Source organism: Pseudomonas sp. FSL R10-0399, from assembly GCF_009600165.1.
Classification (GTDB): domain Bacteria; phylum Pseudomonadota; class Gammaproteobacteria; order Pseudomonadales; family Pseudomonadaceae; genus Aquipseudomonas; species Aquipseudomonas helleri.
Genome location: NZ_WIWK01000005.1, coordinates 1 through 114653, shown reverse-complemented (window position 1 = coordinate 114653; position 114653 = coordinate 1). Strand labels below are relative to the sequence as shown.

Below are 114653 nucleotides of genomic sequence, written 5' to 3'. Positions count from 1 at the left end.
ACCCCAAACAGCCCGCCCGTGGTGCCTGCCAGCGCGCCGAGCACCCCGTACCAGGGCCAGCCATAGCGCGAACCGGCCACCGGTTGCGCGGGCGAGCTATAGAGCTTGATCAGGTTGTACAGGGTGATGCACAGCAAAAAGACGATAAAGCCCCAGCGAATCAGCCGCGCATCGACCCCAACCGCGAGCATTGCGCCCAGCCAGGCAAAACAAAAACTCATCAACACCAGCGGCAATGCCTGGCGCAGGTCAATTTTGTTGCGTTGGTTGTAGCGGTACAGCGCCAGAAATACGTTAGGAACCGACATCACCAGCGCGGTGCCCTGGGCAATTTGCTGGTCCAGACCAAACCACAAACCCAACACCGGGATCGCGATCAAGCCGCCACCGATCCCGAACAACCCGCCCAGCGCCCCCAGGGCAAGGCCCAAGGCCGTGTACATTGCAAAATCTATAAACATCACCGCCCCTCAATCAGAGCGGCCATGCTAACCAGTCGCTGGCAGGGGGCAAAGCTTAAAACCGCACCTTAAGCGTAATTTCATGAATAAAAAAACCCGACGTTAAAGTCGGGTTTTTTATCGTGCGGTTTACGCCAGAATTACTTGGCGCGGCCCTTGTAGGAACCACCTTCACGGGTATCGATCTCGATCATGTCGCCGATTTCGATAAAGTCAGCAACGCTCAGCTCGGTGCCGTTTTTCAGTTTGGCAGGCTTCATCACCTTGCCCGAAGTGTCACCGCGAGCGGAACCTTCGGTGTAGTCAACCTGACGCACGATAGTGGTCGGCAGCTCTACGGAAACCAGACGCTCTTCGAAGAATACGGCTTCGCAAACGTCGGTCATGCCTTCTTCAACGAATGGCAGAACGGCTTCGATGTCTTCAGCGTTCAGCTCGTACATGGTGTAGTCAGTGGTGTCCATGAACGTGTAGGTGTCGCCGCTGATGAAGGACAGGGTCGCTTCTTTGCGATCCAGGATCACGTCATCCAGCTTGTCGTCAGCGCTGTATACGGTTTCAGTCTTGTAACCAGTCAGCAGGTTCTTCAGCTTGGTCTTCATGATTGCGCTGTTACGACCAGACTTGGTGAACTCAGCTTTCTGAACCAGCCAAGGGTCGTTGTCGATACGAATCACTGTACCGGGTTTAAGCTCTTTACCAGTTTTCATTACGAGTATCCGAATTTGGATTGAGATTTACAAAAATCTAGGCCGCGTATCATATCCAATTTCTATAAAACAGTACTAGCGCTTGCGCAAGATCAGCCTGCAATGACTGCTCCAGGCACCATTTCTCGGCGTGTTCGGTGATTTCTGACCAGTGTTCCTGCACGCCATTCCAGCTCGGCGCCATGTCTGAGCCGGCATTCCAGGCATGCCACAGGCCGGTAAAGGCTTGTGCGGCAGCGGGCGACAGGCCTTTGATGTACAGCGCCAGAAACGCATTGAGTTTGACCCAGTGCGCGTCTTCTTCCTGCTCGTAGATGTGCCACAGCAGCGGGCGCCCTGCCCATTGCGCGCGGACAAACGAGTCTTCGCCGCGCACCGCGTTGAAATCACAGCTCCATAACAGGCGGTCGTAATCTTGCTGTCGGACGAACGGCAACGCCTGCACGGTCAATGACCCGCGCTGCTCAACACGCCCCAGCGCCAGCGCGTCGATTTCAAGCCAACGCAACAGGTCGCCCATGATTCGCCCTTGCGGCACGAGCAGGTGAATGGCCGTAGTCCCCGACGCCATGGCGTCCAGCCAACTGGCCAGCCCGGTGTTTTCGTAGGCAAACAGGGAGATCAGGCGGGCGTTGTCCGCCGCCACAACGCCCAGGCTTTGCAAAAAGCCCTGCTTGGCGTGCGGGTCTTGCTCAAAAGCACGGCGTCGGGTCAGCAAGTCAGCTTCGCGCAGCAAACCGCCCGTCCCGGCTTCAAAGCCCGGAAAGAAGAACGTGCGCTTCAAGCCATCCGGCCGCAGGGACGCCAGACCGTGGCAACCGCTGACCCAGTCTTCAGCACTTAAATATTCGAGGTTGAGCCATAGCACCGGGGTTTGCCGGGCTTTTATGGCCTGTAGATAGTCGTCGGGCAAGGTGCAGGCGAAGGCCTCGATCACCACGTCAGCGGCTTCGACCGGCTGCCAGTCCTTGGGCCACAGGCGCACGTCAACGCCCTGCTGCCACTGCTGGGCAGCGCTGGCATCGGCCTCAGGGCACAGCGGCACAAAGGCCTGCAAATCATCGACCCACAGCCGCACCGGCACCTGATGCTCAGCCACCAGTTGTCGGGCCAAACGCCAGGTCACACCAATGTCGCCGTAGTTATCGACCACACTGCAAAAAATATCCCAGGAGGCTTTCATTCCGGGCTCCACCAGTTAAAGGGCTGATTGTCTGCGCAAATCAGCGTGTACAGAAGGCTTGGGCCAAGGCGACAATCGCCGCTCGTTTCCCTTCAAGCCGCCTTTATGAACAAGACCGCCGTGTACCAGCAGATGCTGGAAAAACTCGCCATCGACCTCGACGTGCTCCAGCGGGCGGCGCAAACCGCTTATGAAGCCGCGACCCACGAAGAGAACATCGCCGAAAACAAATACGACACCCTCGGCCTTGAGGCCTCGTATCTGGCCACCGGCCAGGCGCGCCGGGTCGAGGAAATCCGTCAGGCACTGAAACACTGCCAGGCCATGACCCTGGCGCCGTTTGATCCCGCTCACGGGGTTCAGTTGGGCGCGCTGGTCAAGCTGGAAGCTGACAACGGCAGTGAACAGTGGCTGTTCCTGGCCCCGGACGCGGCCGGGCTCAAGCTTGCCCTTGAAGGCCAGAGCGTGACCGTGATCACCCCGCGTGCACCGCTGGGCGCGGCCTTGATCGGCAAGCAGGTGGACGATGAGGTGCAGATCAAGGTCGGCGGTGCAGCACAGGGGTTTATTGTCTGCGAGGTTGATTAGCGCATGCGTATTACTTGGCGGCCATCAGCCGGTTGACTTCACTGCGCACCATGTTGGCGTATTCGGGCGGCGACATGGCGTCCAGCTCCGAACGCACCCATTCTGCCCATTTGCCCTTGCGTTTGGCGCGCTCGCCAAACAGGCGGGCCGCATCGCCTTTGGCTTTGCCCAGGTTGCTTTGCCACAGTTCGTACAGACGGGACTTTTCATCCTCAAGCGCAGCACGCTCGGCGAGTGACTTATTGGCGAGGTTGAAGCTCATGAGATTTTCCTGCTGCGTAAATTAGGCGACATCTTACACCCTCAAAAGAAGTGTCTCAGCCTGGATTTTTACTACGCTCACACCTCGGTTTCACAATGCGTTGAAAAATCGATGCAACTTTTTAGCATTGGGTTGACTCCATTAGTCATCACCCCATTCACCTGCAAGGAGTACCGCAATGGCTCGAAAAAATGCCGTACAAGCCGCTGAAGATCAGATCAAGGATCAGGCATTCAGCGAGCTTCAAGAATTGATCGCCGAATCTGACAAGCTGCTCAAGGACAGCGCGTCGCTGGTAGGCGAAGAAGGCGAAACCCTGCGTGCACAGGTTGGCCTCAAGCTCAAGCAAGCCCTGGACTCGGTCAGCAACGTGCGTGAGCGCAGCAAGCCGGTGGTCGATGCCACCGAAAACTATATCGGTGGCCACCCATGGCAAACCGTAGCGATCTCGGCCGGTGTCGGCCTGGTGGTCGGCCTGCTGCTGGGCCGTCGCAACTGATCCAGCGCTAGCACGGTTACCAAAGCCCCGCGTTGTCATGACGCGGGGCTTTGTCGTTTAAAAATCAAAATTCTCGACATATTCAGTGACATCTCGCGCAGGCATTCCGGATACTTCACGCCATTCCACTCTTGCCAAAGAGACAGTCAATGTCCGAATCACCTGCTGCCACTAAACCTTTAAGCACTGCCCTTATCCTCCTGATGGCGGTTGCCACCGGCCTTGCGGTCGCCAGCAACTACTACGCCCAACCGCTGCTGCACACCATCGCCCAAGAGCTCGGCCTGAGCATGGAAAGCGCCGGCACCGTGGTGATCACGGCGCAATTGAGTTACGGCGCGGGCCTGTTTTTGCTGGTGCCGCTGGGCGACCTGTTTGAACAGCGCCGCCTGATCGTCACCATGACCGTGCTCAGTGCGGCCGGCCTGTTGCTCAGCGCTTTTGCGCCGTCATTGACCTGGCTGCTGATTGGCACGGCGGTCACCGGGATGTTTTCGGTGTCGGCGCAAGTGCTGGTACCGATGGCCGCCAGCCTCACCGACCCGCAAAGCCGTGGCCGTGTAGTCGGCACGCTGATGAGCGGCTTGCTGCTGGGCATTCTGTTGGCCCGCACCGTGGCCGGGGCGCTGTCTTCGGCCGGTGACTGGCGCAGTATTTACCTGCTGGCCGCAGGCTTGATGTTTATCAGCGCCATTTCGCTGTTTTTCGCCTTGCCCAACCACCACCACAGCGCAGGCCTGAGCTACCCGAAACTGCTGGGGTCGGTGTTCAAGCTGTTTGTCGAAGAACCCGTGCTGCGCCTGCGTTCAGTGCTCGGCCTGCTGACCTTCTCGCTGTTCGCCTTGTTCTGGACTCCGCTGGCGTTTCTGCTGGCCGTACCGCCTTACAACTACTCTGATGGCGTGATTGGTCTGTTTGGCCTGGCAGGCGCAGTGGGTGCCGTGGCGGCCAACTGGGCCGGGCGCATGGCCGACCGTGGCCGCGGGCAAATGGCGACCACCGTGGGCCTGCTGGTACTGCTGGCCTGCTGGCTGCCGATGGCGTTTGCCGGTCACTCGCTGATCGCCCTGCTGATTGGCGTGCTGGCGCTGGATTTTGCCGTGCAACTGGTGCACGTGAGCAATCAGAACGCGGTGTTCCAGGTGCGCCCTGCGGCCCGGAATCGACTGAACGCCGGTTACATCACCTGCTACTTCATTGGCGGTGCATTGGGCTCGTTGATCGGCGCACAAACCTATCCGGTGTATGGCTGGGACGGCATTGTGGTGGTCGGCGCCGTGATCTCGACCCTGGCGTTGGCCATCTGGGGCTTTATGTTGCAGCGCGAAAGCAAGCTGCAACCTGTGGGCTAATGGCACTTTTCATCAGGGGGTGAAGTCGCTAGCATGCGAAAAACGCCCTGACGACGGTCTGCCCCGCAGACCGTCCTAACGATCCGAGACGCCATATGATCCCAAAAGAATCCCGTAACGAACTGGCCCTGGATACCTTCATCAAGGCGCACCCGCATCTGCTGGAAGAAATGAAAGAGCTGAGCGCCGAGGACCGCCAGCAGCAAATTTTATGGGCCTTTGAAGACGAAGCCGAAAGCCGTGGCCTTGAGGCCTGGGAACTGGCGCTGCAACTGATCGCCCGCAGCCCTGAAGAACTCAAAGCCATGCGCCTTGAAGTGCATCAGGAAGTGGCCGAAGCCCTTGAGATGAGCTGGGAAGAGTACTGCGGTTTCAACGACATCGCTGTCTGACCTGAGCTGACGTAGCGGTGCCAAACCCACCGCTACGCCATTAACGCTGTCACTCCGGCAATACCGCGCCATCACCTTTGTGATGTGCCGAGACCAGCCTTTTGGCCATGTCCAGGTGCATTTGCAGCTTGGGCAGGTACTTTTCGGCAAAGGCCTGAAGCTCGGGTGAGGCCGGGTCATCAATCTGCTGTTTATACAGCTCGATCGCATCCTCGCTGGCCTTGACCTGGTTAGCCGCATACGCGGCATCAAAGGAATCGCCTTCCTGTACCTGCAACATCAGTTTTTTGGCTTTGCTGAGAATTTCTTCTTGATCAGCGACCTTCAAGCCCTGCTTTTGCGCGATGTCTTTTAAATCGCGATTGGCATCGGTGTAGTCCTTGATCACCTCAACCGCGTAACTGCCGACGTCGGTTGAAGACGACTTACTGATCGCCATGCGGCTGGTTTCAATCGCCGCAATGCCTGCCGCAGACGATTCGTCGACAAAATCTGCCGGGCTTGCAGCGACCGCGCTGCCGATCACAAACAGGGCGTAGGCCAAGGCACATCCAGCCATAAAGCGTTTAGGGGCCATCAGGGGTTTCATTGCGTCCTCCAGTAAAAGGCAGGTTTATGTCCTGCACAGAATCTGAAGGCCCATGGCGGCAAAGGTTTAGATGAGATGTGATTTTCTGACGAGTGGGGCTGCTTATCGCCGCCCGTGACAACGGCTACAATCCGCCACAGAAGTAAGAAACCTCCTACATAACAATAAACCCGCCCTACCCTTCTGGCGTAGAAGGCCGGTGCGGAGCAAAGCGTCATGCGCCAATTGCCGTCGCTCAACACGCTGCGCGTCTTTGAAGAAGTCGCGCGGCATCGCAGTTTCAGCCAGGCGGCGTTAAGCCTTAACGTCACCCAAGGGGCTGTCAGCCGACAAATCAAACAGCTTGAAGACTACTTGGGTGTGGCGCTTTTCGTGCGCACGCCACAAGGGTTGTCGCTGACCGAAACCGGCGTGAGGTTGTCGCCGCAGTTGGCCGAGGCGTTCGATCACATGGAGCGCGCCTTGCAGGCCGTGCGCGTGCCGAACCTGCGCCAGCGTCTGCGTATTGTCGTGCCGCCTACCTGGGGCACGCGCTGGTTGTCGGCGCACTTGCGCGCGTTTTGCGAACGTTACCCGGACATCAGCCTGAGCGTGACCAACACCAGCGCTCACGACAGCCTGGCTGAAGTGGACTGCATCATCCATTGGGGCCTGGAAGCGGACAGCCATTGCAGCAGCCAGTTGCTGGTGATGGAGCGCCACATTGCCGTCGCCAGCCCGGAACTGTTCGTCAACGGCCAGCCGCCGGATGTGCGCACCCTGCCCTTGCTGCACATCCTGCACGACGGCAAACGCTTGAAGGTCTGGGAGAACTGGCTGGCCGCCATGGGCCGTGACGACGTCGATGCAGCCCGCGGGCTGGAGTTCAGCACGCTGGACCAAGTGATCCACACCGCAGTAGCCGGGGGCGGACTGGCTGTGATCGACCGCCAGATGATCGAAAAAGAACTGGCCAACGCCAGCCTGCTGCCGATTACCCCCGTAGAAGTCATCGGCCCTTATGGCTATTGGCTGAACGTGGCGCATGACAAACAAGGCTTGTCGAAAGTGCGGCTGTTTACTGAATGGCTGGGGTTGGTGAGTAACCCTTAAAACAGGGATGCCTGACACGTGTAGGAGCGAGCTCGCCTCGCGATCTTTTGATTCTTAAAAGATCGCGAGGCAAGCTCGCTCCTACGGCTTGTACTAGACCGTCGCCACCACTTTAACTGCCACTGGCGCGCTTTCTTGCACAGGGCTGTGGGCCTTGCACGCTTGGCTCAGGGTCAGGGATTTGGTCTCGGGGGCCCATGCCCATGAGATCAGCGCACCAAACGCCAGAATCGCCGCCAGGATGCCAATGGTCGGGCTCATGCCAATCCCCACCACGCTCACCGGCAACAGGAAGGTACTCACCGCCGAGCCCAAGCGACTGACCGCAGTCGCCAGGCCAATACCGCTGGCGCGCACTTCGGTCGGGAAGCTTTCGGCCGGGAACACGCCCACCAGGTTACTCACCGCAGACAGCACCAGGGTGAAGATGCCAAACGCCAACACCATCAAGAACGCGGCGCTGCTGGGCAGGATCGCGAGAATCAACAACGCCACCGCCAAAATGATGAACGAGTTGATCAAGAAGCCCCGGCGCGAGAATTTCACCGTGCACCAGATGCCGATCAATGCGCCGACGATCAGCAGCAGGTTGAGCATCAGTTCAGTTCCAAAGCCTTCAGCCAGGCCCATGGTTTTGAGGATGGACGGCAGGAAGGTGTAGATCGCAAAGTACGGCATCACGATGCACACGAAGAACAGGCAGTTAAACGCGGTGCGCTTGCGGTATTCGCGGCTGAACAGCACGGCATAGCCCGAGCGGGTTTCGCCGGACGGGACTTCATCCAGTTCGACGTTGTCGCCCAGATGCTTTTTAACGATGGCCCGCGCCTCGGCAATGCGCCCCTGATTGACCAGCCAGCGCGGCGACTCCGGGGTGCCGATGCGGGCAATCAGAATCAAACCCGCCGGGATCGCAGAGGAAGCCAGCATCCAGCGCCAGGCGTCATCACCCAAACCGAGCATGGCGGTGCCCACAAAGGTGGCGGCCACGTAGCCAAAGGTCCAGATCACGCTGAACGAACCGAGCATCACGCCACGATGTTTTTTGGGGGCAAACTCGGCCAGCATGGCGTGGCCCACACTGAAGTCACCGCCCAGGCCGATGCCGATCAAGACCCGGCACAAAAACAGCCCCATCGCCGTTTCGGCGTAGAACTGCATGACCGACGCCACGGTGATCAGCACAAAGCTGACCAGGAAAATCTTTTGCCGACCGACCTTGTCGGAAATCCAGCCAAAGAACAGGCTGCCGAGAAACAGCCCGATCAGCGCTGAAGCACCGATCAACCCCTGCCAGAACGCATCCAGATGCATTTGCGGGCTGATCAGGGTAAAGGCGATGCCGATCAAACCCAGGATGTAGCCGTCTGTGAAGTGGGCGCCAAAGGTCAGCCCGGCGATTTTAAGGTGAAAGCGCCCGATGGGCAGGTCGTCGATTTTTACAGGTTGAGCGGACATGTTCGTCTCCAATTTTTTTTTATTGACGGAGAAACCGATTGCTCTAGCTTTTCTTTGAACGGCTTGTGTGGGAGCCGGCTTACTCGTGAAAACGACAGATCGCCTTCGCGAGCAAGCTCATTCCTACAGAGGTAGTGCCGGGCTCAAAGACCGCCCATCAACAGGTACTTCAGTTCCAGGTAATCATCCAGGCCGTATTTGGACCCTTCACGGCCCAGGCCCGACTCCTTGATGCCGCCAAACGGTGCGACTTCGGTAGAGATAATCCCTTCATTGATCCCGACCATACCGGCTTCCAGCCCTTCGGCCATGCGCCACACCCGGCCAATGTCACGGCTGTAGAAGTAAGCCGAGAGCCCGAACGGTGTGTCGTTGGCCAGCGCCAGCACTTGGGCTTCATCCTTGAAGCGAAAGCACGCCGCCACGGGGCCGAAGGTTTCTTCCTGGGCGATCAGCATGTCGTTGCTGGCCTCCGTCAGAATGGTCGGTTCAAAAAAGGTCCCGCCGAGGGCGTGGCGACGGCCGCCGCACAACACCTTGGCGCCCTTCTCGACCGCATCACCGACATGGGCCTCGACTTTGGCCAACGCCGCCGCATTGATCAGCGGGCCTTGCTCAGTGTCACCTTGCAGGGCATCACCGACGCGCATGGCCGCAACGGCTTCGGCCAACTTGGCGGTGAAGGCGTCGTACACGCCGTCTTGAATAAAGAAGCGGTTAACACAGACGCACGTTTGCCCGGTGTTACGGAACTTGGAGGCCATGGCGCCTTTGACGGCTGCGTCCAGATCGGCATCGTCAAACACGATAAACGGCGCGTTGCCGCCCAGTTCCAGCGAGACTTTTTTCAGTGTGTCTGCCGCTTGGCGCATCAGCAGTTTGCCGGTGCGGGTGGAGCCGGTGAACGACAATTTGCGCACAATGCTGGACGCTTGCAGCGCCCCGCCGATGGCCACGGCGTCCCCTGAAACGATGTTGAACACACCGGCCGGAATCCCGGCCTGTTCAGCCAGTACGGCCAGGGCAAAGGCAGACAGCGGGGTTTCTTCCGACGGCTTGAGGATCATGGTGCAACCGGCTGCCAGCGCCGGGCCGACCTTGCGGGTGACCATCGCCAGCGGGAAGTTCCACGGCGTGATGGCCGCCACCACACCAATGGCTTCCTTGACCACTATGATCCGCGCATCAGCCTTGTGGCTCGGGATCACATCGCCATACGCGCGCTTGGCTTCTTCGGCAAACCACTCCAGAAAGCTTGCGGCATACACCACTTCGCCCATGGCCTCGGCCAGCGGCTTGCCTTGTTCGCGGCTGAGCAGAGTGGCCAGGTCCTTCTGGTTGCTCAACATCAGTTCGCCCCAGCGCTTGAGGCGCTGGCTGCGCTCTTTGGCGGTCAGCTTGCGCCAGGCCGGCAAGGCACGATTGGCCGCATCAATGGCCAGTTCGGTTTCTTCAGCGCCCGCCTTTTGCACGTTGGCGACCAATTCGCCCGTGGCCGGGTTGAGCACCGGGTAAGTCGGGCCACCGCTGGACCATTGGCCATCGATGAAATTGCCGTGACGGATCAGCGCGCTCATGCCACCGCCTCCGTCAGGGTGAAACGTTCGTGGGCCGGGCGAGCCGAGCGCAGGATGCGCTTACCGGCGGTGTAATCATTGATCACGTCGCACGGGGTGTAATTGCGCTCCAGTTCGTACAGTTCATCGGCATCGAGCTGGGTTTCGAGTGCAGCCAGGGCGCTGTCGAACTGCGCCGTGGTGTCGGCCCCCACTAGCATGCAATCGACACCCGGATGGTTGGCGACCCACGCCTGGGCGATTTGGGCATTGGACACACCCCGGGCACGCGCTACACGCTGCACCGAATGGGCGATTTGCCAAGACGCCTCGTCGCTGTACATCTGCTGGGTAAAGAAGTCGGTCTGGTTGCGCGTCGATTGCGCATCGCCGGTCAACAGGCCGCGGGCCAACGGACTGAACACCGAGACGCCAAGGCCCTGATCGCGGCAAAACGGGATCATCTCGCGCTCTTCTTCGCGATAGGCGCAGTTCAATTGCAGCTGCATATTGATCGGTTTGACCCAACCATTGCGCTCGCAGGCCATGAGGATCTTCGCCAACTGCCCGGTGAGCATGGTCGAGACGCCGATGTAGCGGGCTTTGCCGGAGCGCACGATGTCGTTCATGGCGCTCATGGTTTCTTCAACCGGGGTGTTCACATCGAAGTAATGCAGCATGAACACGTCGACGTAATCCATGTTCAGACGCTTAAGGGAGGCGTCGATGCTGTCCATGATGTGCTTGCGCGAATGGCCGCTGGCATTGATCCCGGTGCGGGTGCCGTAACCCACCTTGGTGGTGATGACCAGGTCTTCGCGGCGAGCCAGGCGCTTGACGATACGGCCGACCACTTCTTCACCCACGCCAGCCGAGTAGAAGTCCGCCAGATCGATGAAGTTGACCCCGTTATCCAGCGCGTGCGCGACAATCGGCTCGCTTTGCTTTTCATCGAAAATCCACGGTTTCCAGTCCGGGGTGCCCATGTTCATGGTGCCCAGGCACAGGCGGGAGACTTCAAGGCCGGAGTTGCCCAAACGAATGTATTGCATGGCGCAGACCTCAGGCTTTTGGCGTGTAGAAAGGGTTGGAAATGTGCTCGACCACGTCCGCCAGTTGCGAGGTGTACGGCAGGCCGGTCAGCGCTGCACGAATCGCCGTGCGGCAAGCGTTGTAGTTGTTCAGGTACACCGCATCCAGGTCATCACATGCCGGGTTGACCCAGTTGGCGGTGACGATGGCCCACTCGTCTTCGGCTTCCGGCGGCAAGGTGCCGTCCAGCAGCGCTTCGAGTACCGCCTTGGCGATCCCGGCCTGGGACGCGCCCCACGTCGCGTTGCCATGCAGGTCGCTGCTGATCTCGGCTTTGTTGACGTACAGGGTCATCGGCTTGACCGGGATGTTGGGTTGCGCAATCACCATGAACGGGCAATGCCCTTGGCTCGGCGACGCCAGGCTGTTGGCGAAGGCCTGACCCGCCGGGCCGTTGCGCGGCCCGATCAAAATGTTGATGTGCGCGGCGTTCACGCCAGGGCCTTCGAAACCTTCACCGATGTACAGGTCGAGTGCTTTCATGGGTCATTACTCTTTGGACGATGCGTTATTGTTGGGATCAGTCGTGCAGGCCGGTCGGACGACAGGCAAGGCGAACAGGGACAGTCAAAGAGCGCAGCGCAGGGCTGGCGAGAAGGGAATCCGTCATGGTTGCAGCGCTCTTTTTTGTTGTGGTTGAGCTGTTGCTGCAATTTTTAGCACTGGCGCAGGCGCAGGCTGTAACCATTAAAAGTCATGGGGGTATGCGTTTAGGTCATAGCCTGCTGGCTATGGAGTACAGGAAGGAAGGCGGGGGATGAAAGAGGGTAAGAATGTGTAGGAGCGAGCGATCTTTTAAAGATCAAAAGATCGCGAGGCAAGCTCGCTCCTACAGTCGGGGTTACAGCGAAATGCCGGCTGCCTTGGCCCGGGCGGCGTGCAGTTTTTTGTAGCTGTCGATCAGGCGTAAGTGCCGGTCCAGACCTTCCAGCTTCATGCTGGTCGGGGTCAGACCATAGAAGCGCACGCTGCCGTCAGCCGAGCCGATGGCGGCGTCCATGCGCTCGTTGCCGAACATGCGCCGGAAGTTGACTTCGTAGTCTTCCAGCTCCAAGTCTTCGTCCAGGTACATCTCCAGCACCGCATTCACGGCTTGGTAGAACAAGCCGCGCTCAACGGTGTTGTCGTTGTACTGCAAGAACATTTCGACCGCCTCTTTCGCCTCTTCATGTTGCTGCAAGGCGAGGTAGATCAGCAGTTTCAACTCCAGAATGGTCAGTTGGCCCCACGCGGTGTTGTCGTCGAACTCTATGCCGATCAAGGTAGTGATATCGGTGTAATCGTCCAGCTCACTTTCCACCAGACGCTCAACCAGATCTTTGAGCGCCGCCTCATCCAGACTGTGCAGGTTGAGGATGTCTTCGCGGAAGAACAGCGCCTTGTTGGTGTTGTCCCAGATCAGGTCATCCACCGGGTAAATCTCGGAGTAATCCGGCACCAGAATGCGGCACGCCTTGGCGCCGAGGTGCTCGTAGACCGCCATGTACACTTCTTTGCCCATGCCTTCGAGAATCCCGAACAAGGTCGCGGCCTCGTCAGCATTGGCGTTTTCGCCCTGGCTGGTGAAGTCCCACTCGACAAATTCGTACTCCGCCTTGGCACTGAAGAAACGCCACGACACCACACCGCTGGAGTCAATAAAGTGCTCGACGAAGTTGTTCGGCTCGGTCACCGCGTGGCCCGCAAAGGTAGGCTGCGGCAAATCGTTGAGGCCTTCAAAACTGCGGCCTTGCAGCAGCTCGGTGAGGCTGCGTTCCAGTGCCACTTCAAGGCTTGGGTGAGCGCCAAACGAGGCGAACACACCACCGGTGCGCGGGTTCATCAGGGTTACGCACATTACCGGGAACTCACCGCCCAACGACGCATCCTTCACCAATACCGGAAAGCCCTGCTCTTCCAGCGCCTGAATGCCCGCCAGAATGCCCGGATATTGCGCCAGCACCTCGGCCGGTACATCCGGGAGCGCGAACTCGCCTTCAATGATTTCGCGTTTGACGGCCCGCTCGAAAATCTCCGACAAGCACTGCACTTGCGCTTCAGCCAGGGTGTTACCGGCACTCATGCCGTTGCTGAGGTAGAGGTTTTCGATCAGGTTGGAGGGGAAATACACCACCTCGCCGTCCGACTGACGTACAAACGGCAGTGAGCAAATGCCGCGCTCTTCATTGCCGGAGTTGGTGTCGATCAGGTGTGAACCGCGTAACTCGCCATCGCGGTTGTAGATTTTGCGGCAGTAGCCGTCGAGGATTTCAGCGGGCAGCTCATCTTTGCGCCCCGGCTTGAACCAGCGCTCTTCCGGGTAATGCACAAACGGCGCATTGGCGATCTCTTCGCCCCAGAACTGATCGTTGTAGAAGAAGTTGCAGTTAAGACGCTCGATAAACTCGCCCAGCGCCGAGGCCAACGCGCCCTCTTTGGTCGCGCCCTTGCCGTTGGTGAAACACATCGGCGATTGCGCATCGCGGATATGCAGCGACCAGACATTCGGCACGATATTGCGCCACGACGCGATTTCGATCTTCATGCCCAAGTCGGCCAAAATGCCCGACATATTGGCGATGGTCTGCTCCAGCGGCAGGTCCTTGCCCGCGATAAACGTGCCACCGCAAGCTGCGGAGCTGGACGCTGGCATCAACAACGCCTGAGCATCGGCGTCGAGGTTTTCGACCTCTTCAATCACAAACTCAGGCCCGGCCTGCACCACCTTCTTCACCGTGCAGCGGTCGATGGAGCGCAAAATGCCTTGGCGATCCTTCTCGGAAATATCGGCGGGCAACTCGACCTGAATCTTGAAAATCTGGTTGTAGCGGTTTTCCGGGTCAACAATATTGTTCTGCGACAGACGAATATTCTCGGTAGGAATATTGCGCGTCTGGCAGTACAGCTTCACAAAATAAGCCGCGCACAGCGCCGACGACGCCAGAAAATAATCGAATGGACCCGGCGCCGAACCATCGCCCTTATAGCGGATAGGTTGATCGGCCACCACCGTGAAATCATCGAACTTGGCTTCAAGTCGAAGGTTGTCGAGAAAGTTGACCTTAATTTCCATGAGGGAATTACCAGAATAACGGGCTAAAAAATATGGGCGCCATTATCCGATTTTTCAGCCGGAAGTCCCGCCCTTTTCCCAAATGCCTGCCAAGCCGCCATTCTGTAGCGCGAGCTGGCGTCGTGATGTTTTGAGCTTAAAGGTCAGGGGAAGTGACGCGACGGGAGGTGTTTTCAGCTCCCTCAAAGGTTCAAACAATGATGGTGTGCGGGTAAGCATGCATAGCGCTGTCATGTGTTACCAGGCTAATACCTTCAGCCAGTGCTTGAGCTACCAAGATGCGGTCAAACGGATCTCGATGAACATTCGGCAGAGCGCCTACGGTCAACCCATGCTCGGACGTGATAGCCAACTCAAGGTAACCCGCATCCAGGAGCACCTTGCGTAGTACCGCTGGGATAACACCGGTACGCTCGGCACCTTTAATGGTCAGTTCCCAAATACTGGCGGCGCTGAAATACAAGGTATTGGCCTCATCGTCTATAAGTTGAGCCGCCGCTTTGGATAATTTGACGTCATCGGTGGCGGCCCATACCAGAATGTGAGTATCGAGCAATAACCTCATGCCTTACCCTCAAACATATCTGCAATTTCAGCATCCATGGCGTCTGACGCTGCGGTATTGAATGTCACCCCCGCCAGCATGCCGCGACGCTTAGGGGCGGTAATAGGAACCAGCTTGGCCACGGGCTTACCTGCCTTGGCGATAATGATTGTTTCCCCCCCCGCCGCTGCTTCGACAAGCTGCGAGAAATGCGTTTTCGCTGCATGGATGTTATGGGTCTGCATACTGCTCCCTCCCAGTTGATTGGCTAATGCAGTTAGTCTAGTCCACTAACCGGACTAAACCTAACTCACAACCTGCCTTTCATCGGCACACACCAACAAAACCAAGGTGCAGTACATTCGGAGCCAATTCCTGGAGATAACAGAGCCGGATTTAAAAGTGATCTGCCAAGGGCATACAAAAGACCGCAACAACAGAAGTGACGCGCCTGCTGCACTCAGGCGCGTGCTGCTTAGTGCGTCGTTAAACCGTCCAGCGATTTGTCGACATACGCTTTGGCCAGCTCCACCAAATGCATGACCGACAACACCAGATGGCGCGGGTGCCCGCTCAAGCCATTCCCCGCCTCACTCGCCGAAGCACCCGCGCAGCGCAACAAGTCTGACGCTTGGGCCAAAGCCGCTTCTAAATTGACGCTGTCCGGGATGGCATACGTGGCCTGATCCACGTGCCGTAGAGGCTTATGGTTGAGCAGGTAGTAATCGAGGGCGCGATCCGTGGCGGCACGGTCTAACGACAATTCATCGCACTGAGCAGCATCTTGCAGGGTGGGTATGGGTGGATCAGGGACTAGCTTTTTCATAGATACAACTCCCAGGGTCTCTTAAGGAGCTGTCACTTATCGCTACTAAACGAATGGGTGGCAGCCGTACGCAGGTTAGTAGACCGGTGCCCCAGGAACCCGGCGCGCCACAAGGGCGCCCTGCGCACGGCCACCATAAAACGCTGGCCGAAAAAAGGCGCCTCGCGGAGGTGGCGCCTTGCGCCTGGGGGAACACGGGCTACTAAACCCGACCGCTGATTTTCAGCGATGGGCCGAGACTATTCCCCGAACTGCACAGGCACAAGCGAATGGAAGTTTCTAGGATGTTTCACCGGATTGAAAGGGAAGCGTCGTACGAAACGGCTGATTTTGAGGCTGTACGCTACCGTGAAATAGCGCTGCGTTCGTCTGAAGTTACCAGAAGCTGCTGTTCTAACGATTGCCCAGGGTTTACAGTTTTTGAATTCGTATACGGTGTATACATTTGAACTTAGGAGCCAATCATGGCATCGCCTGTGTTGTCATTCCGTGTTGAAGAAGGATTGGTCGAACAACTTGACCAGCTGTCTCAAGCCACTGATCGCGACCGCCAGTACCACCTCAAACGTGCGTTGGCCCGCTACATTGAGGCCGAGTCCTGGCACATCAAAGCCATTGCCGAAGGCATAGCCGACGCCGACGCAGGCAAATTGACCGATCTCAGCACCATCAAAGCTAAGTGGGTAGACCGTGCCAAACATCGCACTGACAGACAAAGCGAGCAGTGATCTTGACTCGATTCACGAGTATTACGAGTCACGCTTAGGCGCTGCTGCAGCGGATGCCGTGCTTGGCCAGATCATCGAAACACTGGAGCAACTGCAAACGTTTACCGGCCTCGGACGCCCTTCACAGACGCCCGATGTTCGGGAGCTGATTCTGGGCAAATTCCCGTTTATTGCGCCGTACCGGCTGATGAATAGCGAGGTGCAGGTATTGCGTATTCTTCATCAGAGGACTGAGCGGCCAGATGATTGGTGAGGCTGCTACGGCCTTGGAAAGATTAAATATCAAAAAAGCCAGGTTGACTGGAACAAGTGAACGGATATTCCCAAGATATTTCGCCAGATTGAAAGAGAAGCGTCTTACGAAACGGCTGATTGTGTGCAGCTAAGCTCACCTGACGGATCAACCTCTATTTGATCTAGTCACGGGAGGCAAATTGAATAATGTGAAAAGCTCTACTGCCGAATGGCACTTGCAAAATAAGCTCGCTAGCACCACCGTAATGACAAACGTCATTACAGGAATCAAATCCATGGCATCTATCAACATACGCGTGGACGATGATCTCAAAGCTCGCGCCTATCAAGAGCTTGAACGCCTGGGTGTCACCCCCTCAGAGCTGATGCGCCAGGCCTTGCAGTACGTAGCAGAACGCGGCCAATTGCCCTTTCGCCCGATGCTCATGACCGAGGAAGACGAAGCGCTCCTGAACACCGTTCGTGAACGCTTGGCTGACCCTAAACGGGTCAAAGTGACACTGGATGACCTTTAGCCTTGAGTTTGACCAGCGCGCACTCAAAGAGTGGCAAAAACTCGGAGATACGGTCAGGCAGCAATTTAAAAAAAAGCTGGCTGAAATATTGATTAACCCACGCGTAGAGGCCAACCGCCTGCGCGATTTACCCGACTGCTACAAAATCAAGCTGCGCAGTGCGGGCTACCGCCTGATCTATCAGGTCATTGATCAAGAAATTGTCGTGTTCGTCGTTGCCGTGGACAAACGCGAAAACGATGCTGCTTATGACAAGGCACAAGAACGTCTTAAATAGAATCAACCAGCTTAGGATTCTTAACTAACAATCCCAGTGCGTAGAGTCTTGAAAAACACTAAAACCCTCCCCGCCCACTCCCCAGACTTGCCCCAGAAAAAACAGCGGTTCGTGTTTACCTAACGCTGCGGGAAAAGCGGATGAGCACCACGGACTAACCCGCAAGCGGCTTTTCCATAATGATGGTGCGCTCAGCCCCATAAAATTCGTCCCGGATCGTTTGATAGCCCAACGCCGCGTAGAAGCTCTGCGCTGTAATCGACGATGGCACTCGTAAAGCGCCAACACCAGCGCTGACAGCAGTCGCGTGAATGACATCCATCAACGATCGGCCGATACCTTTACCTTGGTGGGCAGGATCAACGAAAACACTTCTAACTACATTACCGTCGAGGCTTGCAGTGCCAGCAATAGTCTCGCCCAGCAAGGCCACGAAAACCTTGCGTTTGTCGAGTAATGCGCTGATAGCTTCAGGTGCAAAGCTGCGCTCAACCTGGGCAATGATCTCAGGCGAATAATCCTGTGAATTTGTGCCACGCAGAGCGGCGATCACGACACGGCTTATCGCAACTGAATCGTCCAGGGTTGCGGAGCGAATCTGACAGTCCATTTGGAAACCTCGATCATTAACGATCCAGCTTAGCTCAAGGCAATGCGCCTTCACCCACGGCTAATCCTTTAACCTTTTTCCAGACGCCAAAAACCACAAACCCCCGACTTTCTCTTGGAAAATCAGGGGTTTGTGTTTACTTAATGTGGCGGTGAAGGAGTCCGCCAAATTAAAGTCCACCAGAAACTCAATAAGCCTTACAACCCTTTATATTTAGGCACTTTTAAGCCTATCATCGTCTCAAGACATCCACCAAAATTCGCCACCTTCCTAGCCTTTGTGGGGGAACAAATGGGGGAACAATATAGTTAAAGGATATTCCCATGGGAAAGCTGACCGCTAAGCAAATTGAAAATCTGACGACCCCGGGTACCTACGAGGACGGAGATGGCCTACGTCTCCTGATCAAGCCCAATGGGAAAAAATACTGGGTACTGCGCTTCCAGCTCTCCGGAAAGCGCAGGGAGATGGGGTTAGGCACCTATCCTGCAATCGGCCTAAAGGAGGCTCGACAAAACAGCAGCGACAAGCGCCGTTTACTGCGCGATGGTATTGACCCCTTACAGGCCCGTGACGATGAACGAGCGGCACAGGTGGCCGCTGAGCAGCAACGTAAAAGCAGGTCCATCACGTTCCAGGACGTGTCAGTTGATTACATAGAGGCTCATCGTGCTGGCTGGAAAAACGTCAAACACGCCCAGCAGTGGACTAACACACTAGCTACTTACGCCGCTCCCGTCATCGGTGACCTCGCCACCAACCAGATCACCACCGAGAACATCCTTGAAATTCTAAAACCCATCTGGGGCAGCAAAGCCGAAACAGCTAGCAGGGTTCGCAACAGAATCGAACTAGTGCTCGATGCCGCCAAAGCGCGTGGACTACGAGACGGTGAAAACCCAGCACGTTGGCGTGGACACCTCGACAAGTTGTTGCCGCCGAGTTCCAAGGCCAAACGTACCCAAAACCACCCGGCATTACCCTACTCGGAATTGGCTCGCTTCATACAGGCACTTGATAGTGTCGAAGGACAATCCGCCTGCGCACTCAAAATGACTATCCTCACTGCCTGCCGAACCAGTGAGGTTCTTGAGGCTGACTGGAGTGAGGTTGATTTGAAAACCAAGCTATGGACGATTCCGGCGATACGAATGAAGGCGGGGAAAACTCATACCGTGCCGCTATCTGATGCGCTAATCGCACTGCTCGAAACTCTCCCACGAATCAAAGGTAGCTCATTGCTGTTTCCAGGGGCTCGTAAAGGTCGACCCATTAGCAATATGGCTATGTTAATGACCTTGCGTCGCATGGACCAAAAAGACCTGGATGATGGTGGCATGGGCTGGCGAGATAGCAATGACAGGGTTATTACTGCTCACGGGTTTCGCAGCACATTTAGGGACTGGGCTGCTGAATGTACGCCCCATGCACGCGAAGTCTGCGAGATGGCTTTGGCTCACGTTGTCGCTAACGGTGCCGAGGCCGCTTACTGGCGCAGCGACTTGCTGGAAAAGCGCCGTGTACTGATGGCTGATTGGGCCGACTATGTAACCCTCAAGGTGCATGGATCAACCACTGCTGAGTAATTTCTGGACCCTCGTAGGATGAAATGAATGGCGCAATGCCGCTCGATTCAATTGAAAAATAATTCAGTCACACATCACCGTAATGACATCCCCACCATGGAGTTTCAAACCATGTCATTGCAGTGCCCTCGCTGTAACTCACCTAAAATCGCCTCACTCCATCAGGCTATGAAAATTAGCGCGGCCATTGGCACCCTAGGCGGCGCTGCTCGTGGCGCCAGCGCCGCACTTGCAGGCAGTCAGGCAGGTGCACTTATCGGCGCTATGGCCGGTCCTGTCGGCATAACCCTCGGCTCGGTATCAGGCGCAATCCTCGGTGGCTTGGCCGGCGCTGTCGGCGGCTGTGCGCTCGGCGCCCAATTTGGTGAGTCGCTAGATCGCCATGTACTCGCCCACAACCTCTGCCTGATCTGTGGGCATCGCTTCAATATACCGGTTTAACCCCCTTACTCCTCCCCCTCTTTTTATCTCCGCCCGGACGGTACTACGCGATGCGTGGAGCTTATGCCGGCTAGCCCCCCAAGGAAAAGTAATCATGGCTCACCTTATCGAAACAATGGCCTACGTCGGACAAGCACCATGGCACGGTCTCGGCTCTGCCCTTTCACCAAAACAACCTTTGGAAATCTGGCAGCGTGAAGCCGGCATGGATTGGCAGATTCAGGAAAGCCCGGTTCACTTCAAAGCTGACGCCATCGGACACCTGGGCACCATTCATTCGTTTGCAGAACAGAAGGTGCTCTTTCGTTCTGACTCCAAAGCCCCACTATCAGTAGTATCTCAACGCTACCAAGTGGTCCAGCCCCGCGAAGTCTTGGAATTTTACCGAGACCTGACTGAAGTGTCCGGCTATGAGCTGGAAACCGCTGGAGTGCTCAAAGGCGGTCGTAAGTTCTGGGCGCTAGCGCGAACGGGACAAAACACCGCATTGAAGGGCAATGATCAAGTCAATGGCTATTTGTTGCTCGCGACCTCCTGTGACGGCACGCTCGCCACCACGGCCACGCCGACCAGCGTTCGCGTGGTCTGCAACAACACTTTGACCATCGCACTGGATGGCACCACTCGCGCAATCAAGGTGCCGCATAGCACCCGCTTCGATGCTCGGGTCGTCAAAAAGCAGTTGGGTGTAGCAGTCTCGCAATGGGACGAGTTCATGTATCGCATGCGCGTGCTGGCCGAGCGTAAAGTCCAGTGGCATGAGGCAATGGGGTTCTTCATGAACGTACTGTGTGACGTAACGCCCAATAGCAAATTACCTGAAGTCCTGCCCAACGAACGCGCCCTGCGCAAGGTACAAAGCCTGTACGAGGGACTCGGTCGTGGCGCAACGCTTGAGTCGGCGCAAGGCACTGCCTGGGGTCTGCTGAACGCCGTGACCGAGTATGTCGACCACGAGCGCAGAGCACGTAGCACCGAGTACCGCATGGACTCCGCTTGGTTCGGCCAGGGGGCGCAAATCAAGCAAAGGGCATTGGAGGCAGCCCTGCAACTCGCGACCTGAAATGCCTTCTCCCCTCCAACCATAACGCCCGTTCAGCACCGAGCTCAACGGGAGTTTTTATGTCCGCAACCATATGACGAAATCACAAACCTGCTTCGAAAAGCAAATCTGACGGCTTACATTGCAACGCCGTTGCAATTCGGAGAATGTTCAAAAAAGTAACATTTCTCTCTCCCCGCTCAATTTTCCCCATGTGGGAACGATCAATCCCAGCAGCATCTGCCAAGGCTTCTTGCGACAGCATATGTCCTAGTCGTCGCGCACGTACTACCGCACCAAGCGCTACCAGGTCACCGTCTTTATCGTGGTTTGCAGAGATTCTTGCCATGTCGAAAATCGTCGCGCTATGATGCTTTCACGACCACGGCATTTACGACCCTTTTTTAATATTTCTGTGACTCTGAGTAGAGCTAGCAGAAGGCCTTCCTACCCACCAATACGGAGAATTTGAAATATGTCTCTACCAACAGTAAATGGATTGAATGAATTTCAAATAGAAACCCTTCTAAAAGCCAAAAAATCTTTTGAGATTGTAGGCTTGCGAAGCCAATTTACTAAAAGCGTGATAATTGTCGAAAAAAAGATAGAAAGCTTAGATTTAAAGTGTCGGGTAAAAATCGATATTAAAGGTGCTATAGCTCAAGGCGGCATTCTGGGCACTATAATTGGAATATCTTCTCTACCTGTCGGCGCCGTCTTAGCCGCCACGGCTACTGTGGCCAGCGCTGGCCACACTCTAGCAACTTACAATCCCGACTACGAAATCATAAAAGACTACGCCAATAAAAAACTAAAAGTCATCTACAAGAAATAGCAGCCGACGAAATCAAACTCCACTCCTGCGCACACTTCAGAGCTTAATAAATTGAATACAAAATCTGTCATACTAAAAACAGCCAGCCTTATTTCGTTCGCACTCTCTGTAAACGCCCAAGCAGAAGTTGACTACGGGTACATGTATCCGCCCATACTACCAAATGAACAAAGCATGAACGATTTACCTTATGCTATTCCGTGTGCAGAGGCTAAAAATCAGTTTGGAGCAAAATTTTACCGTTGCACTTGGTATGCCCTTCCAAGGAATATTACACAGTGGAATGCACAGCAACAGCGTAACGTTACTTTCAGCAACCATATCAGCGGCAAATGTGTACGAGGCACTTGCCGTGCATCCAATGGCTCAGGTATCTATGGAATGTACGGCCAAGATCTCCGCTTTAGTCTCTCCATTTACTATTACATCTATGAAAGTGAGGATGGTTATCCGATTGCCTATCGTATGGATGGCGGGCCAAATAAAAAGGGGAAAGAGGTTACCTACGCTCAAGCCCGTACAACACTTCAGGACTTCTTTCTTGATCACGGCATCAACAAAACGAGCGCAAAAGACGCTATTGCTGCCTACTCGTTGGATGCGACGAGTGATTCGTCAGTCGATGAGGTGCCACAGGTCGAAAAGACACCAATGACAAAACCCACAAAAATCATCGAAGTAAAAGAAGCTTGGTGCAACCCGCGTGCAGACGATGAGTGCACCATAAATGGGAAGAAAGTAGCAAAGTCTGAGCTAAAGCAATACCTGCCAGCGGTTTATGAACTAGAAGTACTCAATGCGGGTGGGTATTGTGAGCACCCGATTTGCTATGACAAAAATGACAAACCGATTGGCATCAACTAACGTAAAGGCACGGAGTTTTTCGTGCCTTTATTTTTTCTTAAAATGCAAAGATAGCAGATTTAATTTAAAGCAACTAAGCAATAGCAGCCGACTCATTTACCTTCATCTGATACCGCTAATGCACAGCAACATGCCCGCAGCAAATTTCAACCGACATATATACCGCGCAAGAGTGACCGCCTCCAACAGCATGGCATCACCTTATTTTACACCCAAAAGCCTGCGGCTAAAAAGTTTAAAACTAATTAAAAGCGATCAAAACAATCACAAACTCGCATATTTACCAAAAGTTTATTAAGAAGCTCTTCCCTCAAACACTCAGCCCCCTGCTGGTGCGTGAACCAACTGATTACGAATGCTCCGCAACTCCTTGATCCAGTTTCGCGCCTCTCTCGTGAAACGCTCGACACTGGCGCTCCACCTCTAATCAGGCACGCGAAGGACGGCAGCTAGGTCAAGCCTCTTCATAGATCGGATTCGCTTCTCTTCGACGCGTCGTTGCTGTTGAAGGGGTAAACGATTGACAATATTATCGACCCACCCTGCCCCCTGCGCGGTAAGCTTTGTTTCCAACCTCCACGCTATTATTCCTCCAGACGCTATAGCAGCTCGTTCATCCCGGAGCTCCAAAAAAACTTTTTCATTGGTATCCACATGCTTCGTTTGAGTTTCAGTCACGAGTTTGAGCGCCTCGAGTCAAAAACCCAACTTCGCCCAGTATTTTTTTCGAGCCATGATTACTCTTGGACTTACTCATGACGGCATCACTTGAATCTAATGTTCCTTATCATGCTCGAACTAGTTAATAATTTAAGCCCTCTTCTTTCCAAAGCCAGGATAGTTCTATAGAAGAGGGACCTAAACTGACGCGCATTCGAGCGAGGAACTCGATCAACACATCGCCGCGGCGACAATCTCCGTTTTACCTGCGTTTATCGCCGCGAAGGCGAAAAGCTAGGCGCACTTGCCTGCAGTTTCTCTAACACCTTCTGGTACGCCAAATCCCCCTCAGCCTCTCGAGCAGGGATCACTTCTCCATGTAACTGAGCACGCAGGTCATCCCAACGCTCCAACAGAACCTTCCAGTTATGCTCGTCGTAAGTCCCTCGAAAGATCACCGGATGCACATCAATACGCGGCAGCTCTGAAGCTGGACTCCCCCGTTCCAGCGCCTCACCCAACCGGCGGCTCCAATGACTGCCCACACGATCGACTCGGCCTATCTGTTGTTCGACCACCCCGGGGTTCCACTCCGGGTGCATGAGGATGACGGTCTTGCATGCCAGATGCAGGTTGAGGCCTTCGCGGCCGACGGTAGATTGGGCTACGAGAACACGGGGAAAGCTATTCGGGCGGTTGAAGGCCAGTTGCAACAAGCGGCGGGTAGATTGTTCAGTGCCGCCGTACATCAGGCGAGCGAAACCTCCCTCCTGGTGGGCAAACTCAGGCTGTAGACGGGCGAGTAGCAGTTCCCATTGCAACGCAATTTCGCCGGTATCCGGTGTGTGGGGATTGTCGTCCGTGTGCTGGTCGCCGGCAGCGCTCAGCAGTTGGCAAAAGGCGGTGCACGCTTGCTCAGGCGTCAGATGTTCGACGTCCCCGCCAGTGAAGTCGAGGATCGCCCGGGTAAACAGCGCTACGGGATGTTTCTCGGCGGTGCCCACCAGATCCTTGTTGAGCTCAGCCTCCTGAAGGCGTTTGAACATTGCGCGGGATACCTGCTCATGTTCGGGGAGGCCCGCATCCAACCAGCCGAGCAGACGCCGGCGTAGCTGCTCACGACGTGTGCTGTGGGTGCTGTATTGATTGGCCAGCAACTCAGGGATGGAGCTGAGTTTCAGCCGGCAATTCAGCTGACGGTGCGCAATCTCCACTGCTACCCATTCCGAATGGTCATCGGACTCGTCGGCACGAGCATGGATTACGCTCTGCGGCCAGTAACGGCCGGCCTCAAGGCTACGTAGCATTTCACGCGCGTTCAGCAGCCGGACCAAGGCCCTCATGGGTGCGGTGAAACGGCCGAACACCAGCACCTTTTCCTCTTGTTCGTGTGCGGCTTCGATGGCCGTGATGGTGGCCAGGATTGCCGGGTGCTCGAACAAGTGGTGGGGATTCTGAAACGCCTGAGCAGCCGTCTTCAACCACCACTGCACGCGTTGCTGGCGCTTGTCATCGACCGCGCTGGACTGTCCGTCATTCGGCAGGGCAGAAGGCCCCGCTGGTTCATTAATTTGCGCCAGAAGGTCAGCGATGCCATGCCCATTGGCTAGGGTCAATCGCAAGCGTTTGGCCGTTGAGTTTTCGTCCAGTCGCGAGGCCACGGACAGCGCCTCGGTTGCGCACACAGCCTGTCGCCAAGGTAACTTCAGCGTGCGTACATCCACAATGACGGGCTTTTGGGTGTTGCGATAGCTTTCCCCTTGAGTTTCTTGGGCGAAGCGTGAAACGTCGGCGTCTTCACGTTTATCCCGGCGCAGCAGATAGGGGCTCAACGTCGATTGAAAGGCACTCGCTGCAGCCTGATATTGTTGACGGGCCGTGTCGCTGGAACGCCAATGAGCTCGTAGATGACGGATGGCCTGCGCAAAGTCGTTGATCACAGGCTGAAGTTGATCGCGCACTTTTTCGTCGAGACCAAGCCGTTCGAAGGTTTGCCGCCATTGCTCGGCATCCAGCTCCACAGGAGTCGCTGTCATGCACAAGCGACGGCTGTGCTGAGTTCCCTGCACCAGGTTACCGAGCAACCGGCTCAGGCCGCTGTCGGTGCCGCGACTTTTGTGGGCCTCGTCGATCACCAGCAGGTCGAAGGAGCCCAGACCAAACCCGACCACCTGCTCAAGCCAACTCCGATGAGGAGTACCGCGGCGGTAATTGGTGTGAGTATCGGGGTTTGGCCAGAAATGCCCGGTCGTGACGTCAGTCAACCAGGTGTAAGCGGGGTGCGCGGCGTCTTCGCTGATACGCGCAACAATGCTGGCAGCGGCTCGCTTGACCCTTTCATCATAAGAGCCTGACAGGTGGTAGCCATTTGGATACTTGAAACCTGCCTCCTTGCGCCAGCGTGCGAAGACTTCCGGCACCAACTCTCTGCGCCAGCGCGTTGCATTCTCGCCCATACGCCAGTTGGCAAAGGTATGGGACAGCACCAGGATTGGCTCCTGAAACCATGGCTTTTTATCAAGAACCTCTTCGGCACTTCTGGCTTCAAAGTAGCCGTGCAGACCACGCAACATAGCGGGAGTTGTAACGCCTCCCAGTTTCAACTCGGCCTGCCACTGATAGCCCAGCCCTGGCGGGGCGATGACGGCGACTCGACCGCCAGCGTCCTTGACTGCGCGAATCAGCTCGACAGCGATACGGGTCTTGCCCATACCCACTTCATCGGCCAGCACTACCCCGTGTTCGCCAATACGATCGGCCAACGCATGCAGGCTGGCTCGCTGGCCTGGATTCAGGTGCGCAGCCGCCTCACCCGCGTCATCTGCGACTTGTTGCTGTTGCATCGCCCGTTCGCGCAGTGAGGCCGCAACGGCTGCCCAACTGAAGGCTATCCGCTTCATGGCAGGACCCCAAGGGGATGTGAGGTGTCGAGTTTCCAGTGGGCCTCGATATTGCTCAGTGCGGTTTCGTAGCGCTTCCCTTCCGGATGGTCCGCTGTCTCGGCAAAACAAGGCCTGAACGCAGGTTGGCGCAAGGCATGAATGGGGTTGATTTCGAGTGCCAGAAACTGCTGCAACAACCCGCAACCGGCGGCCTGAATAAGTGATTGCTCCAGTCGGGCGCACCACACCGGCCAATCCCGAGGCTCCAGAGCAGTTTGTTTCGCTGCGATGCCTTCGATCAGTTCCATAATTTGCCGGATCGGGTAACGCGCCGCTTCTTTTCCTGGCGCAATGGCTCCCTGTTTGTCGGCAGAGCGCTTGCTATCGTCGAACGCGTCGGGCAGTTCTTCTTCACTGGGCGACTGTGGAAAACTATCGAGTTGCATCCACGCATCCTCCAGGCTGATTTCTGGCAGCTCGGTGGCAGCCAACCGGCCAAACCCATCCAGCACTGGCACCGTCATAACATGCGTTGTACCCGCATCTTGCCAGCTGACAACCACCTGCCGCGGTCGTGGTCCGCACCAGGCGAAGCCTTGACCCTCAACATATGCACAAGGCTGTCGCGACGTATCCAGCACTGAGTAATCGCCCCGCGAGCGATCATCGGCGCTCAACCAGCCTTGCTCTGGTGTATCCGTGTCCCGCCACATCAAGTAAGCCACGGGCGCTGCGCTGAACACCTCGCTCCCCACCTCAAGATCCTTGCCTTGCTGCAGCGTCTCAGGGACGCATTCCTGCTCCCACTGAATCGGCAGGTAATAGCCAATCGATTCGGGATCAGTTCCCCCCGATTTTGCCGGGTACCAGTTCAAAGGCGTCGGAGCGAATACCACCCCGGCCTCAAGGTTGCCCGTCGATCGCCCCATCTTCAGGGTGAAGCCTTGCCGGGTAAGATTGCCCGAGCCAAGGTACAGCCATGGGCCGGCTGTTTTTTCCGAATGCCCGGTCTCGCTGGCGCTGAAAATGAATTTGGCATGCAAGGTGCGTTTTTGCACGTCAGGAAAGTAGGCCGGCTGAGCCGCAGGTCGTACGCTGACGCTGGCAGCCGTCAAGTTCGCGGCTGCCGCTGCAATGCCCTGGCAGCTCGCCTCGTTGACAAACAGATCTACGGTGCTGGTCGCCGTCAGCAGACGCGGTTCTCCTTCTTCACCGCGCAAGCGCCTGATGATGCTCAACGGGACCGATGCATGCTCACCGAGCATTGAAGACTCATAAAAACCCGAGCCCATGGCCAAGTAGTTACGCGCCGTTTCTCGACCCGAGGCATAAACGACTCTGGCTGGCAGTTGGGCGAGCAGCGACGCTTTTCGGTTATCGAAGAAACGCGCGTTCAATCCGGAAGCTTTCGGCTTGACCTGTTTGAGCAGGATCGCATCCATATCCGCCACGGCCTTGGCTGTCAGCGGATTGGCAAGCAGCGCACGGTCGTCGTAATGCTCACGTAGCCACAGCAGTAAACTCCAGGCACTGCTGATATCTGTCCGGACCTGCTGCGTTGCCTCGGTGGGTACTACTAGTTCGTCGCTGCACACGTCCAGGCGCCAGATCAGGTCAAGGCTCTGCTCTAATGTCTGCCGGGTCCAGTTGCCGGTGGACACAAGCAAACGCAAACACCAGGCGTCGCTCTTGTTAGTGCTGCGGTAACCCAGCACCGCGACCTTGGCGTGCATCAGGTTGAATGGCAAATCGGCTTTCGCCCAAGGTAAATGCAACAGGCCCGGCACTTCGACCGGGGTAATCTGGATCGCGCGCGGGTCCAGCATCAGTGCCAATAGCGTTTCCCCGGCATAGGCACGCTGATTGGCTTGCTGATGGCTGAAACGCTCAAGCGCATCGTTGAGAAACCTGTCGTCAGCCGAAAAGCCGCACAGCCAACCGAAGTGGCCAGTAAAACCGTCCGGCGTTTCGAAGTGTTGGGCCAGAGAGGCAGGAGCATTACTCATAGACTTACCTCTTCAATGGCTACTGCTGGAGCCGGGGTGAGCCAGGCGCTCAATTGACCCTGGAGATCCAGGTCAAGTCGATGCAAGCGACCTACGCGATGGGAAATCCAGGCTGGCAGAGCGGCTTGGGCCTCGATAACAGCCTGGCCAATATCGACCTCCAAAACCTGATGTTGGAACGCACCGCCAGGCAGAATGTCCTTGCCTTGCAGACGCAGAACCCGACCGTCTCGGCTCACCAGACTGGCCAACAGGTTCGAACTATCAGGATCCGTACACTCATGGCAGAAGGTCGAGGCGACAGGATCGATTCGCTGCCGCTGAGGGTTATCCAAAAACAATCGGGCCATTTCGCGCAAATGGGTGATGTGCGTCGAGATGCGTTCGGGCAGGACACGCCCTAACTCGAACCGCTGCGTGCTCAACACCGCCATGTGCTGCTCCACCGCGTTCAGCACGTCGTAGGCGGCATCCTGCACTTGAAAAAACAGAGCACCATAATGCAAGTCGTTCCAGTGTTCGGGATCGATTTCATCGGGTCGCTCGGCCCAATCGAACACGGCTTCCGGTTTGGCGTGACGAGCCCGTACCCAGCCACGTATGGCTGCACGTCGCAAGCCACCGCTAGCTGGCGAGAGCTCCGCATCGATGCGGCGAGACAACAGCGCACGGGCCTGTGCGGGTAATACTTGCAGAGGCGAGAGCAGCCCGGAAACGGGGGCTTTCAACCTATCTACAGAATCGCCTCGTTGTGCCCACTGCGCCAACTCCTCTAACAGCGCTCCGTCATCCCCACAGCAAGCGTTAACGAATTCATGACCAAAGGCCGTGCAGGCAAAGGCATTAAATCGCTTACCCTGCGCGCGCACCAGCCCCAGGGCCAACAATGCCTGGCCGGTCCCCATTCGCATCGGTTGGCTGACATAGAACCCTGGCTTGCACAGTGTCTTGAAGTTGAAATTCGCCTTGCCGCGCAGTTTTTCCGAACCCCGCACCCGGGCATCACCCTGGCCATTGTTCTGTTTGAGCGCGTAGTAGCAGCCCAACGCTTCAATGGCGTTGGCCGCGTCAATATTCGAGACATTCGATTTGCGCTCGCGCAACTTCTGCGCGAGTGCGATACCCAGCATCGCCAAGAACAGCTGTTTGGCGTACCACACGCCGCCCATGCCAGGGACAGCGCGCTCGTTGTACTCACGCACTGCGGCGCCAATATCAAGCGTGCGGGTGCGTCTCTCGCCATCCAATTGCTCAGGACCAGAGAGTCCCCAGGTCATGCTCATAAAAGGCTTCCTTTGCGTTTGCAGCGAGTCAGCATGTGGGCTAGCGCATGGCCATTAAAGGTAGCAAAATGCCATAATCTCGTCCACGTCGGCTTCGCAGGGAACTTCATGATCGACCTTGCAAGTCCCAACTAAAGCTTGTCTGCCCCATGCCGATATCGTGCAGTAGATCTCTCGCAGGCACTCACGCCTACACGCACAAGGAAGTTGCGAATGTCTGTGGCCATTCTGATTTATCCACGCCTCATCTCTCTTCTCGTACCCCGCTGCCCTGTCGCTGAACGACTGGCCACAACCCGGCTGACTTCGCGGTGAGTACTACACACCGCGGCTCATACGATCCAGAGGTCGCGCGCGACACAATATGTCGTGGGCATGTTCGACATTTACTCGTCTTGTTTTACCTCTGAACCAGCGAGAGATATTCCCATGCATGAGTCCTTCTATCCGTCGCAGAAACGCTCGAAGCAGCCCACCTTGTTCCTGGCCATCGACATGTGGGGGATTGAAGGTGAGTACGCCGACGGAAACTGGCATGTCCTGCTACACAGATTCGCTCTGGACTGGAGCAAGAAACATCCAGACCAGGCAACGGCGACGCTATGGTCAAGCGTTCAACCCTGCAGCCTTTTTGCCAATGGATCGTCTTGCTACGTCTCCAGCAGCTCCAGGTTGCCCGATGCGTTTTATCAGCAACTGGAGAGCTTTCTATGCTCAGAGTTCGGTAACTGCGCCCGTATTGGTGGAGAAATCCAGGTCAATCCGGATGAGTGGCGGGTGTACCTGCACTTTGAGAACGGCGCAGTCTGGGAGAAATACAACGGCTATGAATGGAGGGAGCTTAAGTTGTGAAACGACTGGAGCCCCTCACCCACAACGATGTCCATAAACTTTTTTGATATACGCAAGGATTCGTACCGATCATGTTGAAAACTCAAAGCACTTACCTCAACTATCTGAAATCCATTTTGCCGCTCATTGTAGAAACCTCGATCCAGCCCGATGAGGTGACGCGGCTGCAGAACGATATCGAACATACCGAACTGCTAGTCCCCGTCATTGGTGCGTTCAGCGCGGGCAAGAGCAGCTTGCTGAATGCTTTTCTTGGGGAAAACGTCCTGGGTATTGGCCTGACTCCCGAAACCGAGTTGGCCACTGAGTTGCGCTACAGCAATGACCCGCATCTCCTGGCCATTCGCCTGGATGGCAGCAGTGAACGCCTGGACGTCAGCGCTCTTGCCGGTATCAAGACACGCGCCAACGAATTCACTCACCTTCAGTTGTACCTGGATAACCCGCGACTCAAAGCTTCGCCCTCGCTGGTGCTGGTTGATATGCCGGGCTTCGGCTCCTCATTAGCCAACCATAACAAAGCGATCGCGTATTACCTGCCCCGTGGCGTGCACTTCATCGTGGTGACCAGCGTGGAAGACGGCAACATCACTCAGTCGATGCTGCGTCAACTGGATGACCTGCTGACTTACGAGCGGGATTTCACCTTTCTGCTGAACAAGACCAACCTGCGTTCAGACGAACAAGTACAGGACGTGGCGGATCTGATGGATGAACAGATCAGGATCAACTTCGTCGATAGCCGCCCCCTGATACGCGTGGGGCTCAACGCGGATGTCCGCTTCGAGGAAGTCCTGACCCACCTTAATCCGGAACAGATCATCCGACAGTTGTTCGAGGATCGCCTGAAGGACGTGACCCACTCGCTGCTCAACCAGATCAACCTGTCAATTGCATCGCTGAAGAAAAGCAAAGCCGAAAACGAACACACCCTGAGCGAGTTAGCCAACGGCATACGGCAGATAGCACGCAAGCGAGATAACCTTCTCGAAGACTTGCGCGACCAACAGTTGGACCGGACCGTGGAGCATTGCCTGAGCGCCGTCGGTCATGAGTTGGACAATGTGCAATCGGAGCTGGTCAGTGCAGGCCTGGCGAGAAACCAGGAAGGTTTTTCGCGCATAGTTTCCGAAGTCGTCCGCGGCACCATGACGCGCACGATCAAGGATCAGATGGACAATCTCAGCCGCACGGTGGTCGCCGACTTTGCCCAGGCAATCGGTGAGCTGGGCCAGGAGATGGGGCAGTTTGACAATGAACAAAACTGGCTCGGCCAGATCACGGACAAAATCAGCCGCACACTGGAAAAAACCGAGCAAGCCTTGGGGCACTGGAATGGCTCCCTGGCAGAGCGTAACGCCCGCGAGCTCGAACAACTGAAAAAAGAGACCGGCTGGGAGGATGGCAAGCCACTTCCCCGTGTGACGTACCAGAGATTAGCCACAGTGCTAGCTGTCACCACCTCGATAGTCAACCCGGTGATTGAGCTGGCAATCATTTTCCTGCCGAACATCCTCGAGTTTTTCAACGAGGGTCGACAACGCGAGCAACTGCGCCAAAAGGTGATCAACGAGGTAATTCCGTCGGTCAAGCGTGAAATGCGCGAGCGCCTACGCACGCTGCTCAATGAGCAGATGGACGCCATGGTCAGCCAGATCAGCAGTGAATTCGAGCGCGAGATCGCGCAAAAGCAAACATTGATCGACCAAATGACCGCCACGCGTCACGACGATACCGCCGCCGCAGAACAGCAGATCGAGCTGTTGACGCGCGCCCGCGAACAGCTACAGGTGCTGGCAAAAAAAGCCCTCTACGAGGTGCAATCATGAACCCGCAACATGTTCTTGAACTGAATCAACGCCTCCATCTCTGGATGCAGAACTATAACTCGGAGCTGGCAAAAGACCTGGCGCCGCTGTTGCGTAAGCATGCCATTGACAGGCCTGAAGAACTGAGCAAAGCCTTCGACGAACTGGTCGAGGAGAACCGCCTGCTGCAGATCGGCGTCGTGGGACGCGTCAAGGCTGGGAAATCGTCGCTGCTCAATGCCCTGGTCTTCGACGGCCACGCAATTCTCCCCAAGGCCGCGACACCCATGACCGCCGCGCTGACCACCTTGACCTACGGCGACACGTTCAGTGCCAACGTGGAGTTCTACACGGCGGCGGATCGAGACAACATCCAGCAGGACGCCCAACGCTATGAACAGCGATACCAGGAACAAAAATCCAAGGCCCTGGAAGCCTTGCGCCAGCGGCGCCAGCGCAGCGGCCACCTGATCGAAGACGAGGGGTTTTACAGCGACGTCGAGAAGAGCGCGCGGCGTGCGCTGATGGGCGAACATACGCTGGTGGCGGCTCACGAGCAGTGGCAACACATCCGCCAATCCAACGTCGATCTTGGCGCACTCGAAAGCATACGCAGCTTACATGCGCCGGACGCCGCCGCCCTGGCGGTGCTACTGAGCGATTATGTCGCAGTGGGCGGCAATTACATGCCGCTGACCAAAAGCGTCGATATCTCCCTACCCCTGAACTCACTCCGTAACGTGCGCATCATCGACACACCGGGCCTCAACGACCCGGTGCAATCACGTGAAGAGCGCACCTCGGCTCTGCTGAAAAGCTGCGACGTGGTGTTTATCGTCAGCCCGTCCGGGCAGTTTCTCAGTGAGCAGGATATTGAGGTGATGAGCCGCATCACCAAGAAAGAAGGCGTCCAGGAGCTGATACTGATTGCTAGCCAGGTCGACAGCCAACTGTATGGCAGCGACATCCGTCAGCCAACACTTCAGGGAGCGCTCGACAAGATCACCCAAACCCTCAGCGTGCACATGGTGGACACCTTGCAACGCTTGAAGGCCCAGCATCCGGAGATCGGCTCGACCTTCGACAACCTGATTCAAGGAGGCAACGGTAAGGTGCTGTACACCTCTGGCATGTGCCACAGCCTATCGGTGCGATTCGACCAGCAGCAAGGCTGGGACAGTGCAGAGCAAAAAGCTTGGGATAACCTGCGTAGCAACTACGCTGACTTTTTTACCCCGGACCATGCCGAACGCTGCCGTGGCAACCTCGACTTGCTGGCGAACACCGCCAGACTGCGAGCGGCGTTGGACACGGTGCGTACAGAGAAAGACCGGATCATCGCCACACGCCGTGACGAACTGGTGCGTGCCAAGTCGGCAGCCCTCGAAGCTTTCCGCGCCGACCTGATGGCCTTCACCCACGCCAAGGGCCAGGAAGTCCGCAACGCCGATATCGAAGACCTCAAGTCTCAGCGTCGCAAACTCGGCAGTCTGATGAAGGTCGCGAAGTTTGAACTGGACAGCATGCTGAGCAAATGCTTGACCGAGTTTCGCGAGCAACTCAAGCGCGACCTTACCCGGGATCTTGAGTCGGCCTATACCGCCTCGCGCCAGGGCGTCGCTGGTGCCACCGAAGAAACCTCCAAGACCAGGGAAGTAGTGCGCGACAGCATGACCGCCAGGTTCGCCAACTGGGCCTGGGGGGGCGGCACCGAAACCGAGCACTACAAGATCTTCAAATTGCACTGCTGCCAAGTGCGCAATGAGCTGGAAGAGTTCGCTGAAGGGTTGAGCAGTACCCTGAAGCAATCAAGTGCAATCCTGACTAAGGCATTCCGCGAAAACCTGGTACGGGAGTCGACCAGAGTCGCCCGACAGCATTTGGGGGACGAGCTCGACGCTGGGTTCGTGATCAGCACCAACGAAGCGCTGGTTGCGGGTTTCACACTGCCGGTGTTCGAACTCAAAAGCCAGGAACTGCGCAAACTCAAGACGACCAAGAGCATTCTGCTGAACGACGAGGCGCGCCAGTTCCTCGATGACGCCAGGCATCTGCTCGATGAGCTCAAGGGCCAAGCCAAGCGTCAGATTCGGAATTTGACGGATGATGTCACCGACAAGCTGCCACCTTCCTACGGCGATCAGTTTTTCAGCGACATGCACGAGCGTATCGCCCAGCTGGAAGCGCAGGTCGAGAACGCGCTGCTGACCCTGGACCGACTGAATCGTATGGCCCAGGAACTGGAGGCTGCATGAACACCGAACTATTCGCACCGGCGTTGCTGGCGCAACTGGACAAGATCGGCCAGCTATTCGTCTGGCGGCGAAAGGCGCTGCGCGACAGTGTGCTCGAAACACTGCAGGCGGCGGATCGTAGCCATCAGGTACTGATGCTCGACTATCAGTCGACCCTGGCACGCCTGGAAGCCCTGACGGTCAAGCACGACCAACTGACCGAGCACCAGGCCAGCACCGCCGCCGAACTGAGCGACACCCACCAGACATTGCAACGCGTACATCAGTCCCTGACCGAGGCGCTGGACCAGCAGCAACAGGACCGGGAGCAAGCGCGAGTGCGTTTTGATAACCTGTCGACACGCCATGCACAACTGGTCCAAGAGCGCAACAGCATCGAGACTGCACGCGAAGCGCTCGAACAGGACCTACATCAGACCTGCCTGGCGCTACAAACTGAAAAAAACCGCGCAGATGAACTGACCGAGGATTGCCTAGACTTCAAGACCCGTCTCGCCACCCTGAACCTGCAACATGAACTACTGAGCGCCCGCCACGAGTCCACTGTCGCCGAGTTGAGCAAGGTGCAGCAGACGCTGGAACAATCGCGCGTCGAACTGCACGCCAGCGGCGAAGCACTGGATCTGTTGCAACAGGCGCATACCCAGGAGCTGCAGCAACACGCGCAACTGGCAAACGAGTTCCAAGTCTTGAACCAACGTCACGGCGACACTTGGACCCGCTTCCAACTGATCTCGCGCCTGCTCGCCGCACGCCCCCGCGACAGCGCAGGGCTCGCTCGTTTCAGAGATTTGCTGACGAACGACTACATGACATTTGCCGACAGTGAGTCCTCCTTGGGCGCGGAGGCCAAGGCGGTCAAGATGCTCCAGTCTATCGAGCAGGAACTGGCGTTGCTGGTAGGTTTCCCAGACGTTCACGAGCGGACGATTGTCGGGATTGTCGGGGGTTTCAGCAGCGGTAAATCAGAGTTCATCAACAGCTTTATCCGCGATCCCGAGGTGCGCCTGCCCGTCGGTTTGCAACCTGTCACTGCGATCCCTAGCTATGTGTTGGCGACTGACCAGCGAATGATTCGCGGGTACTCGGCAAACGGCGGCCATATAGAGCTGGATGTCGCGTTCTACAAAAATATCTCCCATGCCTTTATCAACTCGTTCAGCTTCGACTTGAAGAGCTTGATGCCCTTCATGTGCGTAGGCGTGCAGATGGCCCCGGAGTACTTCAGCAACATTTGCTTCATCGACACACCGGGCTACAACCCACCCGCCACTGCCGCGGAACATAGCCAGGGAGACCGGGGGACCGCTATCCAGTTCGCCCAGCAGTCCGAGGCGATCATCTGGTTGATCGGCCTTGACGCCAACGGCACCGTACCGGTGTCCGACCTGAGCTTTATCCAGGACATCGGCGTGGACCAACGCTCGGTGTATGTCGTGCTGACCAAAGCCGACTTGCGTCCCGACGACGACATCGAGGACATCATGGATGAAGTGCAGGAAGTGTTGTTCAGCGAAGGTATCAGCGTCGTAGGGATTAGCGCTTACAGCTCCACTCTGCGTAATGAAGTTGCCTATCGGGACGTCCCGTTGTTGGAGTATTTCTCCCGTATCAACCAGCCCGGCGACGCGCGACAACACCTTGAAGGTCGACTTCTGGAGGTGTTCACCATGTATGACGATGCTATCCAAGCGGACATCGATGGGATTCGCGCACAAAAAACTGCCGTCAACGGACTGCGGCTCGACTGTCTGGAGATCGGCGGCACGGATGTCTACGGACGGATGCTAGAGCCTATTGCCAAACTCGACCGCAAGCTGGACACAGCGCCCCAGGAAAGCTGGCTCAAGGAGTCCAGGCGGTTGCTAGAAGACTTCAGCACCGCGGTGCGCATGACCGCAGAACTACAAGAAACACAGACCTAGAGGACGGTCACGAGCGCTGGGAAAAAACCGGTCGCCTCGCAACCTCTGCCACAGACCCAACACAAACTTCGACAACGCAAGCGAGCGCAACATGTCAGACAAGGCCTTTGAAAAAGAATACTCGGACGACTCATTCTGGGAAAAAGTGAAAACCTATGCAAAATCTGCAGGCGAGTCCGCGCTGGAACCAGCACTGAAAATGTACTACGCGGCAACCGACGTTGACACCCCGACCTGGGCGAAGACCACTATCTATGGCGCCCTTGGCTACTTCATTTCGCCGATTGACGTCATCCCAGATATCACACCTATTCTAGGCTACACCGACGACATCGGCGTGTTATGTGCAGCGTTGGCCGCGACCGCGACCCATATCAAGGCAGAGCATGTGACCAAGGCGAAGGAAACTTTGAAGCAGTGGTTTTCCTGATCTGACCGTGAAGTCCTACCCCAGATATCCCTTGGGGTAAGGCTTCGGCATGAACAGATACAACCCATCAGCTTCCTGGCGTAGCCCCGATCCATAGCTCCCTCTCCATCTTTCCTGAAGAGTCAATCTCATGGATTACCAAACCCTCAAGGCGCGTCACCGACTTGAACGCGACAACCATCACGTTAACCTGACATTGCGTGTGCACCGATCCTTGAGCTGGTTGCAACGCGCCGAACAAGCTGACGATCCGGACGGTCGCTTCGTGTTCCTATGGATTGCCTTCAACGCCGCTTACGCAACAGACATCGACGAGAACTACCGGCTATCCGAACAGGAAACCTTCCGAGCCTTTCTGCGCAAGCTTTGCGATCTGGATCGCGAACGGCAGATAGAGAAACTGGTCTGGTCCGAGTTTTCGGGAAGCATCCGCGTGTTGCTGGATAACCCATACGTTTTCCAGAGTTTCTGGGATCACCAAAACGGTAAGATTACCGAACAACAATGGAGCGAGCGTTTCGCCGACGGCCGACGCAGAGCGCAGTCTGCCCTGGCACAACGAGATACAGCCGATGTACTCGCGGTACTTTTCAATCGCATCTACACCTTGCGCAATCAAATCATGCATGGCGGTGCGACCTGGGATAGCAGTATCAACCGACCACAATTGCGCGATTGCGGCAAACTACTCAGCAAGCTCGTGCCTTTGATCATCCATCTGAAGCTGGAAAATCCTGACACGCTCTGGGGTGATGCCTGCTATCCGGTCGTGCAGTCCTGAGTGTCAGGGTTATTCAATCCCTGCCACTGGCGGCCTTGCGCCAGACATCGCTCTCTCGCTCCATCTGCTTGTACTTCTGGTAAGATCAAAGCTCTTTTTGAGTACCACGACCAAACCCACAGATGCTAGTACGTTCTTTAGCATCGCCACTCTCTCTGGTTCATTTTGTGGATTTCAGATTAAGACTCAGGAACGACAGATTGTGTCGGGCCGGAATCTTCACTGCCCTCAACTACCACGACACATTCTGACCACCCCTCAGCCCATCCTGTCATCTCCACAGCATCAGGACATTCAGCATGGGAACCCGCCTCACCCCCTTCGCCCACGACAGCTGCCGGGCTGCCGACACTTGTGGACTCTCGCTGAAGTGGAGTTACCAACTGCTGCTGGACCTGGGGGGGCATCGGAATTTAATCAGTCGACACGGCTTCAACGATGATGATCTGGCCCGTGAGGTTGGTCTGGCCAAATGGGTAGACCGAGAGGAGTACAGCCCACCGCAGGCCTTGTCGGCCCTCCGTCGAGCCGCTCGCGCTTTCGAGGCAAGCAATCCGGATACACCTTACCCGGATCGCCTGGGGCGCAATCTGGAGGCATTGGGGACATTGTTGGGGCTGGAAGAGGCAGAGTTGCGGGTACTGGGTTTCTGCGTACTGATGCATATCGACCCGGTGCTCTGTGATGCTACCGATCAGTTGGGCATGGTGGGATTCAACCGTGCCATGAAAGTCCTCGCGGTATTGTTAGGTCTGCAACTCCCCAAGGTCGAGGCCTGCCTGGCGAGTAATAGCCCCCTGATCCGGGCGGGCTTGCTGGAGGTGGGGAGCAATTCCCGCGCCTCAACAGCACTGAGTTCGATGTTATCGGTGAGTAATCAGGAGCTTCCCGGCCTGCTGCGATTCAGCAAAGGCACATCACTGAATTTGTTTGCTTATGCCTTTCGCCTGAGTCCGCCAGGCAGCCTGAGCCTGGAGCACTACCGACACATCAAACAGCCACTGAACATCGCCGAACGCTACTTGGCCAAAGCCTTGGCACAGGGCCGTCAAGGAGTGAACATTCTGCTTTATGGTCCGCCAGGCACCGGCAAGACTCAGCTCAGTCGACTGCTCGCAAAGAGCCTGAGCAGCGCGCTTTATGAAGTGGCCTGCACGGACAGCGATGGCGATCCCGTGCATGCAAAACAGCGTCTGTGCTCCCTGCGCGCGGCCAATAGCGTGCTGCGCTCGCAACGGGCCCTGCTCGTACTGGATGAGATCGAAGACATCTTTCAAACCGCCAGCACCGACGCTCATAGTCGCTCACAGAAGGGTTGGATCAATCGCATGCTGGAGGAGAATGCGCTGCCGTGTTTCTGGTTGAGCAATAGCATTAAGGCTATCGACACTGCACATCTACGTCGCTTCGATCTGGTGATCGAGATCCCCAACCCGTCCTTGGCGCAGCGCAAGCAGATGCTCCATGAGTGTGGCGGGGGCAAGTTGAGTGATCAGTTGATAGAGCATCTCAGTGCCCATGAACAGGTGACACCGGCGGTGCTGGAGCGAGCCGTACGAGTAGGCCGCAGCGTAGGAAACCGCGCGAGCAAGACGCTGGACACGACGATCCGTTGCATCGTCGACGGAACCTTGAAAGCACAGGGTCTCGACAAGCTGCAACATGACGGCGGTAGCAGCTTGCCCACCTTCTACTCTCCGCAATGGATCAACGCAGATCATGCTCTTGACGGCCTAGTAGACGGACTACGTGTCCATCCACAGGCACGCCTGTGCTTCTACGGTCCGCCAGGCACCGGTAAAACTGCCTTTGGCCAATGGCTGGCGCAAGAACTGGGCAAGCCGTTGATGGTCAAGCGCGTCTCCGACCTGGTTTCACCCTATGTCGGTATGACGGAGCAGAATCTGGCGGGCGCCTTCGAGCGCGCACAACAGGAAGACGCAGTGCTACTACTCGATGAGGTTGACAGTTTTTTGCAGGACCGGCGCAAGGCGCGGCAGAGCTGGGAGGTGACCGCGGTCAATGAAATGCTCACGCAAATGGAGAGCTATCAAGGGCTGTTCATTGCCTCGACCAACCTGATCCGAGACCTGGACGAGGCTTCCTTGCGGCGCTTCGATCTGAAGGTACATTTCGGCTACCTTGTCACCGCCCAGGCCCAGGCGTTGTTTGCCGCACACTTGAAAGCGCTGGCCTTGAAAGACCCGCAGCACAGCGCAGCCAATCGCTTGCGAGGTGAGGCGCATCTGACCCCGGGTGACTTTGCGGCAGTGGCGCGCCGAGGTCGTTTCAAGCCATTTGCCAGTGCCGACGAGCTTGCGGAGGCGTTGCTGGCCGAGTGCCGACTCAAATCCGCGGGGCAGCAGCGCCCAATCGGTTTCATACATTAACCAGCCTAAAGGTTGCCGGGTTGTCGCCGATAGGCAGACAAATTGGCAAATTCGCTAGCCACAGGCCAGCTTCAACACTACAAGGATGATTTCTCTTGCCATCAGCCAAGACCCATACCGCGTTGAGTCGACAATGGGAGCTGCTGCAACATCTGCCAAAACGCGCCCCCGGAATCACAGTGAGTGAGTTGCTGACCCGCCTGACGGCCGCAGGCTACTCCATCAGCCGCCGCAGCATCGAGCGCGACCTGCGTGACCTGTCCCTGGTGTTTCCGTTGCAATGCAACGATGGGGGAACGCCCTTCGGTTGGTATTGGAAGCCGGGCGTGAGCGTCGAGCTGCAGGGCATTACCCTGACTGAAGCCGTCAGCCTTGCGCTGGTCGAAGATGCCGTGCGCCCGCTACTCCCGGGCAGCATGTTGAGCGTGCTGGAACCGCGCTTCGAGCATGCACGACAAAAACTCAAAGGCCTCGAAGACGGCAACCCCGCCGCCCGCTGGCCCGACAAAGTTGCGAGCGTTCGGCCGGACTTCAATCTTCGAGCGCCGGAAATCCAGGCAGAAACGCTGGAGGCACTGCAACAGGCCCTGATCAGCGAGCAACAGGTTCATTGTCAGTATTACTCGGCGCACACCGACAAACTTAGTGAAATGACGCTCAACTCCCTGGCGATTGTCCAGCGTGGGCTGATCACCTATCTCATCGCCACTGCCGCGCCGTATACCGATGTCCGTCAGTTCGCGGTGCATCGCTTTCGTGCGGTGACGGTGCTCGACACGCCATGCCAGGGGCTGGAGACGTTTGACCTGCAAACCTACCTTGCCACCGACGCTTTGCAGTTTGGCAAACCGGAGAAGATTCAACTCAAGGCCTGGGTGAGCGAACATCAGGCAAGGTTGATTCGTGAAACGCCCTTGAGCACGGACATGGTGCTGGAGGCGCTGTCGGATGGTTATCAGGTGCAGGCGACCGTCAACAATACCTGGCAGCTGCACTGGTGGATTTTGTCTTTGGGAGATTCGGTGGTCGTGCGGGAACCGCCGGAGTTGCGCCAGCAGATGGGAGACACATTGCGGCGGGCAGCTGCAGCATATGAACATGAGGAAGGCAAGGCGGGCCTGGCGTGACTCGCCAGGAGGGCTCCAGCCTGGCGGGATCAATGCACTTTGCGGGTTCTAGCGAAACGGTCGCGCCAGCCTGGCCTTGAAAGTTTCCAGCCGAGAAGCCGGCCGTACATCCAATGAAGTGTGTCGGCATGAGGGGCAAATGGAAAACCAATCGATCTCCTCACGCAACGCATCGCTGGGCGGCACCGTTGTTTTTTTCCAGTGGCATTGGGGACAGCTGAATGTGAAGGGATGGGGCGGCCAAGGCATGGAGATAATCCGTCAGTCGTAGAAAAATGAAATCGTCGACGCTGCACGGCGTCAGGCCGAATCACCGGCGCGTTTGTCCAGTTCCTGTTTCATTTCGTTGTATTCACGGAAGAACTCGTAGCCTTTTTTTATAACAACGATGACGCCAATAATTGCGAACAGATTTTTCATGCTGCGGTCCCTTATGGTTGCCTGACTCAAGCGGTTCGGTTTGGTGTAAACCATTCGTCCTGCTGATGAGGCGAGCATGAGGGCGATGCGCGACAAGACGTGTCGTAATCGGATGACTCAACGACGCCAAAGTACGCAATTTCGGATAGTGCGCAAGCGTGGTCAGTTCAGTTGGGCACAGCGCGGCGAACAGACGATACTTTTTAAGCCGAGGGTTGCGCCGTCCAAATGGTGGTGCCACCAGTTGATTCAACTCGCGCCAGCCTTCCTTGAGCACTTGATCATGAAGGTGAGCATCACCCGTTTTAAGCGATGCCCGAATACTCCAAAGGCATTTGGCGACGTGAGGGTCGGCGATTACCTCGGACACCTTGACCGTTACCATGCCCGTTTTTAGTGATGACCTCACTTCTCCATAGCTGCTCCTTAAACGCGGGGCTGCAAAACTCGTCTTGATCGGCGTCCTGAACCTTGCGCAGGAACTCCGACAGCTTTTTCAACCAGTTTTGATACCACGACAACTCACGATGCTGAGCCAACACTGCTTCACAGGCTGCCTTGAGATTTGCGTCATCCTTCAGATTACCGCCACAAGCCATGCCCCTTATTATCCTGTTGGGCGAGCGCGCCTAATACAGTCTTTGCTATATATTTGCATGCGAAGTTACACCCTCCCCAGGAGAATCCAGCCTGTGACACGGGCTCCTGACCCATCATCTTTCGGGCAAACGATTAACATGAGCGGCTAGCCACTGAATACGTGCTCACGGTGCCAAGTCAAGTATTTCAAATGACGGTCATGAAGGCTACGCAATCGGCATTGCGGGTTAATCCCAAGTGCCAGTTGCAGTTCAGTCGTCAAGGTTTGCGCAATAACAATATCGCCCTCGTCGGTGAAGCTGATCAGCCCCTGGTCAAAGGCTTGATCCAGGTTGGGCGTTAGAAGCAGTCCGTTAAAGGGATCGAGTCGCTCCGGATGCGTCGCGTCACGCCAAGGCTTGATGTGAGAAGCGCGCAGCATGGAAGCGAGCGCTATACCGCTGACAGCACAACCTTGCCAATGCTTGAGCAGAGCGTGGCGATAAACGCCTTGTCCCACTCGCGCTCGAATAATGGCTTCGCGCTCGGTACTCTCAATTTGCTGCCCAAATGATGATTGCTCGAATAACTCAATCAGGCTGAATTCATCTTCCAATCGCTGCTCGCTGGCCGTCGATTCGCCGGTAAGCACTGCGAACAGGCTGCGAAAGTCTTCATCATCCTCCAAATTGACCGCAATACCGGTATTGCTGGTTGAGCCCAGCGCGAGCGGAAATACTTCCAGGCTGGTGCTTTTATAGGTCTCATTGGGAGCGCTCTGCGTAAATGCCTTGATTTGCTCCCAATGCACTGACTTGCGGAATGCCGGGTGCAAAACCAATGGTTGGAGTCCTACGGCGCCGGTAGCTTTATGCTTGACGAATAGCGGGTACTCAAGCGCCGGGTGCACATAGCCTCTAGCGTAGGCCTTCCCTTTATACTTCAAGCTGCAACCATGGCCTTCCAGAAGCCTGCAAATTTCCAGCGAATCGAGCATGTACTCCTCCTAATGTCTACACAGTATCGGAGCCAAATCACGGGGCCTTGCACCAAGGCCCTCGTGCCTCACACCTAGGGCAGTAAAGCCTGCAGAATCTCCACCTTGCGCTGCAACTGCTCCACATGAGCCTTCTCCGCCCGAAGCGCCGATTTCAACTCGCGATTCTCTTCGGCGTGCCAGCTCAGCCGCTGCTGGCGCTCCTTCGTGGTCGCATGCCAATGCTCGAGCAACCTCCAGGCTTTGTTAGTCTGCAGATACTGCACCAAAAGCATCAGCAGGATCATCAACAGCATCAGCATCGCTACCGACGCCGTCCAATCCCAACCATCCATAAACATGTCCCTCATGTCGTCAACTCCAAATTTGCCAGAGTCACGATATGTAGTGTTAAGCGACACGTCTAGAATGTAGACTTATACAGGTAAGGTATTCACTCACATGGAGGCGACATGAAACGCAAGCAAACTATCGCGCAGGTCCGTTGGGATCTCGCCCTTCGCTATCGTCTGATTGAAACCGTCGCATGGTGGGAAGGCCGGCTGACCACGGTGCACTTGACGCAGAGCTTCGGCATCAGCCGTCAGCAGGCATCCAAGGACATCAACACCTACATCACCGAGCATGCGCCTAAAAACCTTACATATGATCGACAGATCAAGGGGTACGTGCCGAGTAAACAGTTCAAGCCACTGTTCATCGACGACAGCGCCAGCGCATACCTGCACCTGCTTTACCAGAACAATGCTCGAGCGCCACATGTCGAGGGGCTGGCGTTGGCCTACGCCCATACCAAAGTACTGGAGGTGCCTGATCGCTCGATCAAGGCCGAGATACTGCGCCCACTGCTCAAGGCTTGCCGGGAGCATCTACGCCTGGACATCGACTACGTTTCGCTCAACAGTCCCGAACCTGAAGGGCGAACCATTGCACCGCATACGCTGGTTTACACAGGCATGCGCTGGCATGTGCGCGCCTACTGCGAAAAAAACCGCGAGTACCGGGACTTTGTACTGAGCCGACTGCGTGGGGTTCCTGAACTGATGGACGGCGAGACCGAGAATGGCCTCTCGTGCGACGCCCAGTGGAATAGCGAAGTCAACGTCATCATCAAACCCGATGAGCGTCTGACAGTGATGCAAAAAGCGATAATCCAGGAGGATTTCGGGATGGTCGATGGGCGACTGCAGATTCCCTGTCGCCAGGCGTTGGTCAAGTATGTGTTGCAGCGCTATCAGATTGATCCAAAGAACATGGACCCGAAACCAGAGGCGCAACAGATCGTGGTGGAGAACCTGAAGGAGTTGAAACCTTGGCTGTATGACTGATACCGGTCCCTTTCGACAGCCCTGTTCGCGACAACCTTGCCGCTGGCACTCGACTCCAAAAAATACCGAGCCCTGACGCAGTGCGACATGATCTGTCGCACGAGTGAATCAAGCTCTGTATCAGACCCAACGAGAGAACACGATATTGAATAATCTGGAAGCCCTGAAGCTGGTGGAAACCAAGTTCACCGAGATACTGAACGCCGACAAAGTGTCCGACCTGCAAAAGATGCTGACGTCCGATTCCCTGCTGGAAAAATGGCAGATGGACCGCAACAAGTACCCAGAATTGCAGTTAAAGCTGACGGACCAAGACATCAGTTCCCTCATGACTAAGGTTGGCAACGATCTTCGCTTGCATTCGGACCTCAGCGCCAAACTGGAAACTCCTCTGGAAAAGCTGCTCTACGCCCTGGTCTGGAAAAATGGCGACCTGCAAAAGGTGGCGCACATCATCAAAGGTGCAGCCGATGTCAGACCAACATCGCTGACTAACGGCCCAGGCCAGGTATTCAGACAGTTCGGACGGCACCTGGCCGATCGCTCGGAATCCATTGTCGATCAGCACGTGCTTCGGGCCTTCGAACTCTATGAGCAGATCAACGACCCAGACTTTTCCAAGATCAAGACCATTCGCAAGAAGATCAACTGGGACAAGGATGTCGCCTGCATCGAACGCTACAAACGCTGGCTCTGCGAGCACTTCAAAGAGCGTCAGGATGCCGAACCTGGATTCGTGGTGAACATCGACATGGCGCTCTTCGCGCTCGGTCGAGCGGTAAAGATCACCAGCAAGCGCGGCAACGGTGAAGCAGCGTAATCCCATCGCCATCGAGTACAGCGCCATGAAAACCTACAAAGCCTTTATGCAACGTGTGGTTGCCACCGCCGGCCCCCAAGCCAACTTCACCATCACGGTTCAAGCGGTGACCTCTGCCATGGCAAAGGTCACCGCTGAAGCCCAGTACCCAGGCTACAAATGCCTGAACGCACCCACTCAGGTGCGTTGAAGTCTTGCCAGTTCATCCTGCAGTTGCAGCGCCAGCCCACTGGTTCGCTGCACATTGCGACTAACCGCTCCTTCAAACACCCCTGGACTGGCTTCAACCAGGCTGAACCATTGTTTGGCACGGGTGATGGCGGTGTACAACAGTTCCTTGGTCAACACAGGGTTCAGCGCATCGGGCAACACCAAAGCCGTATGGTTGAACTCTGATCCCTGGGACTTGTGCACCGTCATGGCGAAGACAGTCTCAACTTCCACCAACCGACTCGGCATCACGAAACGTACGCCGCCGCTGCCATCGTTTCGCGGGAAGGCCACACGTAGCACACGCTCTGCAGAGGAGCCTGGTACCCAGAGTGCAATGCCAATGTCACCATTCATCAAGCTCAGACTGTAATCATTGCGGGTGGCCAGTACCGGTCGCCCTTCGTACCAACCCTGATCCCCCGACAACAACTCACAGCGGCGCAGTTCGGCGGCCACTCGCTGGTTCAGCCCTTCAACCCCCCAAGGCCCGCGACGCAGCGCACAGAGCAGGCGGAACTCATCGAACGCGCCCAATACTTTGCCAGCCCAACCGGCCCAGAGGGCACTGTCCCAGGGAGTGTCTTTCGCAGGACGCTGGTCTCGTAGCTGCTCAAGGTAATGACGGTAACCCGGGGCATCGCCTTTGCCGTTGATAATCAACTCTGTGAGTGCGGTATCATGCTCGCCTCGCAACTTGAGGTTGAACAGCTGAGGCAATTGCTGATCAAGCAGGCTTCGTGCTTCGGCGGCGTTTTTCTCATTGACCAGCTTGGCCAGACGCCCAATGCCCTGCTGGGCGTCGAAGCGTCGGGAGTAGCGCAGCATGACGGTTTGCTGGGCCAGCGGATCGCCAGCACCGACTGCCGTTTGCAACCCCGGAGCGCTGACCAACTCGCCACTGTGGGCTTCCAGCCAGGCCACTGTTTGCTCGCTATAGCCGCCGGCTTCAGCGTTGCGACAAAGGTCGCCCAACACGGAGCCTGCATCCACCGATGCCAGCTGATCCTTGTCACCCAACAGAATCAAGCGCGCCTGCCGAGGCAAGGCATCGAGCAAGCAAGCCATCATTTCCAAGTCAATCATCGACGCTTCGTCGACCACCAATACATCCAGCTCCAGTGGCTTATCCCGGTGGTGAATGAAGTTGCGCGAATCCGGTCGACTGCCCAACAGACGGTGCAATGTGGAAACATCCGTCGGGATCGCCTCCTGCACCGGGGCGCTGACCGGCAGCTCACGGACGGCCTTGCCAATGGACTCGGACAAGCGTGCTGCTGCCTTGCCGGTGGGGGCGGCGAGGCGAATGCGTAGCGGTTTTCCTTCCTCCACGGCCGGTGTTTGCAGCAGCCCCAGCAAGCGCACGACCGAAGTGGTCTTGCCGGTGCCGGGGCCGCCGGTGATGACACTGAAATTGCCTCGTGCCGCCAGCGCACAAGCAATTTTTTGCCAGTCGCTGCGGCGTTCACCGTTAACTTCGAAGGTGTCAGGGAACAAGGCATCGAGCCGACTGGAAAGTTTTTCCGGTGTTACCGCGTCCACGCTCAAGCGGGCACTCAACGCCTGGGCAATGTTGCGCTCGTAGTTCCAGTAACGACGCAGGTACAGGCGCTGTCCGGTCAACACCAACGGCCGTTGCGGAAAACGCTGTGCCCCGTCCCGATCCTCCACCAGCGGGCTCAAGGCCAACGCCCGGCGCCATTGCGCGACATCCAGGCCCAGCAACCATTGCGACGGTAATTGGCCGCCCTCCTCCCCTTCAGGAGGTAACGACAACACAAAGTCAGGCGCTTGCAGGGTAGCGACCAGATCTAGGCAGGAATGCCCGCGACCCAGTTGATGACTGGTCATCGCGGCGGCCAACAACACACTGGCCTGGGCCTGAGGATCCTGTTCAAAGATGAAGGTGGCGAATGAGCGATCCAGTGCGCGCAACCAGCCTCGGCTCACCCAATTGTCGAGTTGATGCAGCAGCTCGCTGCTGTCGGCATCGCCAACGAACAACGGCGGGTGATCAACGTTGCGCTGGCTGTTGCTCAGTTGCTTAAGGGTCTGGCTCATGCGCTGAACTCCGCGTGTTGGCCCATGAAGAGTTGGTCCAGTTGTTCAATCAACTGCCGTGGCGGTCGTTCGAAATGCACACCATGGGTGGGCGCCTGGTGCCCACGGACGAACAGGTATACCGCCCCGCCCATGTGCTGTTCGTAGTCATACCCCGCAAGGCGCAGCTTGAGCTGACGATGCAACGCCAGCAGGTAGAGGCACAACTGCAGGTCGTAACGTTTGTTCAGCATGGTCTCGGCCATCGCCTCGGCGTCGTAGGCCTGATCGTTACCGCCCAGCCAGTTGGACTTGTAGTCCGCCACGTAGTAGCGACCTTGATGCTCAAAGGTCAGGTCGATGAAGCCTTTGAACATGCCGTTCAACTCGTTGGCGGCCAGTACTGGACGCGGTGCACCACCCAACGTGTATTGGCGCACCAGTGCATCAAGGCGCTGAACGTTCACTGACCGACTGGAAAACCAGAACTCCATCTCCACCTGATAGGTGCTCAGGTTCGAGAGTTTGCATTGGGTACCGTTGAACCGCAGCGGTGCATTCAGATAGCTGCCCAGCCAGGCGGACAGTGGCTCGATCCAGGTTTCCCAGTCGCGCAGGTTGCAGCGTCGGGCGACGGTGTTATGGAGGGTTATTGGATCTCCAGCGGTCTTGGCAAAACCTTCGCGACCGGCCCATTCGAACAGTCCATGGAGAAAGGTGCCAGGTCCTGCGCCCCGAGGGAAACCGTGAATCCCGGCCCCTGCCGGCAAGGCTTCAGCTTCGTCCTCTTCCTGCAAGTTGGCTTCCAGCGCGGTCGCCGGCTCCAGGCTGATACCCGGCTCCGCCCCCATCAGGACATATCCGTCGGCAATGGCCAAGGCCGAGTAACTGGCAATCCACCAATTTGCCGCGAGCTTGTGCAAGGGCCGCAAGGCTGGCCCCACCGGTGGTGTAGTGGGTGCCGTGTGGACATTTTCCGATGGTGCTGGCGCTGCGCACACCTCAATGTCCGGGCAGCCACTGGCCAGTGCCTCGACCACGCCGGGCAGACTCTCTGGGGCTATCGGCTTCTCCCCCGCCAGCATGTAACCCAGGCCTGCCTTATGCAGATCTGTCGATTTTCCTCCGGTCTTAAATCCCTTGGGCGCTACGCAGATCCAGGTGGCGTAACGGGCTCGGGTCAGGGCAACGTAAAGCAGGCGCATTTCTTCACCCATGCGCTCATCGTTGGCACACCCTTGTGCCGTCTCGGCCTGTTTACCTTTGGCCAGCTCGATGACCAGATCCATGTTGTCGTGAAACATCGGCGGTGTTGTGCTTTTGCCATCGATCTCCCTTGCGCTACAGGCGAACGGCAGCAGCACCAAGGGGTATTCCAGGCCTTTGGATTTGTGCACGGTGATGACCTTGATCAGGTCCGAATCGCTTTCCAAGCGCAGAATTTCTTCTTCGCTCTGGCCATCCACCTGCTCGGCCAGATGACGGATCAGCGCATGCTCGCCATCGAGTTCGGCGGCGCTGCGCTGCAACCACTCGGCCAGGTGCAACAGGTTGGTCAGGCGACGCTCCCCCTGGTCTTCCAGAAGCAAACGGGCCGGGACCTTGAACGTGGCAAGCAGTTTTCGCAGCATCGGCAGCACGCCCTGTTGCTGCCACAACACGCGAAAATCCCTGAACAGCAGAACCTGTTGTTCCCAGAACAGCTCATCCTGATTCAATTGCTCCAGGGTCTGCCATGTCAGCCCGACGCTGCGGGTCGCCATTGCCGCTCGCAGCAGCCGATCGCTGGTGGGTTGAGCGCAGGCACGCAAGATATACAAAAGGTCCTTGGCCTCTTCGCTTTCAAAGATCGAGTCTCTGTCGGAGAGATAGACGCTGGCCAGTTGCCGATGGGCCAGGGCTTTACGGATGGCTTCGGCCTCCTTGCGATTGCGCACCAGAATGGCGATATCGGCGGGCCGCAGAGCAACAAATTCACCGTTGCCCTTCAGTAAACCGGAACGCTGGGTTGCAGCGGGATCAAGCCAGGCCTGAATCGCCGACGCCGAAGCTTCAGCGGCTTTACGCAAGTAGGTGGCGTTATTGATCACACCCTCGGTTTTCAGCTGCCAGAACGTGAGGGCCTGTTGTTTCGTACCGATGACCTGCAGCACATCCTCGCGCCCATTGGCATGGACGCTGATGAACGGTACCGGGTTGTCCTGATCTTGCGTGGCAAACCGAAACGCGCCCCGAGGCTGGACTTCGGCGTAGCGGAAGCAATGGTTGGCCGCCTCGACCATCGCCTTGGTGGAACGATAGTTGGTCCCCAGTGTGTAGTGACGGCCAGCCGTGGCTTTTCGCGCCTGGAGGTAGGTGTAAATATCCGCACCACGAAAGGAATAGATCGCCTGTTTCGGGTCGCCAATCATGAACACGCCGCAGTCATCCAGGTTGTCGGGAATGCGGTAAATGGTTTCGAAGATCCTGTACTGAACCGGGTCGGTGTCCTGGAATTCATCGATCAGGGCGACCGGATACTGCTTGCGAATGGTCTCGGCCAGACGCGGGCCCGACGGGCCTTGCAAGGCCTGGTCAAGGCGATTGAGCAGGTCGTCGAAACCGATTTGCGCCCTGCGCACTTTCTCGGCATTGAACGAACATTGCACCTCACGCAGTGCATGCAGCAGCAGTTGCGCGCGCACCTCGGTTTTTGACTCCAGATGATCGACCCATGTATCGATGGCCTGAAAAGCGGGGTGCACGCTGACAACGCCGCCTTTGTTAACACTGAACCGGGTTTGCCCACACTTGTGAACATGAGCACAGGCTTCGTCTCCCAGGCTCCATTTCGCGATTTCACCAAGCATCTGCTCGAAGGTTTCGGGAGTCTTGGTTGGATAGGATTTTCCGCTCAACTTCGTTCGTACATCACGCAGCAGCGTATTTATCCCGGCGACATCTCGCGACCACTCAGCTCTGGCACGGTCCTCAAGCGCAACACATCGCTGCTCCCAATCGATAGGGGACTGCAGAAGCGCATCCAATCGTGCCGGAGCGCTGATCGATGCCCCTGCCTGCCGGAACTCCGAGTCTGCCCGCGATAGCAGAGGACTGAGCGCCTTCTGTAGATCAGTCGGGGTTTTGAAGCAATCGGCCACCACCTTGGAGAGCGCCGGTGACAAGGCATAGAAATGCCGACGCCAATAATCCCTGACCACCTCCGCCAGCAGCTCGCTCTGGTCGGCTTCCAGTGTTTGAGTAAACAGGCTGCCACTGTCGAAGGCGTGCTCACGCAACATCCGATAACACCAGCCATGAATGGTCGAGACCGCCGCCTCGTCCATCCACTCACCTGCCAGTTGCAACCGGCGCGCGCAATTGGGCCATTCCTGCGGCGGGTAATCGGCGCGCAGTTGCTCCAGTAAATTGTCGTGTTCGTGATCAGGCTCCAGGAAGCACAGCGCCGCTTCGGTCAAGCGCGCACGAATACGGTCGCGCAGTTCCTGGGTCGCGGCATCAGTAAAGGTTACGACCAGAATCTGCGGAGGTGTCAGCTGATCCTTGAAGGCGGCCTCGCCTCCATGACCCAGCACAAGGCGCACGTACAACAAGGCGATGGTGAAGGTTTTGCCGGTACCGGCACTCGCTTCGATCAGTCGGCTGCCATGCAAAGGAAAGTCGAGGGGGTTCAGATTCAGCGGATTCATTGGTCGCTCCCTGCGCGGCTCGAAGAAAGATGATTGAACAGGCCGCCATACAGGCGCTTGGCCCATGAGGTGAAATGACCGGAGGCGCACAGTTGGTCGAAATCCGCGTACGCACGGCGCAAGGCGAAGGAGCTGTCTGCCTCGCCAGAGCGCATGTACCCGCCCTCGAACGTCTCGCGGGCCTTTTCGGATGCCGAGTCGTTGTCTTCCCCACCCTCCTTCGCTTCTTCGAGCCAGGCGAATGCGCTTTTACAGGCGATTGGCAGCGGTTCACGCATGCCCGCCACCCAGGCCTCGAGCAGCGATTTCAACTGCGTCTGCGCCTCTTGCGGGGCCATTGGCCGGAACACCACGTCCCCATTCAAACTGACCAGAATCGAGGTGCAGCCCGGCTCACTCAGCTGCAACGCCAGATGGCGCACCCAGGGACGAACCAGGTTGTGCCAGCGCCAACTGTCGTCGTTGCACAGCTTCTTGCTGTCCAGCTGCAAGTAGGCACGCTCACCTTGGGCATTGCGGCGAATACCGCCCAGCCAGTCACTCAATCCCGGGGCCGATTCATGAGCGGCGATCGTTGCGGCGGTTTGGCCCTCCTCGACCTCCGGCCACGCCTTCAACTGCACGTGGTAACGCTCGAGCATATCCGGCAGCGGCTCGGCCAGGGCCGATGCGCTCAACGTGCCGAAGCCACCCAACGGCAACTTGCCTTCGCGCTGCAAACGCTGAAGCTGCAGATCAAGCTCAGCCCCGGCGCCTTCAGGCTGATAATCCTCTTCAACCCAACGCTTGAGCGCCTGGCTGAGCCGGTCCTGGTGCTGCCAGTTCTCAAGCCCGTCGAGCTGAAAGGTTTCGTCGTCGCGGCTGGTCAATTCGTCATTGTCGAAGTTGACCTTGAGCCGTTGCTGGAAGAACGCCCCGACGGGGTCGCGCACAAACCCGGCCAGTTGGCGCAGGGTTAAAGGCGTGTCTTGGGCGAGTGCTGGCAACAGGTTTTCCGATGGCTGCTGATCTGGCGAATCATGCACCTCACGCCATTCGTGAGAGTAAGTGAACAGCCCGTCCGGCCCCGGCTTGTCGGCAAAGTAGGCGGCGCTGAAAGGCTGTAGCGGGTGTTCCCGGGTCAAGGCATGCAGCAATTTGCCAGGCTGCGCCAAGCGCCAGCCGCTGGACAAGTGATCACGCAGTTGCCCGATCAGTACCGAAGGTACGCGCTCACTGTTGTCGCGGATGTTGCGGCCAACCCAACTGATATACAGCTGTTCCCGGGCCGACAACAAGGCCTCCAGTAACAGGTAGCGGTCATCCTCGCGGCGCGAGCGATCGCCGGGACGGTAATCGTTGCGCATCAGGTCGAAATCGACTGGCGACCGTTGGCGCGGATAATCGCCATCGTTCATGCCTAGCAGGCACACCACTTTGAAAGGGATCGCACGCATAGGCATCAACGTGCAGAAGTTCACCGCACCGGCGAGGAAACGTTGCGACAAGCCGCCATCCTCGATGCCGGATAGCCAGGTTTCATGCATCACGCTCAGCGGCAATGGCTCGTTGAATTGCGCGGACTCACAGGTGCGCAGCCAGTCATCGAGCAGTTTGAGCAACTGGTTGAGCAGTAATTCTTCGCCATCCCCCACCGGACGGAAGAACACCTTCAACAGCGATTGCAGGCGCTCGACCCAGAGCACCGGTGTCGCTGGCTGCTGCAGGTCTTCGCGGGCGACTTCCAGGTGATCGAGCAGGGTCAACAAAGGCCCTGCCAATGGCGCCTCCAGCCCGGACACTTCATCGTAAGGCTCGATGCCATTCAGCTCGGGCCCTTGACCGGCTGCGTAGCCCAACAGCATGCGGCGCATCCCGAAACGCCAGGTGTTTTGCTCAAGACCTGCGGGCATGTCCAGGCTCTCGCGCTGTTGCGCATTGAGTCCCCAGCGCACCCCGGCACCATCGATCCAGCGCTGCAGGATCGGCACATCCGCTTCCTTGATGCCGAAGCGCGCCCGCAGCGCCGGCACATCCAGCAGGTCGAGAATATCGCTGACGGCGAAGCGGCTATGGGGCAGTTTGAGCAAGTGTTCGAGGGCGATCAGCAATGGCTGGCGGCCACGCTGCCCCTGATCGGCCAGGGTAAAGGGCAGATAACGAGGGTCATGACGCGGCACCTGACCGAACACGGCCTCGATATGCGGTGCATACGTATTGATGTCCGGCACCATCACAATCACATCACGCGGGCTTAGCTCAGGATTGGCACTGAAGCGAGCAAGCAACTGATCGTGCAGCACTTCCACTTCACGTTGCGCACTGTGGACCACGTGAAAGCGTACCGAACGATCCTGTGCAACATCGACAGGGTCCCATACTTCGCGGGTTTCAGCCAAAGGACGCAATTCAAGAATGTCGCTTTGCAATTGACCTAGGAGGCTTGAAGGTGGCTCGTCATTGAACAGGTCGATACGTCCGCCGTTCAGGCCCTCGAACAGGTGTCGATAACTAGTCGGCTCGTCATAGTAGTCGAGCAAATTGATGTAGTCGCGACCTTGCTTACCCCAAGCGGCGAGCAATGGCTGGCCATGTTGGCTCGCCGCTATAGATGTGCTTCTGTTTGGCTGGCGGCGATAGGCATGGCCCAGCAAGTCTTTGTCAGCGACGATATCGCCCCAATGGTGGCGACAAGGGTTGTGCACACACAGCAATACCTGGCTGTAGCGCGAGAGTATGGCCAGAGCTTCGAGAACCTGTGCCGGCATAGACGAAATACCGAACACTACCACACGCCGAGGCAACCTAGCCGGGGCCTGCCCTGCTTCACGCAGGTGTGTGACAAAACGCTTGTGAACACCGGCGCGGCTCTGCTCAAGAGCGCCCTCACCAACATCCGCCAATACTTCCCGCCACAGCTCCGCTTGCCACAGGTTATCGGGATCCAGCGGTTTCACACCGCCTTTGATGTGCTTTAGCTGATCACGCCCGGCCGCCCAATCCTCCAGCCAATCGGCACGATAGACCTGATACTGATCAAACAGGTCCGCCAGCCGCTCGGAGAGTTGGTAGAGTTTGCGCTGATCGTCATCCTCCTGAAGGAATCGCCGCAAATTGCTGAAATTGGCTTTACTTAGTAATTGAGGCAGCAAGCGCATGAGTCGCCAACTCAGTGCCGCCTTGTCCAGCGGGGAGGACTCTGGAGTCGTCTCAGCCCCCAATACAGACCTGTAGGCTTGCCAAAGGAAACGCGCAGGAAGTTGCACATCCAACGCTGCGGCGATACCGCAGCCACCATTATTAGGATCATCAGCCAACGCCAGCTTCAACCATTGAGCAATACCGTTGCTGTGCACCAGCACGACTTCATTTTCCAACGGGGCCAACGGGTAGCGCTGCATCCAGCTTACCGCTAGCTCACGCAAATCGTCCAAGCGATTGCCGTGAATAATCATGAAGCCGGGCTTCAACGAGTCCGCATCCTGCATAAACGATTCCCTCAGGTCTGAACGCTCAGCTCTGCGATATAGAGCAGCAAAAGGCCATCACTTTAATCCGATATGGCTATGCGTCACCACCTCTACGAAGGTCTGCACCACCACCATCCATGGGAGCGGAAGATAGGCTGCTCAATGTTGCTAGAAAAAGCGTAACCGCTCCATGAACCCCACATTCAAAGCACCCGCGTGATCCCGGATGTTGTGCTCCCGATTTCTTTCTGGAGCCCGTTCGTCAAGATGCGCCCCGACGCAAAAGTCGAAAAAATCTATCTCTACACCAAGCCCGTCGACTTCCGAAAATCCATCGATGGCCTGGCTGCGCTCGTCGAGCGGGATATCAAAGTCGCCGTGTTCGACCCCGTGCTCTTCGTTTTCTCAACAAGCCGCGCAACCAAGTGAAGATCTTGTACTGGAAGCGCAATGGCTTCTGTCTTTTGCTCAAGCGTCTAGAGTCCGAGCGCTTCAAAACATCGCCCGATGTCACCGACGAGACGATTGTCCTCACTGTCCAGGAACCCAACTGGATACTCGACGGCTTTGATCGTAAGCGTCCGGCTAACACACCTTCCTGATCCCAGCGTTTAAGACTACGGGGTCTGTCTTTGCCGATGGCTACGCTGATTGAGCATCGGCTTTAGGTAGATCTACGGAAGCTCTGATTGCATCAATTACGTCTTGAGTGAGCGCCATAACTGTCGTTGTACTGACTTCAATCCGACTGATAATGTCTGCTCGCGGGCCCAGTTTCCAGGCAGCGCTTGCGTAAAAAATATCTTGAGATGCTAGGCGATGGCTCTCGCTTTCATAAGAGCGAATCAGGTGATAGCTGTCACAATCATGTAATGAGCCGCCATAAGAAACGACATCTATGCCAGCTTCTATGTGAAGCGGAACACTTACATTCTGCATTATTCGATGAAAATCCAATCCCGATCCTGGCTTTAAGGTGTACATCAGGATTTCAATAATTCGAGTCATTCCAAGTCTTCCATGTGGAGTTTCAACGTGAGCATCCATATATCCCAGCTTACGTTATTCGGCGGGAGTCCAGTTATGCGGCAGCAGCTCGGTAATCTCGCTCGCCCGCTGCGTCGGCAGGCGCGCTATAACATCCTTCAAGTAAGCATACGGATTATGCCCGTTGAGCCGTGCCGACTGGATCAAACTCATGATCGCAGCTGCGCGTTTACCGCTGCGTAACGAACCTGCAAACAGCCAGTTTGAGCGCCCAAGTGCCCACGGTCGGATTTGGTTCTCGCACCAATTATTGTCAATGGGCACAGCGCTGTCATCGAGATAGCGCGTCAGCGCTATCCAGCGTTTGAGGCTGTAATCCAGGGCCTTGGCGATGGCCGAGCCCTCGGGAACGAGCTGCCTTTGGGCCGTCATCCAGGTATGAAGTGCGTTGATGATTGGCGCTGCTTTTTCTCGTCGAATTCGCTGCCGGTCACCTGGCTCCAGTTCCCTAACTTCGCGTTCGACTTCGTACAACGCCGCGATGTAGTGCAGCGCTTTTTCGGCGATCAGGCTCTTGTTGGTCGCGTGCAAATCGAAGAACTTGCGGCGCGCATGAGCCATGCAGCCGATCTCCGTAACGCCCAGTTCGAAGCCTGCCTTGTAGCCAGCGAAGTCATCGCAGACCAGCTTGCCGTTCCAGTGGCCGAGGAAGTTTCGAGCATGTTCGCCAGCACGGCTCGGGCTGAAGTCGTAAACGACCGCAGCCAGATCCGAGAACTGGCTGGAGGCATAGGCCCAGACGTAAGCGCGATGAGTTTTCTTCGCGCCCGGCGTCAGCATTTGTACCGGAGTTTCGTCAGCGTGGACGACGCCGTGCGTCAGCACGGCTTCGCGCAGCGCATCAACCAGCGGCTGTAATTGCACGCCGCAGTTGCCCACCCACTGCGCCAAGGTCGAACGGGCGATGGGCAGCCCGGCGCGGCCGAAGATTTTCTCTTGGCGATAAAGCGGCAGATGGTCGGCGAACTTGGCCACCATGATGTGGGCCAGCAGGCCCGCTGTCGGGATGCCTTTGTCGATGACGTGCGCCGGTACCGACGCCTGTATCAGCGTTTCGCACTGTTCGCAGATCCACTTTCCACGGATGTGGCGCTCGACGGTGAACACGCCGGGCGTGTAGTCGAGCTTTTCGCTGGCATCTTCGCCGATGCGCTTGAGGGCGCAGCCGCACTGGCAGTGGCTGTTGTCCGGTTCGTGATGGATCAGTGTGCGAGGAAACTGCGGTGGCAGCGGTGCGCGCTTGGGTTGCTGGCGCACTTTGGCTTCGACAGGTACCGGTTGCAGCGCCTCAAGTTCGGCTTCGATAGCGGCGATATCCGTATCGATCAAGTCGTCGAGCAGGCTGGCTTGATCCGGGCTCAACTGCTCGCTGCGCTTGGCAAACTTGAAGCGTTTGAGCAGCGCGATCTCGTGGGCCAGTTTCTCGTTGACCGATTTGTGATGAGTGATTTGCTTGTCCATCGTCTCGACGCGCTGGATCAACTGCGCCGCCAAGGCACGCAGTTGTTCAGGGTTTAATTGATCGAGATTGGGATGCGAAGTCATGCCGCCGATTCTGCCAGAGAGGGCTGGTGGCGACGATAGACTGATGGGACAATTGCACTGGCAAGCGCGCCATGGCAGGCGAGTTAGAGCACCGTGATGGCTCCTCCGGAACCGACACGTTGCCAAGGCAAACCGAGAACCAAAACCTGAAGTTGCTCGGCATCCAACTCGACTTCAGAGCCGTGCCGCACGCCTGGCCAAAAGAAGCGTCCTTGATTCAAGCGCCGGGCGGCAAGCCAAATCCCCACACCGTCATGCACCAACACTTTCATACGATTGGCGCGGCGGTTGGCGAACAGATAAGCACAGTGCGGCTTCGCTGCACCGAACACCGCGACAACTCGCGCGAGCGCGGTTTCAGTACCGGCACGCATGTCCATGGGCTCGGTGGCGAGCCAGATGGTGTCGATGCGAATCATCGCAGCAGGTCTCGCAGGAAAGCGGAGCATGCCGCTGCATTTTCTGCCGGCCAACTCACCACGACTACGCCTTTTGAATGAGGCACTTCGATTCGAATCGTTGCCGGAAGAACTTGAGGTGCCGCTGTCGAAGGCAATGGCTTGACCGGAATAAAGGCAGTTTGCAGTGCCAGGTTTTTCTGCGCATGCACCCGAATCCATTTATGGACAAGGTTTGCATTGAGGTTGTGGGTCAAGGCGACATTGGCAATCGAGGTGTCAACCTGCGCACACTCGGCGATGACCTGGGCTTTAAAGGACTTGGAATATGAACGGCGTTCTTGTGGCATGGGCGTCCGCTTAAAAAGGCTAAAAATGGTGTGCACTTAAATTTAGGTGGACACCATCGCCTCAAGCGACGGTGTCAGGAAGGTGTGTTGCCCGGACGGTTACCTTTGATCTCTGGCGCAATCGACCTCATAAGGTTTTGACGCCGCGATTCGTGGCCTGATTCGGTGTGATCCGGGGCATGAATTCCGTGCCCGAAACCTCCCTGACGAGCTTCAATTGCTCAAGAAAATGCTTGGGAAGATGCAGTCGCGAGTCGGTTTTCTCGAGGCGCAGTCCGTCGGCTCCGAGATCCGTGGGGTTTATGGAGCGCTTACGAAAAAGCTGGCTGTTTGCACAGGACAACTTCTCAGGCACATACCTAGCCATTTGTGCTGATAAAGCAGCTAAAAAGTAGCAAAACACGTAAAAACCTGAGCTGTTTATAGACAGGTCACGGCCTGATGCTCAATGCGACCATTAACAGCGACATTCGCCCTATGAAATAGCTAAGTAAGCAGTTCCTCGATCGTTTTTTATATAGGAAACACCCACTAAATCCGCTCTGAACCTCATTCAAAAAAAATCAAACCTATATCACGTAAATGAACGCTCAACGAGAGCGCTCCCTTAACCCCTAACACGTGTGATAGTGAGGATTTTTGAATGTATACCCAATGTCCAAATTGTAAACCCAATCGCGTAACGACAATAAACGCTGGAAGAAAAACTGGTGGTGTTATTGGCTCTGTAGGCGGTGCAGCCAGTGGTGCTGCTGGCGCCTTATCTGGAGCAGAAGTAGGTGCTGCAATCGGGGTCCTCGGAGGACCTGTAGGGATTGCTGTCGGCAGCATCGCTGGAGCAATTCTCGGCGGATTATTTGGAGGCGCGGCAGGAGGTATTGCTGGAGCAGCGATCGGAGAACAAATTGATGAGAAGTTTTTAGATAACCACCAGCGCTTGCATTGCGGATACACATTCAGTGTTCGCAACTAGAAATAGACCAACTTCCGGATGAACCCGCACCTTCATTACTACAAATTTTTTATGCGTGCTGACTCACACCATGCACCTGCTATCAGGAGCTTATTAATGAAATACCATAAACTCAGAGCCGGAGAAAAAATCCGGCACTTACGTCATTGCAATACCATGACTACGAAGTCTTTGCTTTGCTACTGCTCGATACCCAGCACCGAGTAATTGCCTTTAGGGAGCTTTTTCGAGGCACGCTGGACAGCGCCAGCGTGTACCCAAGGGAGGTAGTCAAGACGGCCTTAGAGCGCAACGCAGCAGCCGTGCTATTGATCCACAACCATCCATCAAGAAATCCAGAACCAAGCCGGGCAGACCGCGAGCTGACCATCAAGTTAAAAGATGCCCTCAATATGGTGGGCACACGGACGCTTGATCATATCGTCGTGGCCTGTGAGGGCTGTGTATCACTGGCAGAGTTGGGTTACCTATAGCCTGCTTCTTCCGCCTGAAATGGTTACCCTCGGGTGAATCAGGGATAAACCACCAATGGGGACATCTCGCAAGTAGATCACTCAACCGTAAGTGGTTCACAAAAACACCTCAATCGAAATGCTTCGATTGAGGTGTTTGCATGAGTGTTTTCAGCAGATTTTTCTGAATGTTAGTCCTGATCAACGTGCGACATCATGCCATTGACATCAACCGCACGTATGTACTGTGCAGGGTTGTCGTCATTGGCGACTTCCTCAAAATGCCTTTCACCGCATTTTATTTTAGCACCCTCAACATGGCGCAGATCGCCCCACCATGTGCTGCCTTTGGTTTCTACCACGAAGTACAGTTTTTCCTGGCCTTCATCTTCGACGACCACCGCCCAGTCCGGGTTATAGGTGCCAAGTGGTGTTGGAATTTTGAACCAGGACGGCAGCTTCGCGTACACCTTTACGGCTTCATTTTTTTCCAAATCTTCGGCGAAGGTCTTCTCTACGCCTGCCGAGTCATAGACGACGTGTGTGTAGACTGACTTCTGCGCTTCCAAGGTATTCTTCAAATACCCTTTCAGCTCTTCCTGCTGGAAAAGCTCCTGCGCATAGAAGTGTTCATCGCCGATTTTGCTGTATTTGATACCATCGACCAGGGCCAATCGCTTGGTGCGGTTAATAGCCTCTGACGCGTAGTCGATGAACTGTTGCGGATTGCGGGCAAAATCTTGCAGACGATGGCTCTCTTTAAGGATTTTGACAATGCTGCCGCGGGTGAGCTGAGTCTTGTCCTGGAGGTCGGTGATAATGTCCGGAAGTTCGATGTCATTTTCATGAATAGTGGTGAAGCCGGATTTGAATGTCTCTTCTGATGTCACACCGCCCTTGCCAATCGCGATGTCAGCTTTCCGGAATTGCGCCCTAGTTTTGGTGATGGGCGGGCAGTCCAGAATAGCCCTTGCGCAATCGGTAATGAGCTTATCGTTGTTGAAGTCAACCCGGTATGTGGTCTTGTACTTGATGCGCTCCCAGAGCGCCTTGAATGCTTCGCTTTGAAGAACGGCCTCGCGGGTGCAAATAATTCTGCGGTCATCCGCATTTTTGATATCGAGCTTGCCTGCCAGTTTCTTAAGAATGCCCTGGATATCTTCTTCGGCTATCTCCGCCTTGCTGCCAAGATCAGCTTTGATATCGTCTGGTAGCTTAAAGCTGCCATCTTTCAGGGCCGTGCGAAGCGAGTCCTGAACCTTGCCTTTGGCATCAACAAAGCCCTCAGCTTTCAGGAATTTCCAAATCTTTTCAGATTGGCCCACGCCGAGTGGTGCCGCCTCGCCGTTATCGTCGATTATTAGCACCGTCGCAAACTGGTGAGACTCAACGATGCCGAAGCGGATGCCGGTATCTTCTTCAATTTCCTTCTGAAGATTTTCGGCAAACTCTTCATAGCTCTCAGTCGCAATGACTGTCAGCGTATTGATGTCAGACCCGCGCAAGCGCTGCCCGTCCTGGTTGACGCAAAGGCGCAAGCCTCGCCCGATTGTCTGACGGCGCTCTCGCTCCGAACCCATATCGCGCAATGCGCAAATCTGGAAGACGTTCGGGTTGTCCCAGCCTTCTTTCAGAGCAGAGTGAGAGAAGATGAATTTGAGCTTGGTATCGAAGCTCAACAGTTTCTCTTTCTCTTGCATAATCAGATTATAGGCACGCTCAGAGTTATCACGACCGGCCTGGTTATTTTCCGCAGTATTTACGAGCCTTTCCTTCTTATCGATGGAAAAATAACCGTTATGGACTTCGGAAGCATTTGTCTCTAGGTCAATTTCCTTGAAGAGGCTTTGGTAGTCGCTGGAGTTTGCGAGTTTGGTATATTCTTCTTCAAACATCGTGGCATATTTGCCTTTGACTGCTTGGCCATCTTCGTCGTACTGACGATAATGCTCAACGCTATCGATGAAGAACAGGCTTAAGACCTTGATAGGCTGCTTGTTGCCAGCAAAGGTCAGCTCCTTATCGAGATGCTCTTTGATTGTCCGGCGGATCATCAGACGCTTAATCTCATCAGGGCTAACGCCGCCTACGGCGTCACCAGGGCGCAGAGTCTCGTCGATTCCCGGTGCCTTGATCTGAATAGACTCGTTGTTCTTGCCGCAAGTGATCGTGCCAATCTGCATGTTTTCATAAATGGCACGATTAGCAATCTGCTCCAGATCGTCACCATCTTCAACTGTCAGTGTCTCGCGGCTGATTTTTTGCCCACGCTGCACATCGATTTCGATTTTTGCAGTGATCGAACCTTTACGGTTATGAGTGGATTCGAGCTTTATATAAGGCTTGTTGTTACCGCCCTCGATCTGGAGGGAGGCAACCTCAATCTGTTTGACCAGGCCCTGGTCATAAGCGTCAACCGCATCTAGACGATAAACCATGTGATGCTTATCGACATGCGTTGCCGAATAACGCAGTGTGCAAAGTGGGTTCATGGCGTCCAAAGCCTTTTTACCCTGCCCTTGCAGACCACCATCCACGCTTTGCGGTTCATCCACGATAATGATCGGGCTGGTGGCCTTTATCAGGTCTATGGGCTTTTCGCCGCCCGTATTTTCATGTTCTTTATAGAGATTATTGACTTCCTTTTTGTTGATAGCGCCAACAGTCGTCACCATGATCTGGATATTGGAACTGGTGGCGAAACTACGCACTTGCCCGGGCTTAGATGAGTCGTAGAGAAAATACTCGTAGCCTTTCGCTTTGGGATATAAATTCTCGAAATGGTCGCGCGTGATTTTAAGCGTTTTATTCGTGCCTTCTTTAATGGCAACAGAAGGCACGACAATTACAAACTTTGTAAAGCCGTAATTTTTATTCAGCTCAAATATCGTGCGCAGATAAACATAGGTTTTACCTGTGCCCGTTTCCATTTCTACCGTGAAGTCGCCACTGGCGAGGTTACCAGCAGGGCGTAAACCGTTAGCGAGCTGGATAGCATGTAAATTATCGAGAAGCTCTTCATCAACCAATTGCAGGCGATTACCAACACCAAGCTCATTTTCCGCCAGACCAAGTGAGGACTGTGGCCCAGATTCTGTACGATAGGTAACCGTGAATTCCGAGCGCGAGATTTCCTGCCCTTTAAAAAGGCTGACGACGGATTCTATTGCCGCCATCTGATAGTCAAGATTGTCTTCAAAATGCAGCTTCATCAGTGACACTCCTTACAAGCTGCGAACATGGGTAATGCCATTCTGTTCCAGAATGGCTGCCATGTTGGTCTTCGCTATGTCATCACTGAATGCACTGTCGCGGAAAAAGACATGCGTATCTGAGGACGGACTCAGCTCTCCGTACCATTTGAGAATTCCCTGGGCAATATTTTCAACATCGGCCTGGGTGATAGACTCATCAAGGCACGCGAACAATACACCGTAACCAATGCTGTAGACTTCTTTGCCGGATACATTCCTGCTTTCGATTGGCACAGCCAGATCGATGCCGCGCTTGATTAGAAGCTCATAAAGAACATCTTGCTCGGTACGCCCTTCAATCAAGTGCTCCTGATGAGAAAGTAGCGTCTGTTCGAGATCGGTACGATCCGGGTTCCATGCACGGATGTTGGAGCTTGAAAGTTTGAAAACTTTAAATCCTGCATTAGAGGGAGACTTATTAACCGAACAGCGCTTTAGCCTCTCTTTTGTGACATCCGAAATTTTTGACAGACCAAGCTTTCTGGCAGTAATACCATGAGGTTTGCTATCATCGATTTCTTCTGGTAACTGCACCAATATGAACCTAGACTGTTCGGTATCAAAAACAGCTGCGCCGGTAGTTCCAGAGCCCGCGAAAAAATCGAGAACAATATCTCCTGCGTTAACGCCAGATACTTTCATCATTCGCTTTATTAGCTCTGTAGGCTTTACCGTATCAAAAGGAACCTCACCTTCAAAGGTGGCTTTTAGCTCTTTTACGCCTGACCTGGTGGTTCCAGAGTCTTTTGCAAACCAAATTGTTTCTGGCGTACGCCCATCAAGGTCAGCGAGGTAGATTTTTCTGATAATTCTTGTTTCGTCTTCACTGAAGAATATCTCTCCCGTAGCAATTTTGCTACTAAGAGTCTCCTTACTCCATCGCCATCCGTTATCAGGAGGATTAATTATCTTTCCGGACGGAGTTGTAATTGGATACTTAAGATTTTTCCTATACAGAGCGTTTCTAACATCGCCCGTTCGCCAATCCCCCTTTGGATCATTATCTTGGTTTGAGTAAGCTTTATTGTCCTCGTCCGTTCTTTCAAGGGACATCAGCTCAAAGTCCTCCGACTTTCTATACATCAATATATGATTATGATGCACGGAAAATATTCCGGAGTAGCCTTTTGGCTGAACACTATGCTGCCAAATGATGTTGGTAATGAAATTCTCTTCGCCGAACACTTCATCGCAAAGCATTCTCAATCTCGGCGCTTCACTATCGTCAATGGATATAAATATTGCGCCATCGTTTTGCAGCAACGACTTTGATAGCTTTAATCTTGGATACATCATGTTGAGCCAATTGGTGTGAAATCGACCAGAGCCCTCAGTATTGCTGGACACTTTCAAGCCATCTCTGTCTTTCTGCCCAGTATACTGCAAATATGTATCTAGATTATCCTGAAAATTATCGGGATATATGAATTCATTTCCAGTGTTATATGGCGGATCAATAAATATCATTTTGACCTTGCCAGCATAGCTCTTTTGCAGGAGCTTCAACACCTCAAGATTATCGCCTTCAATAATTAGGTTTTTAGTCGTATCCCAATCGACACTTTCCTCCGGGCAAGGCAATAACGTGCCCGTCGATGGCGTTAGTGCAATCTGACGAGCCTTTTTCTTTCCGTGCCAACTAAGACCATACCTTTCTTCGCCTTCGTCAACAGCCCCGGCATCACCCAGAAGTTGTCGTAGCGTATCGAAATTCACCCCACCCTCTCCGAAGGCCTCAGGGAATATGCTTTTAAGCTGTTCAATATTTTCGTTGACGATGTTCGCGCTTTCACCGTCCTGTAGAGTAACCAAATCAATAGCGGGCTTGCTCATTAAATGCTCTCTCTAATTTTTTCAATTACGTCATTAATCTGTTTGATCTTGGTATTCAGCTCAACCTGTCGCCCCATCTGCCGTTCTTTCTTCAGCTTATTGGCGATCTCTGTCTTTTGCAGGGTGAGCCTTTCAAATTCGCGGAGCCGATCTAATCGGCCCTCGCGTGGTCTCGTACCTTCGCCTTCTGCTGCCCCACGCTCATAATGTCCGCTATGAGCAGCACAACTAATAGCTATGACACGCTCAGTAAGACTTTTATAGAAACTAAGGAAATTGGTGAAGGAAAAGCTGTTGATATTACAGTCTTCCAGAAAGGTTGCCTGCGTCGCTGTTGGCATGGCAAGGTCTATCCAATCCGTATAAAGGGGGTCTTCGACGACCCATTTTTCCTTGTCCGCCTGGTTGATGCGCTTGTCGGACAGGCTGAGGCAGATCTGGTTTTCATGGGTGAACAGCAGGATGAGCGGGTATGGGATCGACCGCTGCATGAAGGTCGCAATTCGCTTCAACCGTTTAGTCGATGTCAGATCCACCTGGAGAACTGCGATTTCAGAGAAGTCGCGCTCGCTATCAACATACGCAGCGACGTTGATCGTCGCGGCTTTTAGGGTGTAGAGCCAGCGGATCTTATCAACGTCGTCCTTCAGGGCCGTTTTATCGGCGATGTCCAGCACCCCGTTTTCAAGAAAGAGTTTCTTAAAAACGGGTTTGTTCAATTCACAGGATCTGGGAATTGAAAGATGGTCAATGAAGGCTTCCAGTGTACCTGGCGACATAGCGTTTCCTTTGCCTTACGGAGCGTCCGTGATGATGAGGTAGGTTACAACTGCAAAATCCTCAATGCCCTGGCTGCTGGTAGCGGTCAGTACCGTACCGCCTCTAGTAAAGAGGCTTTGTACGCCCTTCTCCTCGCTCTTGCCTGCAATGCTATCTACCGCGACTGCCAGCAGCTGCTGGTACTGTTCCATGTCGGAACCATTCCTTGTACGGTCGTTTACCTGCCCAGCAGCCTCCCCATCAATGGATGTTGCTGAGAGCCCCTGTTTCTTCAGAAGGTCGAGAACCTTCTTGTTTTGCGTGAAGTTGAGCTCGACAACGGCTTCATCCGAGACATAAACCAGGAAATATGGTGCCAAGGGGTAGTTTTCATCCACCTGGACGGCCCGATGACCATCCCTGATGCTCTTCAAGCAGAATATTACGCCGGGCTTGAGGCCATCCGCTTTGAGATTGGCATCTATGGTAACGGCGGCATAAAGGCCGTGAGGAGCCTGTGCCACCTTGTGCAAGCCCTTCTTCATGTAGCCTGAAAGATCCATGCGGAAGTCGTTCAGGGTTAAGTCCGTAATGGAGACGCCGCCCGCCATGTCTTCCAGATCGACCACGGCATCTTTGAGCTGCTGAAGCTGCGTGCGGCGATACTCCAGGTCGTTCATTTCCTGGGCGTTGGCGTCAATGACGTTTTCCTCTCCCGTAGCCGAGACGTCCAGAAGCATCATGCGGCCTGCCACCCTGGCTTCAAGATTGATGTACTCGTCTAGCTCCATATTTGGCCAGAAGTTTATGAGCTGAATTTTGGTGTTTTTCGAGCCCAGGCGGTCAACGCGGCCAAAACGCTGGATGATCCGTACAGGGTTCCAGTGAATATCGTAGTTGATGAGCGTGTCGCAGTCCTGAAGGTTTTGCCCCTCGCTGATGCAATCGGTGGCAATCAGTAGGTCAATCTCAGCCTTGGCATCGGGATCGATCTTTCCGCGCTCTTTCGATACAGGAGAGAAAGCCGTCAGGAGATTGTTCAGATCCGAGCCCGCTCCGGCCAGGGTCGTCTTGTTGGTGCCACCACCCGTGATGAGAGCGCTGTGGATTCCGAGCTCGTCCTGCGCCCAGCCGACAAGTTTGGCATAGAGATATTTCGCGGTATCGGCAAAGGCCGTGAAGACGATGACCTTCTTGTTTCCGGGGTTGAGAGGCTCCCGGACTTTTTTGGCAATGACCTCTTTAAGCTTTTCCAGCTTGGCATCGCGATGTTCGTCCACGGCTTGCGCGGATTCGACGATAGTGGTCAAGAAAATCCTGTCCGCCTCAAGCTCCTGCCTGAACCGGATGAGATCCATATCCTGGAGGAGGACGCGTGTTTTGTTGCCGATCATGAAGGGCTCAAGCTCAGGCGAATCCATTTCAAAATCGTGAATATCCTCGATATTCAAGGCTTCAATATCGCCGCTTTCATGGGCGTCAATCTTCCGTAACAACACTTCCACTTGTGCCAGAAGCTTTTGCGAGGTCAGCGTGAAAGAGTTGATTGAGCTTTCCATGCGCTTGAGCAGGTTTACCCGCATCAGGTGGATCAGGCTCTCCTCCCGGTCAACCTGTTTGAACATGCCCTTGCCGTCGCCAACAGCGTTGTCATAGCGACGGGCGTACTCATCCTTCTTATCGTTCCGGACGAATTTCATAGGCGAGTAGCCCGCCAGTGAAAGCCTGCGGATCGTCTTGTTTACTTCCTTCAGCGGCGGAAATTCGTGCGTTGAATCGAGATCGGCATAGATGTTCTGTGGTGGCAGTCGCACAGGGAACTCGCCGATATCTGCCGTGCCGTAGTATTTCTGAATATGCTTGCGGGAACGCGCAATGGTGACGATATCGAGCAGTTTGAAATAGTCGAAGCTCATCGTATCCAGCAAGGATGCCACACTGCGGTTTTCAGGCGGCTGCTTGACCCACTGGTTGAACTGCTTCTGCGCCAGGCGCAACGTGCTTTCCACATTCTTGATGCCGACATCGATAAAGGCATCGTCGCGCCCCTCGGTGATGAAGGCGACCTGATTTTTCAGGTCGTTCATGCGGTTGTTCACTGGCGTGGCGGAGAGCATCAGCACTCTGGTTTTCACGCCTGATTGGATGATGTCCTCCATCAGGCGGCTATAGCGGTTTTTGGTGCCTTTGGTGGGATTGTTGTTGCGGAAGTTATGCGACTCATCGATGACGATGAGGTCGTAATTTCCCCAGTTCAGGGTTTCGAGATTGATCTCGCCGGAACTGCCTTTCGTACGAGACAGGTCGGTATGGTTCAGGACGTCATAATTGAAGCGATCCTGCGCAAGAAGGTTGCGCTTGTCGTTGACGGTATAGATCGTCCAGTTATCCCGAAGCTTCTTCGGACACAGCACTAGCACACGGTCATTGCGCAGCTCGTAGTACTTGATAACGGCCAACGCTTCAAAGGTCTTACCCAGACCGACGCTGTCGGCGATGATGCAGCCGTTGTGCTTCTCCAGCTTGTCGATAGCACCCAGCACGCCGTCCTTTTGGAACTTGTAAAGCTTGTTCCAGACAAGGGTGTCCTTGAACCCAGTCTTTGTCTTAATAATGCTGTCTTCGTCGATATCATCGAGGAAGTCTTTAAAAATGTTGTAGAGCGTCAGGAAATAAATGAAGTCGCCCGGCTGGTCGGCGGCAATGAACTCCAGTTTCTCAAGGAGCTCGTCCTTGATGTCTCGGGCTTTAGGGGCATCTGCCCAGACAGAGTTAAACCAGGACAGTAGCTGCTTGGTCGTTTCTGGCTCGTTGATGCCGGTATTCATCAGCGGGGTATCGGACTGCACCTCTCCCAGCCCGGTGGGGGTGAAGGCAGAGCTGCCGTGAACGGCAAAACTGCCCTGGCTGCCGTCTTCAACAAGGAACATATTCTGGGCCGCGTTGGCTGACCGGACCTCGGCCTTGCTGGCGAGCCATTTGGCGCATTCCCTGGCGATGCGCTTCTGGTCGAGCTGGTTCACGAGACGCAGGTCGGCATCCAACCCGATGAGCGCCTGAAGAGATATGCTGTCCCAGCCAGACAGCAGCAATCTTGCGCCATCGATGCGGGAGAGCTCTTTCCTTAGGGCAGAAAAGCCGTAGATGGTGAACAGGCCTGAAAGCACGGATAGCTTCGACCCTGCGGCGAGGTTTTCACGCAGCGAGTTTCCTACATGGCCGTTATTTCTGTTGTCCAGTAACAAAGCTTGTCCACTCCAATTCAAATGCGACTTTTGGTCGTTTGCAGATCAATCCAGTCTTCGATGGAAACCTTTCGGAACCGCCAACTGCCCCCTACCTTGAAGCCCGGAATTTTTCCTTCAGCAGCAAGGCGGTAGGCCGTCTTTTCCGCCAGTTTGAGGTACTCGGCCACTTCCTTAAGAGTCATTATCTCTTCAGGCATATCATGCACCCCTGTCTTGATATTTGAGAGAATAGAGGAAAATCGGGGAATGACCAATGATGAATGTAAGCATTTTCGCCTCTTGGTTGGGCTCTCTGACGTGATGGCCATGGGAGGCATTTGAACTAACAGTCGAGTTTTCCAGCCTCCGCAAGTGCAACGACTGGCGCGAAAAGAACCTAGAGACACCATTCCTTTATGTGATCAAAACACCTAACTGCGTTTGTGAGAGCTGAATCGAGCTATCCAAACGCTACTTCACAATAAAATACCGCGTGTATCCGAATCTATTTGAGCGCCCTGAGTGGGATGTCATTACTGACGCAGAAACCCAGATGCGCGTCGAACAACGCACTGTCCATGAGGCTCATGAAGGCACAGGAGTGAATTTCTCTGTACAAGTCGGCGGCGGTAAATTCGCACCCAACATCCAGCTTACCTTCTAGCCCTTAACCTGCTGCCCGAGTACCACTTCGCGCAACGCATCGACCATCGGCTGCAACTGAACCCCAGCCGCCTACATATCAACGCCCCTTAGCACCGACTCCCTCCACATCCATGCTGACCATCACCAAAGACCTTCGTAGCGGACTTACACAGATAGCTAGAGCGGCGAAAGAACTCATCATGACCGAGATAGTCATGCCGAGCTAAGTGATGAGTAGCGTCCTTAGTAACATGTACGGCACCCAGCACATCATCCACCGGTAGACGAAGCGCGCTAGCCCAAGCCAATGTGAGACGGTTGTACATGTTCTTGCTCGTAGACTTGATATAGCCAAGCGAGCAGTAGGCGTCACGATTGAGAAACCCGATACAGTGGTAATGAGGCCGGCCGCCCTTCCCTACCTCTCTCACCCAAAATAGCCTCGCGCACGTGTCATGGGATGATCTACTGCGCATCCGTGCCCGCTCACGATCATGACTGATCTGCGCGTCCAGTGACGCCTTGAAGCGCTGTATCACCTGGTTAGTCATCGCATCATCAGGCAGCGGCTTCCCACAGGGCAGCCTCAAGTCAAATCTGAAGGCAAATACACGGGCGTAGTCAGACAGAGCGTATTGCAGAGTCTGGTACAGCTTTTCCAAGTACTGCTCAATGAAGGGGCCCTTGTCCAACATGAGCGGGTAACCATCGTAGGTACTTTCATGCCAGTAGCGCAGATTCGTATTACCAGGGATGCGTTTGGGTTTGAATGAAGGGGTCATGACGGTATGTCCTGTTTGTTAGGTCATACCTCAAGCCGATTGTGTTGTTTTTAACTGGAGGGATTCAGATTCCAGGGTCCCCTCTCAGCCGGCTGGTATCTCTAGATGCTGATTACCCTGTTGGGTATATAGGTTCCGAGTCACTGGATTAAAAAGGTTATAAGCGCTGTAGGAGTAGAGTTGTAGGAGCTATAAACATAATGGTTATAGGAGCTATAGCGTAGTACTGTTTTCCGAGGACTAGCCACCGGGCACGCACAGGTCTGACGGAATGAATTCGTCCACAAACACAGCATTCGCAGGCGTCTTCAAGGGGCGGTTTACTCTGGGGAAATATCAACTAGGCACCAACCAGACCAGCGCTGGACCTCAATTCAATTCAATTCAATGCAATGCAATGCAGGGCACGCAAGCATCGTTGACAGTCCCTTGGGGGGAGCTCCCAACTGCTAATCGGCATAAGTGCCATGACTGGCAGCTAGCCAGTCATGGCACTTATGCCCGGTAGTCAGCTCTCGCCAGACTGCAACTCATTCGGCCAGGTCGCGCTCCTCGATCCGAGCCAGAATCCAATCGTGTACCTCCTTCTCCACCCAACCAACGCTGCGCTCTCCCAGTGGTACCGGTTTCGGGAAGGTACATTCCGCGATGTATTTGTAGATGGTCGACCGTGCCAGGCCGGTGGAGTCGGTGACTTGCTTCAGTCGGATGATTCGCATGAGCGGGCTCCTCTGTATGGCTCAGAGGAATGGCTGGGTTAGTAAAAAATGACTCACACCGGGCTCCTGCACCTACTTCGCTGAGGCAGCTTCCCGCACCTAAAACGCATAACCTGCGTGACTCAAAGACAACGCGAGCTCAGGGTCGCGTCGTCGTTTATTCAATAATAGAGAGTGGAATTATTAATTTCGTCTGCTATTGTCGCTATAAATAGCGGATATAGCAGATAAAAGTGAATTCGATTGATGTTGAAATTCCCACCATGATTGAAACCTATTCAGATGCCTCGCAGGACATTTGGCCGAGTTTCCGTGAAAACAGCTTGTTGGACGGGGCGGTGAGAGAGGCTGCCCGAGAACTGCAGGTTCACCGAGAGATGGCGATAATGTGCGCCTTCGGCGCTATGGCAACAGCCTGTCAGGGGCACGTGGATGTCGAAATGCCCACCGGGCATAAAGTGCCGACCTCACTCATGCTGTTGACCATTGCTGATTCCGGTGAGCGGAAGACCACGACGCAGAATTACTTCTTCAAGGCCATCAACGCGCGAAATGATTCGGCGTATAAGGCCAACAATGAAGCCCTGGCGGAGCACAAGGTCAAACACCATCTCTGGGGCACGCATAAACGCCATTTAGAGCGCACCTACAGCAAGTGCGCCTCTCAACAAGACGAACCCGCAACGCTCGCCGCTCGGGATGCTGTCGCCGAACACGTCAGGACTGAACCGCAACCTGAGCGCTCGGGCAAATTTCTCTACGAAGACACGACCCCACAAGCGCTAGTGCAAATGCTCTATGAAAACTCGCCGAACGGTTGCCTGCTGACCAGCGAAGCCAGCAGTATTTTTAGTGGCAAAGCCCTGGGCGAACTAGACAAACTCAACACCCTCTGGGATGGCAACAGCGTGATCGTTGATCGCGTCTCAAGAGCAGGATTTATTCTCCAAAATGCCCGACTCACACTGGCGCTCATGGCGCAGCCGAGCGTGATAGCACGTTTCATGGGCAAACGCGGTGAGGAAGCCCGTGGCACGGGATTCCTCGCTCGCTTCTTGGTCGTCAAACCGCGTCAAATGGCGGGTCAACGCAGTCCGGTCAAACTATCTGCACTGCCGCGCCAACAGGCATTCAATACCCGCATCCACGAACGACTGACCACCCCCGTTAAGACTGACCGCCAGGTATTGCGCTTTTCGGAGTCAGCAGCAGAATTCTGGCTTCAGTGCAGTCGAGGCCTCGAACAGCAGATGCAAGAGAACGGCCTCTACTATTACCTCAAGGATCACGCCTCCAAGTTGCTCGAAAACACCAGCCGCCTGGCGGCCATCCTACATACGTTCGAGCGCGAGCTGGACAACGACATCGAGATTGAAGAATCCACCCTGCAGTTTTGTTGGAAGTTCGCACAGATTTGCTCAAAACACTTCATCGACCATCTGGCTAATGAGCCGCAACTTGTTACAGATGCCAATAATTTAGTGCACTACTTGTTGCAAACGGCTTACAAAGAGTCCCGTACAGAAAAAGAGCCGAGAACTGCACGCAAACATGAAATCAACCCAATCAGCGGTTCCGCTAATATGCCTCGACCTAACGATTTGAAGCCGGGGGCAAAAACTCAATTCACATTGACACAGGTAAAACAGTACGGCCCCAGCACTCTGAGAGGCCGCGCCAGTGCCGAGCGACTCGAGGCGACGATTAAGTTGTTAATCCAGCTCGGGCATGTCGACAAGGTAGGAAGCTACTATCGTTTTCAGGAAACCATTTTGCTCAAACGAAAACCTGAAGTTAAGAACGGCGAAATTATCACCATCAAAGAGTTACCGCTGTTCAGTGAGCAAGAGTATTGGGAACCTGAGCGGCGCCGCGGGTTGGTAAATACATCAGGCTACTTCATAAAAATCCGAATGTAGCTGCCAAGCGGGAAAAGCGCAAAGGCAATTAACATCAACCACTCACAGCATCGATGAAATTTTTACACATATACGATACGTTATAACATATTGTATCGGAATTATCACGATAGCGTGATTGATTTAGTCCGCTTATAACCAGACAGATCTAACCAAACTAGGCCGAGGCAAATTAAGTAACTGAGGAAAATCACAAAATCGACGGCACGCCCAAGATAGGACTCTCGAATATTATTGGACTGGTGAGCCATATGAGTGACGCATGGAGAGGCCTGGTGAGGGCTCATCGACGATGCGCGCCAGCCACCCTTGAATCGCGACGAGATAGACGCACGTCGAAAGGCCGAAGACGGATGAAGACGCTAAGGATGCAACTCAACCTCATTGCGTTTAAATATGACTGCTAGAGAAAGGTGAATCTGGCTTGAAGCTACAACACGTGCGGAAAGGACTCCCTGCAACTTGAATCGATGCAAATGCCGCACGTCGCATGATGCGATAGACTCGCAGCGGAACTATCGACAGGCTTCCGAGGAAAGAAATGCCTCGAAATCCAGATGGGGGAACAGATGGGGGAACAAAATAACCAGATACAAAAAAGCCCCGTAAAAACGGGGCTTTTCAGTAAAATATGGCGGTGAAGGAGAGATTCGAACTCTCGATACAATTTCTTGTATACACACTTTCCAGGCGTGCTCCTTAAGCCACTCGGACACTTCACCGTATCTCTTCAAACATGTTCTGTCTGTCGAGGCGCGCTAATGTAGTCGAAAGCTTTCGATATGACAAATGTTTTTTTCAGAATTTTCATGCGCTTACGGGTTTTGCTGGTTTTTTGGCATGAGCGGACCCGGCGATTCTGCCATTTTCAAGCCTTGGCACCGCAGCGCCAGCACGCTGAAGCTCAGGCACGCTGGCGTCTATATAGAAGGTGCCGGGCTTTTGGCTGACTGGTCAGTCAGTCACGGCGCTTTACCTGTGCCGTGGGGCTGGGTAACGTCTGACTCACTTAAATACAAGGAATTGCGCCATGAGTGACTTGATTGCTTATCACCTGGAAGACGGTATCGCGACGCTGACGCTGAGCAATGGCAAGGTGAATGCTATTTCCCCGCAGGTGATCACTGCCTTTAACGCGGCGCTGGACCAGGCTGAGCTGGATCGTGCAGTGGTGATTATCACTGGCCAGCCGGGGATTCTGTCGGGCGGTTATGACTTGAAGGTGATGACGTCCGGTCCTGAGCAGGCGATTGAGTTGGTCAGGCAGGGCTCGACGTTGGCGCGTCGCTTGTTGGCGCACCCGTTCCCGGTGGTGGTTGCGTGCCCGGGGCATGCGGTGGCTAAAGGCGCATTCTTGCTGCTGTCGGTGGATTACCGGGTTGGCGTAGAAGGCCCGTTCAGTATTGGCCTGAACGAGGTGCAAATCGGCATGACCATGCACCACGCCGGTATCGAGCTGGCCCGCGACCGCTTGCGCAAGTCGGCTTTCCATCGCTCGGTGATCAACGGAGAGATGTTTAACCCGATTTCCGCAGTCGATGCAGGCTTCCTGGACCAGGTGGTCAAGCCTGAAGAGCTGCACGCCACGGCGCTCGAAGTGGCTCGCCAGTTGAAGAAGATCAATATGAAGGCGCACAAGAACACCAAACTTAAAGTGCGCAAAGAACTCCTGGAAACCCTCGACAAGGCAATCGAGCTGGATCAACACCACGCGCTCTGACCTTATCGCTTGATCGGCATCCCGATTGCACTGAGCAGTCGGGATGCCTCCCTCCCCCGCGTCTCATCTTTGTATCGTCAGCACCTCTGGCTGGCACTTATCAGCCTTTGTTGAAACATATGCTTAAACATCAGCAATCTCCTGCGTGTATCGGGGTAATTGCCGTTTACAGTGCACGTCCGTACACTGCGCCACCTTTTGTTTTGATGAGCCTGTAAATGCTACTTTCGTTTCGCATGGTGTTGATGAGTGTGCATTTTGTGGTTGCGGGTGTTCTCGGCGTGCTGCTGGGCATGTGCCGCCCTTTCAATCCTGATAACAGTCGGCTGTGCGCGCGGCTGTATGCGTGGCCTTCAAAATGGATTTTGGGCTACAAGCTCAAGACTGAAGTCGGCCCGTTGATGGACAAGCCACAAAGCTGCGTGGTCATCGCCAATCATCAATCCAACTACGATCTGTTTGTGTTCGGCAACGTCGTGCCGCGCCGTACGGTGTGTATTGGTAAAAAGAGCCTGAAATGGGTTCCGCTATTCGGCCAGTTGTTCTGGTTGGCGGGTAATGTGCTGATCGACCGGGGCAACGCGCAAAAAGCACGCAAATCAATGCTGACCACGACACGCACCTTGCAGGAAAAAGACACGTCGATCTGGGTCTTCCCGGAAGGCACGCGCAACCTGGGCAAGTCGTTGCTGCCGTTCAAAAAGGGCGCGTTCCTGATGGCGATTACTGCCGGAGTACCGATTGTGCCGGTGTGCGTCAGTACGTACAGCCAGCACCTCAAGCTCAACCGCTGGCACAGTGCCGATATTCTGATCCGTTCTTTGCCTGCCATTCCTACGGCGGGCTTGACCCAAGATGACCTGCCACGGCTGATGGAGCAGTGCCGCGAGCAGATGCTCGCCTGCATCGAGGCCATGGACCGCGAGCTGCTGGCCCAGCATAAGCTGCCTCAGCCTGCACTCCCCGCCCGCAAAACAACGGCGTCTAACCCGAACGTCTGAACGTTTGTCACGTCAAAGTGGTTGATTGCACGCTAAGCTGCACCTTCGTGCCATAACCCTTTGATGAAGAAGCGATTAGAACTATGGGGAGAGTTGTTGCTGCTGCGGTGTACAGCGAAGGCAAAAAGGTCACCGATATTACGCTGGATGAAGGTAGCGACTGGGCTGCAAAGCCCGGCCACTTCGTCTGGATCGGCCTGGAGCAGCCCAACGCACAAGAGCTGAGCAATTTGCAGCGTCAGTTCAATCTGCATGAACTGGCCATCGAAGACGCCTTGGAGCAACACAGCCGGCCAAAGCTCGAAACCTTTGGCGACGCACTGTTTATCGTCACGTACTCGCCGATTCGCCATGAAGGCAAATTAGAGTTCGTTGAAACGCATATCTTTGCCGGCAATGGCTACATCATTACCAGCCGCAATGGCCATTCCGCCTCATACCGCTCTGTGCGCCAACGCTGCGAGGCCCGCCCGCTGCTGCTGGAGCACGGCGAAGATTTTGTGCTGTATGCCTTGCTGGACTTTGTGACCGAGAGCTATCAGCCCGTCAGTGAAGCCATTCACGCCGAGATCGAGCAGCTCGAACGCACGATCATGGGCAATACACTAAATGAAGCCGATATCGTCAAACTTCATGATTTGCGCCGTGATGTGCTGCGATTGCGGCGCTATGTGGCGCCCATGGTTGAAGTCAGCGAAGAGCTTCAGCGCCTCGACTTCCCGTTTATCGACAAGAACATGCGCCCGTATTTTCGCGATGTGCAAATTCACGTCACCCGGCAAATGGAAGACCTCACCACCCTGCGCGACATCGCCAGCCAAACCATTGAAATTGTGGTGCTGCTGGAATCGTCACGGCAAAGCATCGTGCAGCGCAAATTCGCCGCCTGGGCAGCCATCTTGGCGTTCCCTACGGCGGTGGCGGGCATTTACGGGATGAACTTTCAGAACATGCCGGAGCTGACCTGGCATTACGGCTATTTCGGCGTGCTGGGGTTTATTGCGGTGGGCGTGACGGGTCTGTGGACGAGCTTCAAGCGTTCGGGTTGGTTGTAGAGATCGAACTGTAGGAGCGAGCTTGCCTCGCGAGCTTTTAGAAGATCAAAAGATCGCGAGGCGAGCTCGCTCCTACAGTGCGGTGTTAGAGCGCTTTAGCTTCAGGTTTGTTCGCCACAAAACGCATCATCCACTCGGCAACGGTCTTGCCATGGTGATCGTGTTCGAGGCTGGCGATGCCTTTGTTGTAAACCTGTTCGCCCAAATGCTCCTGGCGCAGGTCGAGCAAGGCCCGGGAATAGTCGTGAATGAACTCAGGGTGGCCCTGGAAGCACAGCACTTGGTCATTGATGTGGTAAGCCGCAAACGGGCAGAACTCGCTGGAGGCCACCACTGTGGCGTTTTCCGGCAAGGCGGTGACTTGATCCTGATGGCTGATCAACAGTGTCAGGTCTTCAACCACAGGGCTCATCCACGGTGCCTTGGCTGCCAATGTGTATTGATGGGTGCCCACGCCCCAGCCTTTGGTCGCCCGCTCACTCTTGCCACCCAGCAGTAGAGCCAGCAATTGGTGGCCAAAGCAGACACCCAACAGCTTGTCACCCCGCTCATAGCGCGTCAGCAGGTACTCTTTAAGGGTTTGAATCCAGGGATCAGTGCCAAAGGAATCGGCCTTGCTGCCGGTCACCAGGTAGGCGTCGAACACTTCATCATCCGACGGGTATTCGCCATTCACCACGTTGTAGATGGTGAACTCTGCAGGAATGGGCTGCTGGGAGAACAGGCGCTTGAACATCTGCCCGTAGCCTTGATAGTGATCAATAAATTCAGGACGCAGGATGTCCGTTTCCAAAATGCAGATGCGTAGCGACATAAAAATACCTGGCACGATAAAGGCGAAAATAATGACGACAACTCGCTAGAGCCTGCCCTGAAACAGCAATTGATGGCAAGTACTGCGCGTACTGAAACCTTGGACAATCACCCACCGCTCGTAATGAGCAGGCAAAATAAGCTCCCGGACGAACGGTAGGTGACTAATGATTTTAAACATCAGGGGGTCGATTGCGTCTAGCAACGGCCTCGCAGGGCATACACAAATTGTCTAATAGCGTTTTAAAAACTTATTGCGCTTGAATGATTTGAAAAGGTTCTAAGCCGCGTGTTATGCGGCCTCTAAGGTTAAGCCTGTCAACGGGCAAGACGCTTTCCAAGGATATGAGCCCTTACCGTGGAGCAATGCAATTCAGGAATAACAAAAAAAAGGCAGGTCGCCATGTTCAAACACACGAAAATACGTCAAGCCGGGCTTATCCTCTTCGCTACAACTTTGCTGTTGATTTTGCCGAACCTGACCAAGGTCATCGGCTAAGGTGTCGCTTTTGTGTGCGAGTCCTCGGCACTTAAACGATCTCAATCCACAGAAACCAAAACGGCTAGCCCCAAGGCTAGCCGTTTTTACATCCGCAACTGACGTCAGTTCAGCAGGCCACGCACCTCCTGCTTGACGCCCCAGCCTTCAACAATGCCACCCAGCGGTGCTACAACCGCTTCGAAGTTCTGCTCAAAATCTCCGATACCGCCATAAGTCGCGTGCATAACCTTGCTTAACTCAAGGTGCCAGGCGCCATCCTCACCCACATTGATCTGGGCATTAAAGGACTCACCACAAAATTTGCCTGCTGCTCTGCGCGCCCGCTCCTCATCCGGGAAGATTGCGTAAAACTCAATGGGATGGATACGTGCAAAATCAAAACCGCCTTCTTTCATGCGGCGCAGCACAAAGCTGCTGAGGTCTTCTTGATGGGCTGTGCTCATGAAACGTCCTCCTCGCAATGGATAGACATTCAGCGCTCTCGTCACACCAGCAGATGTGCCGGAGCAGAGAGAATAAGCATGTAGCGAACAAGATCAGAGCCAGTCGAATACTTCGCTGGTCTGGGTGCAGAGTAGACCTGACGGATAATCTCTGCCAAGGGGGAAATTTAAATTTTGTGCATTTAAATGAATGAGCTTCGCACTCAAAAACACAGGGCCCGGCACCTGGACAGATGCGCTGTCCAGGACCAGCCCTATGGCCGCAAGGGCCGGGTGTTACTTCTCAGCGCGCTCTTTGAGCCCCTGAAGGGTTTTGAACGGTGCATCCACCACGAACTTGTTGGCAATGAGGGCCGGGACGCTGCCGCCAGGCTCAGTGTGCACCTGGTAGGTGACTTCAGTCAGGTTGTCGCCTTTAGGGACCAGCTTCCAGAAACCGTCCACCTGAGCCACCCGCACGAAGCCTTTTTCTTCAGGCTGATAGGTCGGTACGCCTTTGAGGGTACGGGTCAGCGTGCCATCCGGGGCAACCGATGAGGTGACCTCCAGAATCGAGTCACGCGGGGTTACCGGCCACGGCGTATTGAATTGGGTGTAAGTCCAGCTCTTGTCACCTTCGTGCTTGAGCAGCTTCTGGGTTTTGCATTCGTGAATCCAGGCACACGCCCCCGCCACGTCTTCTTGCAGGCCCTGGATTTTGGCCAGCGGCGCTTTGATCAGGGCTACACCCTGGTAGGCCTTGTAAGCGGAGCCCGGCACTTCACTCAATGAGACTTTGATGCCGTCTTCGTTTTTCGCCACTTTCCAGTCTTCTGCCTGGGCCGCGCCCACCAGCAGAACACTCAAACCACACGCCATTGCCACTCGATGTAACGAACCCATTGTCTTATTCCTTATTGTTAAAGGTCTGTTCACTGAACACGAATGCACTAAGCCGCCGTCACCTGTTCCCACCAACCGATCAGGTTAATGGCCTCTTGCTGACTGCTGCCGCATACCTCGATGTCAGCCTTGAACGCGCCGCACACGGCGGGACGCTCTGGTTGGCCGAACAAACCACACAAGTAATCGACAGACAGATGCAGGCAGCGTTCCCCCGCGGGTTTGCCATCAGGCATGCCAGGGATCGGTGTACTGATGGAGGGTGCTATACAACAAGCGCCACAGCCTTCACGGCAATTCATGACGTTAGCTCCTCGTTAGGGGCAAAGTGCATTGATGACAAGGGATAGTACTCGCTGGAACGGGCGTTTGAAATTGACCGTTCAGCAGAATATCAGTGACTGATTAGTCAGTTTAGAAGTCCGTTTTCGACGATGGGGCACTTATTGTTTGAATTCAAAATCGAGCGCGGCACCATCGATTTCATTCTGTCGCGCCTCGTTACGTAACTGCAGGCCCATTTCATTGCTGAGCAGGCGCCCGTTCAATTGGAAAGGGCTCTCCTCGGCCTGCTTTTCAACAAACATATTGGGCAGCAACGGTTTGTGCGCAGGCATGGGGACGGCGCCTAAAGGGCGCAATTGCCGAACCATCTCGGGCGGCAAGCTCAAATCAACTTTGCTGGTCGGCACGCGCTTTTTGGTGGCCTTCGCAGGGGATTTGGATTTCGCGGGCGGGGTTTTCTTGGCCGGTGCCTTTTGCGCTTTGGCCGCAGGCTTGGCCGGGGTATGAGCAGCTTTAGGCTGGGCAGTGACTGTTTCGGGTGCCGACGGGTTCGCTGGCGCAGCCATCGCGCCAAACGCAGTCAACACACCTGCCAACACGAGTCCTACACAATATGTCGCTCTCATAACTCCCACGGTTTTCTTCGTTCAGGCACGCATGCTCGCGCTTTAAGCTGGCCGAGACAAGCCGAATGTAACCAAATGGCCATACCGCGCAGCGTTTACCCTCTTAATAGAGGCCTGCGGTCTCCTGGCACAATTGGTTAGCAAGCATGCCCAACGTCATCAGTGCCCGCTCGGCTTCTTTGTTCCAAGGTGTGCCACAGTTGAGTCGAATGCAGTGATTAAACTGCTCGGTGTTACTGAAAATCAGCCCCGGCGCGATACTGATACCCTGCTGCAAGGCACGCACGTGCAGCTCTTGGGTGTTCACCCGGCCCGGCAAACTGACCCACAAAATAAACCCGCCACTGGGGCGCGACATCTGCGTGCCTTCCGGAAAGTACTGCTGAACGGCCAGCTGGAATGCGCTGAGGTTTTTCCGGTATTCCTGCCGGATGTAGCGTAAATGGCGGTCGTAACCGCCGTTTTCAAGGTAAGCCGCCACTCCCATTTGCGTCACGCTGCACGCCGAATGGGTGGTGAAGGTTTGCAGACGCTGGATTTCCTGCTGATATTTCCCCGCAATCATCCAGCCGATTCGTACGCCCGGTGACAAGGTTTTAGAGAAACTCGAGCAATAGATCACGCGATCGAGGCGATCGTAGGCTTTCAAGGCTTTGGTACGTCCCACCTCAAACATCAGCTCGCCATAGATGTCGTCTTCAACGATTTGGATATCGAAATCTGACGCCAGGCGCAGCAGGTGCTTTTGCCGCTCTTCAGGCATGGTGCCACCCAGCGGGTTGCTCAAGCGCGTGGTGAGTACCAGCGCTTTGATCGACCACTGATTAGCCGCCAATTGCAGGGCTTCAAGGCTCATGCCGGTGGCAGGGTCGCTGGGGATCTCGATGACTTTCAAGCCCAGCAAATCGGCCAGTTGCAACAAGCCGTAATAGGTTGGCGATTCGGCCGCGATCAGGTCACCCGGACGGGTCAGCGCCCGCAATGACATTTGTAGGGCATCCACGCAACCGTGGGTGATGATCACCTCAGAAGGGTCGACCACCACGCCAGCATCCCGCATGCGGATCGCCACTTGACGGCGCAACGGCTCAAAGCCGGGGCTGAACATGTAGCTGAAAGCACGCGGGCTATGAAATCGGGTGACCTTGGCCAACTGCTGGTGCAGCGCGCGCACGGGCAAGTAATCGACGCTCGGCACCGCAGCACCCAACGGAAACACGCCCTCACGCCGCGACTCGACCAACACCTGCTGGATGATGCTGCTGCGTGTCACCAGACCTGGGCGCTCAACACGCGCGATGTCCGGCGTGGGCGCCGTCAGGGCCGGGGTTTGGTGCACGTAATAACCCGATTGCGGGCGCGCCCGGATCAAGCCTTGATCTTCAAGATTGGCGTAGGCCTGCAACACCGTCGCATGGCTCACATTCAGCTGTGAACTCATCTTGCGCACCGAGGGCACACGCTCCCCCGGCTGGTAGACGCCACGCCGGATATCCTCAGCCAACTGCTGAGCAATACGTTGATAAAGCAAAAGGTTGGTCATGGCGCGGTACTCGATGTTCAGGCATTTTTTTTATAGGAAGCATTTTTGTGATGAACAATACCGGAACAGTTTAGAAGTGTACGGGCACAGTTGCCACTATTCTGAGCCGTACAGTGCAGACCGCGGGTTAACTGTATGGGTGAGCGGCAAAGAACCTGTAGGAGCGAGCTTGCCTCGCGATCTTTTGATCGTTAAAAGATCGCGAGGCAAGCTCGCTCCTACCAGACGGTGTTGCGCTTAGCGAGCGGCGCCCAGTTGGCCTTTTTCGTCAGAGAAGACGATTTCAACCCGACGGTTCTGCGCCCGGCCGCGCTCGGTGGCGTTGACGTCCACCGGGTACTGGTCGCCATAACCGGCCACTTGAACGCGCTTTTCGTCGATCCCCAGGTCGACCAGCGTATCGGCTACGGTCTGGGCCCGCGCCAGCGACAGGGTGAGGTTGTCTTCTGTACCACCGGTGTTGTCGGTGTAACCCTCAATGCGCACGATGCGCTTGGGGTTCAGTTGCAGAAACTGCACCAGCTTGAGGACTGTGCGGTTAGCCGAGTTTTTCAAATCCGCTTCGCCGGTATCAAACAACACGTCGCCCAAGGTCATGACCAAACCACGGTCAGTCTGCGTGGTCGCCAGGCTGATGATTTGCTCTTCCAGCCATTTGCCCTGCTGCTGAACACTCAACAACTTGGCTTCGCGCAAGGCCAGTTGCAGGCGCTGACGCTCTAGCTCGAGCTTGGCCGCACGCTCCTCATTGAGCACTTTTTGCGTGTGCTCACGGGCAATCTCGCTATAACGCTGGCTGAGGTAGGCGTAGTGCACCACATCATCGCCACTGCCCCAGTAGCTGGACAATCGGTCGGCGCGAGCCAGCGATTCACCGGCGCGAATCACGTCTTTAGGCGCGATGCGCAAGACGTTGCTGTCTTCTTTAACCGCCTGGAAATCGCTGTTGGCCTGCTGCAAGGCCTGCTCGCCACTGTGATGCCCGGCGCAACCGGCCAGGCTTATGCTGCCTAACAACACGGCACTGCTGAAAACACTGGACTTGAGGGTCATTGGGCCTCCGCCAGTTGTTTGCGCAAGCGGGTAATGCGGGTGTTGAGCACGTTCAATTGTTCCTGGCTTTTTTGCGTCAGAACCCGCGCCTCGGCCAGGCGAGCATCAAGCTCAGCCTGCTCGGCCTGCAGGCGCGCGTCTTTGTAGGACTCTTCAAGCATATCGGCCTGAGCATGGGCCAGTTTGTCTTCAGCCTGTTTGAGTTCAGGCATATCGTCGGCATTCGCACCGACCGCCCTGGCTTGCTCCAAGGCTTGTTCGCTCAAGCGTATTTGTTGATTCGGTGCAGGGTCGTTCGCACACCCCGCCAGAGCCATAACAGCCAGGGCTGCGAAAAGAGGTCGAATCGTCACTAAAAATTCCTACTGTTTTGGGGCGCTGAGCGGTTGCTGCAGTTGCGATTTCCACCGCTCCAGATTGCGTTGCAAAGCGGCCTCGGCCATGCCGGAGGCGGGCAATTCTGTCATCTTTTTGGCGAGCTGTCCGCGCAACCACGGCTCATTGCACGCTGAGTCATGGGAGACCGCCAAAAACAGCCCCGGCTGATCAATCGGTTGCGAATGCGCTTGCAAGTCATCGGCGATGCCGAGGGTTTGCGCAGTCGCCATGCCGGCATAACGCCCGGCCAAAACGTATTCGACCTGGCCCAGCAACAGCTTTTGAAACGCCTGGGTCAGGCTGGGTTGCGGCTTGAGGGTGAGCTGACGTTGTGCAAAAGCATCAAAAGATTCGGTCAGCCGGGCCTTCTCGGAGAGCGCGCCGGTATGCCCGTGCAAGTCGGCCGGGGTTTCGTAGTGCAAGGCCGAGTCTTTGCGCGTCCACACCAGGTAATCGTTACGCACCAGCGGCGGGTGGATGTAATCCAGGGAGTTCAACCCGGCCAGGGTCAGTGGCGCATCAAGCAGCATGTCCATGCGCCCGGTGCGCACTTCGTCCTGAGCCTGGGAACGCTTACCTGCATAAAGCACCTCAACCTTGATGCCCAGCTCTTCGGCAGCGTGTTGCAACAGATCGGCACTGGCGCCGATCAAATGGGTGGGATTGGCGGGGTCGCGCCACAGATACGGCGGCGCATCGGGGCTGCCGGTCACGATCAGGCGCTCGCATTTACCCGCAGCCTCGGACAGCAAAGGCATCAATGCCAACCCCAATAACAACCTGCTTACCTTACGCACATCCATATTCCTACGCTCCACGTGGATCATTCAAACGCATAAAAAAACCCGGTCATTCAGGCTGTTAAGAGAAAGCTGAACACTGAGTGCTCTGCCCTTCCTGACAGCCCGGATAAGCGGGCTCTTTATAAGTGAAGCGACTGGATTAAACCAGTTTCTCCAGCTCAGGTACTGCTTCGAACAAGTCCGCCACCAGACCGTAATCGGCTACCTGGAAGATCGGCGCTTCTTCGTCCTTGTTGATCGCAACGATCACTTTGGAGTCTTTCATACCGGCCAAGTGCTGGATCGCGCCGGAGATACCGACGGCGATGTACAGCTGTGGCGCAACGATTTTGCCGGTCTGACCGACCTGCATGTCGTTCGGTACAAAACCTGCGTCAACTGCAGCACGCGACGCGCCCACAGCAGCGCCCAGCTTGTCGGCCAGAGCGTACAGGTGTTTGAAGTTGTCACCGTTTTGCATGCCGCGACCGCCAGAAACGACGATTTTGGCTGCGGTCAGTTCAGGGCGGTCCGACTTGGCCAGCTCTTCGCCAACGAACGACGAAGTACCTGCATCGTGAACCGCTGCCACGGCTTCAATAGCAGCCGAACCACCTTCAGCAACAACCGGGTCGAAACCGGTCGCACGCACGGTGATCACTTTGACTGGCGCAGTCGATTGCACGGTCGCAATGGCGTTACCGGCGTAGATTGGGCGAGTGAAGGTGTCAGCGCTGACCACCGAAACGATCTCGGAGATCTGGTCAACGTCCAGCTGCGCAGCAACGCGCGGCAGGATGTTTTTGCCGTTGGAAGTCGCGGCAGCCAGGATGTGGCTGTAGCCTTTACCCAGCTCAGCGACCAGCGGAGCAACGTTTTCTGGCAGTTGATGCGCGTAAGCGGCGTTGTCTGCCACCAGCACTTTAGCCACGCCAGCAATTTTTGCGGCCGCTTCAGCGACTGCGCCAATGCCTTGGCCTGCCACCAGGACGTTGATATCGCCACCGATTTTAGCAGCGGCGGCTACGGTGTTCAGTGTGGCCGGAGCCAGTACTTTGCCGTCGTGTTCTGCGATTACCAAGATAGTCATTGTTAGATTACCTTCGCTTCGTTTTTCAGTTTCTCGACCAGTTCAGCCACCGACTTGACCTTGATGCCCGCGCTACGTGCAGCCGGTGCTTCAACTTTTACGGTTTTGTTGGTCGAAGCCGTCGAAACGCCCAACGCGTCTGGCGTCAGCACTTCCAGCGGTTTCTTCTTGGCCTTCATGATGTTTGGCAGAGACGCGTAGCGCGGCTCGTTCAAACGCAGGTCGGTGGTGACGATGGCCGGCAGGCTCAGCGAAACAGTTTGCGCGCCGCCGTCGATTTCACGGGTCACAGCAACCTTGTCGCCCGACACTTCTACTTTAGAAGCGAAGGTACCCTGACCGTAACCGGTCAGCGCAGCCAGCATTTGGCCCGTTTGGTTGTTGTCGCTGTCGATGGCCTGTTTACCCAGGATCACCAACTGAGGCTGTTCCTTGTCGACCACAGCCTTGAGCAGCTTGGCCACGGCCAGCGAGGTCAGGTCTTCGGCGGATTCGACGAGGATGGCGCGATCGGCACCCAGAGCCAGCGCGGTGCGCAGTTGCTCTTGAGCGGTAGTCGGGCCGATGGAGACGACGACGATTTCAGTCGCAACGCCTTTTTCTTTCAGGCGTACGGCTTCTTCCACAGCGATTTCGCAGAAGGGGTTCATCGACATCTTGACGTTGGCGAGGTCAACGCCGGAATTGTCCGCCTTGACGCGTACTTTAACGTTGTAATCGACCACTCGTTTGACAGCTACAAGAACCTTCATGGATTCCTCGTTACTCTCCGGTGAAAAGAAAGTCGCCTAGGCGAACCTGGCGGTTGATGCTCATCAGCACAAGGGCACCTCCAAAGATCGTTGCTATGCCCTTCCCGTGCGACCGTCTGTCAGGTGTGACTACCAAGTCATCCACCAAAAGGACGTGTAAACTCCGCTCAAAAAATGTCAGGCTCCTGCACGCTTATGCCTGTGCCCTGTCTTTAGAGGTGCTCTTGAAACCAACAATCAGCCTACGGCGAGCGCAAAACCGCCCGTATCTTGACCGGAACACCATTTGCGGTCAATACAGCAAATCGGCCACTTTAGAGCCGCGTGTCATTGATTTGTCTGGCTTGCAGCGAATTCAAACAAACGTTTGTATTGGACGCTGCTAGTGGTGTAGATATAATGCGCGCCCATAGAGAGAGCGGCGCCTCATCCATTGCGTCTTCGACTGCCAAGCGAGGGAATAATGGATGAAACGCCAAACCTCCAATTAGAAAACACCGTTGAGCCTTGAGTAGGAGATAGCCTGTGGAACGCGAATACATGGAATTCGACGTGGTCATCGTCGGCGCCGGCCCTGCCGGTTTGTCCGCCGCCTGCCGTCTTAAGCAGAAGGCCGCCGAAGCCGGTAAAGAAATCAGCGTCTGCGTGGTTGAAAAAGGCTCCGAAGTCGGCGCACACATTCTGTCCGGTGCGGTATTTGAACCCCGCGCCCTGAACGAATTGTTCCCGGACTGGAAAGAACTCGGCGCACCGCTGAACACGCCGGTGACCCGTGATGACATTTATGTACTGCGCAGCGACAGCTCTGCGACAAAAGTACCTGACTTCTTTGTGCCTAAAACCATGCACAACGAAGGCAACTACATTATTTCCTTGGGCAACCTGTGCCGCTGGCTGGCTCAGCAGGCCGAAAACCTGGGCGTAGAAATCTACCCGGGCTTCGCCGCCCAGGAAGTACTGTTCGACGAAAACAACGTGGTTCGCGGGATCATCACCGGCGACCTGGGCGTTGACCGCGAAGGCAAGCCGAAAGAAGGCCTGTACACCCCCGGCATGGAACTGCGCGGCAAGTACACCTTGTTCGCAGAAGGCTGCCGCGGCCATTTGGGCAAGCAACTGATCGAACGCTTCAACCTCGACAGTGACGCAGACAGCCAGCACTACGGCATCGGCCTGAAAGAAATCTGGGAAATCGATCCGGCCAAGCACCAGCCTGGCCTGGTCGTACACACCGCTGGCTGGCCGCTGGGCATCACCAGCAACGAAAACACTGGCGGTTCTTTCCTTTATCACCTGGAAAACAACCAGGTAGTGGTCGGTCTGATCGTCGACCTGTCCTACAGCAACACCTTCCTGTCGCCGTTCGATGAGTTCCAGCGCCTCAAGCACCACCCGGTCCTCAAGCAGTACCTGGAAGGCGGCAAACGCATCAGCTACGGCGCACGTGCGCTGGCTAAAGGCGGCCTGAACTCGTTGCCAAAAATGGTCTTCAACGGTGGCGCACTGATCGGTTGCGATCTGGGCACCATGAACGTGGCCAAGATCAAAGGCAGCCACACCGCCATGAAGTCCGGCATGCTCGCTGCCGACGCCGTGGCCGACTCGCTGTTTGCAGGCTCCGAAGGCGGTGACGCACTCAACACTTACGTTGAGTCTTTCAAAGCCAGCTGGTTGTACGAAGAACTGTTCGCCAGCCGTAACTTCGGCCCGGCGATGCACAAGTTCGGCCCGCTCATGGGCGCAGGCTTCAACTGGGTCGATCAGAACTTCTTCGGCGGCAAACTGCCGTTCACCCTGCACGACACCAAACCAGACTATGCTTGCCTGAAGCTGGCCAAAGACTGCAAGAAGATCGACTACCCGAAACCGGACGGCAAACTCAGCTTCGACAAACTCAGCTCGGTCTTCCTTTCCAGCACCAACCACGAAGAAGAACAGCCGTGCCACCTCAAGCTGCGTGACGCGAGCATTCCGATCAACGTTAACCTGCCGCTCTACGACGAACCTGCCCAGCGTTACTGCCCGGCTGGCGTTTATGAAGTGATTACCCAGGAAAGCGGCGAGAAGCGCTTCCAGATCAACGCGCAAAACTGCGTGCACTGCAAAACCTGCGACATCAAAGACCCGTCGCAGAACATCACCTGGGTAACCCCGGAAGGTGCTGGCGGCCCGACTTACCCGAACATGTAAGTCCGTAGGAGCGAGCTTGTCTCGCGATCTTTTGATCGTTTAAAAGATCGCGAGGCAAGCTCGCTCCTACAGCCTCCGGGCGCTCAGCACACCGAGCTTTCACACCCCGGGCTGCGCTCAAAATAGCGTTTGTACTCGCGACTGAACTGCGAAGTGCTCTGGTAACCCACACGCTCAGCCACTTGCGCCACACCCAAGCCTTCATTACTTAACAGCAGCTGCTGCGCCCGCAACAGGCGCAGGCGCTTGAGGTACTGCACCGGCGACAGCAATGTGCTGCGCTTGAAGTGTTCATGAAAGGTCGACGCGCTCATGTTTGCGCAACGGGCCAAGGTCTCAACGTTGAGCGGTTCAGCAAAATGCTCATGCAAATGGGTCAGCGAGGCCGCTACCCGGGCAAACTGACCCTGCTGCTCAACCAACGCCCGCAACACACTGGCTTGCGGACCGCGCAAAGCGGCAAACAGGACTTCGCGCAAGCGCGCCCGCCCCATGATCCGGCACTCCAGCGGGTCATGCAGGCAGCGCAACAAACGCTCAACCGACTGACGCATCTCATCATCCAGCACCGCCGAGGTCATGGACTCCGGGGTCTGGGCGATACTGCGCTCAGGATCCAGGCCCATGGCCAGCACCAACTCTCCGAGCACCGCCCGGTCAATGCTGATCGCGACGCCCAGCAGCGGCATCTCTTCAGACGCAAAGGTTTCGCACTCAAACGGCACCGACAAGGCCTGCACCAGGTAATGCCCGGCGCCGTACTCCATGGTCCGGGTGCCCAGATAGGCCACCTTGCTGCCCTGGGCGATGACCATCAGGCTCGGCTCATAGATCTGCGGCATCCGCGCCACGGTGTTGCAGGCCGACACCACGCGCACCTCAGGCATCAGGGTAGGAACAAAGCCCAGGCGGTTGGCCAGCGGTTTGATAAGGGACACCAGCGTGGCGTTCTCATCGCGGTGACGCGTTAAAAACATGGAAATAATTCACAGCAGTAATGGATCGCCGCATCTTCGCAGAATTGATCAATAAAGCGACAGTTGCTCCGCGAGTTCGGACGAATAGGCATGACACGCGGAGGAATCGTCATAGTCCTGCAAGGACTGCGGGCGCACACTTGCGCCCTGTTCACAGCTATCGCTATTCGAGGTTTCCCATGTCCAACGTCACTTACAACGCCATCGGCTATGCCGCTCAAACCTCTTCAGCGCCACTTGCTCCGATGCAGTTCAACCGCCGCGCACCGCGCCCGGACGACGTAGCCATCGAAGTCCTGTACTGCGGCGTCTGCCACTCAGACATCCACCAGGCACGCAACGAGTGGGGCTTTGCGGTGTACCCGGTGATGCCGGGCCACGAGATCGTCGGCAAAGTCACCGCCATCGGCGACAAAGTCACCAAGCACAAAGTCGGCGACCTGGTCGGTGTGGGTTGCATGGTTGACTCATGCCGCGAGTGCTCGGCCTGTAAAGAAGACCTGGAGCAATACTGCCTGGAAGGCGCGACCATGACCTACTGCACGCCAGACCGGGTCGACGGCACCAACACCATGGGCGGCTACTCGGACAGCATCGTGGTGAGCGAGCACTTTGTCGTGCGCATCCCTGAAAACCTCGACCCGGCCAGCGCTGCCCCGCTGCTGTGCGCCGGTATCACCACCTACTCTCCGCTGCAGCACTACGGCGTAGAAGCGGGCGATAAAGTCGGCGTTCTGGGCATGGGCGGCCTGGGCCATATGGGCATCAAGTTTGCCAAGGCCATGGGCGCAGAAGTGACCTTGTTCACCCGCTCGGCGGCCAAGGCAGAAGAAGCCTACAAACAAGGTGCCGATCACGTGATCGTGTCCACCGACCCGGAGCAAATGAAAGCCGCTGCCGACCGCTTCGACTTCCTGCTGGACACCATCCCGGTCCCTCACGACCTCAACCCCTACCTCGAAACCCTGCGTTTTGACGGCGTACACATCCTCGTGGGCCTGATCGAACCGGTTGACCCGGCACTGGATGCGTTCAACCTGGTGTTCAAGCGTCGCGTACTGGCTGGCTCGTTGATTGGCGGCATTGCTGAAACCCAGGAAATGCTCGACTTCAGCGCAGCCAACGGCATCGCCTGTGACATCGAAATGCTCGACATCAAAAACATCAACGAGGCGTTCGAGCGCGTGGTGAAAGGCGACGTCAAATATCGCTTTGTGATCGACATGAAAACGCTGAAGGCTTAACCATCTCCACCCTGTAGGAGCGAGCTTGTCTCGCGATCTTTTGATCGTTAAAAGATCGCGAGGCAAGCTCGCTCCTACAGGAGATCGAGTTACCCGCCCAACTCTGCCGATATCTGTTGCGCGGCATGGGTAATGACCGGGATCAGCCCGGTCATTTTCTCCAAGGACATATAAGGCACCGTGCTGGCGATGCTGATAGCCGCAACGATTTTGCGGCTGGCATCACGGATGGGCGCTGCCACACAACGAATCGACGGTTCGTTGTCTTCAAGGTCAAACGCATAACCGCCCGCCACGTAGCTGCGCATCCGTTGCTCGAACTCTTCCCACGTGACTTCTTGATGATCCGGCCATAACGGGTTTTTACCGCCCACCGGATGGCTTTTTTCGTACAAGCGACGCCACTCCCCCAGCGGTGCATCCAGCAACATGGCCTTGCCAATCCCGGTACGCGCCAACGGCATACGGTGGCCTACGCGCGAGCGCATTTCCGGCCCATTGCGTCCCGGATTCTTATGCAGGTACAGCACTTCGTCGCCTTCACGCACGGCCAGGTGAATGGTGTCACCCGTCAAACTCGAGAGTTCGTCGAGGTACGGCCCGGCCAGCGTCACCAGCGGCAGTTCTTCACGCGCCTGAAAACCCAGTTCGATCAGTTTTGGCCCCAGCAAGTAACCCACCTGCGGCAATACCCGCAAATAACGCTCGTCGACCAGGCAACTGGCCAGTCGATGCGTGGTGCTGCGCGTGGTGCCGATGGCGCGCGCGATGTCTTTAAGGTCACGCGCACCGTTGGCCACGGCGTGAACCACCGCCAGCCCACGCAACAGGGTTTGGGTGCCGGTGGGGGCGGTTTTCGAAGAGTCGTCCTGCATAGCCAGCCTTTGCATAGAAGGGAGAGAACCGGGCGGCATTATGGTCGCCCGGCTGGCCGACGGCTACAGCTCGATGCGCTCAACCTTGCCCACCAGCAAGATGTAGGACAGCGCCCCGAGCAATGCCAGCACCGAAATGTAGGTGATGGCCGGAGCAAACGAATCGCCACTGGCCAAAAAGCCAATCACGATGGGCGTGGCAATGGCGGACAGGTTGCCTATGAAGTTGAACACCCCGCCCGTCAGGCCCAGCAGCCGCGCCGGGGCAAGAGTAGACACCAGCGACCAAGTGATCGAGGCCAGGCCGTTACCGAAGAACGCCAAGGCCAGAAACGCTATCACCAGCGGCGTCGACTCAACAAAGTTGGCGCCAATGATCGAGGTCGAAATCAACAACCCGCCAATGATCGGCAGCTTGCGCGCAAAGCCCACCGAGTAACCGCGACGTATCAACCAGTCGGAGAAAAACCCCGAGCACAGCACGCCCACAAAAGCGGCCAAAAAAGGTAGCGAAGCCAAGAGACCCGACTTGATGAAATCCATGCCACGGTATTTGACCAGATAGGTCGGGAACCAGGTCAGAAAGAACCACAGCGTCGAGTTCAGGCAAAACTGCCCCAGGTAGATGCCCCACAACTTGCGTTTGCTGAGCACGATGCCCAGGTCCAGCCAACTGAACGGCGCCTTGCGCTTGGCGGTCTGGCTTTGAATATCCACCAGCCCGCCCCCTGCGGCAATCAGCTCTATTTCTGCCGGGTTGGCGCCTTTGAAGTCACGTGGCTCGCGATACACCGCGTACCAGATCCCGGCCCAGATAATGCCCACCGCACCAGTGCAGATAAACACCATGTGCCAGCCCCAATGATGCTGCAACCACGCCAGCACCGGGGTCAGAAACGCGAGCCCGACAAATTGCCCGGAGGTGTAGAAACCAATGGCGGTGGCGCGCTCGCGCTCAGGGAACCACGTGGTAACCACCCGACTGTTGATCGGATACGCCGGTGCTTCCAGCGCACCGACCGCCATGCGCAGTACAAACAAGGCAATAAAACTGGCGGCAAACCCGAGCATCACCGTGGCCAGCGACCAGAGCAATAACGCCACGCTGTAGAGAATGCGCGGCGGCACGCGGTCCACCAGCCAACCGCCCGGAATTTGCATGGCGGCGTAGGTCCAGCCGAAGGCAGAGAAGATCAGCCCGACGTGGATAGGATCGATGCCCAAGTCGCTGGTCAGCGCGGGGGCGGCAATCGACAGGTTGCTGCGATCCAGGTAGTTGATCACCACAGTGATAAACAGCAACACCATGATGAAAAAACGCTTGCGACTCGGCGCCACCAGGGACGCTGACGCGACAGTGCTAGTCATGTGACATGCCTCTTTCTTATGGTTATTGAGGTCGAAGCTGAATCCGTCGCCGCGCTAAGCGGTCTCACCATTCAGCAAAGCTGCCGTCGGTGTGGCGCCAGATCGGGTTGCGCCAGCGGTGGCCGACTATCGCGCGCTCACGCACGTACTCTTCGTTGATCTCGATGCCCAAGCCCGGCCCGTTGGGGATTTTCACGTAGCCTTTGTCGTAATCGAATACAGCCGGATCCTTGACGTAATCCAACAGGTCGTTGCTTTCGTTGTAGTGAATGCCCAGGCTTTGCTCCTGGATGAAGGCGTTGTAGCAAACTGCGTCCAGTTGCAGGCACGCAGCCAGTGCTATTGGCCCCAACGGGCAGTGCAAGGCCAGCGCCACGTCGTAGGCTTCGGCCATGTTGGCGATTTTGCGAGTTTCAGTGATGCCGCCTGCATGTGATGCATCCGGCTGGATGATGTCGACATACCCTTCGCTGAGCACGCGCTTGAAGTCCCAACGCGAAAACAACCGCTCACCGAGGGCAATCGGGGTGCTAGTCAAGGGCGCCAGCTCTTTGAGCGCCTCATAGTTTTCGCTGAGCACCGGCTCTTCAATGAACATCAGTTTGTAGGGGTCAAGCTCCTTCATCAACACCTTGGCCATCGGCTTGTGCACCCGGCCATGAAAGTCCACGCCGATACCCACGTTCGGCCCGACTGCATCGCGCACGGCCGCCACGTTGGCCAGCGCCAGGTCGACTTTTTCAAAGCTGTCGACAAACTGCAGCTCTTCGGTGCCATTCATTTTGACCGCAGTAAAACCACGGCTGACGGCCTCTTTGGCAGCTTTGGCGGTGTCGGCCGGGCGATCGCCGCCAATCCAGGAGTACACGCGGATCTTGTCGCGCACCTGACCACCCAGCAAATCACTGACCGAAACGCCCAGCGCCTTGCCTTTGATGTCCCACAATGCCTGATCAATACCTGCCAGCGCGCTCATGTGTACTGCGCCGCCACGGTAAAAGCCGCCACGGTAGAGCACGGTCCAGATGTCTTCGATGTTGCGCGGGTCTTTGCCGATCAAATAATCCGACAATTCATCCACGGCAGCAGCCACGGTGTGGGCTCGGCCTTCAACCACCGGCTCACCCCAACCGGTCACGCCTTGATCGGTTTCAATCTTCAGGAACAACCAGCGCGGCGGGACAAGATAGGTCGTGAGTTTGGTAATTTTCATTGTTTTATCTCTCTTGTTCGATGGAGGCGCGAGCGCCAATCAGTCAGCCTGACGCCACGTGTTCCAGGCGTGCACATAAGCCTTGGCGCGAACTGACACGTCTTGCGGGCTCATGCCGGGCTTGAACAGCCCCGAACCCAACCCAAAACCGGACACTCCGGAATCCAGATATACCTGCATGTTGTCCGGGGTAATCCCACCCACCGGGATTAATAACGTTCCAGCCGGGAGCACGGCCAGCCAGGCCTTGACCACGGCCGGACCCATCTGCTCTGCCGGGAACATTTTCAACACGTGCGCCCCTTCGGCCAGCGCGGCAAACGCTTCGGTAGGTGTGGCGACGCCCGGTGACAGGTACAAACCGGCCGCTTTGGCTGCCCGCAACACATTGGCATCGCTATGGGGCATCACAATCACCTGCCCGCCCGCCGCTTTGACCTGCTGCACTTGCTCAGTGGTTAACACGGTGCCCGCACCGACCAGGCAGTCGGCGGGCAGTGAGTCGCGTAAAATGCGGATGCTGTCGTAAGGCTGTGGGGAATTGAGCGGTACTTCGAGGGTTCGAAAGCCCGCGTCGTACAACACCTTGCCAATGGCCTGCGCCTCTTGCGGGCGCAAACCCCGAAGAATCGCGATCAGTCCGTTCTTTGCCAGTGCTTGCTTGAGCATCTCAGCCCTCCGTTTGCGTGTGGTGGAGTAACCCGGCGGCTTTGGCCAGGTGCCATAAACCCTGTTCGGTAGCTTGCTCTGCCAGGCTCACATCAGCGAAGCCGCACGCGCGCAGTGCTCGCTGGTAGCGCTGACAGAGCTGGGCATTGCCAATCAGAATGATCGCGGGCAGAGGCTTGTCGCCCCGACGTTGGCGCACTACGCGGCTCAAGGCAGACACTTCGTGGCCGATCAGCAGGCCAGAAACGTAATCGGGTTGCTGCGTGGGCGTCAGTTGCCCGGTGAGCCCGAGCGTACGGGCACTGAATAAGGTCGACAGCGGTCCGAGCTGACCGTCTGGCGACAGCGCCACCTGCACACCGCGTTCGAACGCGGCGCCGTCAAATTGCCCGGACTGTTGCTGGGTGCGACCCAGAATGGTGTGTTCACACGCGGCGGCATACAGCTCGCCGGTCATGAAGGTATCGAAATGCACGAGGCAGCCGTCCTGCACCTGCACCCATTTGGAATGGCTGCCGGGCAAGCCGATCAGGCAGTCGTTGAGGTTCGGCTGGCTGTGCATCACGCCCAGCACTTGGGTTTCTTCACCACGCATCACGTTGGGCAAAGTTGAGTGCTGAATGACCCCCGGCACGATATGCACATCCACCCCACGTACGCTGCGCACGGTTTGCAAGGCAGTACTCAGCGCCTTGAGGCTGGACGGGGTCGTGCGATAAGGCGCTTCGCGCCAGCCTTGGGCGCTGCCGACCATGCCACAGGCAATCACCGGGATACTGGGGTTGGCGTCCAGCCAGTCCCCGCAGGCCGCGTCGAATGCCAGTTCAAAACCGTCAATGCAAGGCTGGCCAGCAATGTGCCGGGCAGTGGTCGGTAATTGCATGATCCCGCACGCCAGCGAGCGCATGTTCTGCACATGCCCTGCGGGGCCGAGTAAATACGCACGAAGGGACGTTGTCCCCCAATCGAGCGCGATCAATTGCGCCTGCATCGCTTCACCTGTTTTGTTTTTGGCAGTGAATGCTGTGAATCAGTGCGAGCGACTATAAACCTGAGCCGACTTAAATCTCAATATATAAATATCACTCCCACATAGTGGGATTTTTTAGCAAGCATAACTTTTTTAGGAGCGAGCTTGTCTCGCGATCTTTTAACGATCAAAAGATCGCGACGCGAGCTCGCTCCTACAGGGGGGGATTGGGGGTTTAGTCCGGCTCAGGCCCGATGACGAAGAATTCGCCGCTGCTCCACACACCCAGCCAGTTCTGACCGTCGAGGGTGCGTGACACGGCCAACTCGACCAGTTGATAGAACACGTTGCGATGGATCAACGCTTCCAGGTTACGCCGCACCAGCAGGTAAGGCGCGGGCTCTTGTGTCTTGGGGTCGATCTCGATGCGCAACGGGTGTTCTTTGCCTGCCGTAATCAGTTCGTCGACGTTGGTGGTAAAGCGCAGCACTTGCTGCTCGCCCTGTCCTTCTACTTCCAGGGTAACCGCGACAAACGGCGCATCATCGACGGTGATGCCCACTTTTTCCACGGGCGTGATTAAAAAGTAGTCATCGCCATCACGGCGAATAATGGTCGAGAACAGTTTGACCATTGGCTTGCGCCCAATCGGCGTGCCCATGTAGTACCAAGTGCCATCACGGGCGATGCGCATGTCGATATCGCCACAAAAAGCCGTGTCCCACAGATGAACCGGAGGCAGCCCCTTGTCGGCCTTGGGGATTTGCGCCAACAGGTTACTGACGTCTACCGGCTCACTCATGCTGCTCTCCTCGACTTATTGATCGCTCAAGCCTATCAAGCTGCGCGCGTACTTAGCCAGCGGCGGGCCGATCAGGTCTTCAGGCTTGTTGTCGTGGAACGTCAGCAAGCCGCCACGGCTGCGAATGGTCGCAGTGTCGATCAGGTACTGAGTGCTGGTTTCAATCAACATGACCTGGATCACGCCACTGTCGACACCCAGGCGGCTGATTTCTTCCTGATCGAGCCATTCGTCGCTGTTGCCAATACGGTCGTCCGCCCGTGCAAAACGGGTGTACAGCAGGTAATGCGCACCAAAGCCGCGGGCTTCAGCCATGGCGGCGTCCAGCCCTTCCGGTGCCTTGGCCCGGCGCACCATAGGGAAGTATTCAACAAAGCCGTTAAAGGCCTCTTCGGCCACCACATTGGGCCGCACGTACGGGTCGCCCACAGGCGCGAACGCCCCTTGGGCGATATAGATAAAGGAGTCTGGCTGAATGCGCAGCGAGTTGCTGCGGCGCGTATTGCTGTGATCGAGCAACCCGGCGTCGCTCATCTGATAACGCACGCCTTCGCCCATGTCACTGACCGTCATACAGCCGCTCAGCGCCAAAACAGCCAGCCCCCCAACCAGACTACGCATTCTATTCTCCCGATGGCCGGCGACAGAAAACCGGCGAATAGTCGCGTAATGCAGTTTGCGCGCCAGTTTGAGTGCCTTCAGCCGCCGATGATCTTCATTACCGTAGCGCCACCCGAAAACGCAATGTCTTGCTTGTCGCCCAACGCCTTCATCAGCAGCCCTTGCAGCGCTGGCAAGGCTTCGTGGCGCGGCTTGTTAAGCAGGTCACCGACATAGTGACGATTGCTCGACGACAAACAGCCATGCAGCCAGCCCGTCGATGACAGGCGCAAACGCGAGCAGGTCCGACAGAACGGCACGCTTTCGTTGGCGATGACGCCAAAATAGCCCTGATCCGGAATGTGATAGCGCACTGCCGTGGCATCCATGGGCGCGTCGGCTTGCAGGTATTCGTAACGTTCGCCGATCAACGCAAGCAATTGTTGCAGGCTGACGAACTGCTGCAAAAACCCGTTGCCGTCACTGGCCAGATGGCCCATGCGCATAAGTTCGATAAAACGCAGCTCGTATCCTTGCTCAAGACAGTAGTCCAGCAAGGGCATGACTTGATCAAGGTTTTGCCCGCGCAGAGGCACCATGTTGACCTTGATGTTCATGCCGGTGGCACGGGCTTGCCGCATCCCGTCGAGCACCGTCGGCAAATCGCCGCCACGGGCAATTCGGCGGAACGCCGCAGGGTCGAGGGTATCCAGGGAAACGTTGAGACGACGAATACCTGCGTCGAGCAGCAGCGGCAACTTACGCGCAAGCAATTGGCCGTTTGTGGTCAGGCTGATATCACTCAAGCCCAACTGGCCGACTTCACGCATAAAGGTTTCAAGCTTGGGACTGACCAGCGGCTCGCCGCCGGTGATGCGCAAGCGTTCAATCCCGGCCGCTTCAATCAGGTAAGCGACCCCACGCACCATGGCTTCGGCCGACAGCTCGTCCTGCGCCGCGACCAGCCGCTTGCCGTTCGGCACACAGTAAGTGCAGGCGTAGTTACAGGCAGAGGTCAGACTGATACGCAAATTGCGAAAGCGTCTGCCTTGGCGGTCAACAATCATGGAGGGCTCCGGCGCGGGGAATAAGGGCCGCAGCAGAACAGGACTCACGCGTCATGTTCTGCTACGACCCAAGCCCGAGTATAGACCTGACGGCATTCGGCCACGTCAGGAAATTACTCGACCGCAGGCGTGTCCGTGTCACGCTTGCGCTTGTTGCCCATGCGCACGCCGATGTCCATCAGGAACTGGAAAAAGCCTTCCTGATCTTCCAGCACATTGCTCCAGAACGGCGAGTGATACAGCGCCACAGCGCCGTGCACCAACGCCCAGGCGGCGCAATAGTGGAAGTAAGGCGGGACGTCTTCGAGCTTGCCTTCGCTGATCCGGCCTTTGATCAGCAGCGTCAGGTGTTCAAAGTTGGACGCGCGGATTTTGTGCAGTTCTTCAACCAGCTCAGGCACCTGGTTGCCTTTGACGACCTTTTCTTCCAGGCGATCAAACAGCCGATAGCGCTGAGGATCGCGCATGCGGAATTCAAAGTAGGCACGTGACAGCGCCTCTTTGTCTTTATCCACATCTGCGGAGTGCAGCAACGTGTTCAAGTCACGTTCGTAGTCGAGCATCAGCCGCAGATAGATCTCGGCCTTGGACTTGAAGTGCTTGTAGATCGTGCCTTTGCCAATACCCACGGCATCAGCAATCATCTCGACGGTGACGCTGTCTTCACCTTGTTCGAGGAACAGCTTGAGCGCGGTATCGAGAATTTCTTGCTCGCGGCGACGAAACTCACGGACCTTACGGGGTTCTTTGTGCATAAGAAAAGGTCTGTAGGGGTCAAAATAGAAGCGGAGTATTATGCATTAGTCACGCTAAATTGCACGGACCATCCTACCGCTGGATGTTTACAGCTGAACACAGAGCCACAGAAGCGTACTCAAACGAATTGCGAGTATTCCAAATCTGTTTAAAAAACGACCAATGCGTCACTGGACGTTCGACAAAGCTGACCAATACTTACCTTGTCGGCGTTACATCCCCCCAAATGCCACGCCGACATTTGAGGCAGCACTGGATGTGCACCTCTGTTTTACTCCTAATGGTCTTAACCCGGATTCCCCAGAGTCCGGGTTTTTTTTGCATTTTTCTTTGTAGGAGCGAGCTTGCCTCGCGATCTTTTGATTTTCCAAAAGATCGCGAGGCAAGCTCGCTCCTACAGGGGTATCGGCAGGTTTAAGCTTTTACGCGGGCCAGCGGGAACAGGCGCTTGAAGTTTTCGGTGGTCTGCTCAGCGAAGCGCTCGTAGGACTCACCGCGCAACATGGCCAGAAACTCTGCCACTTCACGCACGTATTGCGGCAGATTCGGCTTGCCGCGATGGGGGATCGGCGCGAGGTAAGGCGAATCGGTTTCGACCAGCAAGCGATCCGCTGGCACCTTGCTGGCAACATCGCGCAACGCATCGGCGTTGCGAAAGGTCACAATCCCCGACAACGAGATGTAATAGCCCATGTCCAGCGCCGCCTTGGCCATGTCCCAGTCTTCAGTGAAGCAGTGCAGCACACCGGCCTGGGGCAATGCCGCCTCGCGCAGCATGGCCAGGGTGTCTGCACGGGCGCCGCGGGTGTGTATCACCACCGGCTTGCCGGTCTGTTGCGCGGCTTCCAGATGAACCCGGAACGACAACTGTTGCAGCTCGGCCGCTTCAGGTTCGTAGTGGTAGTCCAGACCGGTTTCACCAATCGCCACCACCTGCGGGTGGTTCAATTCGCCCAGCAGCCAGTCCAAGGCAGGCGCCGCCCCCGGCTGCACGTCCAGCGGGTGCACGCCCACCGAGCAATCCACATCGGCATAACGCTCGGTCAGGGCTTTGACGTCTGCCGCGTTGTCGGCGCTCACGCCAATGCACAGAAAATGCCCGACGCCCCGCTGACGCGCAGCCTCAAGGGCGGCATCGAGCGAACCGTCGTGAGCGTTCAGGTCAAGACGATCGAGGTGGCAATGGGAGTCAACCAACATACAAAAATTACCTGCTCATCAAATCAATCAAATCAGCGCTGGCCGGGCAGGCTTGCCCATTGCACCAGTAAGGCTTCCAGCAACAACACACGGTTGAGGTTGGCCTTGCCCAATACTTTTTGGCGCTGGGCAAGGATCCAGTCCTGAATAGTCAAGACTTTGTCCTGCGGGGTTTTCTGCGCCAGGTATTGCAGCACTTTGCGCATGTCTTCCAGCCCCAGGCCGGTTTCGTCCTCGGTCAACTGGTAACGCAAGATCAGGCTCGACCAATCGCAAAACCAGTCAAACAACAACAGCAAAGGAATGGCATTCCAGCCTTCAGCCAATTGGGTGGCCGAGGCTTCACGCTTGAGCAGCTTTTTGACCCCGTCCACGACCGCAGCCCGTTGCTCACGCACGCCTTGGGCCTGTAACTTGACTGCCGCCAACGGTGAGCCCGCGGCCAACGTCAACAACTGCGCCCGCTCGTCGCTGCTGCATTCAGGCAAGGCGCTGGCCAGCCATTGCTCGCTCATGGCGGCGCTGGGCAATGGGCAGGCTTGCTGCACGCAGCGGCTGCGAATGGTCGGCAACAGACGGCTCGACTGGTGGCTGACCAACAACAAAACCGTATTGCCGGACGGCTCTTCAAGGCTTTTGAGCAACGCGTTGGCCGCATTGATGTTCATGGCCTCGACCGGCTCAACCAGTACCACCTTGCGCCCGCCCAGTTGCGCGGTTTGCACCACAAAGCTGACCAGATCACGCACTTGGTCGACCTTGATTGGCTTGTCGGCTTCTTCTGGTTCAAGGATATAGTTGTCCGGGTGGCTGCCAGCCGCCAGCAACAAGCAGGATTTGCACTGGCCGCACGCATCAAGCCCGGCAGGCGATTGGCACAGCAGGCGCGCCATCAGACGCTCAGCCAGCGCCCGCTTGCCGATGCCCGCAGGTCCGTGCAGCAAATACGCGTGGGCATGCTGTTCACGCCCCGCCAACTGCTGCCACAGGCTGTCCTGCCATGGATAAGCCTCAGCCACGGCACACATCCAGCAGGTGCGGCAATAAGCGATCTAGTTGCCCCTGCACATTTTCCAGTGATTGTGCGGCATCGATCAGCCGGTAGCGCTCGGGCGCGGCCTGCGCACGGGCAAGGTAGGTGCTGCGCACCGCATCAAAAAAGGTACGGCCTTCCTGTTCGAAGCGATCCAGCCGACCACGGGCGCTGGCGCGGGCCATGCCCACCTCAATCGGCAGGTCAAAGACCAGGGTCAGGTCTGGGCGCAAAGTGCCTTGAACGAAGGCTTCCAGGGTCGCAATGCGCTCCTGTGACAAACCACGGCCGCCGCCCTGATACGCGTAAGTGGCATCGGTAAAGCGATCACACAGCACCACGGCGCCCCGCGCCAGTGCCGGGCGAATCACTTCGGCCAAATGCTGGGCACGGGCGGCAAACACCAGCAGCAGCTCAGTGTCGGCACACATGGCTTCATCGCTGGGCGCCAGCAGCAACTCGCGAATCTTTTCAGCCAGCGGCGTGCCGCCGGGTTCGCGGGTTAAAACCACGTCGATACCCGCTTCGCGCAGACGCTCCGCCAGGTATTCACGGTTGGTGCTTTTGCCCGCGCCTTCGGGGCCTTCCAGGGTAATAAACAGGCCAGTCACAGGCAGCTTTCCTTAATAAATGTCATTGCGGGCTTGGCGCTGGTTGCTCAGCGGGTGCCGGTTCGACGGCAGGCGCCGGATCTGCGGCCGGTTCTGCCGCAGGCGCCGGCACGGGTGCTGGGCTCGAACGGTAATCAGCACGGCGTTTGATCTGGTATTCGCGCACTGCGTTGTTGTGCGCATCCAGCGTGTCAGAAAACGTATGGCTGCCATCGCCCTTGGCCACAAAGTACAGGCTGCTGCCCGCCACCGGATGCAAAGCGGCATGAATCGCTTCGCGCCCGACCATGGCGATCGGTGTCGGCGGCATGCCGGGAATCGTGTAGGTGTTATACGGCGTCGGCTCGCGCAAATGGGCGCGGGTCAGTTTGCCGTTGTAACGCTCACCCAGGCCGTAGATCACGGTCGGGTCGGTTTGCAGCGGCATGCCGATTTTCATTCGGCGCACAAAGACCCCGGCAATTTGCCCGCGCTCTTGTGGCACACCGGTTTCTTTTTCAATCAACGAAGCCATGATCAGCGCTTTGTAAGGATCGTCATAGGGCAAATCCGCCTCGCGTTTTTCCCACTCCTGCGCCAGAACTTTTTCAAGGCGGTCGTAGGCTTTTTCGAGCAACTGAGCGTCCGTCATGCCACGCACAAAGCGATAAGTGTCCGGGAAGAACCGGCCTTCGGGAAATTCTCCCGGGTGTCCGAGCTTGGCCATGACTTCGCTGTCGCTCAGGCCGTCGAGGGTCTGCTCGATTTTTTCATGCTTGGCCAGGGCGCTGCGTACTTGGCGGAAGTTCCAGCCTTCAACCAGGGTCAGGCTGTATTGCACCACTTCGCCCCGCTGCCACAGACCAATCAGGTCTTGCGCGGTCATGCCCGGCGTCATGCGGTACTCGCCGCTGTGCAAAGGCTGGCCCGCCATATTGAAGCGCCAGTACAAACGCAGCCAGAACGCATCCCGCAGCGTTTTGTCCGCTTCAAGCCGGTTAAAGGTGCCGGTCGGGGTAGCGCCCGCCGGTACGTCAAGCAGTTGCTCTTGCGTCAGGTTCAGTGGCTGTTCCAGCGCCGAGTCGAGCTTCCAGGCGCTTGCGCCCAGCAGCAAGCCCGCCAGCACCAGACCCATCTCCAGCAGCACCAAGAATTTGCGTTTCACGTATCAAACATCCAGTAAGGTGCGAGCAATGCCTTGCAGTTTACGGGTGAGCGGCCCCACCGGCCAGCTCAGGTCTGCAAACGCGCGCACGGGCCAAATGCCATACACGCTGTTGCAGAGGAAGACTTCATCGGCCTGCCGCAACTGGGCCAGGCTGATGTCAGTGATTTGGCACGGGATGCCCAGTTGTCCGGCGTGCGTCAGCAAAGCGGCGCGCATCACCCCGGCCACACCGCAACGCTGCAGGTCGGCGGTGATCAGGCCGCCGTCGCGGACTAAAAACAGGTTGCTGAACACCCCTTCAATCACTCGCCCCGACGTATCGCGCATCAACCCCTCGGCGTAGGCCGGGTCTTGCCATTCGGAGCGCGCAATCACCTGTTCGAGGCGATTGAGGTGTTTGAGCCCCGCCAACAGCGGCTGCTGAGCTAAACGGGTGGCGCAGTCAAACAGCTGAACCCCGTGTGCCCCATAGGCTTCAGGGTAGGCAGCGGCAGGGCTGGCTTGCAGAATTCGTCGAGGTTGAGCCTCGGCAGTGAAGCTGTAACCGCGCAGGCTGTCGCCGCGGGTCAGGATGAGTTTGAGGACGCCCTCGCCCATCGCTTGCGCATAGGCCAGCAATTCGCTGCGGATCAAAGTGTGATCCGCAGCCATCGCCAAACGGGAACAGCCGTGCGCCAGACGCTGCAAGTGCAGGTCCAGCAGCAACGGCTGGCCAGCCTTGACGGCGATGGTCTCAAACAGACCATCGCCGTAGGCCAGCCCACGGTCTTTCAGCGACGCCAGAGCGCTCGCCGGCTGACCGTCGACCCAGCTTTGCATCAGTCGGCGTACCGGCGGAACACCAGCGAGCCGTTGGTGCCACCAAAACCGAAGGAGTTGGACAACACGACGTCGATCGGCATTTCGCGCGCGGTGTGCGCCACAAAGTCCAGGTCGCAGCCTTCATCAGGCTCGTCGAGGTTGATGGTCGGCGGCGCCACCTGGCTGTTGATCGCCAGTACGCTGAAGATCGCCTCAACTGCGCCTGCTGCACCCAGCAAGTGACCGGTCATCGACTTGGTCGAGCTCACCGCCAGCTTGTAGGCGTGGTCGCCAAACACCGACTTGATGGCCGACACTTCTGCCATGTCGCCAGCAGGCGTCGATGTGCCGTGGGCGTTGATGTACTGCACCTGGTCAACGTTCACATTGGCATCGCGCAAGGCATTGGTGATGCAACGCGCAGCGCCCGCACCGTCAGCCGGTGGCGAGGTCATGTGGAACGCATCGCCGCTCATGCCAAAACCAATCAGTTCGGCATAAATGGTCGCGCCACGCGCCTTGGCGTGCTCCAGCTCTTCAAGGACCAGCGCACCGGCACCGTCAGACAGTACAAAGCCATCACGGCCTTTGTCCCACGGACGGCTCGCCCGCGTCGGGTCGTCGTTACGGGTCGACAGCGCACGGGAAGCACCAAAGCCGCCCATGCCCAGACCGCAGGCGGCCATTTCGGCTCCACCGGCAATCATCACGTCAGCTTCGCCGTAGGCAATGTTGCGCGCAGCCATGCCAATGCAGTGTGTACCTGTGGTACACGCCGTCGACACAGCGTAGTTAGGTCCCTGTGTACCCAAGTGGATAGACAGAAAACCGGAAATCATATTGATGATCGAACCCGGCACAAAAAACGGAGAAATCCGTCGCGGGCCTTGATCATGCAAGGTACGGCTGGTTTCTTCGATATTGGTCAAACCGCCAATACCCGACCCCATCGCCACACCAATACGTTCGCGATTGGCATCGGTGACTTCAAGCCCGGCGTTACGCACCGCCTGAAAGCCAGCTGCCAAACCGTACTGAATAAACAGGTCAAGTTTGCGGGCCTCTTTGACGGAGAGGTAATCCTCAACGTTAAAGCCCTGTACCGAGCCGCCAAAACGGGTGGAATAGGCAGAAAGATCCGTGTGTTCGATCAGACCAATGCCACTTCGGCCTGCCAGAATGCCTTGCCAGGTGCTTGGTACATCTGCACCCAGTGGCGACAACATCCCCATACCGGTGACTACGACGCGTCTACGCGACACAGCACTCTCCTTTATTCTATTGACGACACTTTGCATCACACCTAAAGAAAAAACCGCACGCCAGAGCGGCAGTGCGGTTTTTCCATGACAGCGCGCAGCGATTACAAACTATTACGCCTGGTGGGCAGTAACGTAATCGATAGCGGCTTGTACAGTAGTGATCTTTTCAGCTTCTTCGTCAGGAATCTCAGTCTCGAATTCCTCTTCCAGAGCCATCACAAGCTCAACGGTGTCAAGGGAGTCGGCGCCCAGGTCTTCAACGAAGGAAGCAGTGTTAACCACTTCTTCTTCTTTAACGCCCAGTTGCTCGGCAACGATTTTCTTGACGCGTTCTTCGATGGTGCTCATACCTTGTTTTCACTCCTAATGGACAAATTCAGGCAGCTGGCCAGTGGGCAAGTGTATCGAAAGGCTTTTCAGTTTTTCAACTGAAAGCTTTGTACTTACCCATCATTCACCGGCTACCTATAAATAGATTGCAGCTTTATAACGGATTTTAGACAGCTCGTATGACATTTTTTTGAAGCAATCCGTCACATTTAACTCATGTACATCCCGCCGTTGACCGGAATTGTAGCTCCAGTCACGTAGGCTGCACCGTCAGAAGCCAGGAAAGCGACCACATTTGCGATCTCTTGAGCCTGGCCCAAACGGCCCAGCGGAATCTGCGTCAGCAAGGCTTCGCGCTGTGCTTCTGGCAGTTCACGGGTCATATCGGTGTCGATGAACCCTGGTGCTACCGAGTTGACAGTGATCGAGCGCGAGCCCACTTCACGTGCCAATGCACGGCTAAAACCTTCCAGGCCTGCCTTGGCGGCGGCATAGTTTACTTGGCCTGCGTTGCCCATGGCACCCACAACCGAACCAATACTGATAATTCGTCCCCAACGGGCCTTGGTCATGCCGCGCAAAACGCCCTTGGACAGGCGGAACAGACTGTTCAGGTTGGTATCGACAACATCATGCCACTCGTCATCTTTCATGCGCATCATCAGGTTATCGCGGGTGATGCCGGCATTATTGACCAAAATGGCCGGCGCCCCGAATTGCTCCTGAATGCTCGCCAACACTGCAGCAACGGATTCGTCGCTGGTGACGTTGAGTTCCATGCCAGTGCCTTGAACACCGTTTTCTTTCAGGGTGGCAGCAATACGCTCGGCACCGGAAGCCGAAGTCGCGGTGCCGATGACCACGGCGCCCTGACGACCCAACTCCAACGCGATAGCCTGACCAATGCCACGGCTAGCGCCCGTTACCAGTGCAACTTTACCTTGCAAGCTCATGCAGGCTTCTCCTAATTCAGATTCAGACCAGCGCTGCACGAGCAGCAGCGAAGGCATCCGGGGTGTTCAAATTGTGCGTCGTCACGCCTTCAGCGCAACGCTTGCTGATGCCCACCAGGACTTTGCCCGGGCCGCATTCAACCAAATCAACCGAGCCGTTGGCCGCCAGCGTCTGAACCGACTCAACCCAGCGCACCGGCTTGTACAGCTGCTCAAGCAAATCGCGTTTAAGGGTGGCCAGATCCGGGGCGATCGCCGCGCTGACGTTTTGTACCAGCTTGATTTGCGGCGCTTGCCAGTCGATCGCTTCGATAGACTCGGCAAAGCGCTCAGCCGCAGGTCGCATCAATTCGCAGTGCGAAGGCACGCTCACCGGCAACGGCAAGGCGCGCTTGGCGCCAGCAGCTTTGCACAGCTCCATGGCACGCTCAACAGCGGCTTTGGCACCGGCGATAACCACCTGGCCCGGCGAGTTGAAATTCACCGCGCTGACCACTTCGCCCTGCGCCGCTTCAGCGCACGCATTAATAACCACAGCGTCATCCAGCCCCAGAATCGCCGCCATGGCGCCCTGACCGGCCGGTACGGCTTCTTGCATCAGGCGACCACGGCGCTCAACCAGCTTCACGGCATCCGCGAGGCTCAGGCAGCCCGCCGCAACCAGTGCGCTGTACTCACCCAGGCTATGGCCTGCAACAAAGTCAGGACGCTTGCCACCTTCAGCCAACCACAGACGCCACAAGGCGATAGAGGCCGTCAGGATTGCAGGCTGAGTAATGTCGGTTTGATTGAGCTGTTCGGCAGGACCGTTCTGGGTCAACGCCCACAGGTCGTACCCTAGAGCGTCAGACGCTTCTTTAAATGTTTCCAGGACCCGCGGATGTGCCGCGCCCAGCTCGGCCAACATGCCGAGGGACTGCGAACCCTGCCCTGGAAAGACGAATGCGAGGGATGTAGACATGTAACAAGCCCCTAATGATCTTGTCGTCGGTGAATTGACGTCGCGCAGTGGCAGACGCAAGAAACTGACAGTTGGATGGCTGTTTCGACTGAGCGGTCACATTTAAGCACTCGCCCAACAAAACGCCTACGGTAACAACCCTTCAAGACGTCCATGCAAACGCTTTGGCAGGTCTTCATGGATTTCAATCAATGCGCGCTCTATCGCACTTTGAAAGCCCTGAGCACCTGCCGAACCGTGACTCTTGATCACAATGCCCTGCAACCCCAAAAAGCTCGCCCCGTTATGCCGGGCGGGCGCCAGATCTGCTTGCAGGCGACGCATCAACGGCAATGCCAACGCCCCCACACAGCGACTGAACAAGGTGCGCTTGAACACCGCTTCAAGCCGACTCGAAATCATCGTCGCCAAGCCTTCGCTGGATTTGAGCAGTATGTTGCCGACAAATCCATCGCACACCACCACATCCGCCTCACCGCGATACACCCCATCGCCCTCAACATAGCCGATGTAGTGCAACCCCGAGGCCGCCTGCAACAAAGCCGCTGCCTCTTTGACCTGCTGATTGCCCTTGACGTCTTCAGTGCCAATATTGAGCAAGGCAACGCGGGGCCGGGCAATGCCCAACGCCTGCGCCGCCACCGAACCCATCAGCGCAAACTGAAACAACTGCTCAGCTGTGCAATCGACATTGGCCCCCAGATCCAGCACCTGGCAATAACCGGTCTGGGTGGGAACTGCCGCTACCATCGCCGGGCGATCAATGCCCGGCAAGGTCTTGAGCACATGCCGGGACAACGCCATCAGCGCACCGGTATTGCCAGAACTCACACACGCCTGGACCTTGCCATCACGCAACAACTCAAGAGCCACCCGCATCGAGGAATCCGGCTTGCTGCGCAACGCGTGCGAAGGCCGCTCACTCATGGAGATCACTTCAGAGGCTGGGGTAATGGTCAGGCGCGAGCGATCCACAGCCGAATGGCTACTGATCAATTCTTCAAGCAGGGAGGGTTGACCAACGAGGGTCAGATGCAGCGAGGGCGTAGCAGACAGGCAAGCAATGCAAGCCTGAACAATGCTGCGGGGACCGAAGTCCCCGCCCATTGCGTCGATCGCGATGACCTGAACGGACAAGTGATTACTCGTCAGCGCCCTTGTCGATCACTTTACGACCACGGTATACGCCTTCTGGCGATACGTGGTGACGCAGGTGAACTTCACCAGTGGTTTTTTCTACAGACAGAGTGCTAGCCGAAAGAGCATCGTGCGAACGACGCATGTCACGGGCAGAGCGGGATTTTTTGTTCTGCTGAACAGCCATAATTGATTAACTCCTAAACGTTTGGGTCACGCTTTAACTGCGCCAATACACTGAACGGGTTGGACCGCGTTACCTCGTCCTCGGCTGGTTCGGGCTCGTCGAGACCCGCCGGCTGCTGGCATTCTTCCGGATGATGAGCAGGCACGATAGGCAAGGCGAGCAGAAGCTCTTCTTCTATCAATGCATGCAGATCCAAAGGATCTTCGCCCAGTTCCAGCACGTCATAACCTTTCGGTAACGACTGGGTATTCGCACCCTCTTTCACCACGGCATAACTGCATTCGCTGTGGATCGGCAGGGTGACCAGCTCAAGACAACGCTGGCAAACCATTTTGACCTCGACATCGATGGAGCTGTGGATTACCACAGATCTTCGCTCGTCGCGCTCAAAAACAAATTTAGCCTGGACCACACCGACATCGTCGGCGAGAGGGTCGCAGAGTCTCTCCAAATCAGCCAGCAGCACTTCACCTTCAAGGGTAGTGCCGCGATCAGCTAATTTGCGCGGGTCAACGTGAGATGGAATCGGGTCATTCAACATAGGCGCAGCATTCTAGGGACGAGCCCCTCACGTGTCAAAGGAAATTGTGCCTGTGCGACAACCGATACTCTCGTTAGAATTCCTGGCCGCCTACAGGAGTCGCGCATGTTACCTCTATTACTCGCTTCAAGCTCGGTTTATCGTCGCGATTTACTGTCGCGCCTGCGCCTGCCCTTCACCTGCAGCTCACCCGACATCGACGAGAGCCATCGCCCCGGAGAGTCAGCCCTGGAGCTGGTCCAGCGCCTGTCCCTGGAAAAGGCCCAAGCCCTTGCCGCCAGCCATCCGGCACACCTGATTATCGGCTCCGATCAAGTAGCGGTACTCAATGGCCAGATCATCGGCAAACCTCACACCTTCGACAAAGCTCGCCAGCAATTGCTGAATGCCAGCGGCGCCAGTGTGAGCTTTCTGACCGGCCTGACCCTGCTCAACAGCCAGACCGGGCATTACCAGACCGACTGCGTACCATTTACCGTGCACATGCGCCACCTGAGCACCGAACAGATAGAACGCTACCTGCACGCCGAAGAACCCTACGACTGCGCCGGCAGCTTTAAAGCAGAAGGCCTGGGCGTGAGCCTGTTCCAGCGCACCGAAGGCGATGACGCCACCAGCCTGGTCGGCCTGCCATTGATACGCCTGGTCGACATGCTGCTGGCGCAAGGCGTTGCCATACCTTGATCAACTGAAACTGTAGGAGCCAACTGCCTCGCGATCTTTTAGAAGATCAAAAGATCGCGAGGCAAGCTCGCTCCTACAGGCTGGTTGTCAGCCATAAAAAAACCGGCCATTCAGGCCGGTTTTTTGGTGCTTAACGATCAGCGCAGTGTCGGGCCTTGAAAACCCATCCACATGGCCAGTTTCTCAGCCACGCCGGCACCCAGCTTTTTCGAGAAGCGGTCAAGCGCCGATTCTTGCACAGTGAAGTCGACCAGCTCTTTTTCACCGATCACATCACGCGCCACCGAACTGGCACTGCCCAGGCCGTCGATCAGCCCCAGCGGCAAGGCTTGCTGCCCGGTCCAGACCAGACCAGAGAACAACTCCGGGTGATCCTTGTCTTTCAGGCGATCGCCACGCCCCTGCTTGACGCTGGCAATGAACTGCTCGTGAGTAACGTTCAGCACACCCTGCCAAAACTTGGTTTCATCCGGCTTTTCAGGCTCGAACGGGTCAAGAAAAGCCTTGTGCTCACCCGAGGTGTAGGCACGACGCTGAACCCCCAGCTTTTCCATGGCTCCGACAAAGCCGAAACCTGCCGCTGTCACACCGATCGAACCCACCAGGCTCGCCTTGTCGGCATAGATCTCATCGGCCGCACTGGCAATGTAATACGCACCCGAAGCACCCAGATCAGAGATCACCGCATACACCTTGGTGTCCGGGTGCAGACCACGCAGACGACGTATCTCGTCGTACACATAACCCGATTGCACCGGGCTGCCGCCAGGGCTGTTAATGCGCAACACCACACCCTTGACCTTGGGATCATCAAATGCAGCGCGCAAGCTGGTGATCAGGTTATCGGCGCTGGCAGCTTCTTTATCTGCAATCACGCCCTGCACATCAATCAGCGCGGTATAACCGGCGCCCTTGGTTGCACTGCGCTCCATGTCCATCAGCGGCGTAAACAAAAACAGCATCGCAATCAGATACAAGAAAGTCAGCGACTTGAAAAAGATGCCCCAGCGGCGCGCGCGACGCTGCTCCTGCACACCCGCCAACAAAGTCTTTTCCAGCAGCTTCCAGCTTTTATCATCACCGACTGTCGGCTCGCCTTCAGCAGGCGCCTTCCATTGATCAACCATGCTCTACCCCTGCAAAGACTTTATTTAACCTGCCGACCCAGCCAGGTACGCAATTCGGGAAACTTATCAATTGCCAGGCGCGGTTCAAACGTCAGCAAACGCTCCACTGGTTGAGCACCATAGCTCACCGCAACCGAGTCGATACCGGCATTGCGCGCCATCAGCAAGTCAAAGGACGCATCCCCGACCATCAACGCCTGGCTCGGCGGCACATCGCAATGGGCGAGGATCTGATTGAGCATCAAAGGGTTCGGCTTGCTGGCGGTTTCGTCCGCCGCCCGGGTGACGTCGAAAAAGCGCTCCCAACCATGCACCTTCAGCACACGATCAAGCCCGCGACGTGCCTTTCCCGTAGCAACGGCCAAACGGTAGCCGTCAGCCCGGAACGCCTCAAGGGTGTCAGCCACCCCTGCAAACAACGGCGAAGGCTGCTCATCCATGGCGATATAGACATCAGCGTAGTGCTGACGAAAAACAACCATTTCTGGCTCAGCCATATCCGGATAAAGCGTCAGGATGGCCTCGGGCAAACCCAAGCCGATAATCCCGCGAATGGACGCTTCATCGCGCTCAGGACGACCTGTGCGCTGCGCGGCGACTCGCATCGCCGTGACAATCCGCCCCACGGAATCAGCCAGCGTGCCATCCCAATCGAAGATCAGCAGCTTGTACTCACTCAGCACTCAGACGCTCCACTGTTTTGGCCCACACGTCATCAACCGGAGCCTGTAACTTCAATTCGCCACCGTCCGGCAGCGGCACGGTCAGCATGTAGGCATGCAAGAACAAACGCTTGCCGCCCAGATCACGAATTTCTTTGGAGAAGTCTTCATCGCCGTACTTGGTGTCACCGGCAATGCAATGGCCCGCATGCAGCGTGTGCACGCGAATCTGGTGGGTACGCCCGGTAATCGGCTTGGCCTCGACCATGGTGGCAAAGTCGCCGAAACGGCGCAGCACCTTGAACACGGTCACAGATTCCTTGCCCTCCTCGTTCACCTCGACCATGCGCTCGCCCGAACGCAGATTGCTTTTCATAAGCGGCGCACGCACCTGCTTGATCGAGGTTTCCCAGCGCCCACGCACCAGCGCCATATAGCGCTTGTCGATACCGTCGCCGCGCAAGGCTTCGTGCAAATGGCGCAACATGCTGCGCTTTTTCGCAATCATCAGCAGGCCGGAAGTATCACGGTCCAGGCGATGCACAAGCTCAAGCTCTTTGATTTCCGGACGCAACTGACGAAAGGCTTCAATCACGCCAAAATTCAAGCCGCTGCCGCCGTGCACCGCGATACCAGCGGGTTTATTGAGCACAATCAGCGCCTTGTCTTCGTAGACAATGGCCGCTTCAAGGCGCTGCAACAAACCTTGTGCCACCGGCACTGGCTCATCGCGCTCAGGGACCCGAACGGGTGGCACGCGCACAATATCGCCCGCCTGCAGCTTGTACTCAGGCTTGATCCGGCCCTTGTTCACGCGCACTTCGCCTTTACGCAAAATGCGGTAAATCAAGGTCTTGGGAACACCCTTGAGCCGTGCGAGGAGGAAATTATCGATGCGTTGGCCGGCATATTCCGGCGTGACCTCAAGCAGCTGAACGCTGGGGGTCGGGGGGGTAGTCGTCGTCATGGCGCGGATGATAACAATTTTTTATGGAATTGAAGCACTTAATCATTACTGCTATAGTCGCGAACGCCGCCAAAAGCGGCCTGGACAGCGGTATAACGGTGAATAACCGACCCTGACCAACGCTCTTCACGAGGACGGAAGGCCGTCCTACGGGGCTTTTGCTGCATACGGAACACTTGGAGTTGTAACAAGCGCAGGTGACATGAGGCCTGAAGCGAGCCTGGAAAGCAGAGTGCAAACTCGCCTTTTACGCCGATATTCACGGCCAGTTCACAAAGTGCAGTCAGCTTCGGGTTTTTCGAGCGATTGTTTCGGAAACCATCGCCTTTATTAGCCATGATGCGTGAACTCCCCTTTTGGAGAACACGGTAAATGCCAACCCGCTGCGGATTCTGCGCGCGGCAGCACCCGAATTATCAAGGATACGTGTAGGGTGGAGATGCACAACCGCCGGACTGTGTAGCAATAGGCTTTATCAAGACGCTTCATCTCGTCCACAGCCGCTGGTTGATTCCTCCTCCTGACTGAGTGCTTATTAAGTCACCACAGCAAGCAGGAAGCGTAAGTCGCGACTTCGCCCCCATTGGTCGAACCTCGCTGGACACTGGAGTGGCCAACTACTCCTGACGCACCTGACACCGACCATGAGAAGTCGTGTGTGCCGAACGCCGTTTCCGGTAGCCCGGAAACCGACGGTACAACATGAAAAGAATGCTGATTAACGCAACTCAACCCGAAGAGTTGCGCGTTGCACTGGTAGATGGCCAACGCCTCTACGACCTGGACATTGAGTCCGGTGCCCGCGAGCAAAAGAAAGCCAACATTTATAAAGGCCGTATTACTCGCATCGAACCCAGCCTTGAGGCTGCCTTTGTCGATTTCGGCTCTGAGCGCCACGGCTTCCTGCCCCTTAAAGAAATCTCCCGCGAATACTTCAAGAAAGCCCCTGAAGGCCGCGTAAACATCAAGGACGTCCTGAGCGAAGGCCAGGAAGTTATCGTGCAAGTCGAAAAAGAAGAACGCGGCAACAAGGGCGCAGCCCTGACCACGTTCATCAGCCTCGCTGGCCGTTACCTGGTCCTGATGCCGAACAACCCGCGTGCTGGCGGCATTTCCCGTCGCATCGAAGGCGAAGAGCGCAACGAACTGCGCGAGGCCCTGAACGGCCTGATCGCCCCTGCCGACATGGGCTTGATCGTGCGCACTGCAGGCCTGGGCCGCAGCAGCGAAGAAATGCAGTGGGACCTCGATTACCTGCTGCAACTGTGGACCGCCATCAAAGAAGCTTCGCTGGATCGCTCCGCGCCGTTCCTGATCTACCAGGAAAGCAACGTCATCATCCGCGCCATCCGCGACTACCTGCGCCAGGACATCGGCGAAGTGCTGATCGACAGCGTTGAAGCCCAGGACGAAGCCCTGACCTTCATTCGCCAGGTGATGCCGCAGTACGCCAGCAAAATCAAACTCTACGAAGACAGCGTTCCGCTGTTCAATCGTTTCCAGATCGAAAGCCAGATCGAGACCGCCTTCCAGCGCGTCGTTGAACTGCCTTCCGGCGGCTCCATCGTTATCGACCCGACCGAAGCCCTGGTGTCCATCGACATCAACTCGGCGCGCGCCACCAAAGGCAGCGATATCGAAGAAACCGCCCTGCAAACCAACCTTGAAGCGGCTGAAGAAATCGCCCGTCAGTTGCGCCTGCGCGACATCGGCGGCCTGATCGTCATCGACTTCATCGACATGACCCCGGCCAAAAACCAGCGCGCCGTGGAAGAAAAAGTCCGCGAATGCCTGGAAGCCGACCGAGCCCGCGTACAAGTGGGCCGCATCTCGCGCTTTGGTTTGCTGGAAATGTCCCGTCAGCGCCTGCGTCCATCGCTGGGCGAAAGCAGCGGCATCGTCTGCCCGCGTTGCAACGGCACCGGCATCATCCGTGATGTTGAATCGCTGTCGCTGGCAATCCTGCGCCTGATCGAAGAAGAAGCCCTGAAAGACCGCACTGCCGAAGTTCGCGCCCAGGTGCCGATCCCGGTTGCAGCGTTCCTGCTCAACGAAAAACGCAACTCGATCACCAAGATCGAACTGCGCACCCGCGCACGCATCATCATCCTGCCGAACGATCACCTCGAAACGCCGCACTTCGAAGTTCAGCGTCTGCGTGACGACAGCCCGGAAGCCAACAACAACCAGTCCAGCTACGAAATTGCTGCCGCTGCTGCCGAGGTGGAAGAAGTCCAGCCAGCCGCTGCGACCCGCACCCTGGTTCGTCAGGAAGCCGCCGTTAAAACTGCACCGGCCCGCGCCTCGGCTCCGGTCCCGACTGAAGCAGCCGCACCGGTTGCCGCACCGGCACCAAAAGCCGCCGAGCCAAGCCTGTTCAAAGGCCTGGTGAAGTCGCTGGTTAACCTGTTCGCCGCCAAGGAAGAGCCTGCTGCGCCTGCCGTGGTTGAAAAACCGGCGGCTACCGAGCGCCCTGCGCGCAACGAAGAACGTCGCAATGGCCGCCAGCAAAACCGTAACCGCAACGGTCGCCGTGACGAAGAGCGCAAGCCACGTGAAGAGCGTGCTCCGCGCGAAGAACGCGCACCTCGTGAAGAACGCGCCCCGCGCGAACTGCGTGAGCCGCGTGAAGAAGCCCCAACCGTAACCACCGCTCGCGAAGAGCGTGCACCGCGTCCGCCACGTGAAGAGCGCGCACCTCGCCCACCACGCGAAGAACGCAAGCCACGCGGCGAGCGTGAAGAGCGCGTT

108 protein-coding genes, 1 tRNA gene and 2 pseudogenes are annotated in these 114653 nt (G+C 56.3%); 38 read left to right on the top strand and 73 right to left on the bottom strand.

The window, feature by feature from the left end:
• The 3 genes from GHO41_RS02915 to earP form a co-directional block, all read right to left on the bottom strand.
• A partial coding sequence (locus GHO41_RS02915; protein ID WP_153432907.1) for a sulfite exporter TauE/SafE family protein occupies positions 1 to 461 on the bottom strand: 461 nt, incomplete at its 3' end.
• A 140-nt stretch (positions 462 to 601) separates the two neighbouring features.
• On the bottom strand, positions 602 to 1171 hold the full coding sequence (locus GHO41_RS02910; RefSeq protein ID WP_048368748.1) for an elongation factor P: 570 nt from the start codon (positions 1169 to 1171) through the stop codon (positions 602 to 604).
• Positions 1172 to 1220: 49 nt separating this feature from the next.
• On the bottom strand, positions 1221 to 2354 hold the full coding sequence (gene earP / locus GHO41_RS02905; protein ID WP_153329945.1) for an elongation factor P maturation arginine rhamnosyltransferase EarP: 1134 nt from the start codon (positions 2352 to 2354) through the stop codon (positions 1221 to 1223).
• A 105-nt stretch (positions 2355 to 2459) separates the two neighbouring features.
• On the opposite strand from earP, the gene GHO41_RS02900 reads away from it, so the two are divergent.
• Positions 2460 to 2942 carry a GreA/GreB family elongation factor gene (locus GHO41_RS02900; protein WP_153390606.1) on the top strand — a complete coding sequence of 161 codons (483 nt, stop codon included), beginning with the start codon at positions 2460 to 2462 and terminating at the stop codon, positions 2940 to 2942.
• Between the two features lie 10 nt (positions 2943 to 2952).
• On the opposite strand, the gene GHO41_RS02895 is transcribed toward GHO41_RS02900, so the two are convergent.
• Positions 2953 to 3204, bottom strand: a complete 252-nt coding sequence (locus tag GHO41_RS02895) for a hypothetical protein (protein WP_048368751.1) — start codon at positions 3202 to 3204, stop codon at positions 2953 to 2955.
• A 178-nt stretch (positions 3205 to 3382) separates the two neighbouring features.
• Between GHO41_RS02895 and GHO41_RS02890 the strand changes: the two genes are divergently transcribed.
• The 3 genes from GHO41_RS02890 to GHO41_RS02880 all read left to right on the top strand — a co-directional run bounded on the left by GHO41_RS02890 (position 3383) and on the right by GHO41_RS02880 (position 5447).
• A complete protein-coding gene (locus tag GHO41_RS02890; RefSeq protein ID WP_048368752.1) occupies positions 3383 to 3703 on the top strand; it encodes a YqjD family protein in 321 nt (106 codons plus the stop codon).
• A gap of 149 nt (positions 3704 to 3852) precedes the next feature.
• Positions 3853 to 5055: an MFS transporter gene (locus GHO41_RS02885; RefSeq protein WP_048368753.1), complete on the top strand. Its 1203-nt coding sequence runs from the start codon at positions 3853 to 3855 to the stop codon at positions 5053 to 5055.
• Between the two features lie 95 nt (positions 5056 to 5150).
• The gene (locus tag GHO41_RS02880) at positions 5151 to 5447 is read left to right on the top strand and encodes a DUF6388 family protein (RefSeq protein ID WP_048368754.1); all 297 of its coding nucleotides are present in this window, start codon (positions 5151 to 5153) and stop codon (positions 5445 to 5447) included.
• 49 nt (positions 5448 to 5496) lie between these two features.
• Here the strand turns inward: GHO41_RS02880 and GHO41_RS02875 are convergent, their stop codons facing one another.
• Entirely contained in the window at positions 5497 to 6036 is a 540-nt protein-coding gene (locus GHO41_RS02875) for a DUF4142 domain-containing protein (RefSeq protein WP_048368755.1), read from the bottom strand.
• 216 nt (positions 6037 to 6252) lie between these two features.
• Between GHO41_RS02875 and GHO41_RS02870 the strand changes: the two genes are divergently transcribed.
• Entirely contained in the window at positions 6253 to 7128 is an 876-nt protein-coding gene (locus GHO41_RS02870; protein ID WP_153335584.1) for a LysR substrate-binding domain-containing protein, read from the top strand.
• 93 nt (positions 7129 to 7221) lie between these two features.
• Here GHO41_RS02870 and GHO41_RS02865 read toward each other — a convergent pair whose 3' ends face one another.
• The 4 genes from GHO41_RS02865 to fae form a co-directional block, all read right to left on the bottom strand.
• Complete coding sequence (locus tag GHO41_RS02865) at positions 7222 to 8586, bottom strand: MFS transporter (RefSeq protein ID WP_048368757.1); 1365 nt, start codon at positions 8584 to 8586, stop codon at positions 7222 to 7224.
• Positions 8587 to 8729: 143 nt separating this feature from the next.
• The gene (locus tag GHO41_RS02860; RefSeq protein ID WP_153432906.1) at positions 8730 to 10163 is read right to left on the bottom strand and encodes an NAD-dependent succinate-semialdehyde dehydrogenase; all 1434 of its coding nucleotides are present in this window, start codon (positions 10161 to 10163) and stop codon (positions 8730 to 8732) included.
• Positions 10160 to 11194, bottom strand: coding sequence for an aldo/keto reductase (locus tag GHO41_RS02855; protein ID WP_048368759.1), 1035 nt, complete (start codon positions 11192 to 11194; stop codon positions 10160 to 10162). Before GHO41_RS02855 ends, GHO41_RS02860 begins: the two co-directional genes overlap by 4 nt.
• 10 nt (positions 11195 to 11204) lie before the next feature.
• Positions 11205 to 11717, bottom strand: a complete 513-nt coding sequence (fae, locus tag GHO41_RS02850; protein WP_048368760.1) for a formaldehyde-activating enzyme — start codon at positions 11715 to 11717, stop codon at positions 11205 to 11207.
• Between the two features lie 125 nt (positions 11718 to 11842).
• On the opposite strand from fae, the gene GHO41_RS02845 reads away from it, so the two are divergent.
• The gene (locus GHO41_RS02845; protein WP_153432905.1) at positions 11843 to 11995 is read left to right on the top strand and encodes a hypothetical protein; all 153 of its coding nucleotides are present in this window, start codon (positions 11843 to 11845) and stop codon (positions 11993 to 11995) included.
• Positions 11996 to 12075: 80 nt separating this feature from the next.
• Here the strand turns inward: GHO41_RS02845 and GHO41_RS02840 are convergent, their stop codons facing one another.
• From GHO41_RS02840 to GHO41_RS02825, 4 genes are all read right to left on the bottom strand, one after another.
• Positions 12076 to 14286 (bottom strand): OsmC domain/YcaO domain-containing protein, encoded by a 2211-nt coding sequence (locus GHO41_RS02840; RefSeq protein WP_048368761.1) that lies wholly within the window; start codon positions 14284 to 14286, stop codon positions 12076 to 12078.
• 190 nt (positions 14287 to 14476) lie between these two features.
• Positions 14477 to 14851 (bottom strand): type II toxin-antitoxin system VapC family toxin, encoded by a 375-nt coding sequence (locus GHO41_RS02835; protein ID WP_048368762.1) that lies wholly within the window; start codon positions 14849 to 14851, stop codon positions 14477 to 14479.
• A complete protein-coding gene (locus GHO41_RS02830; RefSeq protein WP_048368763.1) occupies positions 14848 to 15075 on the bottom strand; it encodes a type II toxin-antitoxin system Phd/YefM family antitoxin in 228 nt (75 codons plus the stop codon). The genes GHO41_RS02835 and GHO41_RS02830 overlap by 4 nt, the downstream gene beginning before the upstream one ends.
• A gap of 230 nt (positions 15076 to 15305) precedes the next feature.
• Positions 15306 to 15656 (bottom strand): DUF6124 family protein, encoded by a 351-nt coding sequence (locus GHO41_RS02825; protein WP_153432904.1) that lies wholly within the window; start codon positions 15654 to 15656, stop codon positions 15306 to 15308.
• 464 nt (positions 15657 to 16120) lie between these two features.
• Between GHO41_RS02825 and GHO41_RS02820 the strand changes: the two genes are divergently transcribed.
• From GHO41_RS02820 to GHO41_RS02805, 4 genes are all read left to right on the top strand, one after another.
• Positions 16121 to 16384 carry a CopG family ribbon-helix-helix protein gene (locus tag GHO41_RS02820; protein WP_048368765.1) on the top strand — a complete coding sequence of 88 codons (264 nt, stop codon included), beginning with the start codon at positions 16121 to 16123 and terminating at the stop codon, positions 16382 to 16384.
• Entirely contained in the window at positions 16347 to 16637 is a 291-nt protein-coding gene (locus GHO41_RS02815; RefSeq protein WP_082158066.1) for a type II toxin-antitoxin system RelE/ParE family toxin, read from the top strand. The genes GHO41_RS02820 and GHO41_RS02815 overlap by 38 nt, the downstream gene beginning before the upstream one ends.
• 277 nt (positions 16638 to 16914) lie before the next feature.
• Complete coding sequence (locus tag GHO41_RS02810; protein WP_153390601.1) at positions 16915 to 17154, top strand: type II toxin-antitoxin system RelB/DinJ family antitoxin; 240 nt, start codon at positions 16915 to 16917, stop codon at positions 17152 to 17154.
• A complete protein-coding gene (locus GHO41_RS02805; RefSeq protein WP_048368767.1) occupies positions 17144 to 17431 on the top strand; it encodes a type II toxin-antitoxin system RelE/ParE family toxin in 288 nt (95 codons plus the stop codon). Before GHO41_RS02810 ends, GHO41_RS02805 begins: the two co-directional genes overlap by 11 nt.
• Before the next feature lie 154 nt (positions 17432 to 17585).
• Here GHO41_RS02805 and GHO41_RS02800 read toward each other — a convergent pair whose 3' ends face one another.
• Complete coding sequence (locus GHO41_RS02800) at positions 17586 to 18041, bottom strand: GNAT family N-acetyltransferase (RefSeq protein WP_153329965.1); 456 nt, start codon at positions 18039 to 18041, stop codon at positions 17586 to 17588.
• A gap of 323 nt (positions 18042 to 18364) precedes the next feature.
• Between GHO41_RS02800 and GHO41_RS02795 the strand changes: the two genes are divergently transcribed.
• From GHO41_RS02795 to GHO41_RS02785, 3 genes are all read left to right on the top strand, one after another.
• The gene (locus tag GHO41_RS02795) at positions 18365 to 19627 is read left to right on the top strand and encodes an integrase arm-type DNA-binding domain-containing protein (protein ID WP_105162707.1); all 1263 of its coding nucleotides are present in this window, start codon (positions 18365 to 18367) and stop codon (positions 19625 to 19627) included.
• A gap of 168 nt (positions 19628 to 19795) precedes the next feature.
• A complete protein-coding gene (locus tag GHO41_RS02790; RefSeq protein WP_177431167.1) occupies positions 19796 to 20068 on the top strand; it encodes a hypothetical protein in 273 nt (90 codons plus the stop codon).
• A gap of 94 nt (positions 20069 to 20162) precedes the next feature.
• Positions 20163 to 21131 (top strand): DUF932 domain-containing protein, encoded by a 969-nt coding sequence (locus tag GHO41_RS02785; protein WP_105162708.1) that lies wholly within the window; start codon positions 20163 to 20165, stop codon positions 21129 to 21131.
• A gap of 82 nt (positions 21132 to 21213) precedes the next feature.
• Here GHO41_RS02785 and GHO41_RS02780 read toward each other — a convergent pair whose 3' ends face one another.
• Positions 21214 to 21459, bottom strand: a complete 246-nt coding sequence (locus GHO41_RS02780; protein ID WP_081007120.1) for a helix-turn-helix domain-containing protein — start codon at positions 21457 to 21459, stop codon at positions 21214 to 21216.
• Between the two features lie 126 nt (positions 21460 to 21585).
• Between GHO41_RS02780 and GHO41_RS02775 the strand changes: the two genes are divergently transcribed.
• Both GHO41_RS02775 and GHO41_RS02770 read left to right on the top strand, forming a co-directional pair.
• The gene (locus GHO41_RS02775) at positions 21586 to 21945 is read left to right on the top strand and encodes a hypothetical protein (protein ID WP_137206429.1); all 360 of its coding nucleotides are present in this window, start codon (positions 21586 to 21588) and stop codon (positions 21943 to 21945) included.
• A gap of 174 nt (positions 21946 to 22119) precedes the next feature.
• On the top strand, positions 22120 to 22809 hold the full coding sequence (locus GHO41_RS02770; RefSeq protein ID WP_256678659.1) for a hypothetical protein: 690 nt from the start codon (positions 22120 to 22122) through the stop codon (positions 22807 to 22809).
• Positions 22810 to 23741: 932 nt separating this feature from the next.
• On the opposite strand, the gene GHO41_RS02765 is transcribed toward GHO41_RS02770, so the two are convergent.
• From GHO41_RS02765 to GHO41_RS02755, 3 genes are read right to left on the bottom strand one after another with little or no spacing between them, the layout of a single operon-like run.
• Complete coding sequence (locus tag GHO41_RS02765; protein ID WP_153432903.1) at positions 23742 to 26369, bottom strand: DEAD/DEAH box helicase; 2628 nt, start codon at positions 26367 to 26369, stop codon at positions 23742 to 23744.
• Positions 26366 to 28357 (bottom strand): hypothetical protein, encoded by a 1992-nt coding sequence (locus GHO41_RS02760; protein ID WP_153432902.1) that lies wholly within the window; start codon positions 28355 to 28357, stop codon positions 26366 to 26368. The genes GHO41_RS02765 and GHO41_RS02760 overlap by 4 nt, the downstream gene beginning before the upstream one ends.
• The gene (locus GHO41_RS02755; RefSeq protein WP_153432901.1) at positions 28354 to 29640 is read right to left on the bottom strand and encodes a hypothetical protein; all 1287 of its coding nucleotides are present in this window, start codon (positions 29638 to 29640) and stop codon (positions 28354 to 28356) included. The genes GHO41_RS02760 and GHO41_RS02755 overlap by 4 nt, the downstream gene beginning before the upstream one ends.
• Before the next feature lie 429 nt (positions 29641 to 30069).
• Here GHO41_RS02755 and GHO41_RS02750 point away from each other — a divergent pair, with 429 nt between their 5' ends.
• The 8 genes from GHO41_RS02750 to GHO41_RS02715 all read left to right on the top strand — a co-directional run bounded on the left by GHO41_RS02750 (position 30070) and on the right by GHO41_RS02715 (position 41208).
• Positions 30070 to 30492, top strand: coding sequence for a hypothetical protein (locus tag GHO41_RS02750; protein ID WP_153432900.1), 423 nt, complete (start codon positions 30070 to 30072; stop codon positions 30490 to 30492).
• 71 nt (positions 30493 to 30563) lie between these two features.
• Positions 30564 to 32321, top strand: coding sequence for a dynamin family protein (locus tag GHO41_RS02745; protein ID WP_153432899.1), 1758 nt, complete (start codon positions 30564 to 30566; stop codon positions 32319 to 32321).
• Positions 32318 to 34555: a dynamin family protein gene (locus GHO41_RS02740; RefSeq protein WP_105162716.1), complete on the top strand. Its 2238-nt coding sequence runs from the start codon at positions 32318 to 32320 to the stop codon at positions 34553 to 34555. The genes GHO41_RS02745 and GHO41_RS02740 overlap by 4 nt, the downstream gene beginning before the upstream one ends.
• Positions 34552 to 36480, top strand: a complete 1929-nt coding sequence (locus GHO41_RS02735; RefSeq protein ID WP_153432898.1) for a dynamin family protein — start codon at positions 34552 to 34554, stop codon at positions 36478 to 36480. Before GHO41_RS02740 ends, GHO41_RS02735 begins: the two co-directional genes overlap by 4 nt.
• Positions 36481 to 36571: 91 nt before the next feature.
• Positions 36572 to 36910, top strand: a complete 339-nt coding sequence (locus tag GHO41_RS02730) for a YkvA family protein (RefSeq protein ID WP_137206418.1) — start codon at positions 36572 to 36574, stop codon at positions 36908 to 36910.
• A gap of 130 nt (positions 36911 to 37040) precedes the next feature.
• Complete coding sequence (locus tag GHO41_RS02725; protein WP_153432897.1) at positions 37041 to 37691, top strand: HEPN domain-containing protein; 651 nt, start codon at positions 37041 to 37043, stop codon at positions 37689 to 37691.
• Positions 37692 to 37990: 299 nt separating this feature from the next.
• Positions 37991 to 40081 (top strand): ATP-binding protein, encoded by a 2091-nt coding sequence (locus tag GHO41_RS02720; RefSeq protein WP_153432896.1) that lies wholly within the window; start codon positions 37991 to 37993, stop codon positions 40079 to 40081.
• A 95-nt stretch (positions 40082 to 40176) separates the two neighbouring features.
• Positions 40177 to 41208: a YafY family protein gene (locus GHO41_RS02715; RefSeq protein ID WP_105162721.1), complete on the top strand. Its 1032-nt coding sequence runs from the start codon at positions 40177 to 40179 to the stop codon at positions 41206 to 41208.
• Positions 41209 to 41933: 725 nt separating this feature from the next.
• On the opposite strand, the gene GHO41_RS29735 is transcribed toward GHO41_RS02715, so the two are convergent.
• The 3 genes from GHO41_RS29735 to GHO41_RS02700 form a co-directional block, all read right to left on the bottom strand.
• Positions 41934 to 42227: a hypothetical protein gene (locus GHO41_RS29735; RefSeq protein WP_178126460.1), complete on the bottom strand. Its 294-nt coding sequence runs from the start codon at positions 42225 to 42227 to the stop codon at positions 41934 to 41936.
• Positions 42228 to 42373: 146 nt separating this feature from the next.
• On the bottom strand, positions 42374 to 43204 hold the full coding sequence (locus tag GHO41_RS02705; protein ID WP_137206407.1) for an HNH endonuclease: 831 nt from the start codon (positions 43202 to 43204) through the stop codon (positions 42374 to 42376).
• 74 nt (positions 43205 to 43278) lie between these two features.
• Positions 43279 to 43539, bottom strand: a complete 261-nt coding sequence (locus GHO41_RS02700; RefSeq protein WP_026067334.1) for a hypothetical protein — start codon at positions 43537 to 43539, stop codon at positions 43279 to 43281.
• Positions 43540 to 43656: 117 nt separating this feature from the next.
• Here GHO41_RS02700 and GHO41_RS02695 point away from each other — a divergent pair, with 117 nt between their 5' ends.
• From GHO41_RS02695 to GHO41_RS02685, 3 genes are all read left to right on the top strand, one after another.
• Complete coding sequence (locus GHO41_RS02695) at positions 43657 to 44532, top strand: YafY family protein (protein ID WP_105162724.1); 876 nt, start codon at positions 43657 to 43659, stop codon at positions 44530 to 44532.
• Positions 44533 to 44677: 145 nt separating this feature from the next.
• Positions 44678 to 45352: a hypothetical protein gene (locus GHO41_RS02690; protein ID WP_137206404.1), complete on the top strand. Its 675-nt coding sequence runs from the start codon at positions 44678 to 44680 to the stop codon at positions 45350 to 45352.
• Positions 45339 to 45542, top strand: coding sequence for a hypothetical protein (locus tag GHO41_RS02685; RefSeq protein WP_153432895.1), 204 nt, complete (start codon positions 45339 to 45341; stop codon positions 45540 to 45542). Before GHO41_RS02690 ends, GHO41_RS02685 begins: the two co-directional genes overlap by 14 nt.
• Here GHO41_RS02685 and recD read toward each other — a convergent pair.
• Genes recD through recC form a run of 3 tightly spaced genes read right to left on the bottom strand, consistent with a single transcriptional unit; the run spans position 45530 to position 54758 of the window.
• Positions 45530 to 47623, bottom strand: a complete 2094-nt coding sequence (gene recD / locus GHO41_RS02680; RefSeq protein WP_153432894.1) for an exodeoxyribonuclease V subunit alpha — start codon at positions 47621 to 47623, stop codon at positions 45530 to 45532. The two genes, GHO41_RS02685 and recD, sit on opposite strands and share 13 nt — an antisense overlap.
• On the bottom strand, positions 47620 to 51291 hold the full coding sequence (recB, locus tag GHO41_RS02675; protein WP_153432893.1) for an exodeoxyribonuclease V subunit beta: 3672 nt from the start codon (positions 51289 to 51291) through the stop codon (positions 47620 to 47622). Before recB ends, recD begins: the two co-directional genes overlap by 4 nt.
• On the bottom strand, positions 51288 to 54758 hold the full coding sequence (gene recC, locus GHO41_RS02670) for an exodeoxyribonuclease V subunit gamma (protein WP_153432892.1): 3471 nt from the start codon (positions 54756 to 54758) through the stop codon (positions 51288 to 51290). The genes recB and recC overlap by 4 nt, the downstream gene beginning before the upstream one ends.
• A 249-nt stretch (positions 54759 to 55007) precedes the next feature.
• Here recC and tnpB (GHO41_RS30640) point away from each other — a divergent pair.
• A pseudogene (tnpB, locus tag GHO41_RS30640) lies at positions 55008 to 55342 on the top strand (IS66 family insertion sequence element accessory protein TnpB).
• A 40-nt stretch (positions 55343 to 55382) separates the two neighbouring features.
• Here the strand turns inward: tnpB (GHO41_RS30640) and GHO41_RS02660 are convergent.
• From GHO41_RS02660 to GHO41_RS02645, 4 genes are all read right to left on the bottom strand, one after another.
• Complete coding sequence (locus GHO41_RS02660) at positions 55383 to 55748, bottom strand: NIPSNAP family protein (protein ID WP_153432891.1); 366 nt, start codon at positions 55746 to 55748, stop codon at positions 55383 to 55385.
• A gap of 54 nt (positions 55749 to 55802) precedes the next feature.
• Positions 55803 to 57332, bottom strand: a complete 1530-nt coding sequence (locus tag GHO41_RS02655; protein WP_153432890.1) for an IS66 family transposase — start codon at positions 57330 to 57332, stop codon at positions 55803 to 55805.
• Between the two features lie 83 nt (positions 57333 to 57415).
• Positions 57416 to 57751, bottom strand: coding sequence for an IS66 family insertion sequence element accessory protein TnpB (tnpB, locus tag GHO41_RS30220; RefSeq protein WP_178126459.1), 336 nt, complete (start codon positions 57749 to 57751; stop codon positions 57416 to 57418).
• Positions 57748 to 58080, bottom strand: a complete 333-nt coding sequence (locus GHO41_RS02645; protein WP_153432888.1) for a transposase — start codon at positions 58078 to 58080, stop codon at positions 57748 to 57750. Before GHO41_RS02645 ends, tnpB (GHO41_RS30220) begins: the two co-directional genes overlap by 4 nt.
• Before the next feature lie 643 nt (positions 58081 to 58723).
• Here GHO41_RS02645 and GHO41_RS02640 point away from each other — a divergent pair.
• Together GHO41_RS02640 and GHO41_RS02635 are read left to right on the top strand one after the other, a co-directional pair.
• Positions 58724 to 59053 (top strand): hypothetical protein, encoded by a 330-nt coding sequence (locus GHO41_RS02640; protein ID WP_137206393.1) that lies wholly within the window; start codon positions 58724 to 58726, stop codon positions 59051 to 59053.
• A 140-nt stretch (positions 59054 to 59193) separates the two neighbouring features.
• A pseudogene (locus GHO41_RS02635) lies at positions 59194 to 59526 on the top strand (JAB domain-containing protein); the annotation flags it as partial.
• 170 nt (positions 59527 to 59696) lie between these two features.
• On the opposite strand, the gene GHO41_RS02630 reads toward GHO41_RS02635, so the two are convergent.
• From GHO41_RS02630 to GHO41_RS02600, 7 genes are all read right to left on the bottom strand, one after another.
• Positions 59697 to 62717: a type III restriction-modification system endonuclease gene (locus tag GHO41_RS02630; RefSeq protein WP_153432886.1), complete on the bottom strand. Its 3021-nt coding sequence runs from the start codon at positions 62715 to 62717 to the stop codon at positions 59697 to 59699.
• A 12-nt stretch (positions 62718 to 62729) separates the two neighbouring features.
• Positions 62730 to 64592, bottom strand: a complete 1863-nt coding sequence (locus tag GHO41_RS02625; RefSeq protein ID WP_153432885.1) for a site-specific DNA-methyltransferase — start codon at positions 64590 to 64592, stop codon at positions 62730 to 62732.
• The gene (locus GHO41_RS02620; protein WP_054920533.1) at positions 64592 to 65371 is read right to left on the bottom strand and encodes a DUF4391 domain-containing protein; all 780 of its coding nucleotides are present in this window, start codon (positions 65369 to 65371) and stop codon (positions 64592 to 64594) included. Before GHO41_RS02620 ends, GHO41_RS02625 begins: the two co-directional genes overlap by 1 nt.
• Positions 65372 to 65386: 15 nt before the next feature.
• Positions 65387 to 68596 (bottom strand): helicase-related protein, encoded by a 3210-nt coding sequence (locus GHO41_RS02615; RefSeq protein WP_153432884.1) that lies wholly within the window; start codon positions 68594 to 68596, stop codon positions 65387 to 65389.
• Positions 68597 to 68613: 17 nt separating this feature from the next.
• On the bottom strand, positions 68614 to 68796 hold the full coding sequence (locus GHO41_RS02610; protein WP_054920657.1) for a helix-turn-helix domain-containing protein: 183 nt from the start codon (positions 68794 to 68796) through the stop codon (positions 68614 to 68616).
• A 534-nt stretch (positions 68797 to 69330) separates the two neighbouring features.
• Positions 69331 to 69918, bottom strand: coding sequence for an inovirus-type Gp2 protein (locus tag GHO41_RS02605; protein WP_305977928.1), 588 nt, complete (start codon positions 69916 to 69918; stop codon positions 69331 to 69333).
• Positions 69919 to 70535: 617 nt separating this feature from the next.
• Positions 70536 to 70724: an AlpA family transcriptional regulator gene (locus GHO41_RS02600; protein WP_105162734.1), complete on the bottom strand. Its 189-nt coding sequence runs from the start codon at positions 70722 to 70724 to the stop codon at positions 70536 to 70538.
• A gap of 233 nt (positions 70725 to 70957) precedes the next feature.
• Here GHO41_RS02600 and GHO41_RS02595 point away from each other — a divergent pair, with 233 nt between their 5' ends.
• Entirely contained in the window at positions 70958 to 72643 is a 1686-nt protein-coding gene (locus tag GHO41_RS02595) for a YfjI family protein (RefSeq protein WP_153432883.1), read from the top strand.
• 632 nt (positions 72644 to 73275) lie between these two features.
• On the opposite strand, the gene GHO41_RS02590 is transcribed toward GHO41_RS02595, so the two are convergent.
• Positions 73276 to 73365: transfer RNA gene (locus GHO41_RS02590), tRNA-Ser, on the bottom strand.
• A 118-nt stretch (positions 73366 to 73483) separates the two neighbouring features.
• Between GHO41_RS02590 and GHO41_RS02585 the strand changes: the two genes are divergently transcribed.
• The 4 genes from GHO41_RS02585 to GHO41_RS02570 all read left to right on the top strand — a co-directional run bounded on the left by GHO41_RS02585 (position 73484) and on the right by GHO41_RS02570 (position 76419).
• A complete protein-coding gene (locus GHO41_RS02585; RefSeq protein ID WP_153432882.1) occupies positions 73484 to 73681 on the top strand; it encodes a hypothetical protein in 198 nt (65 codons plus the stop codon).
• Complete coding sequence (locus GHO41_RS02580; RefSeq protein WP_048387814.1) at positions 73674 to 74363, top strand: crotonase/enoyl-CoA hydratase family protein; 690 nt, start codon at positions 73674 to 73676, stop codon at positions 74361 to 74363. The genes GHO41_RS02585 and GHO41_RS02580 overlap by 8 nt, the downstream gene beginning before the upstream one ends.
• Before the next feature lie 218 nt (positions 74364 to 74581).
• Positions 74582 to 75364 (top strand): 1-acyl-sn-glycerol-3-phosphate acyltransferase, encoded by a 783-nt coding sequence (locus GHO41_RS02575; protein WP_048387816.1) that lies wholly within the window; start codon positions 74582 to 74584, stop codon positions 75362 to 75364.
• Between the two features lie 83 nt (positions 75365 to 75447).
• Entirely contained in the window at positions 75448 to 76419 is a 972-nt protein-coding gene (locus tag GHO41_RS02570) for a magnesium and cobalt transport protein CorA (protein ID WP_048368771.1), read from the top strand.
• Between the two features lie 85 nt (positions 76420 to 76504).
• Here GHO41_RS02570 and GHO41_RS02565 read toward each other — a convergent pair whose 3' ends face one another.
• The 11 genes from GHO41_RS02565 to GHO41_RS02515 form a co-directional block, all read right to left on the bottom strand.
• Positions 76505 to 77233 (bottom strand): amidotransferase, encoded by a 729-nt coding sequence (locus GHO41_RS02565; protein WP_048368772.1) that lies wholly within the window; start codon positions 77231 to 77233, stop codon positions 76505 to 76507.
• Positions 77234 to 77835: 602 nt separating this feature from the next.
• Complete coding sequence (locus tag GHO41_RS02560; RefSeq protein WP_048368773.1) at positions 77836 to 78177, bottom strand: ribonuclease E inhibitor RraB; 342 nt, start codon at positions 78175 to 78177, stop codon at positions 77836 to 77838.
• Positions 78178 to 78453: 276 nt separating this feature from the next.
• A complete protein-coding gene (locus GHO41_RS02555) occupies positions 78454 to 79059 on the bottom strand; it encodes an START domain-containing protein (RefSeq protein ID WP_048368774.1) in 606 nt (201 codons plus the stop codon).
• Between the two features lie 47 nt (positions 79060 to 79106).
• Positions 79107 to 79361 (bottom strand): YkgJ family cysteine cluster protein, encoded by a 255-nt coding sequence (locus GHO41_RS02550; protein ID WP_048368775.1) that lies wholly within the window; start codon positions 79359 to 79361, stop codon positions 79107 to 79109.
• A gap of 141 nt (positions 79362 to 79502) precedes the next feature.
• The gene (locus GHO41_RS02545; protein WP_153432881.1) at positions 79503 to 79970 is read right to left on the bottom strand and encodes a translation initiation factor 2; all 468 of its coding nucleotides are present in this window, start codon (positions 79968 to 79970) and stop codon (positions 79503 to 79505) included.
• Positions 79971 to 80073: 103 nt separating this feature from the next.
• The gene (locus tag GHO41_RS02540; protein ID WP_048368777.1) at positions 80074 to 81513 is read right to left on the bottom strand and encodes a PLP-dependent aminotransferase family protein; all 1440 of its coding nucleotides are present in this window, start codon (positions 81511 to 81513) and stop codon (positions 80074 to 80076) included.
• Between the two features lie 237 nt (positions 81514 to 81750).
• The gene (locus GHO41_RS02535; protein WP_153432880.1) at positions 81751 to 82566 is read right to left on the bottom strand and encodes an OmpA family protein; all 816 of its coding nucleotides are present in this window, start codon (positions 82564 to 82566) and stop codon (positions 81751 to 81753) included.
• On the bottom strand, positions 82563 to 82919 hold the full coding sequence (locus tag GHO41_RS02530; protein ID WP_048368779.1) for a DUF4398 domain-containing protein: 357 nt from the start codon (positions 82917 to 82919) through the stop codon (positions 82563 to 82565). Before GHO41_RS02530 ends, GHO41_RS02535 begins: the two co-directional genes overlap by 4 nt.
• 9 nt (positions 82920 to 82928) lie before the next feature.
• On the bottom strand, positions 82929 to 83747 hold the full coding sequence (locus GHO41_RS02525; protein WP_153432879.1) for an ABC transporter substrate-binding protein: 819 nt from the start codon (positions 83745 to 83747) through the stop codon (positions 82929 to 82931).
• 139 nt (positions 83748 to 83886) lie between these two features.
• Positions 83887 to 84816: an electron transfer flavoprotein subunit alpha/FixB family protein gene (locus GHO41_RS02520; RefSeq protein ID WP_153326979.1), complete on the bottom strand. Its 930-nt coding sequence runs from the start codon at positions 84814 to 84816 to the stop codon at positions 83887 to 83889.
• Between the two features lie 2 nt (positions 84817 to 84818).
• Positions 84819 to 85568: an electron transfer flavoprotein subunit beta/FixA family protein gene (locus GHO41_RS02515; RefSeq protein WP_048368782.1), complete on the bottom strand. Its 750-nt coding sequence runs from the start codon at positions 85566 to 85568 to the stop codon at positions 84819 to 84821.
• 525 nt (positions 85569 to 86093) lie between these two features.
• Between GHO41_RS02515 and GHO41_RS02510 the strand changes: the two genes are divergently transcribed.
• Positions 86094 to 87758, top strand: a complete 1665-nt coding sequence (locus tag GHO41_RS02510) for an electron transfer flavoprotein-ubiquinone oxidoreductase (protein ID WP_371928815.1) — start codon at positions 86094 to 86096, stop codon at positions 87756 to 87758.
• A gap of 83 nt (positions 87759 to 87841) precedes the next feature.
• Here the strand turns inward: GHO41_RS02510 and GHO41_RS02505 are convergent, their stop codons facing one another.
• The gene (locus GHO41_RS02505; protein ID WP_048368784.1) at positions 87842 to 88735 is read right to left on the bottom strand and encodes an AraC family transcriptional regulator; all 894 of its coding nucleotides are present in this window, start codon (positions 88733 to 88735) and stop codon (positions 87842 to 87844) included.
• 179 nt (positions 88736 to 88914) lie between these two features.
• Here GHO41_RS02505 and GHO41_RS02500 point away from each other — a divergent pair, with 179 nt between their 5' ends.
• The gene (locus GHO41_RS02500; RefSeq protein ID WP_153432878.1) at positions 88915 to 89979 is read left to right on the top strand and encodes an NAD(P)-dependent alcohol dehydrogenase; all 1065 of its coding nucleotides are present in this window, start codon (positions 88915 to 88917) and stop codon (positions 89977 to 89979) included.
• A gap of 89 nt (positions 89980 to 90068) precedes the next feature.
• On the opposite strand, the gene GHO41_RS02495 is transcribed toward GHO41_RS02500, so the two are convergent.
• The 21 genes from GHO41_RS02495 to GHO41_RS02395 form a co-directional block, all read right to left on the bottom strand.
• Positions 90069 to 90854 (bottom strand): IclR family transcriptional regulator, encoded by a 786-nt coding sequence (locus tag GHO41_RS02495; RefSeq protein WP_153432877.1) that lies wholly within the window; start codon positions 90852 to 90854, stop codon positions 90069 to 90071.
• A 63-nt stretch (positions 90855 to 90917) separates the two neighbouring features.
• Positions 90918 to 92222 carry an MFS transporter gene (locus tag GHO41_RS02490; RefSeq protein ID WP_153432876.1) on the bottom strand — a complete coding sequence of 435 codons (1305 nt, stop codon included), beginning with the start codon at positions 92220 to 92222 and terminating at the stop codon, positions 90918 to 90920.
• A gap of 64 nt (positions 92223 to 92286) precedes the next feature.
• Positions 92287 to 93435, bottom strand: coding sequence for a galactonate dehydratase (gene dgoD / locus GHO41_RS02485; RefSeq protein WP_048389091.1), 1149 nt, complete (start codon positions 93433 to 93435; stop codon positions 92287 to 92289).
• A gap of 39 nt (positions 93436 to 93474) precedes the next feature.
• Positions 93475 to 94104, bottom strand: a complete 630-nt coding sequence (locus GHO41_RS02480) for a 2-dehydro-3-deoxy-6-phosphogalactonate aldolase (RefSeq protein ID WP_153432875.1) — start codon at positions 94102 to 94104, stop codon at positions 93475 to 93477.
• 1 nt (position 94105) lies between these two features.
• Positions 94106 to 95095: a 2-dehydro-3-deoxygalactonokinase gene (locus tag GHO41_RS02475; protein ID WP_153432874.1), complete on the bottom strand. Its 990-nt coding sequence runs from the start codon at positions 95093 to 95095 to the stop codon at positions 94106 to 94108.
• A 214-nt stretch (positions 95096 to 95309) separates the two neighbouring features.
• A complete protein-coding gene (locus tag GHO41_RS02470) occupies positions 95310 to 95876 on the bottom strand; it encodes a DUF1285 domain-containing protein (RefSeq protein ID WP_153432873.1) in 567 nt (188 codons plus the stop codon).
• Positions 95877 to 95891: 15 nt separating this feature from the next.
• Positions 95892 to 96497 carry a DUF4823 domain-containing protein gene (locus tag GHO41_RS02465; protein ID WP_048389082.1) on the bottom strand — a complete coding sequence of 202 codons (606 nt, stop codon included), beginning with the start codon at positions 96495 to 96497 and terminating at the stop codon, positions 95892 to 95894.
• Between the two features lie 77 nt (positions 96498 to 96574).
• Positions 96575 to 97543: a GTP 3',8-cyclase MoaA gene (locus GHO41_RS02460; RefSeq protein ID WP_153432872.1), complete on the bottom strand. Its 969-nt coding sequence runs from the start codon at positions 97541 to 97543 to the stop codon at positions 96575 to 96577.
• Positions 97544 to 97656: 113 nt separating this feature from the next.
• On the bottom strand, positions 97657 to 98298 hold the full coding sequence (locus GHO41_RS02455) for a TetR/AcrR family transcriptional regulator (protein ID WP_048368789.1): 642 nt from the start codon (positions 98296 to 98298) through the stop codon (positions 97657 to 97659).
• Between the two features lie 415 nt (positions 98299 to 98713).
• Positions 98714 to 99499, bottom strand: a complete 786-nt coding sequence (locus GHO41_RS02450) for a TatD family hydrolase (RefSeq protein WP_123750193.1) — start codon at positions 99497 to 99499, stop codon at positions 98714 to 98716.
• Between the two features lie 32 nt (positions 99500 to 99531).
• Positions 99532 to 100518, bottom strand: a complete 987-nt coding sequence (locus GHO41_RS02445) for a DNA polymerase III subunit delta' (RefSeq protein ID WP_178110139.1) — start codon at positions 100516 to 100518, stop codon at positions 99532 to 99534.
• A complete protein-coding gene (gene tmk, locus GHO41_RS02440) occupies positions 100511 to 101143 on the bottom strand; it encodes a dTMP kinase (RefSeq protein ID WP_371928814.1) in 633 nt (210 codons plus the stop codon). The genes GHO41_RS02445 and tmk overlap by 8 nt, the downstream gene beginning before the upstream one ends.
• A gap of 22 nt (positions 101144 to 101165) precedes the next feature.
• Positions 101166 to 102287: an endolytic transglycosylase MltG gene (gene mltG, locus GHO41_RS02435; RefSeq protein WP_371928813.1), complete on the bottom strand. Its 1122-nt coding sequence runs from the start codon at positions 102285 to 102287 to the stop codon at positions 101166 to 101168.
• Positions 102288 to 102290: 3 nt separating this feature from the next.
• Positions 102291 to 103109 carry an aminodeoxychorismate lyase gene (gene pabC / locus GHO41_RS02430; RefSeq protein ID WP_153391696.1) on the bottom strand — a complete coding sequence of 273 codons (819 nt, stop codon included), beginning with the start codon at positions 103107 to 103109 and terminating at the stop codon, positions 102291 to 102293.
• Entirely contained in the window at positions 103109 to 104353 is a 1245-nt protein-coding gene (fabF, locus tag GHO41_RS02425; protein WP_371928812.1) for a beta-ketoacyl-ACP synthase II, read from the bottom strand. The genes pabC and fabF overlap by 1 nt, the downstream gene beginning before the upstream one ends.
• A gap of 111 nt (positions 104354 to 104464) precedes the next feature.
• A complete protein-coding gene (gene acpP / locus GHO41_RS02420) occupies positions 104465 to 104701 on the bottom strand; it encodes an acyl carrier protein (protein ID WP_007987170.1) in 237 nt (78 codons plus the stop codon).
• Between the two features lie 191 nt (positions 104702 to 104892).
• Positions 104893 to 105636, bottom strand: coding sequence for a 3-oxoacyl-ACP reductase FabG (gene fabG, locus GHO41_RS02415; RefSeq protein ID WP_048373985.1), 744 nt, complete (start codon positions 105634 to 105636; stop codon positions 104893 to 104895).
• Positions 105637 to 105658: 22 nt separating this feature from the next.
• Positions 105659 to 106597, bottom strand: coding sequence for an ACP S-malonyltransferase (gene fabD, locus GHO41_RS02410; protein WP_153432869.1), 939 nt, complete (start codon positions 106595 to 106597; stop codon positions 105659 to 105661).
• A 126-nt stretch (positions 106598 to 106723) separates the two neighbouring features.
• A complete protein-coding gene (plsX, locus tag GHO41_RS02405) occupies positions 106724 to 107734 on the bottom strand; it encodes a phosphate acyltransferase PlsX (protein ID WP_048389065.1) in 1011 nt (336 codons plus the stop codon).
• A 4-nt stretch (positions 107735 to 107738) separates the two neighbouring features.
• Positions 107739 to 107921, bottom strand: coding sequence for a 50S ribosomal protein L32 (rpmF, locus tag GHO41_RS02400; protein ID WP_008375086.1), 183 nt, complete (start codon positions 107919 to 107921; stop codon positions 107739 to 107741).
• Positions 107922 to 107934: 13 nt separating this feature from the next.
• Positions 107935 to 108462 (bottom strand): YceD family protein, encoded by a 528-nt coding sequence (locus GHO41_RS02395; RefSeq protein WP_048373990.1) that lies wholly within the window; start codon positions 108460 to 108462, stop codon positions 107935 to 107937.
• Positions 108463 to 108567: 105 nt separating this feature from the next.
• Between GHO41_RS02395 and GHO41_RS02390 the strand changes: the two genes are divergently transcribed.
• A complete protein-coding gene (locus tag GHO41_RS02390; protein ID WP_153327003.1) occupies positions 108568 to 109146 on the top strand; it encodes a nucleoside triphosphate pyrophosphatase in 579 nt (192 codons plus the stop codon).
• Positions 109147 to 109283: 137 nt separating this feature from the next.
• On the opposite strand, the gene sppA is transcribed toward GHO41_RS02390, so the two are convergent.
• Genes sppA through GHO41_RS02370 form a run of 4 tightly spaced genes read right to left on the bottom strand, consistent with a single transcriptional unit; the run spans position 109284 to position 112240 of the window.
• The gene (sppA, locus tag GHO41_RS02385; protein WP_048373614.1) at positions 109284 to 110273 is read right to left on the bottom strand and encodes a signal peptide peptidase SppA; all 990 of its coding nucleotides are present in this window, start codon (positions 110271 to 110273) and stop codon (positions 109284 to 109286) included.
• A 20-nt stretch (positions 110274 to 110293) separates the two neighbouring features.
• Positions 110294 to 110956, bottom strand: a complete 663-nt coding sequence (locus GHO41_RS02380) for an HAD-IA family hydrolase (protein WP_273219066.1) — start codon at positions 110954 to 110956, stop codon at positions 110294 to 110296.
• A complete protein-coding gene (gene rluC / locus GHO41_RS02375) occupies positions 110946 to 111902 on the bottom strand; it encodes a 23S rRNA pseudouridine(955/2504/2580) synthase RluC (RefSeq protein WP_153372199.1) in 957 nt (318 codons plus the stop codon). Before rluC ends, GHO41_RS02380 begins: the two co-directional genes overlap by 11 nt.
• Before the next feature lie 38 nt (positions 111903 to 111940).
• Complete coding sequence (locus GHO41_RS02370) at positions 111941 to 112240, bottom strand: hypothetical protein (protein ID WP_148070699.1); 300 nt, start codon at positions 112238 to 112240, stop codon at positions 111941 to 111943.
• Between the two features lie 364 nt (positions 112241 to 112604).
• On the opposite strand from GHO41_RS02370, the gene rne reads away from it, so the two are divergent.
• On the top strand, positions 112605 to 114653 hold a 2049-nt coding region (gene rne, locus GHO41_RS02365), incomplete at its 3' end, for a ribonuclease E (protein ID WP_153432868.1).

Excerpts from the sequence above, each read along its gene's own strand:
- GHO41_RS02910 (WP_048368748.1), bottom strand. The coding sequence starts at position 1,171 with ATGAAAACTGGTAAAGAGCTTAAACCCGGTACAGTGATTCGTATCGAC.
- earP (WP_153329945.1), bottom strand. The coding sequence starts at position 2,354 with ATGAAAGCCTCCTGGGATATTTTTTGCAGTGTGGTCGATAACTACGGC.
- GHO41_RS02900 (WP_153390606.1), top strand. The coding sequence starts at position 2,460 with ATGAACAAGACCGCCGTGTACCAGCAGATGCTGGAAAAACTCGCCATC.
- GHO41_RS02895 (WP_048368751.1), bottom strand. The coding sequence starts at position 3,204 with ATGAGCTTCAACCTCGCCAATAAGTCACTCGCCGAGCGTGCTGCGCTT.
- GHO41_RS02890 (WP_048368752.1), top strand. The coding sequence starts at position 3,383 with ATGGCTCGAAAAAATGCCGTACAAGCCGCTGAAGATCAGATCAAGGAT.
- GHO41_RS02885 (WP_048368753.1), top strand. The coding sequence starts at position 3,853 with ATGTCCGAATCACCTGCTGCCACTAAACCTTTAAGCACTGCCCTTATC.
- GHO41_RS02880 (WP_048368754.1), top strand. The coding sequence starts at position 5,151 with ATGATCCCAAAAGAATCCCGTAACGAACTGGCCCTGGATACCTTCATC.
- GHO41_RS02875 (WP_048368755.1), bottom strand. The coding sequence starts at position 6,036 with ATGAAACCCCTGATGGCCCCTAAACGCTTTATGGCTGGATGTGCCTTG.
- GHO41_RS02870 (WP_153335584.1), top strand. The coding sequence starts at position 6,253 with ATGCGCCAATTGCCGTCGCTCAACACGCTGCGCGTCTTTGAAGAAGTC.
- GHO41_RS02865 (WP_048368757.1), bottom strand. The coding sequence starts at position 8,586 with ATGTCCGCTCAACCTGTAAAAATCGACGACCTGCCCATCGGGCGCTTT.
- GHO41_RS02860 (WP_153432906.1), bottom strand. The coding sequence starts at position 10,163 with ATGAGCGCGCTGATCCGTCACGGCAATTTCATCGATGGCCAATGGTCC.
- GHO41_RS02855 (WP_048368759.1), bottom strand. The coding sequence starts at position 11,194 with ATGCAATACATTCGTTTGGGCAACTCCGGCCTTGAAGTCTCCCGCCTG.
- fae (WP_048368760.1), bottom strand. The coding sequence starts at position 11,717 with ATGAAAGCACTCGACCTGTACATCGGTGAAGGTTTCGAAGGCCCTGGC.
- GHO41_RS02845 (WP_153432905.1), top strand. The coding sequence starts at position 11,843 with ATGGTTGCAGCGCTCTTTTTTGTTGTGGTTGAGCTGTTGCTGCAATTT.
- GHO41_RS02840 (WP_048368761.1), bottom strand. The coding sequence starts at position 14,286 with ATGGAAATTAAGGTCAACTTTCTCGACAACCTTCGACTTGAAGCCAAG.
- GHO41_RS02835 (WP_048368762.1), bottom strand. The coding sequence starts at position 14,851 with ATGAGGTTATTGCTCGATACTCACATTCTGGTATGGGCCGCCACCGAT.
- GHO41_RS02830 (WP_048368763.1), bottom strand. The coding sequence starts at position 15,075 with ATGCAGACCCATAACATCCATGCAGCGAAAACGCATTTCTCGCAGCTT.
- GHO41_RS02825 (WP_153432904.1), bottom strand. The coding sequence starts at position 15,656 with ATGAAAAAGCTAGTCCCTGATCCACCCATACCCACCCTGCAAGATGCT.
- GHO41_RS02820 (WP_048368765.1), top strand. The coding sequence starts at position 16,121 with ATGGCATCGCCTGTGTTGTCATTCCGTGTTGAAGAAGGATTGGTCGAA.
- GHO41_RS02810 (WP_153390601.1), top strand. The coding sequence starts at position 16,915 with ATGGCATCTATCAACATACGCGTGGACGATGATCTCAAAGCTCGCGCC.
- GHO41_RS02805 (WP_048368767.1), top strand. The coding sequence starts at position 17,144 with ATGACCTTTAGCCTTGAGTTTGACCAGCGCGCACTCAAAGAGTGGCAA.
- GHO41_RS02800 (WP_153329965.1), bottom strand. The coding sequence starts at position 18,041 with ATGGACTGTCAGATTCGCTCCGCAACCCTGGACGATTCAGTTGCGATA.
- GHO41_RS02795 (WP_105162707.1), top strand. The coding sequence starts at position 18,365 with ATGGGAAAGCTGACCGCTAAGCAAATTGAAAATCTGACGACCCCGGGT.
- GHO41_RS02790 (WP_177431167.1), top strand. The coding sequence starts at position 19,796 with ATGAAAATTAGCGCGGCCATTGGCACCCTAGGCGGCGCTGCTCGTGGC.
- GHO41_RS02785 (WP_105162708.1), top strand. The coding sequence starts at position 20,163 with ATGGCTCACCTTATCGAAACAATGGCCTACGTCGGACAAGCACCATGG.
- GHO41_RS02780 (WP_081007120.1), bottom strand. The coding sequence starts at position 21,459 with ATGGCAAGAATCTCTGCAAACCACGATAAAGACGGTGACCTGGTAGCG.
- GHO41_RS02775 (WP_137206429.1), top strand. The coding sequence starts at position 21,586 with ATGTCTCTACCAACAGTAAATGGATTGAATGAATTTCAAATAGAAACC.
- GHO41_RS02770 (WP_256678659.1), top strand. The coding sequence starts at position 22,120 with ATGAACGATTTACCTTATGCTATTCCGTGTGCAGAGGCTAAAAATCAG.
- GHO41_RS02765 (WP_153432903.1), bottom strand. The coding sequence starts at position 26,369 with ATGAAGCGGATAGCCTTCAGTTGGGCAGCCGTTGCGGCCTCACTGCGC.
- GHO41_RS02760 (WP_153432902.1), bottom strand. The coding sequence starts at position 28,357 with ATGAGTAATGCTCCTGCCTCTCTGGCCCAACACTTCGAAACGCCGGAC.
- GHO41_RS02755 (WP_153432901.1), bottom strand. The coding sequence starts at position 29,640 with ATGAGCATGACCTGGGGACTCTCTGGTCCTGAGCAATTGGATGGCGAG.
- GHO41_RS02750 (WP_153432900.1), top strand. The coding sequence starts at position 30,070 with ATGCATGAGTCCTTCTATCCGTCGCAGAAACGCTCGAAGCAGCCCACC.
- GHO41_RS02745 (WP_153432899.1), top strand. The coding sequence starts at position 30,564 with ATGTTGAAAACTCAAAGCACTTACCTCAACTATCTGAAATCCATTTTG.
- GHO41_RS02740 (WP_105162716.1), top strand. The coding sequence starts at position 32,318 with ATGAACCCGCAACATGTTCTTGAACTGAATCAACGCCTCCATCTCTGG.
- GHO41_RS02735 (WP_153432898.1), top strand. The coding sequence starts at position 34,552 with ATGAACACCGAACTATTCGCACCGGCGTTGCTGGCGCAACTGGACAAG.
- GHO41_RS02730 (WP_137206418.1), top strand. The coding sequence starts at position 36,572 with ATGTCAGACAAGGCCTTTGAAAAAGAATACTCGGACGACTCATTCTGG.
- GHO41_RS02725 (WP_153432897.1), top strand. The coding sequence starts at position 37,041 with ATGGATTACCAAACCCTCAAGGCGCGTCACCGACTTGAACGCGACAAC.
- GHO41_RS02720 (WP_153432896.1), top strand. The coding sequence starts at position 37,991 with ATGGGAACCCGCCTCACCCCCTTCGCCCACGACAGCTGCCGGGCTGCC.
- GHO41_RS29735 (WP_178126460.1), bottom strand. The coding sequence starts at position 42,227 with ATGGCTTGTGGCGGTAATCTGAAGGATGACGCAAATCTCAAGGCAGCC.
- GHO41_RS02705 (WP_137206407.1), bottom strand. The coding sequence starts at position 43,204 with ATGCTCGATTCGCTGGAAATTTGCAGGCTTCTGGAAGGCCATGGTTGC.
- GHO41_RS02700 (WP_026067334.1), bottom strand. The coding sequence starts at position 43,539 with ATGGATGGTTGGGATTGGACGGCGTCGGTAGCGATGCTGATGCTGTTG.
- GHO41_RS02695 (WP_105162724.1), top strand. The coding sequence starts at position 43,657 with ATGAAACGCAAGCAAACTATCGCGCAGGTCCGTTGGGATCTCGCCCTT.
- recD (WP_153432894.1), bottom strand. The coding sequence starts at position 47,623 with ATGAGCCAGACCCTTAAGCAACTGAGCAACAGCCAGCGCAACGTTGAT.
- recB (WP_153432893.1), bottom strand. The coding sequence starts at position 51,291 with ATGAATCCGCTGAATCTGAACCCCCTCGACTTTCCTTTGCATGGCAGC.
- recC (WP_153432892.1), bottom strand. The coding sequence starts at position 54,758 with ATGCAGGATGCGGACTCGTTGAAGCCCGGCTTCATGATTATTCACGGC.
- GHO41_RS02660 (WP_153432891.1), bottom strand. The coding sequence starts at position 55,748 with ATGACTCGAATTATTGAAATCCTGATGTACACCTTAAAGCCAGGATCG.
- GHO41_RS02655 (WP_153432890.1), bottom strand. The coding sequence starts at position 57,332 with ATGACTTCGCATCCCAATCTCGATCAATTAAACCCTGAACAACTGCGT.
- tnpB (WP_178126459.1), bottom strand. The coding sequence starts at position 57,751 with ATGATTCGCATCGACACCATCTGGCTCGCCACCGAGCCCATGGACATG.
- GHO41_RS02645 (WP_153432888.1), bottom strand. The coding sequence starts at position 58,080 with ATGCCACAAGAACGCCGTTCATATTCCAAGTCCTTTAAAGCCCAGGTC.
- GHO41_RS02640 (WP_137206393.1), top strand. The coding sequence starts at position 58,724 with ATGTATACCCAATGTCCAAATTGTAAACCCAATCGCGTAACGACAATA.
- GHO41_RS02630 (WP_153432886.1), bottom strand. The coding sequence starts at position 62,717 with ATGAAGCTGCATTTTGAAGACAATCTTGACTATCAGATGGCGGCAATA.
- GHO41_RS02625 (WP_153432885.1), bottom strand. The coding sequence starts at position 64,592 with ATGAGCAAGCCCGCTATTGATTTGGTTACTCTACAGGACGGTGAAAGC.
- GHO41_RS02620 (WP_054920533.1), bottom strand. The coding sequence starts at position 65,371 with ATGTCGCCAGGTACACTGGAAGCCTTCATTGACCATCTTTCAATTCCC.
- GHO41_RS02610 (WP_054920657.1), bottom strand. The coding sequence starts at position 68,796 with ATGCCTGAAGAGATAATGACTCTTAAGGAAGTGGCCGAGTACCTCAAA.
- GHO41_RS02605 (WP_305977928.1), bottom strand. The coding sequence starts at position 69,918 with ATGTTGGACAAGGGCCCCTTCATTGAGCAGTACTTGGAAAAGCTGTAC.
- GHO41_RS02600 (WP_105162734.1), bottom strand. The coding sequence starts at position 70,724 with ATGCGAATCATCCGACTGAAGCAAGTCACCGACTCCACCGGCCTGGCA.
- GHO41_RS02585 (WP_153432882.1), top strand. The coding sequence starts at position 73,484 with ATGAGCGGACCCGGCGATTCTGCCATTTTCAAGCCTTGGCACCGCAGC.
- GHO41_RS02580 (WP_048387814.1), top strand. The coding sequence starts at position 73,674 with ATGAGTGACTTGATTGCTTATCACCTGGAAGACGGTATCGCGACGCTG.
- GHO41_RS02575 (WP_048387816.1), top strand. The coding sequence starts at position 74,582 with ATGCTACTTTCGTTTCGCATGGTGTTGATGAGTGTGCATTTTGTGGTT.
- GHO41_RS02570 (WP_048368771.1), top strand. The coding sequence starts at position 75,448 with ATGGGGAGAGTTGTTGCTGCTGCGGTGTACAGCGAAGGCAAAAAGGTC.
- GHO41_RS02565 (WP_048368772.1), bottom strand. The coding sequence starts at position 77,233 with ATGTCGCTACGCATCTGCATTTTGGAAACGGACATCCTGCGTCCTGAA.
- GHO41_RS02560 (WP_048368773.1), bottom strand. The coding sequence starts at position 78,177 with ATGAGCACAGCCCATCAAGAAGACCTCAGCAGCTTTGTGCTGCGCCGC.
- GHO41_RS02555 (WP_048368774.1), bottom strand. The coding sequence starts at position 79,059 with ATGGGTTCGTTACATCGAGTGGCAATGGCGTGTGGTTTGAGTGTTCTG.
- GHO41_RS02550 (WP_048368775.1), bottom strand. The coding sequence starts at position 79,361 with ATGAATTGCCGTGAAGGCTGTGGCGCTTGTTGTATAGCACCCTCCATC.
- GHO41_RS02545 (WP_153432881.1), bottom strand. The coding sequence starts at position 79,970 with ATGAGAGCGACATATTGTGTAGGACTCGTGTTGGCAGGTGTGTTGACT.
- GHO41_RS02540 (WP_048368777.1), bottom strand. The coding sequence starts at position 81,513 with ATGACCAACCTTTTGCTTTATCAACGTATTGCTCAGCAGTTGGCTGAG.
- GHO41_RS02535 (WP_153432880.1), bottom strand. The coding sequence starts at position 82,566 with ATGACCCTCAAGTCCAGTGTTTTCAGCAGTGCCGTGTTGTTAGGCAGC.
- GHO41_RS02525 (WP_153432879.1), bottom strand. The coding sequence starts at position 83,747 with ATGGATGTGCGTAAGGTAAGCAGGTTGTTATTGGGGTTGGCATTGATG.
- GHO41_RS02520 (WP_153326979.1), bottom strand. The coding sequence starts at position 84,816 with ATGACTATCTTGGTAATCGCAGAACACGACGGCAAAGTACTGGCTCCG.
- GHO41_RS02515 (WP_048368782.1), bottom strand. The coding sequence starts at position 85,568 with ATGAAGGTTCTTGTAGCTGTCAAACGAGTGGTCGATTACAACGTTAAA.
- GHO41_RS02505 (WP_048368784.1), bottom strand. The coding sequence starts at position 88,735 with ATGTTTTTAACGCGTCACCGCGATGAGAACGCCACGCTGGTGTCCCTT.
- GHO41_RS02500 (WP_153432878.1), top strand. The coding sequence starts at position 88,915 with ATGTCCAACGTCACTTACAACGCCATCGGCTATGCCGCTCAAACCTCT.
- GHO41_RS02495 (WP_153432877.1), bottom strand. The coding sequence starts at position 90,854 with ATGCAGGACGACTCTTCGAAAACCGCCCCCACCGGCACCCAAACCCTG.
- GHO41_RS02490 (WP_153432876.1), bottom strand. The coding sequence starts at position 92,222 with ATGACTAGCACTGTCGCGTCAGCGTCCCTGGTGGCGCCGAGTCGCAAG.
- dgoD (WP_048389091.1), bottom strand. The coding sequence starts at position 93,435 with ATGAAAATTACCAAACTCACGACCTATCTTGTCCCGCCGCGCTGGTTG.
- GHO41_RS02480 (WP_153432875.1), bottom strand. The coding sequence starts at position 94,104 with ATGCTCAAGCAAGCACTGGCAAAGAACGGACTGATCGCGATTCTTCGG.
- GHO41_RS02475 (WP_153432874.1), bottom strand. The coding sequence starts at position 95,095 with ATGCAGGCGCAATTGATCGCGCTCGATTGGGGGACAACGTCCCTTCGT.
- GHO41_RS02470 (WP_153432873.1), bottom strand. The coding sequence starts at position 95,876 with ATGAGTGAGCCGGTAGACGTCAGTAACCTGTTGGCGCAAATCCCCAAG.
- GHO41_RS02465 (WP_048389082.1), bottom strand. The coding sequence starts at position 96,497 with ATGCGTAGTCTGGTTGGGGGGCTGGCTGTTTTGGCGCTGAGCGGCTGT.
- GHO41_RS02460 (WP_153432872.1), bottom strand. The coding sequence starts at position 97,543 with ATGATTGTTGACCGCCAAGGCAGACGCTTTCGCAATTTGCGTATCAGT.
- GHO41_RS02455 (WP_048368789.1), bottom strand. The coding sequence starts at position 98,298 with ATGCACAAAGAACCCCGTAAGGTCCGTGAGTTTCGTCGCCGCGAGCAA.
- GHO41_RS02450 (WP_123750193.1), bottom strand. The coding sequence starts at position 99,499 with ATGTTGGTTGACTCCCATTGCCACCTCGATCGTCTTGACCTGAACGCT.
- pabC (WP_153391696.1), bottom strand. The coding sequence starts at position 103,109 with ATGCAAAGCTGGGTCGACGGTCAGCCGGCGAGCGCTCTGGCGTCGCTG.
- acpP (WP_007987170.1), bottom strand. The coding sequence starts at position 104,701 with ATGAGCACCATCGAAGAACGCGTCAAGAAAATCGTTGCCGAGCAACTG.
- fabG (WP_048373985.1), bottom strand. The coding sequence starts at position 105,636 with ATGAGCTTGCAAGGTAAAGTTGCACTGGTAACGGGCGCTAGCCGTGGC.
- fabD (WP_153432869.1), bottom strand. The coding sequence starts at position 106,597 with ATGTCTACATCCCTCGCATTCGTCTTTCCAGGGCAGGGTTCGCAGTCC.
- rpmF (WP_008375086.1), bottom strand. The coding sequence starts at position 107,921 with ATGGCTGTTCAGCAGAACAAAAAATCCCGCTCTGCCCGTGACATGCGT.
- GHO41_RS02395 (WP_048373990.1), bottom strand. The coding sequence starts at position 108,462 with ATGTTGAATGACCCGATTCCATCTCACGTTGACCCGCGCAAATTAGCT.
- GHO41_RS02390 (WP_153327003.1), top strand. The coding sequence starts at position 108,568 with ATGTTACCTCTATTACTCGCTTCAAGCTCGGTTTATCGTCGCGATTTA.
- sppA (WP_048373614.1), bottom strand. The coding sequence starts at position 110,273 with ATGGTTGATCAATGGAAGGCGCCTGCTGAAGGCGAGCCGACAGTCGGT.
- rluC (WP_153372199.1), bottom strand. The coding sequence starts at position 111,902 with ATGACGACGACTACCCCCCCGACCCCCAGCGTTCAGCTGCTTGAGGTC.
- GHO41_RS02370 (WP_148070699.1), bottom strand. The coding sequence starts at position 112,240 with ATGGCTAATAAAGGCGATGGTTTCCGAAACAATCGCTCGAAAAACCCG.